This is a genomic window from Rhizobium sp. 32-5/1 (assembly GCF_029537235.1).
Classification (GTDB): domain Bacteria; phylum Pseudomonadota; class Alphaproteobacteria; order Rhizobiales; family Rhizobiaceae; genus Pararhizobium.
The window spans coordinates 2,647,844-2,763,186 of sequence record NZ_CP120638.1; the positions used below are offsets into that span (position 1 = coordinate 2,647,844).

Genomic DNA, 115,343 nt, shown 5'->3' on the forward strand with positions numbered 1-115,343 from the left:
GAGAATTGTAATTCCCGCGGCATCAAAAAGGCGGATGTTCTTGAACCTCTATGACATAGGAATTTCTGACGTTGTGGTTTATCCCGACTTAGATGGGCTCGGCAGAGAAATCAAAAACCGGAAAGGGTTTTAGAGTGAGCTTTCGTGTAATTCAAAACCCTGCCCAGACTTTAACTTCATGGTGGGATGACAAAGAGAACATCGACCTTGAACCTGTTTATCAGCGTAAGGGACACATTTGGTCCCAAGCGCAAAGACAGGGCTTGGTCGACACTATCCTGAATGGCTTCGACGTTCCAAAACTGTACTTCGCCGATTTCACGCTTTTAAACAGCAACTTGAACGACAAGCGAAAAAAATACGCAGTTATCGATGGAAAGCAGCGCCTTCTCTCAATTTTCGGGTTCTTCGAGGGCGAATTCACTCTGAACAAGGATTTTTTGTATTTTGATGACCCGTCTTTACAGCTCGGGGGCCTTTCATATTCTGACCTTATGGCAAACTATCCGAGGGTTGGCCGTCGCTTCGACAACTATAATCTGAGTGTAATGAGTGTTGTCACCGACGACGAGGCAAAAATAAGCGAGCTTTTTGTTAGATTGAACACCAGTAAACCACTTGTGGGTGCTGAGATTCGTAACGCTATGGTGGGTGAGGTGCCCAATCTCATTCGAGACTTAGTCCTTCATCCCTTTTGGATTAAGACTCGATTTAACAAATTGCGGGGCCAAGACAAGAACACAGCAGCGAAACTGCTTCTCATTGAACATACTGGAACGTTTGTCGACACGAAGAAGCGGCAGTTGGATAACCTCGTGGCGGAGGCAAACCGCAGGTTACCGGCCATACAGGCTGTTGGTGTCGATGATGAACCTGAAGATTTAGATGATGATACGCCTGTTACGGTCGATGACGTCGCTGAAGCTGCTATCGAAGCCGAAGATTCAGACGTAAAGCGCGCGGCGGGCCGTGTTGAGAGCGTTCTTGACCGAATGGAGAAACTCTTCATCGACCAGGATCCATTGTTAAACCAACAAGCGCAAATTCCAGTAATTTACTGGCTGATACGTAACATTGAAGCGGACCAGTTGCGGCTAGTCAGACCCTTTCTAAACGAGTTTGAGAAAGAGCGCGCGGCAAACCGTGCTATTTCAGCCGGCGAGCCAAACCGCGATGCTTTTCTGCTAGATTTTGAGCTTATGTCACGAACCAGCAACGACCAGGCCAGCATCGGCGGACGTTACCGGATCATGAGACAGCGTTTCGAACAATTTGCATCCGCAGCCCCGGCAAAGAATCCTTAGCGATACGGTGACTATCGCTACTCGTTCCGAATTGACTTAAACTTGTCCTCTGTCAAGTTTACGACGACAGCGAACGGTGGCGCCCTGGGGGTAATTTGTGATGAGAATGATTGTTGCGATTGCGCTTGGTGCGCTTGCGGCTGTCAGCAAGTAAGGTGCTGTCATTTCCCCAACCGCCGGGGTCAGTTTTACAACCAAATTGAAGTCTCCCTCAGCGGAAGCGAAAGCCGAGGTCAGTGCCGTTGTGCCGCCATAGCTCTGTAGGCGACACTAGCTTGCATCGATTGCTTATCGATGTTGATGTAGCGGCAATCAGCCGAATGCCGCTACAGGAGCTCGAACCGTGATATTGCCTTGACGAGGTTGTGCCTCGCTTAAACGCATATCAACATCGATACCAACCATGATCAAATAGTTCAACAATCTGTCCACGGTAAAATCTTTGAGTTTACCGCGCACAATATTGGAGATTTTGGCTTGATCGGTATCTAAAATCTCGGCAGCTTGCTTTTGTGTCAGATTTCTATGCACAATAGCATTTGAAATGTGTCGGGCGATATCAATCTTAAGCCGATCCTTGGCATCCAATTGGATGCCAAGGTCTGCAAAAATGTCGCCCGAACCTTTGACGATTTTCACGTCATCAAGTTTGTTGTCGACCATTTTTCTTAACCAACTTTCTCTTTGTCTGTTCGATGAAGTGATCTTCCGCCGCCTTCAATCGACGCTCAACCAAGTCCATCTCGTGCTTAGGCGTTGCCTTGCCGCTTTTTGATTTCTTTTTAAACGCATGGAGAACGTAAATCGTTTCTCCAAAACGGACCGTGTATACTGCGCGATATGTGTCGCGGTCATGGCCCGAGATTACTTCCAAGACGCCCGCTCCTTTGAACATAATCAAGGGCGTGACATTGATCGCTCGCTCACCGCATTGCGCTTTAAAAAGCGCGAAACCAACTTCTTCTTTTACATCATCAGGGAATTCGCGTAGATCATCCAGCGAAGAGCCCATAAATTGTATGTCTTTCACGACTTGTATTTCCTTCCATTACCATTTTTTCTGTTTTCATCACGTCACTCCTTCTGAGGTGGCCACCCCTTATAAAAACAGGGGCGGTGCCGTATTTTTACGGCTGAATGCAATATGCTATATTTGGCATAACAATTCAAGTGCTATTTTGCCAAATTTGGCATGCAAATTGATCGCAGATGTGAGGCTCCGAACGAGCTCAGGTGCGATCGATATCCGTTGCAAAAACCAAAAATTCCTAGGCTGTAACGTCAACACTGCTAAGATTTCTGCTGAAGCGAACGTTTTTGCTGTCTTGAATTCCGTTATCGGTACTGATCCTAGGGGCTGGAGTAGCTAGCTAAGGCCCCGTCAGAACCGCTTGGTCGATCTTGCGGTCCATCAAGTTGAGCAGCGATCGACGAAATGTCTCAACGTCAGCGTAGTTGGTCAGAAATGATGTTTTCAGACGGTCGCCGTGTCGGCGGTCGTCGGCGATATCCACGCTAACAAGTAAGCCGCCGGTTGAATTGGCAGGGGCAATACGCACCCCCAATATCAGGTCGTCTCCCTCCAAATACCGAAAGCCCCACTGCGCGCTTATTGGTGATTCTAGTGCAATCGGAAAGGTTGTCAGGCGGTCCGCAAATTCAACGATATCCTGCCACTGCACCCAAAAGCCACCATTGCCAGCGAAGTGTTCGGTGGTCACTGAAAGAGTCAACCGACCGAAGTCGTCTCGGATCGCATCCTTGTCCGGATCAGCGGGACTGTATTCGAATTTGAAAACCAATTCGCTCATGGCGGCAGTATCTAGCGCTGGCGCGACCGGCGCAAGAAGCCGGCGCTGAGCCCGGCCTTTTCAGTGCACTACAGAATGTCGAAAAGTTCGAAAATAGCGGAAAATTTGTAGGGGCGTCCGGTGAGCGCCGGCCCCCGCGGTTTGGTGTGCCCAGGGGGTGATCCGGGGTAGGGCAGGGTCTTGCCTTTCATGTTCGGCGGGTTCTATGCGCTTATGTGGGTTCATTAGGGTGTACCTTGAGAGAACCAATGATCTGCTGGTTCGATAAATATGTATTGACACCCTAATAGAACCGATCATAATGGAACCACCCTAAGCGAACCAATGGTGTTTCCGATGTATGTACGCGCCTACCTCCGAGCCAGCACGAAAGACCAAGATGCCAACCGTGCGCGGGAGGATCTGCTTCGCTTCGCCGACGAACGCGGCCTGAAGATCGCGGCCACCTACACGGAAAATGAGAGCGGCGCCTCGCTGCAGCGGCCCGAGCTGTTCCGCCTGCTGGCTGATTGTCATCCAGGCGATATTCTGCTGGTCGAACAGGTCGATCGCCTGAGCCGCCTCAATGCGGCGGATTGGGATCGTCTCAAGCGCGAGATCAAGGACCGGCAGGTTAAGGTGGTGGCCTTGGATCTTCCCACGTCCTGGATGATGGCTTCCGCGGACCGCGACGACATCCACGGTCGTATGCTCGACGCGATCAACGGAATGATGCTGGATATGCTCGCGGCCATAGCCCGCAAGGACTATGAAGACCGTCGGCGTCGACAGGCGCAGGGCATCGAAAAGGCAAAATCAACCGGCGTTTACCAAGGGCGGCCGGAGGATGCGCAGCGAAATGCAGCCATCGTTCAAATGCTGGCGAACAAGCAGAGCTGGAGCAGCATCATCAATGCGACGGGATGTTCGCGATCTACTCTAAGCCGTCTGGCTAAGCGTGTCGCTGCATAGATCGATGCCGGGCACCCTATTATATGCCCGGCATCGATAATCCGTATCAGGCGGCAGCGGCAAAGGCCTTGGATGCCTGCCATTCTTCCATGAACGTTACCAAGCCTTCCAGCGGCATAGCCGACGAAAAGACGTAGTCGTCGGCCGTCGCGACACTCGCACCAGGCAACCTAGCGTGAAGCGGAAACGTGCTGCTGAACGGCTCGACTAGGAAGTCTTCGCGACCGTCCGTCGATCGCGCGCCAATTCTCAGTGCTATACATGCCAGCCGATAAGATTGCTCGGCGTCCACGATCTGCCAGACGTGCGCCAGCGGCCCGCCATCGATTTCGTAAAAGGGATGATTTTCGCTGTTTGCGGTGGTCATTTTCGGTTCTCCTTGTGCCGTTCTCAACGGCGATAGTGGTCTGGAACTGAGAACCGGGAGACCTCGGCCCTGCGCTTTTAGGCTTACGCCTTGGACATGGCGCAGGGGTTCCAGACCTGCCGGAGATCAACCCGGCAAGATGGAACTAAAGCAAATCGGTTAACAATTCTATGTACAGAATAAGCTGATCGGCTCAATGCAGTCAAATGTTATTCAATTTTGCTTCCAAATAAGCGCTTGTATATTTTGTATTCCGATGGATGCCTACATTATATGCATAAATATACATAAAAATGTTTGACCGAGTATATTGGCGGGCTCTAGAGTCCGGTTCTGAGTAGCGGAGCCCGATATGCCAGAAGAATTCCTGACCGAGCCAGAAGTGGCGAAACTACTCAGATGCTCGACTTCAAAGGTGAAGCGTCTGCGGCTTGCCGGGAAATTGGATCATGTGCCCGGCCGCCCGGTGCTGATTTCATCAGCAGACCTGAAAGCGTATCTCGACAGCATAAAGGTCCACGCCCTGCCGGGAGACGGCGCCGAACCGCCAAGAAGTGCGGCCGCAGCCGGAGAAGCTGCGGAAAGCGCGCGAGTGGCATTCGCGAAGTACAAAGCGCGGGAGGCGCTCAAAGCGGGATGCAAGCGGTGATCCGGCTCCTAACGCAGGCTGAAGCCGCGAAACGCATGGGCGTGTCCGTGGAGAAACTGAAGCGTCTCCGAGGACAGGGAATGATTTCGTACATTCCAGGCAGGCCGGTTCTTTTCGACGAGAAAGATGTCGATGAGTTCGCGGCAGCTTATGCCGAACGGAAAAGGGTAAAGGCTGCGTTGAAGGTGCCCGGCAGTCCTGAATATCTGGAAAAGAAACGGCAGGACGCGGAGGGCAGGCACTGCATGCGGATTAGAGTGATGATGATCCATCGCGAAATGGCCCGAAAACGCGGCGGGAAATGATGACGGTGATGAAGATCACTCGCCGAGATCATCTAGGTAATTCTGCGCTAGTTCGCTGATTGCGGTCTCGGCTTCTTCCAAACCCCAACCGACGCGCGCCGCATCCTTTGCAAGATTGATCAGGGCCGGCGACAGCTTGCCCCCGGCTGCCTCGACGAGGTTTTGCGCAGGAAGGCGCGTCACGGCCCGAAACGCGCTTTGTAGGGCTTCCTGGCAATCGATATCACGATCGCGATACGGGCCGTTTTCTTTGGGTCCAGGCAGCATTCTGGCTCTCCTTCTTCGAACTGAAAACGCGTATAGCTGACACTCAATCAAAAGCACCATTGTTTTTAACGTTCGTCCTGCTGCGAGGCGCTTTGCTAGCCGCCAGTTGGGCTCTCGCACGAACGATTTCCGCGGAAATTTCGTCTGCGCTCATAGCTGCTGGATCTTTAGTTGGAGCAGCCTCGCGACCCTTCGCGTTCAACAGATCGCCAACTTCCAACAGACTGCGAATTGCACTGGCGCGGGCCTGTGCAGGCGCTGAGGGGTCACGGCAGATTGCCAATGCGGTGTCGTATGCGACCCTCACCCCTTCCGTTCGTGCCTGGCGGATAAGGACAGCGCGGAGCCGACTGTCTTCTTCTTCTTCGATCAGCGAGAAATCAAGATCGGGTTCGTCAGTCATCACGAAAACACTCCTTTGTCGGTTTGGATTTCGGCAAGACGCTGCCGCAAGTTCATAAGCTCGTCGGTGATCGCCTGTAGCTCTGGTGACGGCGCGTGAGGCTGGGCGGCCATGCGTTCGCGGAATTCTGCATTCTGGCGACGCTCGTCGCGCGCCCTTTGTCGAGCCGCAGCGGCACCCGGCCGGCGGGCTTTGTGCCAGTTCTCATGACGCTCGCGTTCGTCGGGCGTCATCGCGGCCAGCCGCTTGGCTCGTTTGCGAGCGGCGCGGTCCTGATCCTTCAGTTTCCGATCGAGCTTTTCCATACCATCAGCAGCGCCGCGGTTCGGCCATCGCGGTTTATGCCAACCCTCTCCGGAAGGTGTCCGGCCGCCGTGCAGATGGCACCTGCCGTTGGTCATCGCCGGTTTCTGGCAAGGCTGTCCGTCGGACCTCTTGGCCGCCTCGCATCTTGGGCCTTCCCAATGCCGCTTGTTCATTTCCTGGCACTGCCGCCGGGCGATCTCGCGGAACTCGGGCGACCGTCGCCAGCGGTCGAGCTGCGGCGCGCCCTTTGGTCCGCTCATGGGCAACCTCCAGAACAAGGTTCTGTGAGGTAAAGGCGCTGTGGCTCCCGCGACGGCGCCGCGATTATGAGCGGACTACAATTTGTATATTTCCCATTTATCTGGCTGTCGGCCCCTAACCCAACCGGGAGCATGGCGCGCTCTGCGCGAGCGCGCAGCGCTGCCCCGTAGGGGTGCCACTTTGCGCACTTGCTTCCCGCACCCGCAAACCCCTGTAAAATAAGGACTTCGCCGCGCTTTGCCGCACTCTGCGCGGCACATTTGCGCATTGTGCCTTGCCGCAATGAAATCAATGACTTAGCTAGGGGCTCGGCGCGCTTTGCGCAAAATGGCAGATCACTTTGCGCACTTTCCTTCATCGGAATTAGGTGAAAACGGAAGGGCATGTTTCATCCTCTAACGACAAGTTGTCTATCGCCGCGCTGCCTATCGGGTCGATTTCGTATCCCATTATCGGCTTGCGATCTGACGTCCTACCGACTTCAACGACGCGGATAACCGACTTGGACGTCAGTCGCTCGAACGCGGCGGCCGTCTCATCGAAGGTCAATGATTTAAGAATTCCGGCTGCCTGGACCTTCAGAACCTTGGGCGCATAGTAGGGACTGTTCGGGAATTGGGCGAGCCTGATCCCCCGCGGGCGATGATCGCTTCCGCAACAGCGCGCTCTGCCACGTCGTCGAGATCCGGAACGTCGGTGTCCGCCGCCGATACGCTGGAAACGGGACTGGAGGCACCCAACGGCACGAAGGCGCCGCGTCTCCATTCCAGTTTCAGCTTTGAGCCCTTCGGACCATAGTTGAGTTTCATGTTCTCCAACTCGCGAACGTTACCGCTGCTTTCCGGCGTTGCGTCGGCATTCCGGCCCTTCCTCTGCGGACCGTCTGGACGTTTCAGATAAATTCGCGAGCGCGCGGCGTTGCTCCAGGCCGTTGAACCTGAAGTGCCAGTGCCTGTGTTCTTGCCGCTCTGCGATGGATGCCCGAGCGCAATAACTGAGCCGCCGATCGCCTGCGCAAGGCCGCCCAGGCAAAGCTTCACAAAGGCACTGACCTGCGCGCGGTCGATCTCGTTGCCCGCATAGACATCCGCAAGGGTGTCGATGATGATCACGTCCGCGCCGAACGCCCGCGCTCCGTCGCGGAGCTGGTACCAGAGAGGGGTCAATTTTAGTTCGCCGGCTTTTGCATCCCAACGTGCCAGAATGTTCAGGTCATGCTTTCGTGAGACCAGTCGCAAATTTGTTAAATCGTCCATTGCCAAGCCGAGCGATTGATTGATCGCACTTTGCCTTCGATGCAGCTCATTGGCGTCATCCTCGCAAAAGAAGCATATGACGCGGGCTGCACGTGTCGGCTGCCCCAGCCACTTACGGCCGGTCGCCGCGGCGGTGGCGTATTGGTGCGCTAACAGCGTCTTCCCGACACCTCCATCACCGTAGAGTAGTGTTACTTCGTGCCGTGGTATCCAGTTCTCGACTTCCCACTCCTGCGGCGCCGGCGTAGAACCGTGCCAAGCTGTCGGCGAGATCCATTCAATACCACCAGCGACGGGCGGGTTTGGGTCAAAGAACTTGGCAACGATCACGCTGATCTCGGCAGCGCGGGGTGCGCCTGCCTTGCCCCATGCCCGCGCCAATGCGCGCCCGGTGCCGCCGGCGTCCTCGGCTTTCTCCAGCGTCGAAAACACGATCGGCCAGGTGCATGCGACGTCCGCGAAATCCGAAGCCGAAAATTGGGCATCCCCTAGATAGCGCGCCAATGAAAACAGGAACTGCGAACCGGTCGTGTCGTCTGCCCGCGATCCGCGTAAAGCCTTTGGATCCCCCTCCAGCAGACTGTCGAGCATTGGATTGCGCTGGCGCGCAATGGCGAGCCGCTCGGCAACGGACGGATCCAAGTCTGTAAACGATCCTGTGAATACCGGCGCCGGCCCGATCTCGCGCAAGGCCTGCGCAATTGCGGCCGTTTCGTCCGACGTGTGGGTTTCGTCGAAATCGTCGCGCTCATCGCGCGGCGCCAGCGGCGCGAGGCTTCCGATCTCATCTTGCGTATATCGGCGCGGTGCGGCAGGGACCTCGGTCGAGGCGGTTCGATTGCCAGGCGGATACTTCATAAGCTTTTTGGGCGTCAGCAAATTGACGGTGCCGGGCAGCCGGAGAACGCGGTCGATATTCTGGACAGCGTCGCCGCGCAGCGCCTTCGCCAAGGCTTTCCCGCATCCTTCTGCCCATTGCCCCTCGGCGCCCGCGTCAATGCTCTCTGCAGCCAGCCAGATATGTTGCAAACCGTTGCCGGTATCGATCGTCAGCGATGGCGGGAATTGTGCGGCGTCGGGCAGCTGGCGTGACCGAAGTTCGGCGCGTGCCTCGGCGAACTCGGAAGGGGTCAGCGGCCGGTCGTCATGCTTGATCGGGTCGAGATCAACACCCACTCCACGGATGCGGGCGATATCAGCTTTTTCGAGCTTTTTGTTCGGCGCATCCGGCCGCGGCTCGTTCAACGAAAAATAGCAGTTCGCTTTCGCGTTGTTGCGATCGACCCAATCGGCGATTTCGTGCCAGCTGTTTGGCGGAAATGTCCGCCCGGTCGGCGCTTGGTTCGGCCCTATCGCAACGACATTGTGCCATCCATGCAGGTCCAGAGCCTGAAGGAAAGCCACGGCATCCCGAGCGGCTGGCGACCGCTCCGGAACATTGGCAACCACGTCGCCAAAGCAAGCATTGCCTTGCGCGGAAGGGCCGTCATGCTGTATATAAGCGCTGTGCATACTGATCTCCAAGGCGGACCGTTCCAGCGGGCCGCCTTATTCATTTGAGGGGATTGGAAGCCACCAGCGCCAGGCGCGTTGGCGGGGCCTTGACGTCAGCCGGCGCGACAGGCTCCACGGCAGCGACATAGGCGATCAGGCTCGGAACCGAGACGACAAGCGGGGCACCTTGCTTGATGCGGTGCCCGATCAGCATTCCGCTTCCGATGCGCCGGCGCACCCATCCAGGCGAGCGAGCGGTAATTTCGGCGGCTTCCTCAAGCGATAGAAAAGCCCGATCCCGCCAAGGGATGTAGGGCGCTTTTCGTTGCGACTTCATGGGATGGTCTCCTGGTTGAGCTCATCACCCTGCCGCGAAGCGTTCCGCCGAAATAGGGCTGGCATGCCGAGATGCGAAGCGCTCGCGCTTTTCATCGTCCGCTGCGACACGCTGCCGGATCTCGATTTCGTCGATCACCAACATGGTTTTCGCAAGGGCGCCAAGCAGGGATCGCGCCCGGCTGGCCGCCTTCAAAATGCGAGTATGCCCCTTTTCTACTAAGTCCAATTGATCAGGAATACCCAAACGCGCGGCGGCTTTCACAATTGCGGCGCCTTTTGTCGGTTCCGTCACCATGGCCTCAAACACGGCCGCGGCACACACCCAAGCCCCCATATCCTTCCGGGGGCGCCCAACCCGGGAATAGTTCTTCCCGTGTTCCTCGGGTAAGAGCTCCGCAACCGACGCAGCGATATCGGAGTAGACGGTCATGGATTTTGCAACGGCCAGCTGTTCGGCCCGCGTCCTCTTTTCGCTGGCCGCCGTCATCCAGTAGAGATGAAAGGCGACGTCCTTGGGATCGCCTACGGCCACGGCCCACCTATCGAATTCGCTCTCGCTCTCCGCAAGTTGAGCGGCATAGGCATTCAACTCGGCTACGGCTAGGTTCAGCAACGACGTCATCATTGAGCCCCTGTTGCAGACCCGGCGACCCAAGCGCGGACGTCCGCAGCGCGGTAGCGGGGGCGCCCCTCGACATGAGTGATCGTAGGACCGCGGCCGACCTTCGCCCATTTTTTGAATGTCTGGACAGCAAATCCGGACATGAAGGCGACTTGCTTACGAGTGAGAAATGCACTGTCGGGCAACGCGTCGATGTCGAGTTTTGCGCCCAGTGCCAAAAAATCAGGTGTGTCCTTCTGCATTCGTGTTCTCCAGTTGATAACCCTCTATGCCCCCAAGGGTAGGCAATGGGTGTCAAGCGGTCACGGAAACCAACAGACAAAACATACAAGTTTGAATTAACTAGCTTATTTCAGATATTTGGCTTTGATTTTTGTAGGTTTCCTGGCCCTCGGTTTTCGCAAACGCCTCTTCTCAGGGGAGGAAACTCGGAACGGGGCGGATCTTCCAACCACTTCAATACCGCTTCAATGTTCTCTGCCGTCTGCTCGGGTCGCGGAAACAGTCCGCATACGATCGCGCTGGCGACCGCAAAACCGCCTTTGAAGGCATCCTTCATTGAGCCGTTCTCATCGGCGCAACCGTATTTGCCGTACGCGAAGAGCGCGAATTTGTGGATGTAATCCGATCTAAGCATGAGACGCTCAACGATCTTCACCGTCTCTGGCAATTTTTTGTCTTCGACAGGGAGTTCTACGGCCCAGTCGTCGTGCTTTCTCGGCCGTCCGCGCGCATCCGGCACTCGGTATCTAAAGCCTGCCGTCTTGCCTGTCGTCATGCGAATGCCCCGAGCTGTGCTGCATCTTTGGCGATAATCGCAGCGACATGCTTCGCCCAATTGCTGAAGGCGCCGCGAAGCTGATCTTCCGCGTCGTCACGATTGTAGACGGCCTCCAGGTCTTCCCGCGCGTGCCCGAGCGCCAGCTCGGCAGTGTCCTTGTCCACGCCCAGCCGGGACAGGCCAGTGCGGAACGTGCGGCGCAAATCGTGCAGCGTGAAGCTGACGCCGGAAGCTTTCACCAGTTTGGCCAACATTTTATTCCAGCCGCTCATTTTGCCGCCGGTGCGCGAAGATGGGAAGACCAGATCAGAGCGCGCATCGACCTTGCAGGCCGCCAGGAGGTCGGAAAGCATGTCGTGGACATAGACTGTGTGTCCTCGCGCCTGTTTGGTGAACGTGGGGGCAGATCGATCGCCGAGGCCGCCTTGTTCAACATTTCTCGGAGAAGGCCGGCTCCTCGCTGCGGCGGCAGCCAGTAAGGATCAAGAAGCGGATGTAGCGACCAAACACTTGATCGGGATCGGCGGCCTTCCAAACCTTCAGCAGTTCAGCGTCACTCAACGCCCGTCCGTGCTGTTCCTTTTCAAGCTTCTCCTGGCGCGTGCCTCGCCCCTTCTGGTAGCCGGCAAGGGGATTGCTGTCCAAGACCTTCTGCTCAAACACACACCAGCCCAGAAACGTCCTGCAGCGGGATCTGAACGCATCGGCGGCGCCGTTCTGACCTTCCCGCTCCAGCTTCTTGATAATCGCTGCGAAGTCGGACCCCTTCATCTCGCGGACGTCTTTGCTGAGATGAGCCGCCAGACGCCGGCGGAGAAGGCTCATAACCATGCTTGTCGCGACATACTTTCGCCGCTTCAAGTCGAGCTCATACGTGTCGAGAAGGTCGGATATCCTGGCTTTTTCGCTGCGCCGACTTTCCGCTCTATCGCGGGCCGGGTCGCCGCCGGCCGCGACCTTGCCCAACATCGCAAAGGCGATCTTGCGAGCCTCGGCGGCTGTCTTAATCGTGTCGGGACCGCCGATCTTGACCTTCTTCATGTTGGCGGCCCGGCCGGCACCCGACGGCCTATAGCTGACGATGTAGCTTTTGGAGGTGCCGCGGATACGAAGACCGAAGCCGGTCACTTCAGTATCCCAGATAATCACTTCGGATTTTGCCTGCGGGAGCGATGCGCCCTTGACGACGACGTCCGTAATTTTCACTTTGTTCGGGGATGACATTCACGCTCCGGGTAGCACAGGGGTAGCACCATTATTGCACCCGCTCTTATACCCATATACCCAAAAAATGGCAAATATTAAATGAAGTCAGCCGGTTAATCGGAGCCGCATACCCCTTAGGATACCTACAGATACCCTAGACCATGACCTTGCCAAGGTTGGGGTCGAGCGTTCGAATCGCTTCACCCGCTCCATTTTCTCTTCCGGACTTTATCGCCGATGCAATTGCGGTTTTTGAGCCGTATGAGGCTTCGTCTTTAGCCGTTGCGGCGCTTCCATTTGATGATAGCTCTCCTTCTTCGACCAATGCGACGGTACGGCTTATTGGTAGGATGAGCCGGCAGGTTGCCCTGCCAGCATTTTATCCCTCGATTTCTTCGCGCAACATTTCCAGTTCCAGCCATTCTTCTTCCATCTTCGCAATCGAGGCGCGCAGTTTTTCCATCTCGGTGGCGAGCGCGGAGAAGCGGGTGGGGTTCTTGGCAAAGAGGTTTGGGTCGGCCATTTCCTTTTCGCGTTTGGCGATTTCGGCTTCGGCCTTCTGCATGTCCTTCGGCAGGTTTTCGAGCGCGAATTTCTGCTTGAAGGACAGTTTGCCCTTGGCGGTCTTGGGTGTGGCGGTTGAGCCGCCGGCGTCGGAGGATCTGGCTTTCTCCGCCTTGTCGGCTCGCTTCTTTTCGTCGGCCATGCCTTTGCGCTGCGCCATCATGTCGGAATAGCCGCCGGCATATTCGATCCAGCGGCCATCCGGCGCATCCGGGTTGGCCGGTGCGATGGTCGAGGTGACGGTGCGGTCTAGGAAGTCGCGGTCGTGGCTGACGAGGATGACGGTGCCGGAAAAGCCGGCGACGATTTCCTGAAGCAGATCCAGCGTTTCGATGTCGAGGTCGTTGGTCGGCTCGTCGAGGATCAAAAGGTTGGTCGGGCGCGCGAGAATGCGGGCCAGCATCAGCCGGGCGCGCTCGCCGCCGGACAGGTTCTTGATCGGAGTTCTGGCCTGCTCGGGCTGGAACAGGAACTCCTTCATGTAGCCGGTGACATGGCGCTGTTCGCCGTTGACCAAAAGGTTTTCGCCGCGGCCGTCGGTGAGATAGTGGGCCAGCGTATCCTCGAGGTTCAGGTCCTCGCGGCGCTGGTCGAGCGTGGCGATCTCGAGATTGGTTCCGAGCTTGACTAAGCCTTCGTCCGGCTCGATCTGCCCGGTCAGCATTTTCAGGAGTGTCGTCTTGCCGGCGCCGTTCGGGCCGACGAGGCCGATGCAGTCGCCGCGGTGCACACGGATCGAAAACGGGGCAACGATGGTGCGGTCGCCATAGGCCTTGGTGATCTTTTCGGCCTCGATGACAAGCTTGCCGGAATCACGCGCGTCGGAGACGGTCGCCTGCACCGAGCCCTGCGGGCCGTTGTGGCCGCGGTGTTTGGCGCGCAGGTCCTGAAGCGCGCCCAGCCGGCGCATGTTGCGCTTGCGCCTCGCGGTGACGCCGTAGCGCAGCCAGTGTTCCTCGCGCTCGATTTCCTTGCCGAGCTTGTGCTGCTCGATTTCTTCCTCTTCCAGCATCTTGTCGCGCCAGGCTTCGAAGAAGGCGAAACCCTGGTTGAGCCGGCGCGACTGGCCGCGATCGAGCCAGACGGTGGCATTGGAAACCTTTTCGAGGAAGCGACGGTCATGGGAGATGACCACAAGCGCCGAGCGGCTCTTGATCAGTTCCCCTTCCAGCCATTCGATGGTCGGCAGGTCGAGATGGTTGGTCGGTTCGTCGAGCAGCAGGACATCAGGCTCCGGCGCCATGACGCGGGCAAGGGCCGCACGCCGGGCTTCGCCGCCGGAAAGCTGCGCCGGATCTTCCTCGCCGGTCAGGCCCAGATGTTCGAGCAGATAGGCGACGCGGTAGGGATCGTCGCTCGGGCCAAGGCCGGCTTCCGCATAGGCAAGCACGGTGTCATAGCCCTCGAAATCCGGTGCCTGGTGGAGATAGCGGATCGTTGTCGAGGGATGGCGGAAGATTTCGCCCGTCTGCGGCTCGGCAAGGCCGGCTGCCATCTTCATCAGGGTCGATTTGCCCGAGCCATTGCGGCCGACCAGGCAGATGCGGTCGCCGGGCTCGACCTGCAGGTTTGCGCCGGCCAGCAGCGGCGTGCCGCCGAAGGACAGGAAGATGTCATCGAGTTTCAGAATGGGTGGCGCCAAGATCAGGCTCCCGAAAGGTCATAAGGCCGGGCGAGAATGATTGCGCGGCCTGAGGAAAGGAAAAGCGGACGGCGCCTTCGGCGACATTGGATATCGTGCGCGAGGAACCGAACGGCAGATGGAAATCGGTGAGCGGGTAACGGGCATTGGCGATGGTCAGCCCTGTCAGCGTATCGAGCCCGAGGATCGAGAAAAGGCTGCCTTTCGGCAGGTCAATGGTGCGGCTGCCGGGCAGCAGCGGATAGGCCTCTTCCTCGCCGGAAGTCAGAAGCACGTCGATACCGTCTTCGGCGAGCTTTGCCGCATGCAGCAGGTGCATGAAGGCGTGGTCGCTGCGTTCGCCACCAAGCGCACCGGCCAGAAGCAGCTTTTTGCGCCAAGCTCCAGCGCAGCACTGACGGCGATCGCGCCATCGGTCTCGTTCTTGGCTGGCGGGTAGGGCTCCCGCTCGATGCCGGGCCATTGCTCAATCAGCGCCCGAGGGGTGGAATCGAAATCGCCCAACCAGCGCTCTGGGGTCACGCCGAGGGTTTTTGCATGCCGCATGCCGCCGTCGGCCGCAATCACACGCATTCCGTCGATATGCCGCCGCAGCCGTTTGGTCGGCGTCAGTTCGCCGCCCATCAGGATTGCAAAGGCCGGCTCTGTCATGGCGTCCCGTTCGTTCATGGCGCAAGGCCATAGCTTAAACAGGGGGATGAGGGGAAGAGGTTCCGGCCGATTTGCCGCTTTTGCATAAACTGTGCGGGATCAGGCTTCAGGCTTTCCGGGCGGCGTTTGCGGAGCCTCTTTCTCGCGTGCCAGATAGACCTTCTCGAAACCGGTGACGAAACGGTCGAAGAGACCGGAAAAGACGGCGACGTCTTCCTCCGGCCAGTCGGAGAGGATGCTCTCGATGACACCGCGTTTGACCGCCTTCACCTCGAACATCAGCTGTCGTCCGAGATCGGTCATGACGACGATGATGCGCCGTGCGTCTGTCTGCGAGGCTTCGCGCCGGAGTGCGCCGCGCGCCACCATATCGGCGACAATGCGGCTGGCGCGGGAGGGATCGATCATCATCAGTTCGGCGATCGTGCCGACGGTCACTTCGCCCTCCGGCTCGCCGCGCGATACGGCATCTAGCACGTCGAGATGGGTAATTTCGAGATCCGGTGCGACATTCTTGATGGCAAGGCGGGCCAATACGCGCCGTCCGATCAGCAGACGCCAACGGCCCATCGAACGGCCGATCGCGGCACGGTTCGCCTCGGCTTCATCAGTGTCTGCAGGGGGCTCGGTTTTCAAAGCTGCGTGTTCCATCGCATCACAATAGCAAGACGGTGGCCATTCAGGAAGATGGAATATGCGTTACACATAAATGTGCCGTTGACATTGATATGCTAATAGCACATAATTTGATAAACGCAATCGGATCTTCCCTATGGACATGCAAACCACCCCGGCGCCGCTCGTTTCGAGCAAGGCGCTCCGACTGACACTTTTCGGCTTCCTGATGGCTGCGCTGTTCATGGCCACGCTCGACAACCAGATTGTCTCCACCGCCCTGCCGACGATCGTCGGCGAGTTCGGCCAGATGGAGCGTTTCGGCTGGATCGGATCTTCCTATCTGCTCGCCACCTGCGCGGTGATGCCGCTCTACGGCAAGCTTGGTGATCTCTTCGGCCGAAGATATGTGATGATCGCAGCCGTGACGATCTTCACGCTAGGGTCGATCGCCTGCGGCCTGGCCGTCTCGATGAATACGCTGATCGCTGCCCGTGTGTTTCAGGGGCTTGGCGGCGGCGGCATCATGGTCTCGATCTTTTCGATCAATGCCGATCTCTTCGAGCCGCGGGAGCGCGCCCGTTACCAGAGCTATTCCAGCCTGATGCTGATGGCGTCGGGCGCTATCGGTCCGGTGCTGGGCGGCACGATGAGCGACCTTTTCGGCTGGCGCTCGATCTTCCTGATCAATATCCCCATCGGCGCCATTGTCCTTGCCGGCCTGTTCGTCTTCCTGCCCTATCGCCGACCGACGCGGCAACCGAAGATCGATTATGCCGGTGCCTTGCTTCTGGCGGGGGCTGTCACCAGTGTCGTGCTGCTTGCCGATGGCCCGGAACTGTTCGGCTCGCTTCTGTCGCCGGGCGGCCTGTCCGTCATTGCTTTCGGCCTGGTCTGTGCAATCGCCTGGGTGCTGGTCGAGCGCCGCGCGCCGGAGCCGATCGTACCACTGTCGCTGTTTGCCAATCCGTCCTTCAGCCTGTTTCTCGTCATTTCGCTGGCAAGCGGCGCGATCGGCATCGGCATGGTCAACTATTTCGCATTGTTCCTGCAAACCACCACCGGTCTTTCACCGTCGTCGGCCGGGCTACTGTTCATCATGCTGACGGGCGGTATCGTCTGCGGTTCGCTGTCCGCCGGCCGGATGATTTCTATGACCGGTCGCTACAAGCCTTTTGCCATTGCAAGCGCCAGCATGGCCGTCATCGCCATGCTGCTGTTCACCTTGATTCATCCCGGCACGCCGATCGTCTTGATTGCCCTCGCAATGGGTTTCCACGGTATCGGCATCGGTCTTGGCCAACAGGTGCCGATCACCGGCGTGCAGAACATGGTGTCGCGCGGCGATGTCGGAGCAGCGACAGGTGCCGTCACCCTGTCGCGCATGGCCGGTGCATCGATCGCGATCTCGCTCTATGGCGCAACGATCGCGGCGGGCCTGGCGCGGCACGGCGGCGTCATTGCCGGGGTCGAGGATATCGAAAAGCTGACACCGGCCATGCTCTCCGCCTTGCCCGCGTCGGTGCAGCAGGCGGTTGCTGCAAGCTATACGGCTGCCTTCCACCCGCTTTTCCTGACGGCGGCGGGTATAGCGGCGGTTGCGCTGGTGTCGGCTGTGCTTCTCAAATCCGTTCGCCTGCCGTCTGCCAAGGGGTAGGGAGACTGCGCTTGCCCCTTGCCAAGCATTTCACTCCCATCTAAATCTCATCTCGCTCTAACGGGGTGCCTGGTTCGAATGTCGGACAATGGGCTGAGAGGCGAAAGCCGACCCGCAGAACCTGATCCGGTTTGTACCGGCGGAGGGATTAGACGGCTCAATTCAGCGCCCTCTTCCCAATTTTGGATGTTTAAAGGAGGCGCCGATGCGCAAGATACTTCTCTCGATGGCAGCGGCTCTGGCCGCGTTGGTGTCTGCCGGTCCGGTGGCCGCGCAGGAAAAAGTCCTCGTTGTTTATACCTATGAGAGTTTCGTCAGCGAATGGGGACCTGGCCCCAAGGTCGCCGAAGCCTTCGAAAAGCAATGCGCCTGCAAGGTCAACTATGTCGGTGTCGCCGATGGCGTCGAACTGCTGACCCGGTTGAAGCTCGAGGGGAGGGAACCAAGGCGGATATCGTACTTGGTCTCGATACGAACCTTATCTCTGAAGCCAAGGCGACCGGCCTTTTTGTGCCGCATGGGCTGGATGTTTCGGCCGTCAAGGTTCCGGGTGATTTCTCCGATGATGTCTTCGTGCCCTATGATTATGGCCACTTCGCCGTGATCTACGACACCGAGACAATCAAGACGCCGCCCACCAGCCTCAAGGACCTTGTCGAAGGCGATCCGTCGCAGAAGATCGTCATCGAGGATCCGCGCACGTCGACGCCCGGTCTCGGCCTGCTGCTCTGGGTGAAGTCGGTCTATGGCGATGAGGCAGGAACTGCCTGGGCCAAGCTCAAGGACCGAGTTCTGACCGTCACGCCCGGCTGGTCGGAAGCCTATGGCCTGTTCACGAAAGGCGAGGCGCCCATGGTTCTGTCCTATACGACGTCGCCGGCCTATCATATGGTTGCGGAAAATACGGATCGTTATCAGGCGGCCGCGTTTTCGGAAGGCCACTATATCCAGATCGAGGTAGCCGGCATGATCAAGACTGCCAAGGACCCAGCACTTGCCAAGCAGTTCATGGCCTTTGTCATCGGATCGCAATTCCAGACGATCATCCCGACAACCAACTGGATGATGCCCGTTGGCCCCCTGGACGCGCCGCTGCCGGAGGCATTCGGCAAGCTCGTCCAGCCGGCGAAGACCTTCCTGATGTCGTCGGAGGATGTTGCGTCCAACCGCAAGGCCTGGATCGACGAGTGGCTCGCCGCCATGAGCATGAACTGAGTCGCGATGGGGGCATTGAACGCAGATTGACGCTGGCCGCCGGGGCGCTCTGCCTCGTCGGCATTCTGCTGTTCGTTGCCCTTGCGGCCCTTGCGCTCGTGACATTTGAGCAGGCGGGAGCAGCGCGAACCGTCTCCTTCGATGCCTATATCTGGCGGGTCACGCGGTTCACCCTGTTGCAAGCCACACTTTCGACCGGCCTTTCGGTGCTTCTCGCCATTCCCGTGGCAAGGGCTTTGGCGCGGCAAAGTCGCTTTCCCGGTCGCGTCTGGGTCATCCGGCTGATGGCGCTACCGCTCGGGCTGCCGGCACTGGTTGCAGCGCTGGGTTTGATCGGCATCTGGGGACGGCAGGGTGTTCTCAATGGCGGGTTGGCATGGCTGGGGCTTGAGCAGCCGGTCAGCATCTACGGGCTTTCCGGAATTCTTCTGGCCCATGTCTTCTTCAATATGCCGCTTGCCGTCCGGCTGATGCTCACGGGCCTTGAGCGCATACCAGGCGAATACTGGCTTGTCGGCGCCAATCTCGGCATGCGGTCCTGGTCGATTTTCCGTTTTGTCGAGTGGCCTGTTATTCGCGGTCTTTTGCCGGGCATTGCCAGCCTGATCTTCATGCTGTGTGCTACGAGTTTCACGTTGGTGCTGACGCTGGGCGGCGGACCAGCGGCAAGCACGATCGAGGTGGCGATCTACCAGGCGCTGCGCTTCGATTTCGATCCGCCGCGCGCGATCGCGCTCTCGCTGCTGCAGATCGCGATCACCGGCCTGCTTCTGCTTACCCTGCGGCGACTGGCGCCGCCATCGGCTGATGGCCCGACCTCCGGCCGGAATGTGCGTCGTTTCGATGGCCGTGTCGGTGTCAGAAGAATGGGCGATTTTACGGTGATCGGTCTTGCGGCGATCTTCACGCTGCTGCCGCTTGGCTCCGTTGTCGTCTCGGGCTTGCTGGCGGATCTTTCCGGCCTTGCCCTTGATCCGATGGTGCAGCGCGGGCTTGTGACGAGCCTTGCGATCGCTCTGTGTTCAGCCGTGTTTTGTGTGGGGGAACGGCGGCGATGATCCGCGCGCGGCAAATGGCGCTTTCACCGCGCAGGCCGGGAACCGCGGCGCGCGGGCTGGCCGCATCGGTGTCCGTCTCGACGTCGCTTGTTCTTCTCGTGCCGCCGGTTGTGCTAGGGTCCGGCTGGTTCCTGCTGTTGCGGCCTTTCGGCGACGTCAGCCGTTTCGCGCCCTTCCTGGTCATCATCATCAACGTCCTGATGGCCTTGCCCTTTGTCTATCGGGTTCTCCAGCCAGCCATGGAAACCCATTGGGGGCGAACCGCGCGGCTTTCCGCAAGCCTTGGTCTTGGCGGATGGAACCGTTGGCGGGCCATCGACTGGCCGGGCCTTCGCAAGCCGATCCTGATGGCGATGTCGTTTGCCGCTGCGCTGTCTCTCGGTGATCTCGGGGCCGTTGCACTTTTTGGTTCGCAGGATATGGTCACTCTGCCCTGGCTGCTCTACAGCCGGATGGGCAGCTATCGCTCGACGGACGCGGCCGGGCTGGCGCTGTTTCTGGGGCTGGTCTGCCTTCTTCTGACAATTTTCGGAACGGCCGCGCAAACACGGGAACGTGGGGATGAGGATATCGATGGCAGACGCTGAAAATACAGGTTCGGCGATTGGCCTTAGAGATGTCCATGTCTGCTATCCGAATGCGCATTTGCAGTTTGATTGCACTATCAGGCGCGGTGAGATCGCTGCGATCGTCGGAGTTTCCGGTTCGGGAAAATCGACTTTGTTCAACGTCATTGCCGGTTTTGAAACGCCGGACGCAGGACGGGTCGAAATCTTCGACGAGAATGTGAAGGAAACTGGGCCATCCGAACGACCGGTCTCGGTGATCTTTCAGGACCACAATCTTTTTTCGCATCTGGACGTTGCTACCAATATCGGTCTCGGTATCAGTCCCGCGCTGCGCCTCGGGGTCAAGGAGCGCGGCAAGATCGCCGGCGCTCTGATGCGCGTCGGGCTGGAAGGGTTTGGCAAGCGCCTGCCGCCGACGCTTTCCGGCGGCGAGCGGCAGCGGGTTGCCTTGGCGCGCGCGCTGGTCAGGCGCAAACCTATCCTGTTGCTCGATGAACCTTTTGCGGCCCTTGATCCCGGCTTGCGCGCCGGGATGAGCCAGCTTCTGCTCGATCTGCACGACCAGGAGCAAAACACGATCCTGATCATCACCCATCATCCCGATGACCTCAGGCGGCTCGCCGACAGCGTGGTCTTCCTGGATGGCGGGCGGATCGTCGCGCATCAGCCGACGACTGAATTCCTGGCTCGGCGCGATGACCCGGCAATCAACGCGTTTTTGGGCAATTGAATGTCCCGAGCGGCAAACTTCCAGCCTTTGCCACAATTTAAACGTCGGCCCGTGCGACGGCCCGGATTGCGGCGGGCCTATGGTTCTGGTTTCCCGTGTCCGTTGCCGTGATGCCACGCGGCAACTATTTCTATAGGTGTATGCTAGGCACGAACGGCGGGAATGGGTTACAGCAGGGCCATTGCAGAAACGGTCGCTGCGACTATTTACTCGGCTGTTATGAATAGCGAATTTGCGGCAGGATGAATGCCGCGAGCCCTTTCAGGGCTGGCACGAGAGACTGGGACGAGCTGAGGGATGAACAGGAAGACAGGCATAGAACGCGCGCTCCCGGCCAGACGGACTGGCGGCGCTCTGCGTGCCACGGCCGGATTGCTGGCCTGTCTGCTGCTGCCCGCATGCCAGTCGCTTGTCGAGCAGACTTATGAACCGAGCGTATCGCCCTCGCAAAATCCGCAGATCGTCGATGAGGTCCAGAAGAACGACCCGCGGGCCCAGGTCGGAGCACGGGAGCACCCGCGCATCGTGGCGAGTTATGGTGGCGAATACAAGGATGCACGCACCGAGCGTCTTGTCGCCCGCATCGCGGGGGCGCTGACGGCCGTTTCGGAAAATCCGAACCAGTCCTACCGCATTACCATTCTCAATTCGCCTGCCATCAACGCCTTTGCGTTGCCAGGTGGCTATCTCTACGTGACGCGCGGCCTGCTGGCACTTGCCAATGATGCCTCGGAAGTTGCCGCCGTGCTGTCCCACGAAATGGCACACGTCACGGCCAATCACGGCCTCGAGCGTCAGCAGCGCGAAGAGGCGGAGGTCATTGCCAGCCGTGTGGTCTCCGAGGTTCTTTCGAGCGATCTCGCCGGCAAGCAGGCGCTTGCCCGCGGCAAACTGCGTCTCGCAGCATTCTCACGCAATCAGGAACTTCAGGCAGACGTGATCGGCGTGCGCATGCTAGGCGAGGCCGGGTACGATGCCTATGCCGCCGCCCGCTTCCTGGATTCCATGGCTACCTATGCCCGCTATTCCTCGGTCGATCCGGATTCCGACCAGAGCCTCGACTTCCTGTCCAGCCATCCGAACGCACCGCAACGCGTCGATCTGGCACGCCGTCACGCACGGGCTTTTGGCCCCGAAGGCGCGACGGGCGATCGAGGTCGCGACTATTATCTGGCCGGCATCGACGGGCTTCTTTATGGCGATAGCCCCCAGGAAGGTTATGTCCGCGGCCAAACATTCCTGCATGGCAAGCTCGGCATCCGCTTCGACGTGCCGAACGGCTTCCAGATCGACAACAAGGCGGAAGCTGTACTTGCAACTGGGCCGGGTGATATCGCCATCCGCTTTGACGGTGTCGCCGATCCGAAGCGCCGCAGCCTGACGGAGTATATTGCCAGTGGTTGGGTCACCGGCCTGCAGCCAGATACGATCCGGCCGACCACGATCAATGGCCTGGAGGCAGCAATCGCTCGGGCTTCCGCCGACCGCTGGGATTTCGACGTGACCGTGATGCGCATCGATACCCAGATCTATCGCTTCCTCACCGCCGTACCCAAGGATTCTCCCGCGTTGGAGCCGACGGCAAATGCATTGAGGGCCTCGTTCCGGCGGATGACGCCGCAGGAAACGGCTGCATTGAAGCCCTTGCGGGTGCGCATCCTAGTCGCGAAACCCGGCGATACACCGGCTACGCTGTCGGCGCGTATGATGGGAACGGATCGTAAGCTCGATCTTTTCCGGTTGATCAATGCCATGCAGGTCACCTCGACTGTCAAGCCGGGTGATAAGGTCAAGATCATTTCCGAATAGGGCGTTTCAGCAGAGGCCCAAACCTGTCGTTCCGACGTACCAAGCCCGCTAAATCCGCAGGCTTGGTACGTCTCTATCTATCGCATGCCTTCAGTGCGCCATTATCGCTAGAACTGGCGCCTGCGCAACAAGCGCGACCTTCAGCTTTTCCAGCGCACGTGTCTCGATCTGGCGGACGCGTTCCTTGGAAATACCAAGATTGACCCCGAGCTCTTCGAGCGTCGCGCCTTCATCGGAGAGGCGGCGGGCGCGGATGATCTTCATTTCACGCTCGTTGAGCTGTTCGAGAGCGTTGCCCAGCCATTGCCGGCGCCGCTCCTGATCGATCATCTCGCTGACCTGTTCGTCTGGCAGGGGGCGTTGCAGGCGAGCAGGTCGAGTTTCTCGCCGCCGTCGGTCTCTCCACCTGTTGAAATCGGCGCTTGAAGGGAAGCGTCGTTGCCGGAAAGCCGCGCATCCATGGTCTGGACGTCGGACAAACTGACGCCCAGCGCCACGGAAATTTCCTCGTGAATTGCCTGCGCGGTCAGTTGCCGATCGCCCTGTGCGAGTTTAGCGCGTAACCTGCGGAGATTGAAGAACAGAGCTTTTTGGGCAGAACTCGTGCCGCCGCGTACGATCGACCAGTTGCGCAGGACATAATCCTGCATGGAAGCCCGGATCCACCAGGTTGCATAGGTGGAGAAGCGCACTTCGCGGCTGGGTTCAAAGCGAGCCGCAGCTTCTAGAAGGCCGATATGGCCTTCCTGTATTAGATCGCTCATCGACAGGCCGAAATTCCTGAATTTCCCTGCCATAGAAATCACCAGGCGCATATGGGCCATGGCGATCTTGTTGCGCGCGTCCTGATCGTCATTGTCCTTCCAGGCGTGAGCCAAAGCCTGTTCTTCATGGCGCTCCAGGTAGGGGGCGGCCATGGCAATCTTGATCATGCGCCGGTCTGCAGAGAGATTCTTCATAGGCTACTCCTGACAGGGCACCGCGGTGCCGTTTGAGCGTTCCGTCGATCAGTGTTGGGCATTTCTCTGTCTTGCCGTTGACGCGTGAGGGAAGCGCCCTATATCGTGATTATCGGCCTGACATGAAGCCCGTTACGGACCTGATGCAAAAGTGGATCGAAGGGGTTTAAAACCGATCTGCCTGGGATAAACACACGCACACCGGACGCTGGACAACGCGCGACCTGAAAAAGGTTCCGCGTTTCGTTCACGCTTGATCGTTTTCCGTAAAGATCCAATTGTTGTGACGCGCGGATGGGCCTCGCCGGGATTTTCTGTGCGTGCCGGATTTTTCGCGCTTGCCGCAAAAGTTAAAAAGCGTTAACTTTTGATCATGCTCCCCAAAAGTCACCTGTGGGAAGTCGAACATCGGTGGCTGCATGGGATTCCTGTAGGTGCGGCACGAGTCTAGAGTTTCGCTATGAAAACACTATCAATTGATGTCCGTCCGGGGGAGCCGAGAGACGCCTTCGCAATTTCGGATGTTCACCGCGTCTCTTGGCTGCAGGCCTATGGGGGGCTGATTCCGCACAAACCCTTGAACCAGATGGTCGACCGCCGCAATGAGAGTTGGTGGCGTAAGGCAACACGGGGACCGGCGACGCTTCTGGTCGTCGATGTCGCGGGGGTGATTGCAGGCTATGCGACGCTTGGTCTGAACCGCGCCCGCGCCCTGCCGCAGGAGGGCGAGATCTACGAAATCTACTTCCGCCCGGAATATCAGGGGATCGGACTGGGTCGCATCCTGTTCGGGGAAGCCAAAAGCCTTTTGCGTTCGCTCGGCTGCAAGGGGCTGGTCGTCTGGTGCCTCGAGGACAGCCATCATGCCGACCGTTTCTTCCGTTCTGCCGGCGGACGGGACCTATGCGAGGGTATGGAAGATTTCGGCGAGAAGAACCTCAAGAAAATCGGCTATATATGGGACTGAACACGCCCAGTCGGGCGCATGATGGGACGGTTCGCCGGCCTTGGCTCGCGTGTGCCGTGATTGACAGACTCATCCGTTCCGATTGACCAATTTCGGCTCGGTAGCGAAAGTCGTGTTGCGTTGCCGCATGTTTCGCTTTATCGGATTTCCAGCTTTTACTGCTGATCTGGGAGACACCTATGCGTATTGACGCAATTTCCATCGGAAAAAATCCACCGGAAGATATCAACGTCATTGTCGAGGTGCCCGTCGGTGGCCATCCGATCAAGTATGAAATGGACAAGGAAGCCGGCACGCTGGTTGTGGATCGCTTCCTCTACACGCCGATGACCTATCCGGGCAATTACGGTTTCGTGCCGCACACTCTGTCCGATGACGGCGACCCGATCGACGTGCTGATCGCGTCGACCCGCCCGCTGGTGCCTGGTTGCGTCATCAATGTCCGCCCGATCGGCGTGATGATGATGGAAGACAATTCCGGCAAGGACGAGAAGATCATCGCCGTGCCGAGCTATCACCTGACAAAGCGCTATGACAAGGTGAAGGATTATACCGACCTGCCGGAAATCACCCTGCAGCAGATCGAGCACTTCTTCGAGCATTACAAGGATCTGGAGCCCGGCAAGTGGGTGAAGATCTTCGGCTGGAAGGATGCCGACACGGCCCGCCAGCTGATCGTCGAGGCGATCGAGCGCGCCAAGACAGTCAAGAAATAAGCGTTTCTATCTAACGACCTCACAAAAAACACCTCCGGCTCGGTCGATCCGGAGGTGTTTTTGTTTCGGGCTCTTGCCGATAGCTGCCCGCGTCATAATTCAAGCTGACAACCGTCGGCGATCAGTTCACGCCGAGCAGAGCCGGTGCGATCGTCGTGTTGAGGAAGAGCTGCAGGAAATACAGAATGACCAGAACGACCAGCGGCGAAAGGTCAACACCGCCCATGTTCGGCAAAATGCGGCGGATTGGGCGGTAGAGCGGCTCGGTCAGCTGATACAGCGAGCGCCCGATCATGTTGATCGCCTGGTTGTTCACGTTGATCACGTTGAAAGCGTAGAGCCAGGAAAAAATGGCTGATGCGATGATCAGGAACCACGCGATGTTGATAATGAAGTTCAGTGTGCCAATGACAGCAATCATGCCAGTCTCCAATTCGTTGTTGACAGACATGTAGACATTGCCGCGTAAACCGGCAAGTCCGAGCCTTTGTACCGGTCGAAACATGTTTAATGGGGCTGGCGGCCTGCCGCATCCCGAAAGAAAGAGACTGCCGCATGTCCCTCGTTCAAGGCGAAGACCGGTTCGCCGCTTTCCGCCATATCTCCTACACTCGTTTCTTTTTCGCCCGCTTCCTTGCCTCGTTTGCGATCCAGATCGTCAGTGTCTCTGTCGGCTGGCAGATGTACGAGCAGACGCAAAACACGCTCTATCTCGGCCTGATCGGGCTCTTCCAGTTTCTTCCGGCGCTGGTTCTCATCTTGGTGACCGGCTCTGTTGCCGACCGCTACAATCGCCGGGCCATCGTGTCGATCTGCATGGTCATCAGTGCGCTCTGCGCGGCCGCCCTTCTGGCGCTGACGATCGCCGATGCTTTTTCACCCTGGCCGGTCTTTGCGATCCTGATCGTCTTCGGCATCGAACGCGCCTTCATGGCGCCGGCCGTGCAATCGCTGGCGCCGAATCTCGTTCCGACGAAGGACCTGTCAAATGCCGTCGCGTGGAATTCATCGTCCTGGCAGACGGCTGCCATTCTCGGGCCGGTCGCCGGCGGGCTGCTCTATGGGGCAAGTGCTGTCGTTGCCTATTCGGTGGCGCTCGGCTTTCTGGTGCTGTCATCCATTCTCGTTCTGATGATCGAAAAGCCGGTGCAGCGGACATTGCGTGAAGCAACCAGCTGGTCGTCTATTCTTGCCGGCTTCCGCTTCATCCGCTCGGAAAAGGTCGTGCTGGGGGCAATCTCGCTTGATCTTTTCGCCGTCCTGCTCGGCGGTGCCGTGGCATTGATGCCCGTTTTTGCCAGCGAAATCCTCGTGCTCGGCCCGCTCGGACTTGGCCTCTTGCGCGCCGCGCCGGGTATCGGCGCCATCATCGTCGCCGTCCTGCTGGCGACCTATCCCATCCGCCACCACGCGGGCGTGCTGATGTTCACGGGGGTTGCCTTGTTCGGTGTCGGAACGATTGTCTTCGGGTTGTCGGAAGTTGCCTGGCTGTCGATTGCAGCCCTGATGCTGATGGGCGCTGCCGACATGATCTCCGTTTATGTCCGCGAGACATTGATCGCGCTGTGGACGCCGGACGCGGTTCGCGGCCGTGTCAATGCCGTCAACATGGTCTTCGTCGGCGCTTCGAACGAGCTTGGCGAGTTTCGCGCCGGAACCATGGCGCATGTGATCGGCGCAGTTCCAGCGGTCGTCATCGGCGGTCTCGGAACGCTGGCCGTCTCGGTTGTCTGGGCGTTGGGTTTTCCGCAGTTGCGCAAAATCGATTCGCTCGATGCGCCGGCCCATGTGATCGAACGGCCGGAAGCCGCCGATCTGACGGCGGTGCTTTAACCGCCGCCATAAGATCAGGCTGACGTTTTCTCGCCCCTGCGCTGGAAGATCAGGAGAGAAAATTATCCATCCAGGCGCGTAGCGGGCCATCGTGCTGCAAGCGCCCATCGAGATGGGCCTTGCCCATCTGGGCACCCGGCAGTTCGAACCTGTGTGCGCCATGCACGACCCAGCGGTGCATCATGGCCCGGGTCAGTTCGCCATGGAACTGGATGCCCCAGGCATTCTCGCCGTACCGGAAGGCCTGATTGGGATAATACCGCCCGGACGCGAGAAGCTCGGCACCCTTTGGCAAATCGAAGCCCTCCCGGTGGAACTGGTAGACCATATCAGGCCAGTCGAGCAGGGCGCGCCCCTTTTCCGTCGCTTGAAGCGGATACCAGCCGATTTCGGTCAGGCCTTCCTGATGCGGCGCGACGGTGCCGCCGAGATGGCGGACCAGCATCTGGGCACCAAGACAGATGCCGAGGAACGGGCGATTTTCGGACAGCGGCACGGACAGCCAATCGATTTCCCGGCGCACATAGTCATCATCGTCATTGGCGCTCATCGGCCCGCCAAAAACGACGGCTCCGGAGTGGGCTTCAAGCGTGGCGGGCAGGGGGTCTCCGAGGACCGGCCGCCTGATATCGAGGTTCAGGCCCTTTTCCAGGAGCAACTGCCCGACACGGCCCGGGCTTGAGCGCTCCTGATGCAGAATGATGAGGACGGGCCTCTTGGTATCGCGGTGGTCGAAAAGCATGTCGCCTTACGTTTCCTGTTGCCCCGCCCCTGTTTCCTCCACGACGTCGAGCTTTGCCGCCACTTCCTGGCGCTTGATGATCCGGTCCCGTCCGGATACGCCGAGAAGATCGGCGATCCGCCAAATCACATGGTCTTCCATCTCGCTGCGTTTCCCGTCCGCATAGACAATTTCCCATAGCATGCCGATCAGATCGATCCGCTGCTCCTCGGAAAAGTGACGCTTGATATCGGAGGTGAAGCGGAAGAAATCGATGGCCTGGCTTTCCGCAGTCTCGCCAGCGGCGATCAGGGCATCCAGCGTCTGATCGTCGAGCTGGTAATGATCCTTGATCATGCTTCGCACCTTCTTGCGCTCCGAATCCACTGTTTCCCCGTCTGCATCCATTACCTGGATGCAGAGCGCCATGACGGCAATGCGGGGATCGCCGGCCTCGATCACAGTTGGAGATGAAGCTTCCGTCAGGCTTTCGAGAAAAGCACGAAATCGTTCAAACATGGTGATCCAAAAATTGGGAACTCAACAAACTAGAAAAGGCGGAATGTCGTTTTTTCAAGCGGCTTGTCTTTCCGGACGCCCGGATCGTCGGGCGCATGGCCGAAGAAAGGTTCGGTTACCGATGCTTCCGGTTTTTTCCGCTCGCCGACCGCATCGGTGATGACCGTTTCCGGTGGTTTTTCGATCTCGATGCTGGTTTCCGCTTTTACGACAGGCTGTTGTACGACCGTAGTCGTCACAGGCTGCGGATCGGGCATTTCCTCCACAACTTCAACAACCTGCGGCTTGAGCGGTTCTTCTTCCACCCGGACGGGGGTAATGGAGACTACCGGGGTGGTGGAGACCGGCGGCAAGGCACGGATGGCAGCATCGATGCTGCTGAGGGTACCTTCTTCGACTGGTCCCGAGAGCTGGCTGACCGGAGCCTTCCACTCGAAAGCGTCGAGCTGGCCGCTGACCGGCGATACCGGCAGCCAATCCGGTGAAGTCACACCGTCTGCCGTCCAGGCCGGGTCACGCGGGCTCTTCAGCGCCTGGTTCATCCAGTGGCGAATGCGGCCATCGTCACCGGTATCGGCTTCTTCGATATCGGCAAGCAGCAGGAACACGCTTTCGCTTGGTGCAAGCCGTGCCGCGGCTTCTGCCTTGCTGCGGGCAAGCGACAGTTCGCGCGCTTCGAGTGCGGCTTCTGCAACGGTTGCCAGCGATATGGCGTTGTTTGGCTTCAGGGCTTCGAGCTTGTTGGCGCGCTTCAGCCGGTCGAGTGCCGAATCACCGTTGCGGGCGCGAACATAGAGACGCGCCACTTCCGGATGCGGCTCGTGCTTCCAGAGTTTTTCGAGAATCGACGCGCCCTTGCGCAGATTGTCTTCGCGAAACAGGGCTTTTGCGGCAATCAGGCCGGCAGGCATAAGTGTTTCCGCCAGTTTCAGCGCAGCGGTCGCGTCATCGCGTGCGCCCTTTGGATCGGCTTCCAGCTTGTCGGAAGCCCGAGCCGTCAAAAGCACGGCCTTCTTGCGGTCGGCTTCCTTGCGGTCCAGCACATGGGCAGCGCGGCTCTGGTCGATAAGGCGGATGGCTTCGTCCCACTGGGCCGTCTGGCCGCGATAATCGAGCGCGGCAAGCGTAGCCCAGGGAAGGTGTGGCGCCTTGTCAGCGGCGCGTTCGGCATATTGCCGGGCGGCCTCATTGGCACCCAGCCGCTTTGCTTCGAGATAGAGCCCGCGCAGGCCGAGTTCACGGGTTTCGGGATCGTCGGCCATCAGCTCGAATTTCTTGCGGGCGTCGTCATACTTGCCCTCGATCAGCGCCGTCTGTGCCTCCAAGAGGTGGATCAACGGTTCCTGATCGGCGCTGAGCAGGCCCTTTGTGCGCGCTGTCATCTTGCGGGCCAGATTGGCATCCCCGGCACCGGCGGCGATCAAGCCGGTCGACAGCGATTGATAACCACGGTCACGCTTGCGGGCGCGGAAATAACGGGAGATCGAATGCGGCGAAAGCCAGACGACGCGAATGATCCAGATGGTGATGAGGACTGCAGCGATCAGCGAGGCGAGCAGCGTTGCCGCCACCATCAGGCTCATCTCGATGCGTTGTCCCTGCCAGATCAGCGAGAGTTCGCCCGGACGATCGGCAAGCCAGGAGAAACCGGCGCCCAGCGCCAGAATGATGAGGATGAAAAACAGAATACGGATCATCAAATTCTTTCCTCAGCCCTGATTGGTCATCGCGCCGGCCACAGCACCGTCAATCAGCCCCTCGACGCGGATACGCTGGTCGAGCTTCGTCTTGAAATCGGCACCCGCCGTCTTGGCTTCTTCCGGCAGCGCCTGCCATTCGAGGCTTGCGCCCTTGAAATCGCCATTGGTCAGCTTGTTCTCGATCCGCGCCACGACGGCAGCCGGGCCTTCTCCTCTACACTGCCGACCGGGCGAACCCGGATGGCGGACGATGCGCTGTCGATCAGCCGCGAGAAGATACCCTGGTTCGGATCCTTGTATGTGGTCGCCTCCAGCATTGCGTCGGCGACTGCAGGGAAATCACGCACCATGTCGGCACGCGAGGCAACGCCAGTTGCGGCATCGTCGGCAAGCCCCGTCACGGCCGGATCGGCGGCGGCGATGCTCTTCAAGGCGTCGAGTTCGGCGAGGAATGGCCCGCCGCGATCGATCGCGGTCTTCAGAGCCGTCACGGCAACGGCGCGGGCCAGTTGCACGTCGCTTGCGGGCTCGTCAATCTTCTTTTCCGCAGCGTCGATGCGGGTCGATAGTTCGGTGGTCGCCGTCTGCGTCGAAGCCTGCGCATCCGCGAGTCCGGATTTCAGGGCGGCGAGTTCATTGGTCAGATTGCTGATGCTGGCCTCAAGCCCAGACACATCGGCTGCCGTGCCGCTGCCGGTCTCCGTGGCCGCCTTTTCGAGGGCGGCGAGGCGCGTTTCGAGGGGCGCTAGATCGATCGGGGCCGACGTTTGCGAGGTCGAGGCCAGCTGAGCCTTGAGTGCCTCGACGTCTGCGGCCAGCGCTTGGCTGACATTGCTGCCGCTCTCCGGCGTGAGCGATGGCAGAATGCCGGCATATTGCAGGCCGCCTGCGCCAAGAAGCGTAATCAAACCGCCGACGATACCGGCTGCCAGAGCGCCCGCATTCGATGCGGGTTTTGCCGGGCTGCCTGCATTCTGCACCGGTTCCTCGACACGAGCCGGCTCTTCCGCAAAGGCCGCGGATGCGGATTCAGCCCTCGCGTCGCTGTCCCTGCTCTCGATATTTTCGGCCGTGTCGTCCGCTGGAGCAGGCTCAGCTACGTTTTCCGATGCGGCGACAGGCTCTTCAGCCGGCGTTTCGGGAACGGCCGCGCTATCAACCTGATCCGGTGCCGGGCTGTTGGCTTCCAGCTCGATCGTCAATGGCTCCTGCTCAGCTTTCGAACGGCGCGGCGGGGTTTCGGGTACCATGATCATCTCTTCCCGTTGAATTGCATTGCATAAATTCGCGGTCCAGCCCTAAACCTAGACACGCAGGTGGCCTAGGGAAAGCCCCTTGGCTGCGATTAGGCGCAAAACCTTTTTAGAGAAGCCTTAACAGGCTGTCTTCGTCAGACGTGGCGGCAACCGCGACATTCCGTATCGTGGCGGGAAGAATGCTGGCAATGGCGGAGCTAAGGCAGAGATAACGCAAGTCGGTTAAGTCGTCTGCGGAGGGCAGATTGAGGAATCGGTGGGCCGTTTCGCTGGAATAAAGCAGCACGGCATCTGGCGGTGTCTTGGTCAGAATTGATTGCAGCCGATGCTCGGCGTTGTCCAAAGGCACCATGCGGTAGATTTGGGTCACTCTGAAGTCGACTGCAAGGCGATGAAGACCGGCCTCGAATTCCGGCGAGCGTGGATCCCCGGCAAGATACAGGATCCGGAGTTTCGGATCTGCGGCAAGCTCTACAGCGATCCGTTCTGCAAGGCCCTCGCCGGTACCCGGCCCTGTGATAATCTTGCGGAAGCCCAGCAGACCCGCCGCGTTGGCCGTCGCTGCACCCACACAGAAGACCGGGATATCGAGATAAGGGGCAAGGTCGCCCGCCAGCAATGCCAAAGTATGCACTGCTTGGGCGCTGGTCAGCGCCAGCGCGGTGAAGCGTTCTTGCAGTAGGGCTTCGCGAACGGCGTCAGGCTCGGAAATGCCCTTCGTCAGGGGAAGAACAAGCGGCTCATGCCCCAGCACCCGCAGCCGCGCAGCCGTCTTTTCAGCGGCCGGTTGCGGGCGGGTGACGAGGATGCGCATGGATCAGGTCCAGCTCGAAAAGAATTCTGCCCCGGCGATGACGCGGATTTCCTCACCGGCCTTTCGGCCCAGGCTTTCGGCATTACTTGCCTTGCCCTCTGCCGAAATCCGGTAGTGCATGGTGCCGTCGGGTGTCAGAATCATGCCGGAAAAACGCAGCGCATCGCCGTCCGAGACCGCGTAACCGGCGATCGGCGTGCGGCACGAGCCGTCGAGTGCTGCGAGAAAAGCGCGTTCGCAGGTGACGGTTTCGTGGGTGCGGGCATCATTGATCGCTTCGAGCAGCCGGTTCACTTTGTCGTCGCCGACACGGCTTTCGATGCAGATCGCGCCTTGGGCCGGTGCTGGCGGAAAGGCATCCAGATCCATAATCTCTGTCGGCACGCTCTCCTTGCCAAGCCGCTTCAGGCCGGCAAAGGCAAGCAGCGTCGCATCGACCTGTCCTTCGGCGAGCTTGCGCAGGCGGGTATCGACGAGGCCGCGATAGGTGATTACCTCGATATCCGGGCGCAGGCGGCGGATCAGCGCCTGACGGCGCAGCGAGGAGGAACCAACGACAGCGTTTTTCGGCAGGTCGAGCAACTTCTCGGCGGTCCGGCCGATGAAGGCGTCGCGGATGTCTTCACGGGGGAGGTAGGCGGAAAGAAACAGCCCGTTCGGCAGCTTCGTCGGCATGTCCTTGGAGGAATGCACGGCGAAATCGAGGCCTTCCGACAGCAGAAGGTCTTCCAGTTCCTGCGTGAAAAGGCCCTTGCCGCCGATCTCGGACAGCGAGCGGTCGGTAATCCTGTCGCCCATGGTCGAAAGCACGACGATCTCGAACATCTCCAACGCCATGCCGTGCGCCGCCATCAGCCGGTCGCGTGTCTCATGTGCCTGAGCCAGCGCCAAGGGCTGCCGCGCGTGCCGATCCGGAAAGGTTTTGTTTGCATCCATGGCGATCCGTTGTTACCGGGTTCCGTGTAAACGCCTTTCCCGGCGACCGCAATCTTTAGAGTGAACGGCCCCATGTCCGCGCCCCTGCTTATCCTCGGCATCGAAACCAGCTGCGACGAAACCGCCGCTTCGGTCGTTGCGCGTGATGCCGACGGCAAGGGCACAATCCTGGGCGATGTCGTGCTGAGCCAGATGGAGGAGCACAGCGCCTATGGTGGTGTCGTGCCGGAGATTGCGGCGCGCGCCCATGTCGATGCGCTCGATACGCTGATCGAGGAGGCGCTGATGCGCGCCGGCGTGACTTTGAAGGATATCGATGCGATTGCCGCAACAAGTGGTCCGGGGCTGATCGGCGGATTGCTGGTCGGGCTGATGACCGGCAAGGCGATCGCGCGGGCGTCCGGCAAGCCGCTCTATGCCGTCAATCATCTCGAGGGCCACGCGCTGACGGCGCGGCTGACGGATAATCTCGCCTTTCCCTATCTCATGCTGCTGGTATCCGGTGGTCATACGCAACTGGTGCTGATCAAGGGCATCGGCGACTATGAGCGCTGGGGCACGACGATCGACGACGCGCTCGGCGAAGCCTTCGACAAGACGGCAAAGCTGCTGGGCCTGCCTTACCCCGGGGGCCTGCCGTCGAGCGGGCGGCGAAATCAGGCAATCCCGACCGGTTCGTTTTTCCGCGGCCGCTGGTTGGCGAAGCGCGGCTCGATTTCTCCTTCTCCGGTCTGAAGACGGCGGTGCGCCAAGCGGCGCAATCGATCGAACCGGTAACGGAACAGGATATCGCAGACATCTGCGCTTCCTTCCAGAAGGCGATCTCGCGGACGCTTAAGGACCGTATCGGCCGTGGCCTTGCGCGCTTCAAGGCTGAGTTCAGCGGGCAGAGCACGCAGCCCGTACTCGTGGTCGCTGGCGGCGTCGCTGCCAATCAGGTGCTGCGATCGACCCTGCAGGAGCTCTGCGATACCAATGGTTTCCGGTTTCTCGCGCCGCCGCTTGACCTGTGCACCGACAACGCCGCGATGATCGCCTGGGCCGGAGCGGAGCGCATGGCGGCGGGCCTTCCCGCCGATGGTCTTGAGGTCGCGCCGCGCTCGCGCTGGCCGCTGGATGCCGACGCGCAGGCCTTGATCGGATCGGGAAAACGCGGAGCCAAATCATGACGGATCATGCGCCGAAGATCGTTGTCGTCGGGTCCGGTGCCTTCGGCACGGCGCTGGCCGCCGTTGCGGCCGCAAACGGCAACCCCAATGTGGTGCTTCTGGCGCGGCGCGAAAGCGTGGTTGAGGACTTCAACGAAACCGGCCGCAATGACGATGCTTTGCCCGGCATTGAACTGCCGCAAACGCTTAAGATGACGGTCGATCCGGCCGTGCTTTCCGGCGCCGGCATCGTGCTTTTCGCCATGCCCTCGCAGGCGCAGCAGGAAGCGGCGCGTTCACTTTCCGCCTTCATCGACAGGGATATCGATGTCGTGACCTGTGCCAAGGGCATGGAGCGCGCCAGCGGACGGATGCTGACCGAGGTGCTGGAAACAGAACTGCATCACCAGCGCATCGGTGTTCTCTCGGGGCCAGGTTTTGCCGCCGATATCGCCAAGGGTCTGCCGACGGCCATGGTCGTCGCCGCGTCCGATATCGAACGGGCATCGTTTCTCGCGGAGGCCCTTTCGGGCAAGACCTTCCGGCTCTACCCGTCCGCAGACCGAATAGGCGTGCAGCTTGGCGGCGCATTGAAAAACGTGTTGGCGATAGTCTGCGGTATCGTCGAAGGTGCTGGCCTGGGCGATTCCGCCCGTGCCGCGCTGATCTCGCGCGGGCTCGCGGAAATGTCGCGTTTCGTATCCGCCCATGGCGGCGATCCCGATACGGTGCGGGGCTTGTCCGGGCTCGGCGATCTCGTTTTGACGGCCACCAGCCACCAGTCGCGAAACCTGCGCTTCGGCATAACGCTCGGCCAGCGCGGCAGCGCCTCAGGCAAGGCGGAACTGGTCGAGGGCGCCTTTGCCGCGTCGGTTGCGGCGCAGGTGGCGGAGCGGCTCGGCGTCGATATGCCGATAACCCAGGCCGTTGCCGCGATCATCGACGGAAAGATTGACGTGCCGACGGCGCTGGAACAGTTGATGTCCCGGCCGATCACTCAGGAATAAAATCGAAGCCTTTGAAACAGGAGACTGTCATGCTTTTTGCCGTTTTGTGCACCGACAAGCCGAATGCACTGCAACTGCGTCTGGACACCCGCCCGCCGCATGTCGCCTTCCTCACCGACCTCAATACCAACGGCAAGCTCGCAATGGCCGGCCCGTTCCTCGACAGTGATGGCAAGCCGAACGGCAGTCTGGTCATCCTCAAGGCCGAAACGATTGAGGAAGCCCGCGCCATCGCCGCGGAAGATCCATACGCCAAGGCCGGGCTTTTCGCTTATGTCGAGATCAAGCCCTACAATTGGGTCTTCAACAATCCGGAGGCCTGAGGCGGCATGGCATACTGGCTTTACAAGTCCGAGCCCTTCAAATGGTCCTGGGCCATGCAGAAGGACGCCGGCGACAAGGGCACCGAATGGACCGGCGTGCGCAATTATCTGGCGCGCAACAACATGCGGGCCATGCAGATCGGCGACAAGGGCTTCTTCTACCATTCGAACGAGGGGCTGGAGATCGTCGGGATCACCGAGGTCTGCGCGCTGTCGCATCCGGACTCTACTGCAGAGGGGGATCCGAAATGGGATTGCGTCGATATCCGCGCCATCTGCGATCTGTCGAAACCGGTGTCCCTGAAGGATATCAAGGCCAATCCGAAATTCGAGAAAATGGCTCTGGTGACGTCGATGCGGCTCTCTGTGCAGCCGGTGACGGAAGAGGAGTATCTGGAAATCTGCCGTCTCGGCGGGTTGGATAATCCGCCGCGATGATCCAACTGTCTTGAAAACCGATCCTGAAACCTTCATCCGCGCCAATACGGACATCATGACGCCGCCGCATGTGCCGGAGATACAGCTGTATCTGGCAAGCGAAGCGCATGATCTCTGGCTGAAGACGGAAGACGAACTGCAGGAAATTGGCCTGCCGCCGCCATTCTGGGCCTTTGCCTGGGCCGGCGGGCAGGGACTTGCCCGGCATGTGCTTGATCACCCCGAACTGGTCCGTGATAAGCGTGTGGTCGATTTTGCCGCGGGGTCTGGTCTAGTGGCGATTGCTGCGATGAAGGCAGGAGCGGCAAGCGTTCTCGCGGCCGATATCGATCCCTGGGCGGAAACCGCCGTTCGACTGAATGCAGCGCTTAACGCGGTCGACCTCCGCTTTTCAGGTGAGGACCTGATCGGCAAGGACGACGGGTCGGCGGTTCTGCTGGCGGGCGATGTGTTCTACGACAAGGCTTTCACTGAGCGACTCATTCCCTGGTTTGCAGAACTTGCGGCACGTGGGGTGATCGTTATCGTCGGCGATCCCGGCCGGTCCTATTGTCCCAAGGACCGGATGCAGGCCTTGGCCAGCTACGAGGTCAAGGTGACGCGCGCGCTCGAAGACAGTGAGGTCAAGAAGACGACGGTCTGGCGGTTCAACGCCGGATGACGCAGACGCCGGCCTCGTAGGAGCAGGAACGATCCGGCCGTGACGGGTTTACATAAATGATCTTGCCCCGGCGGCGGTAATCGTCTCGACTGATGTCGCTGTCATATCCGTAGGCATCATAGCCATAATTTTCGCGGCTGAAATAGATGCCGTTGGCACCGTCGCGCCATGCGGAAAGACCACCGAAGTAAACGTCGCCCTGGATGTTCGACGGAAAGTCGTCCCTGCGATGATTGCGGTCATGCCGCCGGTGGTTCCGGACGATGCGACGATCGTCTCGCCGGTCGTGATGGCGCCAGTCGCGACGAACATACCGCCGGTCGACGCGCGTGCGTTCCTTGTTGTAAATCGGCCTCTGGAGCTCCGGCCGCCGGTCGTGATTGCGGCTGTGGTTTTGCTGCTTGCCGTGGTGTCGTCCGCGATCCGATGCTTCCGCGAAACCGACGAAAGAGAACGCAAGAAGGCAAAGGGCGATCAAGACTTTCGTTGCATGCAATGGCTGAAATGCGCGCATGGTGGCTGCCTTTCGGATGACGCTTAACAAATCCTTAACGGCAATCTGGGGCAGGCCGCGGCAAAAGTCACGGAATTTGCTGAATTTTCAGGTCGTATCGTTAACGCGGAAGTTGAAGCGAAGGCGATTTGTCGCAGCGCTTTCGCCTAATCGATTAAATTGCTTTTGCAGTGCAAACACACTTGTCGTTAATCGTTATGGTGATTAAACGTCACAAAGACATAATTGTGCACAATCGGGTGCATAACCGGATAATATTAGTCCAGTTTTTGGGCAATCTGCCGGTTGATCCGTGGGGTTCCGATGACGAATGTCACCAAAAGCCGGCCGCTTTCGCCGCACTTACAAATCTACAAGCCGATCCCGACGATGATCATGTCGATCGTGCACCGCATCACCGGCGGCGCGCTCTACTTCGGCACCATTCTCGTCGCCTGGTGGTTGATCGCCGCGGCAAGCGGCCCTGCCTACTATGAATGGGTCAGTTGGGCGTTCGGAACGATCCTTGGACGACTCGTCCTGTTCGGCTATACGTGGGCACTCATCCACCATATGCTCGGCGGTCTCAGGCATTTCCTTTGGGATCTGGGCTACGGCTATGAGAAACATTTCGCCACCAAACTCGCCATCGCCAATGCAATCGGCTCGATCGTGATCACACTTCTGATCTGGGTCGTCGGTTATGCGATCCGGTTCTGAGGGAGACAGTCTGATGGATATGCGCACCCCTCTCGGCAAGGTTCGTGGCCTCGGCTCCGCCAAGGATGGCACGGAGCATTTCTGGCGCCAGCGGCTGACCGCCGTCGCCAATGTGCCGCTGATGATCTTCTTTGTCTTCTTCGTCGTAAGATATGCCGGCGCCCCGCATGCGGAGGTGCTGTCAGCCCTGTCCAATCCCTTCGTGGCTGTGATCATGGGGCTGGTGGTGATTTCCGGCCTCGTTCACATGAAGCTCGGGATGCAGGTGATTATCGAGGACTATGTGCATTCGGAAGGCGCCAAGGTTGTCGCCGTGATGCTCAACACATTTTTGCGATCCTGGTGGGCGGGCTCTGTCTTTTCGCCATCCTGAAGATCGCGTTTGCAGGGTAAGTCAACATGGCCTTCAATTCGTCAGCGACCATCAACGGCAGAGCCTATACCTACGTCGATCATGCCTATGACGTGATCGTCGTCGGCGCCGGCGGTGCGGGTCTCCGCGCCACGCTCGGCATGGCCGAGCAGGGTTTCAAGACCGCCTGCATCACCAAGGTCTTCCCGACGCGCTCCCACACGGTCGCCGCACAGGGCGGCATCGCGGCCTCGCTGCAGAACATGACGCCGGACTCGTGGCAGTGGCATCTTTACGACACCGTCAAGGGCTCCGACTGGCTCGGCGATGTCGATGCCATGCAGTATCTCGCCATGGAAGCTCCGAAGGCGGTCTATGAGCTCGAGCATTACGGCGTTCCCTTCTCGCGCAATGCCGAAGGCAAGATCTACCAGCGGCCGTTCGGCGGCCACATGCAGAACTACGGCGAAGGCCCGCCGGTACAGCGCACCTGCGCTGCCGCCGACCGCACCGGCCACGCCATCCTGCACACGCTGTACGGCCAGTCGCTGAAGCACAATGCCGAATTCTTCATCGAGTATTTCGCGCTCGACCTGATCATGTCCGACGATGGCAGCCGCTGCACCGGCGTTGTCGCCTGGAACCTCGATGATGGCACGATCCATCGCTTCGCCGCCAAGATGGTGGTGCTGGCGACCGGGGGCTACGGCCGCGCCTATTTCTCGGCAACCTCCGCCCACACCTGCACCGGCGACGGTGGCGGCATGATTGCCCGCGCCGGACTGCCGCTCCAGGATATGGAGTTCGTTCAGTTCCATCCTACCGGCATCTATGGCGCCGGCTGTCTGATCACCGAAGGTGCGCGCGGCGAGGGCGGTTATCTCGTCAATTCCGAGGGCGAGCGCTTCATGGAGCGTTACGCGCCGTCGGCCAAGGATCTTGCGTCGCGCGACGTGGTATCGCGCTGCATGACGCTGGAAATCCGCGAGGGTCGTGGCGTCGGTAAAGCCAAGGACCATATCTATCTGCATCTCGATCATCTCGATCCTGCGGTTCTGCATGAGCGTCTGCCGGGTATCTCGGAAAGCGCCAAGATCTTTGCCGGCGTCGATGTGACGCGCGAGCCGATCCCGGTTCTGCCGACCGTGCATTACAACATGGGCGGCATTCCGACGAACTATTGGGGTGAAGTCCTCGACGCTGACGGCGCCAATCCGGAGCGGATCATTCCGGGTCTGATGGCTGTGGGCGAAGCCGGTTGCGCCTCGGTGCATGGCGCTAACCGCCTCGGCTCCAACTCGCTGATCGATCTCGTGGTCTTCGGCCGCGCCGCTGCTATCCGCGCCGGAGAGGTCATCGACCGCGCCTCCGCGATCCCGGCGATCAACGAAAAGGCGTCGGATAAGATCATGACGCGCTTCGACCGGCTGCGCCACGCCAACGGCCAGACGCCGACCGCGATCCTGCGCGAAAAGATGCAGCGCACCATGCAGGAAGATGCCGCCGTGTTCCGCACGCAGGAATCGCTGGAAAGCGGCTGCAAGCGCATGAGCGCGATCTGGAGCGAACTGCCTGATATCAAGGTCACCGACCGTTCGATGATCTGGAACTCCGATCTGGTGGAAACGCTTGAGTTGGAAAACCTGATGGCCAACGCCATCACGACCGTTTACGGCGCCGAGGCCCGCAAGGAAAGCCGCGGGTCCCATGCGCGCGAAGACTATGTCGACGGCCCGTTTGCTGGCCGCGACGATGTCAACTGGCGCAAGCATACGCTGTCCTGGGTGAACGAAGCAGGCGCAGTGAGGCTCGATTATCGCCCGGTCCATACGGAACTGTTGCAGCCCGGTATTGATCCGTACAAGATCGAGCCCAAGGCGCGTGTGTACTGATTATGGCAGGGGCGGCGTCAGGTTATTCCGGCACGCCGCTTCCAAAGAAGCTGGGTTTCAAATCCGGAATGTCGGTCGCCTTTGTGGCGCTTCCCGACACTCTTGAGGAACTTGCCTCTTCGGTCGAGTTTTCTGTCCGCGATCGGTTTTCCTCATGGGATGCGATGGCAGGGGCAGACAAGGGTTACGAGACGATCCATGCCTTTACATGTGTGAGGGCGGAGATCGAAGATTGGCTCTCCGGTCTGCAGGACAGGATCACGCCGGATGGCATGATCTGGGTGTCCTGGCCGAAGAAGGCGTCTAAGATAAAGACGGACGTGACGGAGGATGTCGTACGCGATGCCGCCCTTCGGATCGATCTGGTGGATGTGAAGGTGGCCGCGATCGACGAGATCTGGTCGGGGCTGAAGCTGGTTATACGCAAGGACCGGCGCAAGGAAAGAACGGACAGGTCGCATGGTTGAACTCGCTCTCCCCAAGAATTCGCAGATGACCGAAGGCAAGGTCTGGCCGAAGCCGGCTGGTGCCACGAATACGCGCGAATTGCGCATCTATCGCTGGAGCCCTGACGACGACAAGAACCCGTCGATCGATACATTCACCATCGATGCCGATGATTGCGGGCCGATGGTTCTCGATGCGCTGCTTTACATCAAGAACAAGATCGATCCGACGCTGGCGCTGCGCCGCTCCTGCCGCGAAGGTATCTGCGGTTCCTGCGCCATGAATATCGACGGCACCAACACGCTTGCCTGCACCAAGGGGCTGGACGAGGTTTCGGGGACCGTCAAGGTCTATCCGCTGCCGCATATGCCTGTCGTCAAGGATCTCGTGCCTGATCTGACGAATTTCTACGCCCAGCATCGCTCGATCGAACCCTGGCTGAAGACCGTTTCGCCGACGCCGGCGAAGGAATGGAAACAGAGCCATGACGATCGCCAGAAGCTTGACGGCCTCTATGAGTGCATTCTTTGCGCCTGTTGTTCCGCCTCGTGCCCGAGCTATTGGTGGAACGGCGACCGCTATCTCGGCCCGGCCGTGCTGTTGCAGGCCTATCGCTGGCTGATCGATTCCAGAGACGAAGCCAAGGGCGAGCGTCTCGACAATCTGGAAGATCCCTTCCGCCTCTATCGCTGCCACACGATCATGAACTGCGCGCAGACCTGTCCTAAGGGCCTCAATCCGGCCAAGGCCATCGGCGAGATCAAGAAGATGATGGTCGAGCGCCGCGTCTGACGATACCAGAGATTATGATAATCAAAGAGGCCGGGCACATTGTCCGGCCTCTTTCGTTCAACAGGCGATCACGCGCGCGTGCCTTTCATTTGAATTGAAACTTTTCGGCCTTCCGATAGGTATGATTGCCAAACGGGAGAGATGCCTATGCTGCGAACAGTCCTTGTGTTTCTGGTTCTTGGTCTTGGGGCTATTGTCGCGCGGGCGGCCGAGCCGGAGGTCGCGATATTCGCAGGTGGCTGCTTCTGGTGTGTCGAAAGTGATTTCGACCAGGTGCCGGGTGTAATCGAGACCACGTCTGGTTATGCCGGGGGCAGCAGCGAAAACCCGACCTACGAAAGCTATATTGCAGGCGGTCACCGCGAGGTGTTGGAGATAAAGTTCGATCCGGACAAGGTTTCCTATGGCGCGCTCGCCGATATTCTTTTCGCACCACGGACCCGACTGATGGTGGCGGCCAGTTCTGCGACCGTGGATTTGCCTATTCGACGGCAATCTATGCGCTGAGCCCGGAACAGGCGACGCAGGCCGAGGCAGCAAAGGCGAAGGCCCAAGCGGAACTCGGCAAGCCGATCGTGACGCCGATCGAGCCGGCGGCAAAATTCTGGCCAGCCGAGGACTACCATCAGAATTTCGCAAGTCGGAACGCAATTCGATATTGGTATTATCGCAACGGCTGCGGTCGCAACGATGCTGTTGAAGCGCTATGGGGTGCCAAAGCCTATGCCGGTGTCAATCATTGACGCCTGAATGCGGAGTGTGGCGGAGGCTTGCAACCTTTACCGAAGCCTTGGCTAAGCGTTTCAATCATGTCACAGGTCTTAAAGATTTCCCTCTCTTGATTTGACAGGTGGTTTTACGGTAATTCCGCCTATAATGTCCTGTAACGCAGGCGTTGAATGAGAAGAGCAGGAGTAAAGACATGCGGGTTGTACATGCGGTGGCGGGGCTCGCCGTCATGCTGGCTCTGACGGGATGTCAGAGAACGTCCATGAACGAATTCAGCACGCAGAATGTGTCTCCCGCTCCGCTTCAGGCGCAGCCGGTGGCGACGGTACAGTCGGGCCAGCTATCGGACCCGACGACCTCGACGACCGATACATCGCAATTTCCGGCCGCACCGGTGAGCGGCACGGGTATTGCAGGGGTGGACGGCACGCAGCCGGTGGGCACGAACGTCGCTGCAGCGACCACGGGGCTCGACGTCACCAAGGAGTCGATGGTTGGCAACTGGCGTGTATCGAGCGGCGCGAGTTCCTGTGACATGTTCCTGACCTTGACCAACCTTGGCAGCGGATCGCGCGGTGGCACCCGCGGCTGTGCCGGTGAACTGACAGCCATGGGTTCATGGGAGGTGGCCGGCAAGCAGGTGGTGCTCAAGGATCGCAACGGCAATCCCCTCGGTCGCCTGTTCAAGACCGCCGAAAAGCGCTTCGATGGCTCGACCAATAGCGGTCAGCCGCTCAGCCTCAGCCGCTGAGGATGTGAGGCCCGGCTTTATAGCCGGGCTTTTTTGTATTCGCCGTTTACGGCCTTGCCTTGGTGCAACGCGTGCCCAATACCGAAGACAGTATTTCCCGAAAGCTCCAGTCCCTGATCGCAACAGGCGAATTGAGGCCTGATCCCGCCCAGATGGTTATCGCCCGGCGGCTCGATCACTTGGCTGCGGAACTCGTAGCTGGCCGTGCCGCCCGCAAATCCAATGCTCTCGGCTGGCTTTTTGCTTCGAAGAAGAAGGATCATCCGCCGGTCAAAGGCCAGTATATCTATGGCGGTGTCGGACGCGGGAAGACCATGCTGATGGATCTGTTCTTCGATCAGGTGCCGATCCAGCGCAAGCGCCGGGTCCATTTCCATGCCTTCATGGCCGATGTGCATGACCGGATCTTCAAACACCGGCAGAAATTGAAGAGCGGCGAAACCCGCCAGGCGGATCCGATGCCGCCGGTTGCCTCCGAAATCTATGCCGAGGCCCGGCTGCTCTGCTTCGATGAGTTTTCGGTAACGGATATTGCCGATGCGATGATCCTGTCGCGCCTGTTCAGTGAGCTATTTGCCAAGGGCTGCGTCGTCGTCGCAACCTCAAACGTCGCGCCGGATGATCTGTACCGGGACGGCCTTAACCGTGAGTTGTTCCTGCCGTTTGTCGCCATGTTGAAGGCGCATGCGGATATCGTTCCGCTCGATACGCAGACGGACTACCGGCTGGAAAAGACGGAAGGATTGCCGGTCTGGCGTCATCCTTTGGGTCCTGAGACGGACATGGCGATCGAGCGGGTGTGGAACCGCGAGACTGCGGGCGTTGTTGCTGCACCGTCGGAAGTGGCCTTTCGCGGCCGCAAGATTGCGGTGCCCCTTGCTGCCGGTCCATGCGCGCGATTTTCCTTCACTGATCTTTGCGAAAGGCCGCTCGGGGCCGCGGATTACCTCGCCATCTTGTCGCGCTACAGGACCGTGTTCGTCGAGCATATCCCGCATCTGGGGCCGGAGCGCCGCAACGAGACAAAGCGTTTCATCATGCTGGTCGACACGCTTTATGACGCCGGTGCTCGGCTGTTTGCCTCCGCGGTGTCGGAACCTGCCGACCTGCTGACGGCCAAAAAGGAACCGAGGGCTTCGAGTTCGACCGGACAGTATCGAGGCTCATCGAGATGCAGAGTGCGGAGTACGCCCGAATCCACCAAGCACAAAATGTGGATTGATGACGTTTTGGTGACAGAAATTCTTACGTTTACGTAAGAATTTTATGATCTAACCGATTGAAATTGTTCTGCCCAAAAGTATTGGTTGATATTTTAGTTTTTCAAGCTTAATTCCTTGCCCCGAAAAGGTTTGGCGTTTTGCCGCGTTTCAGGCCTTGATCGTATTTGGATTCCAAAGGAAGCACTTTCATGGCGCGCAACAAGATCGCACTTATTGGTTCTGGAATGATTGGTGGCACGCTGGCGCATCTCGCCGGCCTGAAGGAACTCGGCGACATCGTCCTGTTCGATATTGCCGACGGCATCCCACAGGGCAAGGGCCTCGATATCGCCCAATCCTCGCCCGTCGAAGGCTTCAACGCCAATCTCACAGGCGCCAGCGACTATTCGGCCATCGAAGGCGCCGATGTCTGCATCGTTACCGCCGGCGTCGCCCGCAAGCCGGGCATGAGCCGCGACGACCTTCTCGGTATCAACCTCAAGGTCATGGAACAGGTCGGCGCAGGCATCAAGAAATATGCCCCGAACGCTTTCGTCATCTGCATCACCAACCCGCTCGACGCCATGGTCTGGGCCCTGCAGAAGTTCTCCGGCCTGCCGAAGAACATGGTCGTCGGCATGGCCGGCGTTCTGGACAGCTCGCGCTTCCGCCTGTTCCTGTCCCAGGAATTCAACGTTTCTGTCCAGGACGTGACAGCGTTTGTTCTTGGTGGCCACGGCGACACGATGGTGCCGCTCGCCCGCTATTCGACCGTCGGCGGCATTCCGCTCACCGATCTCGTCAAGATGGGCTGGGTCACCAAGGAGCGCCTCGAAGAAATCATCCAGCGCACCCGTGACGGCGGCGCCGAAATCGTCGGCCTGCTCAAGACCGGTTCGGCCTATTATGCACCGGCGGCTTCCGCGATCGAGATGGCCGATGCCTTCCTCAAGGACAAGAAGCGCGTTCTGCCGGTCGCAGCCCACCTCACCGGCCAGTACGGCGTCAAGGACATGTATGTCGGCGTTCCCACGATCATCGGTGCCGGCGGCGTCGAGCGCATCATCGAAGTTGAGTTCAACAAGGCCGAGAAGGAAGCCTTCGACAAGTCGGTTGCTGCTGTTGCCGGCCTCTGCGAAGCGTGCATCGCCATCGCTCCAAGCCTGAAGTAATTGCCGTTCGGCTCCCAGACAGGAAAATCCCATGAACATTCATGAATATCAGGCCAAGGCTCTGTTGAAGACCTTTGGCGCGCCGGTTGCCGAAGGTGTCGCCATCTTCTCGGCGGACGAAGCGGAAGCGGCTGCGAAGTCGCTCCCGGGCCCGCTCTATGTGGTCAAGAGCCAGATCCATGCCGGCGGCCGCGGCAAGGGCAAGTTCAAGGAGCTTGGCCCCGATGCCAAGGGCGGCGTTCGCCTGGCTTTCTCCATCGACGAAGCCAAGGCGCATGCCAAGGAAATGATGGGCAATACGCTGGTGACGGCGCAGACGGGCGAAGCCGGCAAGCAAGTCAACCGTCTCTACATCGAAGACGGCGCCGATATCACCCGCGAACTCTATTGCTCGCTGCTGGTCGACCGCTCGGTCGGCCGCGTTGCCTTCGTGGTTTCCACCGAAGGCGGCATGGACATCGAGGCTGTCGCCCATGACACGCCGGAGAAGATCCACACCATCGCGATCGATCCGGAAGCCGGCGTGACGGCTGCCGATATCGCAGCGATTTCCAAGGCGCTGGAGCTTACGGGTACGGCCGCCGAAGACGCAAAGTCGCTCTTCCCGCTGCTCTACAAGGCCTTCAACGAGAAGGACATGGCGCTGCTCGAGGTCAATCCGCTGATCGTCATGAAGGACGACCACCTGCGCGTTCTCGACGCCAAGATGTCGTTTGATGGCAATGCGATCTTCCGTCACGACGACGTCAAGGCGCTGCGCGACGAGACCGAAGAAGACGCCAAGGAAATCGAGGCCTCCAAGTGGGACCTCGCCTATGTGGCACTCGACGGCAATATCGGCTGCATGGTCAATGGCGCCGGTCTCGCGATGGCGACGATGGATATCATCAAGCTCTACGGCAAGGAGCCGGCGAACTTCTGTGACGTCGGCGGCGGCGCCGGCAAGGAAAAGGTTGCTGCAGCCTTCAAGATCATCACGGCCGACCCGAAGGTCGAGGGCATCCTCGTCAACATCTTCGGCGGCATTATGAAGTGCGACGTCATCGCCGAAGGCGTTGTCGCAGCCGTTCAGGAAGTCGGTCTCAAGGTTCCGCTCGTCGTGCGCCTCGAAGGCACCAATGTCGAGCTCGGCAAGAAAATCCTCAACGAATCTGGTCTCGCGATCACGGCAGCCGACGACTTGGACGACGCGGCCAAGAAGATCGTCGCGGCGATTGAGGGTGCATGATGAATTCAGAGTCTCTCGGGTCGGTTGTGGCTCTGCTGCCTTTCGTTGTGTTCCTGATTATTTATGTGATGGCGCTTCGAAGATCTAAGCAGAACATGGCCGAAGTTACCCGCATAAACGAGGCTCTCCTTTCAGCAAATTTAGAAATGGTCAAAAAGCTTCAAAATATTGAAGCTATGCTCCAAAAAGATAGGCAAGATTGATGTCGATCCTCGTCAACAAAGACACAAAGGTCCTCGTGCAGGGCCTGACCGGCAAGACCGGCACCTTCCACACCGAGCAGGCGCTTGCCTATTACGGCACGCAGATGGTCGGCGGTATCCACCCGAAGAAGGGTGGCGAAACCTGGACAGGTTCGAAGGGCGAAAGCCTGCCAATCTTCGCAACGGTTGCCGAAGCCAAGGAACGGACGGGCGCCAATGCATCCGTGATCTACGTTCCGCCGGCTGGCGCAGCCGACGCGATCATCGAGGCGATCGAAGCCGAGATCCCGTTCATCACCTGCATCACCGAAGGCATCCCGGTCATGGACATGGTTCGCGTCAAGGCTCGCCTCGACCGCTCCAAGTCGCGCCTGCTGGGTCCGAACTGCCCCGGCATCATGACCCCGGAAGAGTGCAAGATCGGCATCATGCCGGGCTCGATCTTCCGCAAGGGTTCGGTCGGCATCGTGTCGCGGTCGGGCACACTGACCTATGAAGCCGTGTTCCAGACATCGAACGAAGGCCTTGGCCAGACGACGGCTGTCGGCATCGGCGGCGACCCGGTGAAGGGCACAGAGTTCATCGATGTGCTGGAAATGTTCCTCGCCGACCCTGCCACGACTTCGATCATCATGATCGGCGAAATCGGCGGTGCGGCGGAAGAAGACGCAGCGCAGTTCCTGATCGACGAAGCCAAGAAGGGTCGCAAGAAGCCGATGGCTGGCTTCATCGCCGGTCGCACGGCGCCGAAGGGCCGGACCATGGGCCACGCAGGTGCTGTCGTCTCCGGCGGCAAGGGCGATGCAGAGTCGAAGATCGCTGCCATGGAACAGGCCGGCATCAGGGTTTCGCCGTCCCCGGCACGCCTCGGCACCACGCTGGTCGAAGTTCTCAAGGGTTGAGACATCAATGTGATGAGGCGGGCCTTGCAGCCCGCCTGCGTTGCACCATCTGAGAGGGAGCGATGACGCAAACCGGCGCCGTCCTCCAGCAAAAACCGACCGGGAAGAGCCCGGCGCATCCAACAAGTCGGGAGGCGGACGGACAGGTCCGCGGAACACCATGGCAAGGCAAGAAGCCAACGAGCAATTTCTGCTGACATCGTTCCTTGACGGCGCGAACGCCAGCTATATCGAACAGCTCCATGCGCGCTACGAAAGCGATCCATCGTCGGTTTCCGGCGAGTGGCAGTCGTTCTTCAAGGCGCTGCAAGACGCGCCCGAAGATGTGGTGAAGGCAGCCAAGGGCGCCTCCTGGAAGAAGGCCAACTGGCCGATCCCAGCCGGTGGCGACCTCGTTTCGGCGCTCGACGGCGATTGGGGTACAGTCGAAAAGGTCATCGAAAAGAAGGTGCAGGCGAAGGCCGAGGCACAGGCTGCCGTAACCGGCGTCGTGACATCACCTGCCGACGTTCACCAGCAGACCCGCGATTCGGTTCGCGCCATCATGATGATCCGCGCCTATCGCATGCGCGGCCACCTGCATGCCAAGCTCGACCCGCTCGGCATCGCCGCACCGGTCGAAGACTATAACGAGCTGTCGCCGAAGTCCTACGGCTTCGAGGAAAGCGATTATGATCGCCGCATCTTCCTCGACAACGTGCTGGGCCTTGAATACGGCACTCTGCGCGAGATGCTTGAAATCCTTGAGCGTACCTATTGCTCGACGCTCGGCGTCGAGTTCATGCACATTTCCGATCCGGAAATCAAAGGCTGGGTTCAGGAGCGCATCGAAGGCCCGGACAAGGGCGTTGAATTTACCCCTGAGGGCAAGAAGGCGATCCTGCAGAAACTGATCGAGGCGGAAGGCTTCGAGCAATTCATCGACGTCAAATACAAGGGCACGAAGCGCTTCGGTCTTGATGGCGGCGAATCGCTTATCCCGGCGCTGGAGCAGATCATCAAGCGCGGCGGCCAGGAAGGCCTGAAGGAAATCATCTTCGGCATGGCCCACCGCGGCCGTCTGAACGTGTTGACCAACGTCATGGGCAAGCCGCATCGGGCCGTGTTCCACGAATTCAAGGGCGGCTCGGCTGCGCCTGATGACGTGGAAGGCTCGGGCGACGTGAAGTACCATCTGGGTGCTTCCTCCGACCGCGAGTTCGACGGCAACAAGGTGCATCTGTCGCTGACGGCCAACCCGTCGCATCTGGAAATCGTCAATCCAGTCGTCATGGGCAAGGCCCGTGCCAAGCAGGACCAGATGGCCAAGGTCTTCGAAGGCGATATCATTCCGCTTTCTGAGCGCGCTCAGGTCATGCCGCTGCTTCTGCATGGCGATGCGGCCTTTGCCGGGCAGGGTGTCACGGCTGAAATCCTCGGGCTGTCGGGCCTGCGCGGCCATCGCGTTGCCGGCACCGTTCATTTCATCATCAACAACCAGATCGGCTTCACCACCAATCCGGCCTTCTCGCGCTCGTCGCCCTATCCGTCCGACGTCGCCAAGATGATCGAAGCGCCGATCTTCCATGTCAACGGCGACGATCCGGAAGCGGTGACTTACGCTGCCAAGATTGCCACCGAATTTCGGATGAAGTTCCACAAGCCGGTCGTCATCGACATGTTCTGCTATCGCCGCTTCGGCCATAACGAGGGCGATGAGCCGTCGTTCACGCAGCCGAAGATGTACAAGGTCATCCGCGCCCACAAGACGGTCGTTCAGATCTACGGCGAACGCCTGATTGCCGAAGGCCTGATCTCCGAAGGCGATCTCGAAAAGATGCGCGCCGACTGGCGGGCTCATCTCGAGCAGGAATTCGAAGCGGGCCAGGCCTACAAGCCGAACAAGGCCGACTGGTTGGACGGCGTGTGGTCCGGCCTTCGCGCTGCCGACAATCAGGACGAACAGCGCCGTGGCAAGACCTCGGTGCCGATGAAGATGCTGAAGGACGTCGGCCGCAAGCTTTCGGAGGTTCCGGCAGGCTTCCACGCGCACAAGACCATCCAGCGCTTCATGGACAACCGTGCCGCCATGGTGACATCCGGCGACGGTATCGACTGGGCCATGGCAGAAGCGCTTGCCTTCGGCACGCTCTGCATGGAAGGCACGAAGATCCGCCTGTCGGGCCAGGATTGCGAACGCGGCACGTTCTCGCAGCGCCATTCGGTACTCTACGACCAGGAAACCGAAGACCGCTACATTCCGCTTGCCAACCTGTCGCCGACGCAGGCCCGCTACGAAGTCATCAATTCGATGCTTTCGGAAGAGGCCGTGCTCGGTTTCGAATATGGCTATTCGCTCGCCCGTCCGAATGCGCTCACGCTTTGGGAAGCCCAGTTCGGTGACTTCGCCAATGGTGCACAGGTCGTCTTCGACCAGTTCATCTCGTCGGGCGAACGCAAGTGGCTGCGCATGTCCGGCCTCGTCTGCCTTCTGCCGCATGGTTATGAAGGCCAGGGTCCAGAGCACTCCTCGGCCCGCCTCGAGCGCTGGCTGCAGATGTGCGCCGAAGACAACATGCAGGTCGCCAACGTCACGACGCCGTCCAACTACTTCCACATTCTGCGCCGCCAGATGAAGCGCGACTTCCGCAAGCCGCTCATCATGATGACGCCGAAGTCGCTGCTGCGCCACAAGCGTGCGGTGTCCTCGCTGTCGGAAATGGCTGGCGAAAGCTCGTTCCACCGCCTGCTGTGGGACGATGCCGAAGTCATCAAGGACGGCCCGATCAAGCTTGCCAAGGACGCCAAGATCCGTCGCGTCGTACTCTGCTCCGGCAAGGTCTATTACGATCTCCTGGAAGAGCGCGAAAAGCGCGGCATCGACGATGTCTACTTGCTGCGCGTCGAGCAACTCTATCCGTTCCCGGCCAAGGCGCTGATCAACGAACTCTCGCGCTTCCGCAATGCGGAGATGGTCTGGTGCCAGGAAGAGCCGAAGAACATGGGCGCCTGGTCGTTCATTGACCCGTATCTCGAATGGGTGCTGGCGCATATCGATGCCAAGTACCAGCGGGTGCGCTATACTGGCCGTCCGGCCGCCGCCTCGCCGGCGACGGGCCTGATGTCGAAGCACCTGGCGCAGCTCGCTGCGTTCCTCGAAGACGCGCTTGGAGGCTAAAGGGAAGGCTGAACAAGCCTTTCCTCCTCTCCCGAAACAGTCATCAGAACGACACCTGATCAACGGACATTAAACATCATGGCCACAGAAATCCGCGTTCCCACCCTCGGCGAATCCGTCAGCGAAGCCACCGTCGGCACCTGGTTCAAGAAAGTCGGAGACACCATCAAGGCCGACGAGCCGCTGCTCGAGCTCGAAACCGACAAGGTGACCATCGAGGTTCCAGCGCCGGCTGCCGGCGTGCTTTCCGAAATCGTTGCCGCCGCCGGTGAAACGGTCGGCCTCGGCGCGCTGCTCGGCAATATCAGCGGTTCGGGTGCAGCCGCTGCACCGGCTGCTGCCGAGAAGAAGGTTGCTGAGCCAGCCGCTGCCGCTCCGGCCGCCGCTGCTGCAACCCCGGCCGCTCCGATCGTTGCCTCCGCCATGCCGGCGGCCCTGCGGCTGCCAAAATGCTGGCCGAGAACAACATGTCGGCCGATCAGGTCGACGGTTCCGGCAAGCGTGGCCAGGTCCTGAAGGGCGACGTGATTGCCGCCGTCACCAAGAGCATTTCCGTGCCGGCCGCTGCCGCCGAGCCGGTCAAGGCCGTATCGCGTGGTCCGTCGGCTGCCGAAGATGCACCGCGCGAAGAGCGCGTGAAGATGACGCGCCTGCGCCAGACGATCGCCAAGCGCCTCAAGGATGCCCAGAACACAGCCGCCATGCTCACCACCTATAACGAGGTGGACATGAGCGCGGTGATGAGCCTGCGGACCAAGTACAAGGACATTTTTGAGAAGAAGCACGGCGTAAAGCTCGGCTTCATGGGCTTCTTCACCAAGGCCGTGACGCATGCGCTGAAGGAAATCCCTTCCGTAAACGCCGAGATCGACGGCACCGACATCATCTACAAGAACTTCTGCCACATCGGCATGGCCGTCGGTACCGACAAGGGCCTCGTCGTTCCGGTCATCCGCGACGCGGACGAGATGTCGATCGCCGAAATCGAGAAGGATCTCGGTCGCCTTGCCAAGCTCGCCCGCGACGGCCAGCTCGGCATGGCCGACATGCAGGGCGGCACGTTCACCATCACCAATGGCGGCGTCTACGGTTCGCTGATGTCCTCGCCGATCCTCAATGCGCCGCAGTCCGGCATTCTCGGCATGCACAAGATCCAGGATCGTCCGGTCGTCGTCGGCGGCCAGATTGTCATCCGTCCGATGATGTATCTCGCGCTCTCCTATGACCACCGCATCGTTGACGGCAAGGAAGCCGTGACCTTCCTCGTTCGCGTCAAGGAAAGCCTCGAAGATCCGGAACGTCTCGTTCTCGATCTGTAAGGAGAAATTGCAATGGACGTAGCAGGACTGGCCGCATCTCCCTTCGCTGCGATGGTGGCGTGGAGCGTTGCCCTGCTCGTCTTTCATGTCAGCCTGCAGGGCATGCTGGCGACGCGGGAACTCGGATCGGCATGGAATGCCGGTCCGCGGGATGACGACAAGAAACCGTCCGGTGCGCTCGCCGGGCGTGCGACGCGCGCTTCGGCGAATTTTCAGGAAACCTACCCAGCGTTTGTGGGGCTCGCATTGGCGCTTGCCATTGTTGGCGACCCTTCCGGCTGGGGGCTCATTGGCGCCTGGATCTGGCTCGCTTGCCGGCTGGTTTACATCCCGCTCTATCTTGCTGGCATTCCCTATATCCGATCGCTCGTCTGGTGCGGCTCGCTGGGCGGCTTGCTCGTCATGGCCGGAACCGTCATCCTATAAGCGTCACAGCCTGGCCGCAGTGATATCAGGAGAAGTGTCTTGCATCCTTACCTCTTCGAACTCGCGTCGCTGATGGCCATCTTTTCCTTTGCCATCATCTCCCCTGGCGCTGATCTTGCGATGGTCATGCGCCAGTCGATCGTCAACGGCCGTCGCGCGGCGATCATCACCTCGTTCGGCGTGGGCACTGCGCTGATGGTTCATGTGACCTACACGATCCTCGGTCTCGGCCTCGTCATCTCGCAGTCCATCTACCTCTTCAACATCGTCAAATGGTGCGGCGTCGCCTACCTGATCTATATCGGTGTCAAGGCCCTGCGCGCAGGCAAGACAGATGTGTCGGCCGCGGCGCAGGAAGGGATCGAGCAAGCCCAGGTCTCGCAGTCTGCGCTGAAAGCCTTCGGTCTCGGTTTTGCCGCCAATGCGCTCAACCCCAAGGCTGTGTTCTTCTTCCTGTCGATCTTCTCGACGGTTGTGCACGCGCACACACCGATCCCCGTCAAGTTCGGCTATGGCCTGGTTATGGCGAGCTGCCTCATCCTCTGGTTTGTCGGCGTCAGCCTGTTCATGACGACGCCCAGGATGCGCGCTGCCTTCTCGCGTGCCAGCCAGTGGATCGATCGTTTGAGCGGTGTCGTGTTCATCGGCCTCGGTCTCAAGCTCGCCAACGAAAAGGCGGGGGGATGATGAGGCGCCTGTTTCCGGCAACTGTAGCAGTCCTGCTTTCGGCTTTCGGGCCGGCAGATGCCGCCGGCTGCCTGCAGGAGCAGGCGATCTACGTCGATCCGGATGGTGCCTACGAACTGCGCTTCGAGCCGGTGGGTTCCGCAAGCGCTGCAACCAGCAATCATTTCAAGCTCGCGGTGTTGAAAACGGACCTGCTGCTGGACGGCGTCGTCATGGAAGCGGGCGATCCGCCGCGTCCGGCCGGCATGATCATGAACAATTGCCCGGAGGGTGATAACACCGGCGCCGAGATTGCCGCCTGCACCATATGGGAAGGCGTTGTCTACGCCGCGGATGCCAGCGGCAAGATCGGCCTCCTGCCGCCGGAAGGTACGGAGGCTGCGACGCAGATCCTGCTGCCCGATCTTGGCCCGGCGATCCGTAGTTCTGCGATCTGGGGCAAGGCGACGGTTGCCCCTTTCGATGTCCTCTCGCTGAAGGGATGCAAGCCGTGAACGCCGAAAAACCTGTGCTTCTCGTCACCGGCGGCAGCCGCGGCATCGGCGCCGCCGTCCGCCTGGGCGCCGCCCTGCAGGGTTGGCGTGTCGCCGTCAACTATGCGTCGAATGCACAGGCAGCCGAGAAGGTGGTTGCGGAAATTTTGACGGTCGGCGGCGAGGCGATGGCCGTTCAGGGCGATGTCGGCAGCGAAGCCGGGATTGCCACCATGTTTGCCGCGGTCGATGAAACGTTCGGTCGCCTCGATGGCCTGGTCAACAATGCCGGCATTGTCGATGTGCCGGCCCGGATCGACGAGATGTCGGCCGAACGGCTGGAGCGCATGTTCAGGATCAACGTCACCGGCTCGATCCGCTGCGCTGCCGAAGCGGTGCGGCGCATGTCCAACCGGTATAGTGGCAAAGGTGGGGTGATCGTTAATGTATCTTCCATGGCCGCTGTGCTCGGATCCGGCGGTCAATATGTCGATTACGCTGCCTCGAAAGGTGCGATCGATACGTTCACCCTCGGGCTTGCCCGCGAAGTGGCAACCGAGGGCATCCGCGTCAATGCGGTGCGCCCCGGCGTCATCGATACCGATATCCACGCATCCGGCGGTCTGCCGGACCGCGCGCGCGACATGGCTTCCTCGATACCGCTGCAGCGCGCGGGTGAGGCCAGCGAAGTCGCGGATTCCATTCTCTATCTTCTCTCCCTTCGGCATCCTATGTCACGGGTGCCATTCTCAATGTCAGCGGCGGACGCTAAGTGCTCCTGAAGGAAGGACAATATCATGGCTTATGATCTCATCATTATCGGCAGCGGCCCCGGAGGTTATGTCTGTGCGGTCAAGGCGGCACAGCTCGGCCTGAAGGTCGCCGTCATCGAAAAGCGCGCGACCTATGGCGGCACCTGCCTCAACATCGGCTGCATTCCGTCCAAGGCGCTGCTGCATGCCTCGGAAGTCTTCCACCAGACCGGCCACAGCATCGCCGAACTCGGCGTTGACGTCGGCAAGCCGACGCTCAACCTCGAAAAGATGATGGCGCACAAGGATGCGACCGTTAAATCCAACGTCGAGGGCGTCTCCTTCCTGTTCAAGAAGAACAAGATCGACGGCATCCAGGGGACAGGCAAAGTGCTGGGCGAGGGCAAGGTCTCCGTCACCAATGACAAGGGCGAGGAACAGGTTCTCGAGGCCAAGAACATCGTGATTGCCACCGGCTCCGACGTTGCCGGTATTCCCGGTGTTCAGGTCGAGATCGATGAGAAGGTGATCGTATCCTCGACCGGCGGCATCGCGCTTGAAAAAGTACCGGCCACCATGGTCGTGGTCGGCGGCGGTGTCATCGGGCTCGAGCTCGGCTCGGTCTGGCAGCGTCTCGGCGCCAAGGTCACGGTCGTTGAATATCTCGACACGATCCTCGGCGGCATGGATGCCGAAGTCTCCAAGCAGTTCCAGCGCATGCTGGCCAAGCAGGGTTTCGATTTCAAGCTCGGCGCCAAGGTGACCGGCGTCGAGAAATCCGGTTCCGGTGCGAAGGTGACCTTCGAACCGGTCAAGGGCGGCGATGCTGCGACCATCGATGCGGACGTGGTTCTGATCGCGACCGGCCGCAAGCCGTTCACTGAAGGCCTCGGGCTTGCTGAGGCGGGCGTTGCTCTGGACCCGCGTGGTCGTGTCGAGATCGACGGCCATTTCCGCACCAATGTTCCCGGCATTTATGCGCTCGGCGATGTCGTGCGTGGTCCGATGCTCGCTCATAAGGCCGAAGACGAGGGTGTCGCGGTTGCGGAAATCATCGCCGGCCAGGCCGGGCATGTGAATTATGATGTCATCCCGGGTGTCGTCTACACCCAGCCGGAAGTCGCCTCCGTCGGCAAGACCGAGGAAGAGCTGAAGGCGGCGGGCGTTGCCTACAAGGTCGGCAAGTTCCCGTTCACCGCAAACGGCCGGGCACGTGCCATGCTGGCGACGGATGGTTTCGTCAAGATCCTTGCCGACAAGGAAACCGACCGGGTGCTTGGCGGCCACATCGTCGGCTTCGGTGCCGGTGAGATGATCCACGAGATTGCCGTGCTGATGGAATTCGGCGGCTCCTCGGAAGATCTCGGCCGCACCTGCCACGCCCACCCGACCATGTCGGAGGCCGTCAAGGAGGCCGCGCTCGCGACCTTCTTCAAGCCGATCCATATGTGATCCGCACGCGGCTGTGACAAACGGCCACCTGTCATCCCCCGGAATGTCGGCGCATTCTTGCGTAGCTATTTCGGGGGATTTTTTATGAAGCCGCATCGCGTTTCCGCCGTCTTGCCGGACGAACACCTTCTGCGTGCCGACTGGGCGGATCGTTACGAGATCGATCTTGCACGTGCCCAATTGACGCCGATCGAGGCTGCGGACCGTACGCTCGCCCAAGCACCGGCCTGGGTCCGCCATCTGCTGGCACTGCGCAACAGGATTGTCGTCCTGTTCGGGCTCAAAGGCGCCGAGATGCGTCTGGGTGACAGGAACACCATCGGCATTTTTCCTGTACTGAGCCATGACGAACAGGAGGCGGTTCTCGGCTTTGACGACAGCCACCTCGATTTTCGCATCGTCGTGGATGTACGACCCAATGGTTCATCCGGGCAGACGGTCGGCGTTACGACGCTGGTGTTCCGAAAGAACCTGTTCGGCCGTTTCTACATTGCCGCCATCACCCCGTTTCATCGCCTGATCGTACGTACGCTTCTGTCCGGTCTTGCCCGGCACACTGCCTGACTTGTCTTTGCGGCGCAGGCGTTGTCTATTGCAGGCAGTTTGAAATGCGCTGGAGCAAGACATGCCCTCGACCGAATTGCTGATTGCCTTTTTCATCACGACAGCGGTCTTTGCTTATATTCCCGGCCCCGCGATGCTCTATGCCGCAGCCCAGACGGTCGCCCGCGGGCGCTGGTCCGGCCTGATGGCCTCGCTCGGCATTCATATTGGTGGTTACGTGCATGTTTTTGCCGCTGCCGCCGGTCTGTCCGTGCTTTTCCATGCCGTGCCTGTTCTCTACATGGCGGTGAAATTTGCCGGCGCTGCCTATCTCGTCTGGCTTGGTATCTCGCTGTTTCGTTCGAAGATCGAAGGGCAGGGGAATCTACCTGTCGTCACGCAGAAATCCGCCCGGCGGGCTTTCTTCGAAAGCATCACCGTCGAGGTGCTCAATCCGAAAACAGCAATCTTCTTCATGGCCTTCCTGCCGCAATTCATTGATGCGTCGGCGGCTTTCCCGGTCTGGCTTCAGTTCGTCATCCTTGGAACGCTGGTCAACCTGATGTTTTCCTCGGCGGATATCGTTTGCGTCTTTCTCGCGGGCGCATTGCTCGGGCGCCTGCGGAAATCCAGTCAGGCGCGCCGGATGATGCAGCGGGCAGGGGGCAGTCTGCTTGTCGGCCTAGGCCTGCATCTGGCTTTCCAGAAAAGCTGATCAAAAGTTTTCCGGAGCTGGTCTGGGGCCTGTTCCATGCGAAACAGCGCGCATCTGAACGCCATGGCATTGTCGGGTCAATGGATGAGACGACCTCATTCGCAACCCGGATCAAAGGATAAACCCCATGCGCAAGATCGTTCTCTCCGCCGCCATCGCAACTGTTGCCGCGCTCTCCTTTGCCGCTCCCTCGCAGGCTGGTGGCTACGGCTACAACGGTTATCACCAGCAATATTGCTTCATCAAGAAGATGAAGTCCTACGACTACTACGGCAATCTCGTCATCAAGAAGATCCGCATCTGCAAGTAATGCAATCGCCGGTTCATCGAACTGATCTCCTCCCCGAAACCCGGTCGTCCCTGCGGCCGGGTTTTCTTCTTCTCCCCTGGGGAGAAGTGGGGTTCAGCCAAAAGCCGCCTCAGTTCGTAGCAGTCACCGTAAAACCGTCCTTGCGCAGCAGTTCTATGACACCCTCTTCGCCCGGCAGGTGCAGAGCCCCGACGGCCATGAAGACGTTGCCGCCGTCGAGAATGGGTTTGGCGCGGCTGGCCATCACCTTGTTGCGGTCGATGATGATGCGCTGCTCGAAATCAGCATAGCCAGCTTCGGTGCTCGCGCTCTTTTCTTCGGAGACAACCTTCATCATCGGCATGATCATGCCGATGTCGCCGGAGAGATAGAGGTCAGTCGTGGTCGACATGACGTCCTTGATGGTGTCGCCCAGCGCCAGCGTTTCGATCAGCGCATCCAAGTGAAACGCGGTCGGCAGGGCATCCATGGCTTTCAACTGCTCGACCAGCGTTTCCAGCCCTTTCAGCGATTTCCCCTTCTTCAAGGCGTCTTCGGCGAGCTTCTTGTCGAGGAAGGAGGCGCCTGCCGCCTTGCGGCTCATTTCGCAGGCCGGCAGGGCCACGAAGCTGGCGATCATCCATGGCTTCATCCTGGCGACCAGCGCCAGGGGAATGCCGCGCGCCTTGAGGTCGGCAGCGAGCTTCTGTTCCTGGTCGTCGTCAAGGAAATCCTTGATCGTCTTGCCATCAGCAAACATCGTCAGGTCCGGTCGCATCATCAGCGCTGCCGCCGCCTTGCGATCATCGACGATCTCGTCGGATTCGACGATCACGGTTGCGGCTTTTTCATAGGCGGCGTCCGCACCCTTTGGCATGGCCAGCACGCGGGGATCGGTCACATGCATGGTGCCGAGCAGATAGGAAGGCTCAACACCCGCCTTTTCAATCTTCCAGAATGTTCCCTTGCCGTTCGGAACGGCGGCGGCTTCCTTTTCGAGCGCTGCGAATTTGGCCGGGTCGGACAGCTTGTAATCGGCCATAAGGTTTCTGCCGCCGCAGGCTGCGTCTTCGGCGCGGGCTTGAGAAACGGAGAACAGAACGGCGATCAGGCTGGCGGCGAGCGCCATGGGCAGGGCGGCCATCAGCCAAAGCAGACTGTCGCCGGCTCTCGCGGTCCAGGCGCGCATTGGCGCAGCCATCTGTTGTATCGTCATTGCAGTCTCCCGGGCGAATGCTTTTGCGCAGACCCTAAGGCCTGAAGCCTGAGGGCCTATTTAAGGAATATGGTTAACCTCTGTGATCGGCGACAATCAGGCGCGCGGATGAGCCCGGTCGTAGATTTCCAGAAGCCGCGCCGAATCGACGCCGGTATAGACCTGCGTCGTTGAAAGGCTGGCATGGCCGAGCAATTCCTGGATGGTGCGCAGATCGCCGCCGCCGGCCAGAAGATGGGTGGCAAAGGAATGGCGTAGCGCATGCGGTGTCGCGGTGTCGGGCAGGCCAAGGGCGCCGCGCAGCTTTTGCATGTCGCGCTGGATGATCGCCGCTTGCAGCTTGCCGCCGCGGGCGCCGCGAAACAGCGGGCCGTCTGCGGCAAGATGGTAGGGGCAGAGTGACCGGTAGGCATTCACGGCCTCGATCGCCGGGCCGATCAGTGGCACGATCCGGGTCTTGCCGCCCTTGCCGTTGATTCTGAGCGCTGTCGGTGTGCCCTCGAAATCGGCGGGCGTCAGGTCGAGTGCTTCGGAGATGCGCAGGCCGCAGCCGTAGAGCAAGGTCAGCACCGCCGCATTGCGCGTTGCGATCCAGGGCTCGTCGTTCAGCTGGGCCTCTGATGTCACGACGTTCAACGCGTCTCGGTCGGTCAGCGGTTTCGGCAGGGATTTCGGCTGTTTCGGCGAGCGTACCGCACTGGCGCCGGCGGCATTGGCAAGCCCCTTCTTCTCAAGATGCCGCAGGAAGGAGCGCAGGCCGGCCAAACCTCGCCCGAGCGTGCGGGCGCCGGCACCATCACGGCGGCGGGCCGCAAGAAAGCCACGCAGGTCGCCGGGGCGCAACGCATGGATGTCGGATAGCTTGGCCGGGCCGGCAAGATGGCCGGTCAGGAAGGTCAGGAACTGCCGGCTGTCGCGCTCATAGGCTTCGACCGTCTTTCCCGACAGCCGCCGCTCCTGCGCAAGGCTGTCCAGCCATCGCTGCCGCTCGCTCATGAGCTCTGAATTGCCGATCACCAGTAATTCGTTCACGTCCTGCTCCGCAGCCTTTAATCTCTGTCCACTCTGCGGTTTGCGCGTTATGTTTTTGATAACGCCATCTTGGAATCTGTCATTCCGGGATCATATTCAGCTGTCATAGCAGGGCCAGACAAGGCGGAAGTAACGATGGACAGACGGGTTTCGGCAACCGGTTTCGCGCAGTTCGCAGAAGCGCTCGCCCTGGTCTCCCAGGGGCAGCCCGGCCATATCGTCGATACGCTGATTGCTGAGCGCGGGCGCAAGATCGCCACCCATCCGCTCTGGCCGGTAATGCGGCCATTTATCTACACGCTGCTCAATTATCGCAAGGCGATCGATCTCGCCGATTCGGTCTCCAACATGCCGGGCTTCCAGGCATTCGAGCATCTGAGCAGCCTCCTTTCGCTGGATATCCAGGTGCGCCATGCCGATCGGATTCCAGAGAAGGGCGGCTTTCTGCTGGTCAGCAATCACCCGACCGGTATCGCCGATGGCATCGCGGTCTTCGATCTCCTGAAGACCCGTCGTCCCGACATGATGTTCTTTGCCAATCGCGATGCTATCAGGGTCAATCCGCGTTTCATCGAGATGGTCATTCCAGTTGAATGGCGCGAGGAACACAAGAGCAAGCTGAAGGCGCGCGAGACGTTGCAGGTGACAAACCGGGCGATCGCCCAAGAGAAAGCCACGGTGCTGTTTCCCTCCGGCCGCATCGCCTACTGGGCGAATGGCAGGCTGAACGAGCGCCCGTGGAAAACCTCGGCCGTCGGCTTTGCCCGCAAATACAATCTGCCGATCCTCCCGGTCCACATGACGGCGCGCAATTCCGGACTGTTCTACTGGTTTGCCAAATGGTCGACGGAGCTGCGGGATATGACCGTGTTCCACGAGCTTTTGAACAAGAAGGGCGACCTCTTCGATTTCACCATCGGCAATCTGATCCAGCCGGACGTGCTGGACGGCGATCCCGCCGAGGTGACCCGGGCGCTGGAGCGACACACCGTGCATGATCTGGCGCAGGATGGAGATGCGACGTTTCGCAACGCGGTTCCGTTACCGGAGGCGTTCGGGTAAATCTGCCTCATGCAGATCTCGCTCCATGTTCGCCGCCAATTATCGCTCGCTGAAGTCCATCCGCATGGATATGGCCGGCGTCAACCTGTTCATCGGTGAAAACGGCGTCGGAAAATCCAACCTCTATCGTGCGCTGCAATTGGTCCAGGCCGCTGTTCGTGGCCGGCTCGCCCATGAGATCGCCCGCGAAGGCGGCATGGCCTCGGCGCTGTGGAGCGGCAAGCGCCGAAGCGGCGAGCCGGTGCGTATCAAGCTTCAGGTGGAGCTTCTCGACGAGGAGCGGGCGTTGAACTTCCACTACCGGGTAGAGGCCGGATTGAGGCCGCCGATCGACGCCGCCGGGTTCGTCTTCGAACCGCAGGTCAAGGAAGAGGAACTGAAGGTCGATGCCGGACGGCCGGTCACGATGATGAAGCGGGCAGGGCCGGGGATCTTCGTCAGAAACGGTGCCGGTCGGATGGAGGACTATCCGGAGCAGGCGCTGACGTCGGAAACGGCTATCGCGCTTCTCGGCGATGCCGGGCATTATCCGGAAATCGGGACGTTCCGCCGCGCGGTCGATGGCTGGCGCTTTTTCCACGGATTTCGGACCGATCGCGATTCGCCGCTGCGCTCGCCCTGCCTTGCCGTTACCGCGCCGATGCTGGACGAGGATGGCTCCAATCTTGCGGCCGTTTTTGCAACGCTCGCTCACACGCGACAGGATACGGTCGATCTGGCTCGGGCCATTGCCGATGCCTTCGGCGGTGCCCGGCTGGTGGTTCCCGAGCCGGAGGAGTTCGCCGAGTTCTCGCTGGTCTTTCCGGATTTCCCGCAACGGCGGTTTTCGCCGCGCGAACTTTCCGATGGCCAGATGCGGTTCCTTGCTCTCGCCGGCGCGCTGCTTTCCTATCGCACGCCGCGCTTCATTGCCCTCAACGAGCCGGAAACCAGCCTGCATCCGGATATGCTGCCGGCCCTTGCCGCGATGATCGCAACCGCATCCGCCGACAGCCAGATCTGGATCGTCACCCATTCGGAAATCCTGGCGGCGGAAATTCACAAGCGCTGCGACATCCGCCCGAAGCGCGTCATCCGCAAGGATGGCGCCACATGGATCGAGGGCATGCGGCTTACCGGAATGGTGGATGAGGACGACGACTGAAAAGCAAAAGCCCCGCGATCATCTCGCGGGGCTCTTCGTTTATTCCATTCCCGAAAAAATCAGGCGATCTTCTGGCCGGTCTTGGCCCAGTCGGCGAGGAAGGTTGCGAGGCCGGCGTCGGTCAGCGGGTGCTTGACGAGGGCCTTGAGCGTTGCCGGCGGTGCGGTGATGACGTCGGCGCCGATCAGGGCTGCTTCCTTGACGTGGTTGACCGTGCGGATCGAGGCGGCGAGGATTTCGGTCTCGTAGCCGTAATTGTCGAAGATCTGGCGGATTTCGCGGATCAGTTCCATGCCGTCGAAGGCGATGTCGTCGAGGCGGCCGACGAAGGGCGAAACGAAGGTCGCGCCGGCCTTGGCGGCGAGCAGGGCCTGGTTGGCCGAGAAGCACAGGGTCACGTTGGTCTGGTGGCCGTCCGAGGTCAGGTTCTTGCAGGCCTTGAGGCCGTCGAGCGTCAGCGGCAGCTTGATGCAGATGTTATCGGCGATTTTCGCGATCACCGCCGCTTCCTTCATGATCGTCTCATAGTCGGTGGCGGCGACTTCGGCCGAGACCGGGCCTTCGACGATGCCGCAGATTTCCTTGGTGACTTCGACGATGTTGCGCCCGGACTTCAGGATCAGCGAAGGATTGGTTGTCACGCCGTCGACGAGACCAAGGTCGTTCAGTTCCTTGATTTCCTTGACGTCGGCTGTATCAACAAAAAATTTCATGGCTCTCTCCCTTGGGACGCGCGGGCTGCTTTGATGTTTCGGGGTTTTCTTTAACGCAATCCGAAGGCAAGGTCACGGGCGATGACAGAAGATTCGACCGATTTGTTTGGGGAGCTGTTCGCTCGCCGCGTTGTGCCCGTCCTCGTGCCCATGCCGGCCCCAAAACCCTATTCCTATGCCGTTCCCGAGGGCATGGCGGTCGAGCCGGGATCGATCGTCCAGGTGCCGCTCGGCCCACGTCTCGTGGTCGGTGTCGTGTGGGACGGTGCCGATGATGGCGCGGTTGATCCGAAGAAGCTGAAGGCGATCGAGCTGGTGTTCGATTGCCCGCCCCTGACCCCCGATATGCGGGCCTTTATCGACTGGGTGGCGTCCTATACCGTTTCCCCGCCCGGCCTTGTCGCCCGCATGGCGCTGCGGGCGCCGGCGGCCTTCGATCCGGAGCCGATGATTGAGGGCCTGCGGCTGACGGAAACCCGGCCGGAGCGCATGACGCCGGCGCGCGCGCGAGTGATCGAGACGGCCGACAATGGTTTTGCCTGGACGCGCTCGGGCCTTGCCCATGCAGCCGGCACATCCTCCAGCGTCATCGACGGGCTGACGGCGCAGGGCGTGTTCGAAACGATCTTCATGTCGCCGCCGCCGGTCGTGGCGGCGCCCGATCCGGATTATGTCGCGCATCGGCTGGAGGGACCACAAAAGCAGGCAGCGCAGGACCTTCTCGAAAGTGTGGCGGCCGGCGGCTTCTCCGTCTCGCTGATCGACGGCATTACGGGGTCGGGCAAGACCGAGGTCTATTTCGAGGCGATCGCAGCCACGCTGAAAGCCGGCAAGCAGGTGCTGATCCTCCTGCCCGAGATCGCGCTGACGGCGAGTTTCCTCGAGCGCTTCCAGGATCGCTTTGGCGCAAAGCCGGCAGAGTGGCATTCCGACCTTGCGCCCCGCACCCGCGAAAAGGTTTGGCGGCAAGTGACGGAGGGTGGAGTCAAGGTCGTTGCCGGTGCGCGCTCGGCGCTATTCTTGCCATTCGAAAATCTCGGCCTGATCGTCGTCGATGAGGAGCATGATCCGGCCTACAAGCAAGAAGACCGGGTTTTTACAACGCCCGCGACATGGCCGTGGTGCGCGCCCGCATCGCCGATTTCCCGGTCGTGCTGGTATCAGCGACCCCGTCCGTCGAAAGCCGGGTCAATGGCGAGATGGGCCGCTACAAGCCGATCCACCTACCGACCCGCTACGGCGATGCCGCTTTGCCCGATCTCGGCCTCATCGACATGCGGCGCCACCCCCGGAGCGCGGCGGCTTCCTGTCGCCGGTTCTGCTCAATCAGGTCGGCAAGGCTGTGGCGCGGGGCGAGCAGGCTCTGCTCTTTCTCAATCGCCGGGGCTATGCGCCGCTGACGCTCTGCCGGGTCTGCGGCCATCGCTTCCAGTGCCCGGATTGCTCCAGCTGGCTGGTCGAACACCGGTTTCGTGGCCAGATTCAGTGCCATCATTGCGGCTACGCGGAAAAGACGCCGGAAGCCTGCCCGGAATGCGGAACCTTCGATCATCTTGTTGCCTGCGGTCCCGGCGTCGAGCGCATCGCGGAAGAAGTCGATCGGCATTTTCCGGATGCGCGCACCATCGTGCTGTCGTCTGACCTGATGGGCGTCAAACGTCTGCGGCTGGAGCTGGAGGCGATTGCCCGCGGCGAAGCGGATATCGTCGTCGGCACGCAGCTGGTCGCCAAGGGCCACAACTTTCCGATGATGACCTTTGTCGGTATTGTCGATGCCGATATCGGCCTTGCCAACGGTGATCCGCGCGCGGCCGAGCGAACCTTCCAGCTGCTCAGCCAGGTGACCGGACGCGCCGGGCGCACCGGGTTGAAGTCACTTGGGCTGCTGCAGACCTATCAGCCGCAGCATCCGGTGATGCAGGCGATCGTCTCCGGCGATTCCGATGCCTTCTATGATCGCGAAATCCATGAACGGGAAAAAGCGCTTTTGCCACCCTTCGGTCGGCTTGCCTCCGTCATCGTCTCCGCAGAAACGCGCGCCGACGCCGAGGGGCATGCACGGGGACTGAGACTTACCGCACCCCGCGTGAGCGGCATCAGCCTGCTCGGTCCGGCCGAGGCGCCACTCGCTCTCATTCGCGGCCGCCACCGGTTCCGGCTGCTGGTCCATGGCCGGCGCAACAGCGACATGCAGGCTTTCGTCAAGGCGATGCTCGCCGCCGGCCCCAAGGTCCGCGGCTCCGTCCAGGTTCAGCTCGACATGGATCCGCAGAGCTTTCTGTGAGCCCAGAGATAATATGCGCTGCCGATTCCCTTTCATCAGGACTTGCGCTAGATCAGTTCAAGTGCGCGAACGGGAGACAGGCCATGGAGTTCTACATTCCGACGGAGACGGGAGAGTTCCTGGCGTTCTGTGCGGCGGCGGTCACAGCCCTGCTTGGGCTTGTGTTCCTGTTTGCCCCCGGTCTTGCCTTTCGCGCGCTCGGTATCGATCTGCGCGAAGGCCGGCGTGGCGGGTATGCCGAGGCCCGGTCCACCATGGGCGGCTTCCATCTGGGCGTGGGTCTGGCGGCCCTGCTGCTCGCCCAGCCGATGGTCTATCTGGCGCTCGGTGCCGCCTTTGCGCTTGCCGCTTTCGGGCGCATTCTGTCGATGCTTTCAGATGGCGGCAACACGCTGCTCAACTGGTTTTTCATCGGCGTTCAGATCACGCTTTCCGCCCTGCCGCTGGCCTATGTTTTCGGCTTCATCTAAAGGCCCGAAAACTGTGGGCAGAGACCGCAGGTGACACCAAAAACCTCATTTTCGGCAAAATTTAGCCGAAGGATGCGTTCTTATGGCGCATTCGTGCTGTTCGCGTGTTGCGAGTCCAGATATCCTATGCTAGACGAACCGCGACTTGTGGGGGAAACAGGCCGCCCGGCTTGTATTACCTTTAAAATATAGCAACAAATTCAAGATGTTGGGTTTACGGTTCTCCGCAGACATCGCCCTTGGATTAAAATGAGAGAAGCTTGTGCCCGTGGCAGACACATCCCAGCTTATTTCCGGTGTTGCAGAAAGGTACGCGTCTTCGCTTTTCGATCTCGCACTTGAAGCGGGCTCGGTGGAGAGCGTAGGGTCTGATCTGGATACGTTCCAGCGCATGATCGATGACAGTGCCGATCTGAAGCGTCTCATCGTTAGCCCGGTCTTTTCCGCCGACGACCAGTTCAAGGCCATTTCCGCGATCATCGCGAAGGCCGGAATGTCGGGTCTGGTCGGAAACTTCCTGAAGGTTGTTGCGCGCAATCGCCGCCTGTTTGCGGTTCCCGGCATCGTCAAGTCCTACCGCGCAACTGCGGCCCGTCATCGGGGTGAAATTTCTGCCGAGGTTACCTCGGCCCATGCGCTGTCAGCAGCGCAGGAAACTGAATTGAAGGCGGCGCTCAAGAGCGTCACCGGCAAAGACGTGACGGTTGCCGTCACTGTCGATCCGTCTATTCTCGGTGGTTTGATCGTCAAGGTCGGGTCCCGCCAGATTGACACTTCCCTTCGCACAAAGCTCTCGAGCCTTAAGCTTGCACTGAAAGAGGTCGGCTGATGGATATCCGCGCCGCGGAAATTTCCGCAATTCTTAAAGATCAAATCAAAAATTTCGGCCAGGAGGCAGAAATCTCCGAAGTCGGCCAGGTGCTTTCCGTCGGTGACGGTATTGCCCGCGTCTACGGTCTGGACAACGTCCAGGCCGGCGAGATGGTTGAATTCCCGGGTGGAATTCGTGGCATGGCGCTGAACCTTGAAGCCGACAACGTCGGTGTGGTTATCTTCGGTGCCGACCGTGGCATCAAGGAAGGCGACACCGTCAAGCGGACCGGTGCCATCGTGGATGTTCCGGTTGGTCCGGAACTGCTCGGCCGCGTCGTTGACGCGCTTGGCAACCCGATTGACGGCAAGGGCCCGATCAATGCTACGCGCCGTTCGCGCGTTGACGTCAAGGCTCCGGGCATCATCCCGCGCAAGTCGGTTCATGAGCCGATGTCGACCGGCCTCAAGGCCATCGATGCTCTGATCCCTGTTGGCCGCGGCCAGCGCGAGCTGGTCATCGGCGACCGCCAGACCGGCAAGACCGCGATCATTCTCGACACGATCCTCAACCAGAAGGCCATTCACGACAATGGCCCGGATGCTGAAAAGCTGTATTGCGTCTATGTCGCCATCGGCCAGAAGCGTTCGACGGTTGCCCAGTTCGTCAAGGTGCTCGAAGAGCGCGGCGCACTGAAGTATTCCATCATCGTTGCTGCGACGGCGTCCGACCCGGCTCCGATGCAGTATCTCGCGCCGTTCGCCGGTTGCGCGATGGGTGAATATTTCCGCGATAACGGCATGCACGCCCTTATCGGCTATGACGATCTGTCGAAGCAGGCTGTTTCCTATCGCCAGATGTCGCTTCTGCTGCGCCGCCCGCCGGGCCGCGAAGCCTATCCGGGCGACGTTTTCTATCTGCATTCGCGTCTCCTCGAGCGCGCTGCAAAGCTCTCCGACGCCAATGGCGCTGGCTCGCTGACGGCTCTGCCGGTCATCGAAACGCAGGGCAACGACGTTTCGGCGTTCATCCCGACCAACGTGATCTCGATCACCGACGGCCAGATCTTCCTTGAAACCGACCTGTTCTACCAGGGCATCCGCCCGGCGGTGAACGTCGGTCTGTCGGTTTCCCGCGTGGGTTCCGCCGCTCAGGTCAAGGCGATGAAGCAGGTTGCAGGTTCGATCAAGGGCGAGCTTGCCCAGTATCGCGAAATGGCCGCCTTTGCCCAGTTCGGTTCGGACCTTGACGCTGCAACGCAGCGCCTGCTGAACCGCGGAGCACGCCTGACCGAACTTCTGAAGCAGCCGCAGTTCTCGCCGCTGAAGACGGAAGAGCAGGTCGCCGTGATCTTCGCCGGCGTCAATGGCTATCTCGACAAGGTTGCGGTCAACAAGATCGGTGCCTTCGAACAGGGTCTGCTTTCGTACATGCGTTCGGAAGGTAAGGACATTCTCGAAGCTATCCGCAAGGACAAGGCCATCAGCGACGACGTCAAGGGCAAGCTCAAGGCTGCCATCGACACGTTTGCGAAATCCTTCGCCTGATCGGGTTCCATTTAGGACTAGGACGGATAACGGATGCCTTCACTAAAGGATCTGAAAAACAGGATCGCCTCCGTCAAGGCGACGCAGAAGATCACCAAGGCGATGAAAATGGTCGCCGCGGCGAAGCTTCGGCGTGCGCAGGAGGCGGCCGAGGCGGCTCGGCCATATTCCCAGCGGATGAGTGCTGTTCTGTCGAACATCGCTCAGGCTGTGGGTGCGGACGACAGCGCGCCTCGCCTGATGACGGGCACTGGCCGCGATCAGACGCATCTTCTGGTCGTTTGCACGGCGGAGCGTGGCCTTTGCGGCGGTTTCAACAGCCAGATCGCCCGTTTTGCCCGTGACCACGTGCGCAAGCTCTTGGTCGAAGGCAAGACGGTCAAGATCGTCTGCGTCGGCAAGAAGGGTTTCGATATCCTGCGTCGCGAATTCGCTTCGCTGATCATCGATCGTGTCGACCTGCGGGAAGTGAAGAAGATCGGCTTTGAAAATGCCGACCAGATCGGCAAGAAGATCATCGGCCTGTTCGAAAAGGGCGAGTTCGATGTCTGCACGCTGTTCTACTCCGAATTCAAGTCGGTGATTAGTCAGGTGCCAACAGCGCTTCAACTGGTTCCGGCAGCCGTTTCGACGGATGCAGCGGATGCTGGTGCAGCGGCGATTTATGAATATGAGCCAGATGCGGGCGAGATCCTCAGCGATCTCATCCCGCGCAACATTTCGGTGCAGGTTTTCCGGGCTCTGCTCGAAAATGTTGCCGGTGAAATGGGTGCCAAGATGAGCGCGATGGACAACGCCACGCGCAATGCCGGTGAGATGATCAACAAGCTGACGCTGTCCTACAACCGCCAGCGTCAGGCTCAGATCACCAAGGAACTCATTGAAATCATTTCGGGCGCGGAAGCGCTCTAAGGTTACGGAAAGAGGGTAAGAATCATGGCTAAGGCAGCTACCCCCACAGATACCGCAGCGGTCAAGAAGCCGGCTGCAACGAAGAAGGCAGCTACCGTCAAGGCTCCGGCTGCCGTTATGACAGCAACCGGTGCAGTCGGCCGCGTCACACAGGTCATCGGCGCCGTCGTTGACGTCTCCTTCGACGAAGGTCAGCTGCCGCTGATCCTCAACGCGCTGGAAACCGACAACAACGGCAACCGCCTGGTTCTCGAAGTGGCCCAGCATCTCGGCGAGAACGCGGTTCGCACGATCGCCATGGACTCGACAGAAGGTCTTGTTCGCGGTCAGCCGGTCACGGATACAGGCGCTCCGATCACCGTTCCGGTTGGTCTGGAAACGCTCGGCCGCATCATGAACGTCATCGGCGAGCCGGTTGACGAAGCGGGTCCGTTGATCACCTCGGGCAAGCGCTCGATCCACCAGGAAGCACCGTCCTACGTCGAGCAGTCGACGGAAGCACAGATCCTCGTCACCGGCATTAAGGTCGTTGACCTTCTGGCTCCTTACGCCAAGGGCGGCAAGATCGGCCTGTTCGGCGGCGCCGGCGTCGGCAAGACCGTTCTCATCATGGAACTGATCAACAACGTCGCGAAGGCCCATGGTGGTTATTCGGTGTTCGCAGGCGTGGGTGAGCGTACCCGCGAAGGCAACGACCTTTACCACGAAATGATCGAATCCGGCGTGAACAAGCACGGCGGCGGCGAAGGCTCCAAGGCTGCTCTCGTTTACGGCCAGATGAACGAGCCTCCGGGCGCCCGCGCGCGCGTCGCCCTCACGGGTCTGACGATCGCCGAACAGTTCCGCGACGAAGGCCAGGACGTGCTGTTCTTCGTGGACAACATCTTCCGGTTCACCCAGGCAGGTTCCGAAGTGTCTGCTCTTCTCGGCCGTATTCCTTCGGCCGTTGGTTATCAGCCGACGCTGGCCACCGACATGGGCCAGATGCAGGAACGCATCACCACGACGACCAAGGGTTCGATCACGTCCGTTCAGGCCATTTACGTTCCCGCCGACGACTTGACCGACCCGGCGCCGGCAACCTCGTTCGCCCACCTGGACGCAACGACGGTTCTGTCGCGCTCGATCGCCGAAAAGGGTATCTACCCGGCCGTTGACCCGCTCGACTCGACCTCGCGCATGCTCGACCCGATGGTTGTCGGCGAAGAACACTATGAAGTGTCGCGCCGCGTCCAGACGACCCTGCAACGCTACAAGTCGCTCCAGGACATCATCGCCATCCTGGGCATGGACGAACTGTCGGAAGAAGACAAGGTTGCAGTGGCCCGCGCCCGCAAGATCGAACGCTTCCTGTCGCAGCCGTTCTTCGTTGCCGAAGTCTTCACCGGTTCGCCGGGCAAGCTCGTTGCGCTCGAAGACACGATCAAGGGCTTCAAGGGCTTGGTCAACGGCGAATACGACCATCTTCCGGAAGCCGCCTTCTACATGGTCGGCTCCATCGAGGAAGCCGTCGAGAAGGCAAAGCGCCTGGCTGCCGAAGCTGCGTAATTTGACTTTGATCACGGGCGCACGGCGCCCGTGATCGTCAAGCGTTGCAATGAAACTGCTGTTTGTGTTGCATCGAATGGACTTATCTGCCGGCGTCTTCAGGCCGGCGGCGCCAAAAGAAGCGAATGATCATGGCTGATTTCAATTTTGAACTCGTTTCTCCGGAACGTCTCCTGCTCTCCGAGCGGGTCACCGAAGTCGTTATTCCGGCCGCCGAAGGCGAGATGACCGTCATGGCCAATCACGCGCCGACGATGACCACGATCAAGCCGGGTGTAGTTACCGTCAAGGCGACCGATGGCAAGGTGACACGCTACGTCGTGTTTGGCGGCTTTGCCGATATCCTGCCGACAGGTTGCACCCTGCTGGCCGAATCGGCCGTGCCGGTTGGTGAACTCAGCCGTGCCGCGATCGAAAAGCGTATTGAGATCGCCCGTGCCGAACTTGAAAATGCGAGCGCGGATGAACACAAGACCGGTATCGAGCAGTTCATTGCCTCGATGACTGCGCTGAACGGCATTGTCGTCGCCGCGTAAGCGGCCTGACGTTTCGGACAAAACCCGCTTCGGCGGGTTTTTTTGTGCCTGGTTTTGGGAGAGGCTCCAGTCGGACAGGGGTGGCCTTTCTCCGGCGGGCTGGCATGAATACAATGTTGATGAGACGAAACCGCCCGGAACGTGAAGGTCCCGGGCGCCGCGGTGGATGGTCTTGATCTTGTTGCCGGCGTTTCCCCGCAGGTCAGCTTGCCATTTTTTCCGCGTTTGACTTTTGTTCGTAGTGATGGCCGAAGCGGCTGGCGAGGAAGGCATCGAGGCGAATTTCCTCCTGACGGACGAAGCCCCTGGCCGGCAGTTCGCTATGGGCCAGCATATCGAGCACGGCGCAGATGCTGGCGGCGGTGGTGATCTGGATGGCGCTCAGCATGCGACCGGCGATTACGCTGCTGTAGACCTTGTTTGCATAGGTTTCTTGCACCAGGCGGCCTTCTCTACGGCCGGAAACGGTAACGAAGATGATGACCACGTCCTGTGTTGTCGAGGGCAGGGCGTTCTCGAGAATATCCTTGAGAACGTCGCGGCGATGGCGCAAGCCAAGGTCGTTGAGCAGCGCCTTCATGATCGCGGCATGGCCGGGATAGCGGATCGTGCGATAGTTCAGCGTGCGAACCTTGCCCTTCAGCGTCTCGCAGAGCGTGCCAAGGCCGCCGGACGTGTTGAAGGCTTCGTAGGTAACACCGTCGAGCGAGAACTCCTCGCGCTCCTCCAGCGCCGGGACCTCGATCAGATGGCCTTCGACGATGGCCTCGCAGGGCTCGATATATTCGTTGATGACGCCGTCCGTGCTCCAAGTCAGATTGTAGTTCAGCGCATTCGACGGATATTGCGGCAGGGCGCCGACGCGCATGCGCACGCTGTCGAGCGTATCGAAGCGGCTGGCGAGGTCATTGGCAACGATCGAGATGAAGCCCGGGGCAAGGCCGCATTGGGGAATGAAGGCCGTTTCTGCCTGCTCCGCGATCGCCTTGACGCGGCGCGTCGATTCGACGTCTTCCGTCAGATCGAGATAGTGAACTCTGGCCGCGGCGGCAGCTTCGGCAATGGCGATCGTCAGGTGGAACGGGGCAGCGCTCAGCACGGCAAACTTGCCCGTCAGCAGGGTAACCAGAGCGTTATGGTCGCCGATGTCGATCTCGGCGACGGAGATGGCGTCATGCTTCTCGATCTGGTCGAGTTGCTCCTTGCTGCGGTCTGCGACAGTGACGCTGTAGTCCCCGGAATGCGCGAGCAAGCGGGCAATGGTCGATCCGATCTTGCCGGCGCCGATGACGACGATGTTCTTCATTTTTGTTCCCCTCAGGTCATGTCACTATGATTACCGTGAGTGTCTCGCCATTTTCGGTTGATTTGAAGCGTTGATGTGACGAATATGACGTCAGACTTTTAGCGGTTTGACGGAAAGATTTTGCGAAATGACGTTGGTAGACAAGGATAGGCAGCTTATTTCGCTTTTGAGCGAAAATGCCCGCATGCCGACAGCCATGATTGCACGCCGTCTCGGCCTTTCCCGCACGACAGTGCAGACCAAGATAGAGCGTCTGGAGCGTGACGGTGTCATCACCGGCTACGGCGTGCGGCTGTCGGATGATTTCGAAAGAGGCATTGTCAGGGCGCATCTGCTGATCACGCTGGCGCCAAAGGCGCTTGGCCGGGTGACCCCTGCGCTGGATGCGATCCGCGAGGTGCAGACGGTGCATTCCGTCAGCGGCAGCTTCGACCTGATCACCATCGTGGCGGCAGCGTCGATCAGCGAGCTGGACCTGATCATTGACCGGATCGGCGAAATTGACGGCGTCGAGCGAACGTTGTCATCAATTATCCTATCGACCCGCATCGATCGCTGAACGGCGCGGCTACAAGCGCGAAAAATCAGATCCGACAGACCCTGCCGGTCGGTTCGTGCTGTCAGTCCGTTTTTTCGGAGCTGTCTTCTGTGGGCAGGGCGATCTCGCCCGGCACGGCGCCTTCTCCCGGAATGATGCCGCCGGACAGGGGATCGGCGGCGCCGTCCGGCAAGGGGAACCATTTCGAGCGATCGAAATAGCGTGCCTCCAGTATCTGCTTGCGGCGGTCAACAATTTGGCTGGCGAGGAAGTTATAGCGGGGTGTCTCGCTAAACTCCTTCTTGAGCTGAATGCGGCTGCCGAAATTGCGGATGTCGAAATCCTCAAGCGCGCGAATTTTCGTCAGGATCTCGTCGCTATTGTCCCAGCGCACCTGGCGCAGGAAGATCGTCGCCGCTTCGCCGCCAAGACGGGCGACTGCATCGCGGTCAGCCGGATGCTCGATGTTCATCTTGACGCGGAACGAGGTGACCCTGTTTTCGCTGTCGCCCTTGATCGCGATGAACACGGAAGAGGCCACAGTCTCGTCATTGGCGATCTTCGGCAGGCTGTTCAATGACGAGCATTCCCAGCTATCCTTGTTGGCAATGCTCACTGTCCAGTTCAGATCTGTGAAGCCGCCACTGCGCAGGCGCTCGCAGAGGGTTTGCGGATCGCTCTGGATCAGGCGGACGAAACGCTGTTCTTCAGCATTGAAATCGGAAAATGCGTGTGCCGGCAGGGCCATCAAGGGAGCCGGTAAGGGATCGCGGCGCGATCCAAACGGCGATTTCCGCTCGATCGATCGCGGCACGGACGGCGAAATTTGCGGATAGCCGGCATAGTCCAGCAAGAGTTTCAGGTTGCGGCGATCATTGGCCAGGAGCACCGTTGCAAAAATCGCAGCAAAGACCGTCAGCACCGCTAGCAGAAAGAAGATCGTTCCCGACCGGTTTTCCCGCTTCTGCTCCATTCCGAAATCCGAACTCCACAGCGTGTCGCCGCATCAGCCGGCCTGACGATGCTTGTACGCCGATATCAACACCCAAACCAGAGCCATCGACTAAACCAGACTCGGGAAAAGCCCAAAACAGGAGGAACCAATCCCCGTAGTCGGGGGCGTCCTTCGCGCTAGGCCCTGCCCGATAAGTAGGCCGTTCAGGGTGGCTGGTCTACTTAAGATCCTTCGTCGGGAATGTTCAGGATATGGCCGCAGGCCTTACAGTGCACGGCGTCCGTATCGTGCCGTTGCAGGGCGCATTGCGGGCAGGGATGCACGACCTTGTAGGGCCGCACCACCGCCTGGGCGAGACGGACGAATAGTGAAATGCCAAAAATCATGGTGACGATCGAGGTAATCTTCCCGAGCGTGCCGGGCAGCGTCACATCGCCGAAACCGGTAGTCGTCACCGTTGCCACGGTGAAATACAGCGCGTCGATGAAATTGCCGATCTTCGGCTCGCGGCCGTAAAAGGTCGTATAGACGAAACCAGTGACAAGGAAGAGGAACGTCAAGAGATTGACGCAGGCCTGAACGACGTCCTCCACGCGGCCATAGCCGGCTCTCAGCAAAAGCAGCTTCAACAGCTTGCTCTGGCCCAGCGCCCAGACGCGCAGGAAACGGAGGAAGGCAAAACTCGACAGCAAAGTGGGAAACAGCAGCGTTGCAAGAATGACGACATCGACCCAGGTCATGCCTCGCCCCAACCAATAGCGCAGGTTCGGGGCTATCAATGCACGGGCGGCAAGTTCGAAGGCGATCAAGAGGGCGATGCTGTAATCGATGAAGAGAAAGACATTGCCTCTGCCAATATGCGGTGAAGCGATGAAGAAGCCGATGATGGCGATATCGAGCAGCGCCATCCCGATCTGGAAGCGGATGGCGCCGGGATTGCTGCCGAAGTAAAGGGAACGCAGGTGGCGGCGAAGGCGCTCTATCCTCGTATTCGTGTCCGCTGTGTCATCATGGCTGGTCATTCAAACCGGATAGGGCCACAGAACCATTGGGTCAAGCATCCCGATGAAAGGGGTTGGGCGGCTTCCTCCTCTCGGCAATATGTGACCCGCCCGAGAAGGCCGGAGGTTGTTGCCTCCCGGGAGACGTCTATCGTCGTATCCGTTCTGAACGCAGGTGATCGGGTCACTGTGGAATTACGTCGTGTTGTGCAAGAATCTGGCGTTGGCCCGGCTCGTCCCAAAAGACCAGCATGTATTTGCCGACATGGACCATTTTCCATTCTTCGTTGTGGATATAGGTGGCACTGACAACCGTGCGGTAACGTCTGCCGTCGACTCCAAGAAGGCGGTAGATGCAATCGTACTTTGGAAATGCGCTTCTGCGGTGAAAGAATTTGGATCTGGATTTCCGGTGACACTCGATCTCATCGATTGTCGTCGCCTTGCCTGTTTTAAGGCGTTCGATCGTTCCATCATCACCAATAGCGCTTATGGCTTGGCCGTGATCAAAGCCCCATCGAAGAAACCGCTCGGCGTCATCGCGGGACGGGGTGCGATCCCCGATGCCGAAATACCAGACCGCGGCGACAAAGGCGCAGGCGACAACGGTCCACACGTTGAAAAACGAACGTTTGCTCCTGGCGCTCGGTAAGGACATTGATCTTCGCGCTTCCGGCTACTGCATGCTTCCTGAACAGGAACCGGTTCAAGGGAGGATTTTGCGGCGGATTGAAAGCGTTACAGCGCCGCGCATCATATTTGACGCGCGGCGCTGTAACCTCACTTTCCGAAAGCATAGCAGACGTGGCGGCGGGCCGCCACGTCCGTCCATTTCGGTCTTTATTTCTGCCAGCTCTTGACCAGTTCGTCGTAGTTGACGGTCAGGGCCTTTTCTTTTTCGTTCTCGATCTTCAACTGCGGAGCGAGGTTGCCGGCCTTGACGGCTTCCGCGTTCCAGTAGGCCAGATCATGCTCTTCGGCGAGTGCCGGGCCAATCTCGCCCTGGATGCCGGAGCGCTCGATGCGCGACATGACCTTTTCCTGCTCGGCGCACAGCGAGTCCATGGCTTCCTGCGCGGTTTTCGCACCCGAGGATGCGTCGCCGATCGCCTGCCACCAGAGCTGAGCCAGCTTCGGATAATCAGGAACGTTGGTACCGGTCGGCGACCACTGGATACGGGCCGGCGAACGATAGAACTCTACCAGACCGCCAAGATCCTTGGCACGATCGGTGAAGCTCTTGTCCTGGATCGACGATTCGCGGGCGAAGGTCAGGCCAACCTGGCTCTTCTTCACGTCCACGGTCTTCGAAGTCACGAACTGAGCATAGAGCCATGCGGCCTTTGCGCGATCTTCCGGGGTCGACTTCATCAAGGTCCAGGCACCCACGTCCTGATAACCGAGCTTCATGCCGTCCTTCCAGTAGACGCCGTGCGGCGAGGGAGCCATGCGCCACTTCGGCGTGCCATCCTCGTTGACAACAGGCAGGCCCGGCTTGACCGAGTCAGCCGTGAACGCCGTGTACCAGAAGATCTGCTGGGCAACGTTGCCCTGGGCCGGAACCGGACCGGCTTCGCCGAAGGTCATGCCCTGTGCTTCCGGCGGTGCATAGGCCTTCAACCAGTCGAGATACTTCTGGATCGAATAGACCGATGCCGGGCCGTTGGTGTCACCACCGCGGGCGACGCAAGAGCCAACCGGCTGGGACTTTTCGTTGACCTTGATGCCCCATTCGTCGACGGGCAGGCCGTTCGGGATGCCCTTGTCGCCGTTGCCGGCCATCGACAGCCAGGCGTCGGTGAAGCGCCAGCCGAGCGAGGGGTCCTTCTTGCCGTAGTCCATGTGACCATAGACCTTCTTGCCGTCGATTTCGCGACCGGTGAAGAATTCGGCGATGTCTTCATATGCCGACCAGTTGACGGGAACGCCGAGGTCATAGCCATACTTCGCCTTGAAGTCAGCCTTGTTCTTTTCGTCGTTGAACCAGTCATAGCGGAACCAGTAGAGGTTCGCGAACTGCTGGTCGGGAAGCTGGTAGAGCTTCTTGTCCGGTGCAGTCGTGAACGACGTGCCGATGAAGTCGGCAATGTCGAGGCCCGGATTGGTGACGTCCTTGCCTTCATTGGCCATCCAGTCGGTCAGGTTGCGAACCTGCTGGTAGCGCCAATGGGTGCCGATCAGATCGCTATCGTTGACATAGGCGTCGTAGATGTTCTCGCCGGTCTGCATCTGGGTCTGCAGCTTTTCAACCACGTCACCTTCGCCGATCAGGTCGTGCGTGACCTTGATGCCCGTGATCGCGGCAAAAGCTGCGGCGAGCGTCTTGGATTCATATTCATGCGTGGTCAGGGTTTCGGAAGCGACCTTGATCTCCATGCCGGCAAAAGGCTTTGCCGCATCGATGAACCACTGCATTTCGGCTTCTTGAGCAGCGCGATCAAGCGTCGAAACGGTGATTTCCGTATCGAGGAAGGTTTTGGCCTCGTCCATGCCCGCGAATGCGGCCCCGGTAAAGCCCAGCAGCATCGCTGCCGTTGTTGTTAGTAAGTGCGTTCGCATTGTAGTCCTCCCTTAAAGGTTTGCGATTGCAGTTTCGGATGCCCTGGAAACCTCCCCGGCCACCCGTTTCAGTAATCTTGTCTCAGACCAGCTTGAACACGCCGACGGCGTAGACGAAGGAAAGAGCAAGAGCCCACCACACGTTGGGACCGACAAGTCCCAGCCATGCGAGATGAATGAAAGCGCTGCCAAGCAGCGAAACGAAGAGCCGGTCGCCGCGCGTCGTCTCGAAGCGCAGGATGCCGACGCGCGGATTTCCGCCGGGGCTGGCATATTCCCAGACGGCCATCAGCGACAGGAGCGCGAAGATCGTCAGGAAGAACATGGCGCCCGGAAAGGACCAGGCCATCCAGCCGCCGGCGATGAGCGGCGCGAACCAGTCGCGCACCCCATCCTTGACCGGCAGGGTCATGACCAAGAGGCCGGTGGCGATGGCGTAGATGGCAATCACAACAGCTAGCGCCAAAGGCCAGCGGTTTTTGCGTTGCGACAAAGCGGCCATTACACCCTCCCCAGGGCAAAGCCCTTGGCGATATAGTTGCGGACGAAATAGATGACGATTGCGCCCGGAATGATGGTGAGCACGCCGGCCGCTGCCAGTACGCCCCAGTCCATGCCCGATGCCGAGACCGTGCGCGTCATGATGGCGGCGATCGGCTTGGCGTCGGTGGTCGTCAGCGTGCGGGCAATCAAAAGCTCGACCCATGAGAACATGAAGCAGAAGAAGGCGGCGACACCGATGCCGGATGCGATCAGCGGGATATAGATGCGCACGAAGAAGCGCGGGAACGAATAACCGTCGATATAGGCGGTCTCGTCGATCTCCTTTGGCACGCCCGACATGAAGCCTTCAAGGATCCAGACCGCCAGAGGCACGTTGAACAGGCAGTGCGCCAGGGCAACCGCGATATGCGTGTCGATCAGGCCGAAGGCCGAGTAGAGCTGGAAGAACGGCAGCGCGAAAACGGCCGGCGGCGCCATGCGGTTGGTGAGCAGCCAGAAGAACAGGTGCTTGTCGCCAAGAAACCGGTAGCGCGAGAAGGCGTAAGCAGCAGGCAGTGCCACCGAGACCGAGATGATCGTGTTGAGAACGACGTAGATGATCGAGTTGATATAGCCCTTGTACCAGGACGGATCGGTGAAGATCACGGCATAGTTCCGGAGCGTCGGCGAGTGCGGATAAAGCGAGAAGGCGCCGGTGATTTCGGTGTTCGTCTTGAAGCTCATGTTCACCAGCCAGTAGATCGGCAGGAGCAGGAAGAGGATATAAATCGTCGGCACGAGCCAGGAGAGCCTGAGGCCGGGGGATGCCGGTGATGAAGATTGGGTCGCTGTGGTCATTGTCTTGTCCTCCCTCCGCCGTCAGTTCTGCGCATCGCTGTTGGTCATCACGGTGTAGAAGATCCATGACAGCAACAGGATGATCAGGAAGTAGATGAGCGAGAGTGCCGCTGCCGGACCAAGGTCGAACTGGCCGATGGCCGTCTTGACGAGATCGATCGACAGGAATGTCGTTGCATTGCCCGGCCCGCCGCCGGTGATGACGAAGGGCTCGGTGTAGATCATGAATGAGTCCATGAAGCGCAGCAGGAAAGCGATGAGCAGCACGCGCTTCATCTTCGGCAGCTGGATATAGCGGAACACGGCCCAGCGGGACGCGCCGTCGATCTTGGCCGCCTGGTAATAGGCATCCGGAATAGAGGCGAGGCCGGCATAGCAGAGCAGGACGACGAGGCTTGTCCAGTGCCAGATGTCCATGACGATCAGCGTCACCCAGGCATCGAAGACATTGTTGACGTAGTTATATTCGATCCCGAGGGCCGCCATGGTGTAGCCGAGCAGGCCGATATCGACGCGGCCGAAGACTTGCCAGATGGTGCCGACGACGTTCCACGGAATCAGCAGCGGCAGGGCCATGAGCACGAGGCAGACCGGCACGCCGAGCCCCTTCTTCGGCATGTTGAGCGCGATCAGGATTCCGAGCGGAATCTCGATGGCGAGGATAATGCCCGAAAACAGCAGGTTGCGCTGGAGCGCATCCCAGAAACGGTCGGATTGCAGCACATCGGTAAACCAGCTCGTGCCGGCCCAGAAGAATTCATTGTTGCCGAACGTATCCTGCACCGAATAGTTGACGACGGTCATCAGTGGGATCACGGCCGAGAAGGCGACAAGCACCAGCACCGGCAGAACCATGAACCAGGCTTTGTTGTTCCAGGTCTTTTGCATGTCTTCAGCCCTCCGCGCCGACGCGCCAGCTATCGGCGTAGATGTTGATGGCGGCCGGATCGAAGGTCACCCGCGGCTCGGACGGGATTTCCCCGTCCTCGTGCACGACGATGGCCATAGGCCGGTTGGCGAATTGTGCGCGGACGATCTTCTGGCGACCGATATCCTCGACCTTGGAGATCGTCACCGGCATGCCCTCGCGGCCAAGCTTGATGAATTCCGGGCGAATACCGAGCTCGGTCTTTGCGCCTGCTGGAATTTTCGGCGCGAACGACAAGGCGATTTTCTGGCCGTCGAGATCGACCGATGATCCATCGATCCTGGCCGGCAGCACGTTCATGCCCGGCGAGCCGATGAAATAGCCGACGAAGGTATGGCTCGGGCGTTCGAACAGCTCCGCCGGCGTACCGATCTGCACGATTTCACCGTCATACATGACGACGACCTTGTCGGCGAAGGTCAGAGCTTCGGTCTGGTCATGGGTGACATAGACCATGGTGAAGCCGAACTGCTTGTGCAGGCGCTTCAGCTGCGAGCGCAGCACCCATTTCATATGCGGATCGATCACGGTCAGCGGTTCGTCGAACAGGATGGCGCTGACGTCGGAGCGGACGAGGCCGCGGCCGAGCGAAATCTTCTGCTTCTGGTCGGCGGTCAGGCCTTGCGCCTTCTTTTTCGCCCAGTCGGACAGGCCGATCATTTCGATGATCTCGCGCACGCGGCGATCAACCTCGGGCTCGGCAACCTTGCGATTGCGCAGCGGGAAGGCGAGGTTGTCGTAAACCGTCATGGTGTCGTAGATGACCGGGAACTGGAACACCTGCGCGATGTTGCGGTCCTGCGTCGATAGGTTGGTCACATCCTTGCCGTCGAACAGGATCTTGCCTTCCGACGGCTGTAGCAGGCCGGAAATGATGTTGAGCAGCGTGGTCTTGCCGCAGCCGGAAGGGCCGAGCAGCGCATAGGCGCCGCCGTCGTTCCATTCGTGATGGACTTCCTTCAGCGAATAGTCGGCGGGCGATTTAGGGTTGGGGCCGTAGGCGTGGCGGATGTGGTCGAGATTGATGCGTGCCATGGTCTATCTCCTCACGCCGTCTGGCCGGCGGTGCCGGCAATCGCCCGCCCGTCGGTTCCGAATGCCATCAGATGGCGCGTGTCGATGAAAAGCTCGACTGCCGTGTCCGCTTCGATGTCGTGGATGCCATGTTCGAGCATGACCCAGCGCGAGCCGGAGCAATCAACGTGGATGAAGCTTTCCGAGCCGGCGATTTCCGAGATGATGATCTTGGCCGGCAAGGTCGCCGCCGTCTCATGCGATCGCTTCAGCGACAGGTGATGTGGCTGGAAGGCGACCGTGCAGGGGCCATCGGCAATGCTTGCGAGATGTGCCGGGACCGGAAGCACGGTTGCGCCATCGCGTTGGAAGGCGGCACCGGCCTTCACCAGTTCAATCGTGTTCAGCGGCGGATCGGCGAAAGTCTTTGCGGTGACCAGATCGCTCGGGCGACGGTAAACGTCGATGGTCGTGCCGAACTGGCTGATGCGGCCCTGATTCAAGGTTGCGGTGTGGCCGCCAAGAAGCAGTGCTTCTCCCGGCTCGGTGGTCGCATAGACGAAGATCGAGCCCGATGCCGCAAACAGCTTCGGCAGTTCCTCGCGCAACTCCTCGCGCAGTTTGTAGTCGAGATTGGCGAGCGGCTCGTCGAGCAGGACCAGGCTGGCATTCTTGACGATGGCGCGGGCAAGCGCGGTCCGCTGCTGCTGGCCGCCGGACAGGTTGAGCGGCGTGCGATCCAGAAAGGGCGTGAGCCGCATCAGGTCTGCTGCCTTACGAACCTCGCGGTCAATCGTCGCCTTGTCCTTGCCGGCGATACGCATCGGCGAGGCTATGTTCTCATAGACCGTCATGGCGGGATAGTTGATGAATTGCTGGTAGACCATCGCGACGCTGCGATCCTGAACGCGCACCCCGGTCACGTCCTTGCCGTCGAAATGCACGGAGCCCGTCGTCGGCTTGTCGAGACCGGCCATCAGCCGCATCAGCGACGTCTTGCCTGACAGCGTCGGGCCCAGCAGCACATTGAGCGAGCCCCGCTCCAGCACAAGATTGGTCGGGTGAATATGCGTATCCGCACCCACAACCTTGGTTATGTTTTTCAGTTCAAGCATTCCGAAAGCTTCCTCCGAGCCATGGGCAGAACATTTCGCACATCGCTCAAGCGACGTTGCGTATCGTCTCCCGCATGTAGTCCTCCAGACCGTCGGCTTCTGCCGCGGTTAATTTCAATCCGAGCTTGGTCCGGCGCCACAGCACGTCCTCTGCATGCCGCGCCCATTCCCTTTCCACCAGCCACTGAACCTCGACCTCATAAAGATCGGCGCCGAAATGCCGGCCGAGATCCGTTGCCGCTGTGGCGTTTCCAAGGAGCGATGTCGCGGCTGTGCCGTAGAGTCGAACGAGCCGGCGGGCGTGGCGATCGATGAGAAAGGCGTAGCGGCTCTTGAGTTTCGCCACTTCTGCCTCGTAGCCGGTCGCCGGAAAGTCCCCGCCCGGTAGCTTGCTTTTTGCCGTCCATGGCGCACCCTTTGCGCCGATCGCTTCGGCGATCTTTTCCAGCGCATGTTCGCCAAGCCGGCGATAGGTGGTCAGTTTGCCGCCGAAGACATTGAGCAGCGGTGCCTCACCCTCACCACCCTCGACCTTCAGCACATAATCGCGCGTGGCTTCCTGTGCCTTCGATGCGCCATCGTCAAACAGCGGGCGCGCGCCGGAATAGGTCCAGACGATATCGTCGCGCGTTACCGGTTCGGCGAAATATTCGCTGGCCGCATCGCAGAGATAGGTGATTTCACCCTCGGTGATGCGGATATTCTTCGGGTCGTCGGTATAGTCGCGGTCCGTGGTGCCGATCAGCGTGTAATCGGTCTCGTAGGGAATGGCGAAAATGATGCGGCCATCCGGGTTCTGGAAGAAATAGGCGCGCGGATCGTCAAACTTTTTCTTCACGACGATGTGGCTGCCCTGAACCAGCCGTACGTTATGAACCTGGTTCTTTCCGAATGTATTGGAGAGCACCATATCGACCCAGGGGCCGGCGGCATTGATCAGCATGCGCGCCCGGAAGGTCTGCATTGCGCCTGTCGTCTTGTCCTGAACCTCGATCTTCCAAAGCCCGTTTTCGCGGCGCGCCGAGGTGACGCGGCTGCGGCTCATGATCGTCGCACCCCGGTCGGCGGCGTCGCGGGCATTGAGCACGACCATGCGCGCATCATCCACCCAGCCGTCGGAATATTCGAAAGCCTTGGTGAACAGCGACTTCAGTGGCTTTGCGGCCGGATCGCGGCGCATGTCAAGTGTGCGGGTCGCCGGCAGAAGCTTGCGTCCGCCGATATGATCGTAAAGGAAAAGGCCAAGGCGGATAAGCCAGGCCGGCCGAATGCCACCCTTGTGGAACGGCAGCACGAAGCGCATCGGCCAGATGATGTGGGGCGCCATCGCCCAGAGCACTTCACGCTCCATCAGCGATTCGCGGACCAGCCGGAATTCGTAATGCTCGAGATAACGCAGGCCGCCATGAATGAGCTTTGTTGCGCCTGAAGACGTGCCGGAGGCAAAATCATTCATCTCCGCAAGCGCCACAGAATAACCACGTCCGACAGCGTCGCGCGCAATGCCGCATCCATTGATGCCGCCACCGATCACGAAAATGTCGTGTGGATTATGTTCAGGCACTGCATCCCCTCCAGGAACTTTTCGCATCGCACCATTTTGCGCATATGCGAAAGCAAAATTAGTTAAAGCGAAAATCTTTCGAATGTCAAACGAATGTTTAGAGAAATTCCGCCCTGCAGGATGGTTCAGGATGTGACGGCGGTCTCGATCAGGCGAACATCCTGCTCCAGACAGATATTCCGCACGTTTTCGATGGGGCAACGATCGGTAATGAAGGTATGCACCTGCGAGATATGACCGATTCGAACCGGTGCTGTGCGTTCGAATTTCGTGGAATCCGAAACCAGAATGACATGGCGCGCATTGGCGATGATGGCCTGCGCGACCTTCACTTCGCGATAGTCGAAATCCAGCAGTGCGCCGTCCTCGTCAATCGCCGAGGCGCCGATGACGGCGTAATCGACCTTGAACTGGCGAATGAAATCCACCGCCGCCTCACCGACGATACCGCCATCGGCGCCGCGCACCACACCGCCGGCAATGACGACCTCAATCGAGGGAAAGATCCGCAAACGATTGGCGACATTGATGTTATTGGTGATGACCATCAATTCCTTGTGGTCGAGCAGCGCCTCGCCAACGGCTTCCGTCGTGGTGCCGATATTGATGAACAGGGAGGAATTGTCGGGGATGAGCGCGGCGGCAGCCTGGCCGATCGTCTGTTTCTCGATCGCGGCAATCGAGCGGCGGGCTTCGTATTTGACATTCTCGTTGCCGCTCGGAAACAGCGCCCCGCCATGGATTCGGGTCAGCACGCGCCCGTCACACAGGTCGTTGAGATCCTTGCGGATGGTCTGCGGCGTTACTGAAAAGCGAGCCGCCAACTCATCCACGAGCACGCGGCCCTCCGATTTGGCAAGTTCCAGGATTTCCGCCTGCCGTCCCGTCAGATACATGGATGCCTCCCAGCATTTTCGTTTTTTCACAATATGCAAAAACGAAAGCAGCGCAAATTCATAAACGCATTCGAATCGCGAAGAAGCGAATGCAAATCAGGCGACGTCCTTGCCGTTGCAATTGCCGGCGGTATGCGAGAGCCTGTCTTTTCACCTGGGGAGGTTTCAGATGTTTCACCCGTCTCTGTTCAAGGGAAGCAATGTTGTCGTCACCGGTGCCGGTCGCGGCATCGGGCTAGAGGTGGCCCGGCAGTTCCTGGACTGCGGCGCCAGGGTGTTTCTGCATGGCGGTCGTGCACCGGTGGATGAGATGCCGGAATTCCTGGATGCGGCCATGACCGAAGGCCGGGCCTTTGTTGCCTATGCGGATTTTCTGGTGCCCGGTGGCGTCGATGCACTCGTCGGTGAAATCCGGTCGCGGTTCGATGGTGTCGATGTGCTGGTCAACAATGCCGGCACCATGGTCGGCCGTTTTCCCGCGGGAGAGCTCACCGACGCGCAATATGAAACAGTGGTACAATTGAACCAGACCGCTGTCGTCCAGGCGACGCGCGCACTGCTGCCCTTGCTGCGCAAGGGAACGCATGCCGCGATCGTCAATACTGTGTCGATCTCGGCGCTGACCGGCGGCAGCCCCGGCTCGGCGATCTATTCGGCATCGAAGGCCTTCGTCTCGACCTATTCCAAGGCACTGGCCCGCGAGCTGGCGCCGGAGAGCATCCGCGTCAATTGTGTTTCGCCGGGCACCATCACCACCGAATTCCACGAGCGCTATTCTTCGCCGGAAAAACTCGAGGGAACACGCAAGACCATCCCGTTGCAGCGTCTCGGTACGGCGGAAGACTGCGCGCCGGCCTACCTCTTCCTCGCGTCGAATGCGCTGTCCGGCTATATCACGGGGCAGGTGCTGGAAGTGAATGGCGGGCAGCTGATCGTATGATCGACAAGCTGGAGTTCTTCATTGCGCTGGCGCGGGAGCGGCATTTCGGCCGGGCGGCGGAAGAATGCGGTATCACCCAACCGACGCTTTCGGCCGCCATTCGCCAGCTTGAAGACCAGCTCGGCGTCATGCTCGTCAGCCGTGGCTCCCGATTTCAGGGCCTGACGCCGGAGGGGCAGCGCGTGCTCGAATGGGCGCGCCGTATCGTCGGTGATGCCCGCACCATGCGCGAGGAAATGCGGGCCGCCCGCACCGGTCTATCCGGCCATATCCGGCTGGCGGCGATCCCCACGACATTGGCTATGGTGCCGATGATCACCGCACCCTTTCAGGAGAAACATCCTGACGTCACCTTTTCGGTTCTGTCCACGACCTCTCTGAAAATCCTCAGCCTTCTCGAAAATCTCGAGATCGATGCGGGGCTCACCTACCTCGAGAACGAGCCGCTCGGCCGCGTCACCAGCGTGCCGCTGCAGGTCGAGCGTTATCACCTGGTCACGGCGGCCGGTAACGAGCTGGCCGATCGCAAAAGCGTGACTTGGAAAGAGGTCGGCAACGTTCGGCTTTGTCTATTGACGGCAGATATGCAGAACCGGCGCATCATCAACCAGCATTTTGCGGAGGCCGGCGTCACCGTTTCGCCAACACTGGAATCGAACTCGATGATCGTGCTGTTTTCCCATGTGCGCACCGGGCGCTGGGCCAGCATCATGCCGCATAATGTCGCGAAATCCTTTGGATTTCATGAGGATATCCGCGCCATTCCGATCATCGAACCGGATGCGAAGCACACGGTCGGGCTTGTCGCAACACATCGCGAACCGTTTACTCCACTCGTCTCCGCACTTCTTCACGAAGCCCGGATTCTTGCAGAAGCCAATGCCGTGAAGGTGCCTTGATAGATTTTTTCTATCAAGCGACGAATGTGCTGTATTGACCCTGCCTGCCATGACTGCAAAGCTGGTTGAAGTGTAGAAGATCGGGACTTGCCGGTCTGCTGGTTTCGACTGGCGGCAGAGGTTCTGGAGGAGCACTGCTTTCGGTCAGGGAGTGTTTTCGGCGCAGAATGTCCATCGCCTATGGGGTGGCTTTGTGTCGAATCGGGAGATCTGAACATGAATTTGCATTTTGCGAGCCCGGATGTCGGCGCGCGTACCCTCGAAATCGTCAACGAGATGAAGGCGCTCGAAGGTCCGCTGCTGCCGATCCTGCACGAGGTTCAGGCCGAGTTTGGTTATATCCCGCAGGAAGCGCTGCCGGTCATCGCCCGGGCGCTCAATCTTTCGCGGGCCGAGGTCCATGGTGTCGTCACATTTTATCATGACTATCGCGACCACCCGACCGGACGCCATGTGCTGAAGCTCTGTCGCGCCGAGGCCTGCCAGTCGATGGGCGGTATGGCTCTTGAGGACAAAGTCAAGAAACTCCTTGGTATCGACTTTCACCAGACGACGCTTGACGGTGCGGTAACGCTGGAGCCGGTCTATTGTCTCGGGCTCTGTTCCACCGCACCCGCCGCCATGCTGGATGGCGAGGTGCACGGAAGACTGGACGATACCGCAATTGCCGAACTGGTAGCGGGAGTGCGCCTATGACCGTGAAGATCTATATTCCCCGCGACGCGGCTTCGCTTGCTGTCGGCGCCGAAAAAGTCGCCAAGGCATTCCATGCCGAAATCGCTTCCCGTGGACTGGATGTGCAGGTGATCCGCAACGGTTCGCGCGGTCTGCTGTGGTTGGAGCCAATGGTCGAGGTCGAAACGGCCGAGGGTCGCGTGGCATACGGCTTGGTGAAGCCATCCGATGTCGCGTCCCTGCTTGATGCGGGCCTGACGTCCGGCGGTGCCCATCCGCTCTGTCTCGGCAAGACCGAAGAATTGCCCTTCCTGAAAAGCCAGACGCGACTGACCTTTGCCCGTTGCGGCATCATCGACCCGCTGTCGCTTGAGGATTACAAGGCGCATGGCGGTCTGAAAGGCTTGAAAAAGCTGCCGCCATGGCGCCGGCCGAGATTGTTGCGCAGGTAACCGATAGCGGGCTTCGCGGCCGTGGCGGCGCCGGCTTCCCGACAGGCATCAAGTGGAAGACCGTTCTCGATACGGCTGGCGATCGGAAATATATCGTCTGCAATGCTGACGAGGGAGACTCAGGCACTTTTGCCGACCGGATGATCATGGAGGGCGATCCCTTCGTTCTGATCGAGGGCATGGTGATTGCAGGCATCGCCACCGGTGCGCGCAAGGGCTTTGTCTATCTGCGCTCGGAATATCCGCATGCGATTGCCACGATGACCGAGGCTGTCGAGATTGCCCGCAAGGCCGGAATTCTCGGTGTCTCGGTTCTCGGCTCGGCCCATGCCTTCGACATGGAAATCCGCACCGGTGCCGGCGCCTATGTCTGCGGCGAGGAAACGGCACTTCTGAACAGCCTGGAAGGCAAGCGCGGCATCGTGCGCGCCAAGCCGCCTTTGCCGGCGCACAAGGGTCTGTTCAACTGTCCGACAGTGATCAACAACGTCATCTCGCTCGCTTCCGTGCCTGTTATCATGGATCGCGGTGCGGCCTTCTACAAGGATTTCGGCATGGGCCGCTCGCGCGGCACGATCCCGATCCAGATCGCCGGCAACGTCAAACACGGCGGTCTCTACGAGACGGCCTTCGGCCTTACGCTTGGCGAGATCATCGATACGATCGGCGGCGGCACGGCGACGGGTCGTCCGGTGAAAGCCGTGCAGGTCGGTGGACCCTTGGGCGCTTACTTCCCGCGCGCACTGTTCGATACGCCGTTTGATTACGAAGCCTTTGCGGCAAAAGACGGACTGATCGGCCATGCCGGCATCGTGGTCTTTGACGACACGGCGGACATGCTGAAGCAAGCCCGTTTCGCCATGGAATTCTGCGCGATCGAATCTTGCGGTAAGTGCACGCCTTGCCGCATCGGCTCGACGCGTGGTGTCGAAACGGCTGACAAGATCGCCATGGGCATCGAGCCCGAGAAGAACAAGGCGCTCCTGACTGACCTCTGCAACACCATGAAGTTCGGTTCTCTCTGCGCGCTCGGTGGCTTCACGCCCTATCCTGTCATGAGCGCCATGAACCATTTCCCGGACGATTTCCGTCCGACCCCTCTTGTCGAAGCTGCGGAGTGATCACCATGTCCCTCATCCATGAAATCGACTTCGGTACCCCCGCCTCCCGCGCTGAAAAGATGGTGACGCTGACCATCGACGGCAATGAAATCACCGTGCCCGAGGGCACCTCGATCATGCGGGCCTCGATGGAGGCTGGCATCAAGGTGCCGAAGCTCTGCGCCACGGATATGGTCGATGCCTTCGGTTCCTGCCGTCTCTGTCTCGTGGAAATTGAAGGCCGCAACGGCACGCCGGCCTCCTGCACCACGCCTGTCGCTCCCGGCATCACGGTCCATACCCAGACGAACCGGCTGAAGGACATCCGCAAGGGCGTGATGGAGCTTTATATTTCGGACCACCCTCTGGACTGTCTGACCTGCGCTGCAAACGGCGACTGCGAGCTTCAGGACATGGCCGGTGCTGTCGGCCTGCGCGATGTGCGCTACGGTTATGAAGGCGACAACCACGTCAAGGCCCGCAACAATGGCGATATCAACGCCCAGTGGATGCCGAAGGACGAGAGCAATCCTTACTTCACCTATGATCCTTCCAAGTGCATCGTCTGCTCGCGCTGCGTCCGCGCCTGCGAAGAGGTTCAGGGCACGTTTGCGCTGACGATCGAGGGCCGCGGCTTCGGCTCCCGCGTTTCGCCCGGCATGCATGAGAATTTCCTGGAATCGGAATGTGTCTCCTGCGGCGCCTGCGTGCAGGCCTGCCCGACCGCGACGCTGACGGAAAAATCGGTGATCGAAATCGGCCAGCCGGAGCATTCGGTGGTGACCACTTGCGCCTATTGCGGCGTCGGCTGTTCGTTCAAGGCGGAAATGCGCGGCGAGGAGCTGGTGCGCATGGTGCCGTGGAAAGACGGGCAGGCCAATCGCGGTCATTCCTGCGTCAAGGGCCGATTTGCCTATGGCTATTCCACACACAAGGAGCGCATCCTCAACCCAATGATCCGTGAAAAGATCACCGACCCCTGGCGCGAAGTCTCCTGGGAAGAGGCGTTCGCGCATACGGCATCGGAATTCCGACGCATCCAATACCAGTACGGACGCGAATCGATCGGCGGCATCACCTCGTCGCGCTGCACCAATGAGGAAACCTATCTCGTCCAGAAGCTGATCCGCGCCGGCTTCGGCAACAATAATGTCGATACCTGTGCCCGCGTCTGCCATTCGCCGACCGGCTATGGCCTGGGCGCCACGTTCGGCACGTCGGCCGGCACGCAGAATTTCGATTCGGTCGAGCACACCGATGTCGTGATCATTATCGGCGCCAACCCGACCGATGGCCACCCGGTCTTTGCCTCGCGCCTGAAAAAGCGGCTGCGCCAGGGCGCCAAGCTGATCGTCGTCGATCCGCGCCGCACCGACATGGTCTCCTCGCCGCACATCAAGGCATCGCATCACCTGCCGCTGAAGCCCGGCACAAACGTGGCGGTCATGACGGCGCTGGCGCATGTCATCGTCACTGAAGGCCTTGCCGACGAACAGTTCATCCGTGAGCGCTGCGACTGGTCGGAGTTCGAGGATTGGGCAGCCTTCGTCTCGCAGCCGGAGCATAGCCCCGAGGCGATCGAGGCATTCTCGGGCGTCCCGGCTGAGGAAATCCGTGGTGCCGCCCGCCTGTTTGCCACCGGTGGCAATGGCGCCATCTATTACGGTCTGGGCGTCACCGAGCACAGCCAGGGCTCGACCACGGTCATCGCCATTGCCAACCTGGCTATGGTCACCGGCAATATCGGTCGTCCCGGCGTCGGCGTGAACCCGTTGCGCGGGCAGAACAACGTCCAGGGGGCCTGCGATATGGGCTCCTTCCCGCACGAGCTTCCGGGCTATCGTCACGTCTCGGATGACGCGACACGCGAGACTTTCGAAAAGCTCTGGGGCGTGACGATCTCCAACGAGCCGGGCCTGCGCATTCCCAACATGCTGGACGCTGCCGTCGATGGTTCGTTCAAGGGTATCTATATCCAGGGCGAGGACATCCTTCAGTCGGATCCCGACACGAAGCACGTGCAGGCGGGCCTCGCTGCGATGGAATGCGTCGTGGTGCAGGACCTGTTTCTCAACGAAACCGCCAATTACGCCCATGTCTTCCTGCCGGGTTCGACCTTCCTCGAAAAGGACGGGACGTTCACCAATGCCGAGCGCCGTATCAATCGCGTCCGTCGGGTGATGACCCCGCGCAATGGCCTTGCCGATTGGGAAGTGACGCAGAAGCTCGCCCAAACCATGGGGCTCAACTGGAACTACACCCATCCCTCGCAGATCATGGACGAGATCGCGGCCACGACGCCGAGCTTTGCCATGGTCTCCTATGACTATCTCGAAAAGATGGGTTCGGTGCAGTGGCCCTGCAACGAGAAGGCGCCGCTTGGTTCGCCGATCATGCACATCGACGGCTTCGTCCGCGGCAAGGGCAAGTTCATCCGCACGGAATATGTTGCGACCGACGAAAAGACCGGCCCGCGCTTCCCGCTGCTTTTGACCACTGGCCGCGTCTTGAGCCAGTACAATGTCGGCGCGCAGACGCGGCGCACGGACAATGTCGTCTGGCATGAGGAGGACCGGCTGGAAATCCACCCGCACGATGCCGAAGTCCGCGGTGTGCGCGATGGTGATTGGGTGCGTCTGTCGAGCCGTTCGGGCGATACCACGCTCCGTGCGCTGATCACCGACCGGGTAGCCACCGGCGTGGTCTACACCACCTTCCACCACCCGACGACCCAGGCCAACGTCATCACCACCGACTTCTCCGACTGGGCGACGAACTGTCCGGAATACAAGGTGACCGCGGTGCAGATTTCGCCCTCTAACGGACCGTCGCAGTGGCAGGTTGAGTATGAGGAACAGGCCCGCCACTCCCGCCGCATCGCCGGCAAGATGGAGGCTGCGGAGTAGGAATTGGAATGATGCGTGTGAGGAGCCAACCCCCTCTGTCGGCCGGGCCGACATCTCCCCCACAAGGGGGAGATCAAATCTTTGTTGGCTTGCGGGCGAAAAATCGCCACAGCGATCTCCCCTTGTGGGGGAGATGTCCGACAGGACAGAGGGGGTGCCACGCACTCCAAGCTTCCATGACATTATTCAACCTCACCCAAACCGTCCCTGAAATCGCCCATCGTAAGGGAACGCTCTCCGCCGGCTCCCGCGTCGTCCCCGAAGAAACCCCCATCGCCTTTTCCTATGGCGGATCGACCCATGCGGTGATGATGGCGACGCCGGGCGATCTTGAGGATTTTGCCGTCGGGTTCAGCCTGACGGAAGGAATCATCAAAACGCCCTTGGAGATCGAATCGATCGAAGCTGTCATCGATGACAAGGGCATCGATGTGCAGATCATGCTCAAGGACGAACAGAATAAGGCGCTGACCGCCCGCCGCCGCCATATGGCAGGTCCTGTCGGCTGCGGTCTCTGCGGCATCGAATCGATCGAGCAGGCGGTGCGCAAGACACCGTCCGTTTCCGGTTCGAAACTGCGCCTGTCAGTGAACCAGATCGTTGAAGCCGTGGCGCTCCTGAACGGCCAGCAGCCTTTGCATTTCGAAACGCGCGCCGTCCATGGCGCCGGTTTCTATGTTCTCGGCAAGGGGCTGATCGCCGTTCGCGAGGATGTCGGGCGGCACAATGCGCTGGACAAGCTGGTGGGCGCCGCCGCGCGTGCCGGATATTCCGGGGCGGATGGTGCGGTGGTCGTCACAAGCCGTGTTTCCGTTGAGATGGTGCAGAAGACCGCGATCATCGGCAGCCCCTTCATCATAGCCATATCGGCGCCGACCGCGCTCGCCATCCGCACCGCGGACGAGGCCGGCATGACTTTGGTCGCGCTGGTGCGGGGCCAGGACTTCGAAGTTTTCACGCATATGGATCGTATTCAGCCGGGAGCCGTCGCCGATGTCGCTTGATAATACCAATGGCAAACTCGTCCGCATGGCGAACCAGATCGCCACCTTCTTCAAGTCGCAACCGGAGAGCGAGCGTTTCGAAGGGGTTGCCACCCATATCAACAAGTTCTGGGAGCCGCGCATGCGCAAGGCCTTCTTCGAGCTTGTCGAACAGGGCGATGCCGGTTTCGACCCGATCGTGCTATCGGCTGTCGCCCTCATCAAGCGTCCCTATTCCGGTTCCGAAGGCGTCGGCACCGGCAGCGATGCCGCCGCCGGCGCGCCGGGTGGCAAAGGAACGGCGGCGGGCGAATCGCTGTCGGAACCCAGCATTCCAGAAAAGGCGTAGGCTGGAACATCATCGGCATTTTCGTCTTTTGCGGCCTGAATTCAAAAGCGAAAGGTTACGGGAAGTTCACTTTTTCGCCGCCGGGCAGGGTGTATATCGCAGCTGAAGTTGCCGCGTAATATGCTTTGCCAGGTGTCGCATGCCCGATCCGATCGAAAAAACGACGAGCCCCACGGTGCTCAAACTCTGGTTCGGCATATATGGTTTCGCGGCAGGCTGCTGACGGCGGCCGCTACCATCCTCATTCTGGGCCTCGTCGGTTTTGCGATCTTCCACCTGACCAGCGAAGTCCGCTACGACGACGTTTTATCCGCGCTGACCCGGACGAGTTGGGCGTCGATAGCGCTGACTGTCGGCTTCACTGCCTTGAGTTTCCTCGCTTTGACGTTCTACGATGTCGGCGCGCTGATCTATCTCAAGCGCAAGCTACCCTATGCCGATGTGGCACTGACGGCGACGGCTGCCTATGCCGTCGGCAATACGGCGGGGTTCGGCCCCTTAAGCGGTGGTGCGATCCGCTACCGCGCCTATTCCCGCCTGGGCTTGAAACCGGAGGAAATTGGCGGCGTGATCGCCTTCGTGACGCTCGCCTTCGGGCTTGGCCTTGCGAGCGTCGCCTCTCTCAGCCTTCTGATGATTGCCCCGGAGGTTGCGCCGCTTGTCGGCGTCAGCTCGTCCGCCCTGCGCGCCATCTCCGTGCTGATACTCACTGCTCTTGTCGCTCTGATGGTGGCAGGGCGCGACAACAGAGCCTTGCAACTGGGTCGTTTTTCGCTGCGTTTTCCCGATTCCCGCACGGCGTCGCGCCAGTTTCTCATCACCGTTCTCGATATTGCCGCCTCGGCCTCCGTCCTCTACGTACTTTTGCCCGACGGGGTCATCGGCTGGCCGGCCTTCCTCGCAATCTACGCGGTGGCCGTCGGGCTGGGTGTGCTCAGCCATGTGCCGGCCGGGCTCGGTGTCTTTGAAACCGTAATCATCGCTGCCCTCGGAAAAACCGCCGATGTCGACACGATCCTGGGCGCGCTGGTTCTGTACCGGCTGATCTATCATGTGCTGCCCCTGCTTCTGGCAGTCATTTTCGTCATCGGCGCCGAGTTGCGCAGCCTCTACCACAAGCCGGTCGCCTCGAGCCTGCGCCGTGTCGGGGGCCGCTTGACGCCGCTTCTCTTGGCGACGCTCGCTCTAATCCTGGCTGCCATGCTGGTGTTTTCGAGCGTCACGCCGACACCGGACGAAAATCTGGCCTTCCTTGCCGATTATGTGCCACTGCCTATCATTGAAGGCACGCATTTTCTGGCAAGCCTGCTGGGCCTCGTGCTCGTTATTATCGCCCGTGGTCTGGCCCGGCGGCTGGACAGCGCTTGGTGGACGGCGTTGGTCGTTGCTGTCGTGGCGCTGCTGTTCTCTCTTCTCAAGGCCGTCGCTCTTGTCGAGGCAAGCTTCTTGGCATTTTTCATTGTCAGTCTGCTTGTCACCCATCGCCTGTTCGACAGGCCCGCCAACCTGACGAGTGAGCGGCTGACCATACCCTGGCTGACGGCGATGCTGGCGCTCTGTGCTTTTGCGGTGATCGCCCTGTTGTTTGTCTATCGCGACGTGGAATACAGCAATGCGCTCTGGTGGCAGTTCGAACTGTCGGATGAAGCACCCCGCGGCCTTCGGGCCGTGCTGGGATTGACGATCTTCTCCGGTGCGGTGGCGCTCTGGAGTCTCCTGCGACCGGCAAGGGGCACCTTATCGGTTTCATCGTCGGAGGATATGGAGAAGGCCATCGCCATTGTCCGCGCCCAGGCAGTGTCGGATGCCAATCTGGTGCGCATGGGCGACAAGAGCCTGATGTTTTCGGCCGATGGCCGCGCCTTCATCATGTATGGCCGCCAGGCCCGTTCCTGGATTGCCCTGTTTGATCCCGTCGGACCGCGCGATGCCTGGCCCGATCTCATCTGGCAGTTCATCGAGGAAGCGCGGTCCTGCGGCTGCCGGCCAGTTTTCTACCAGGTGTCGCCGGCCGGGCTCTCCTACTACGCGGATGCCGGCCTGCGTGCTTTCCGTCTCGGCGAACTGGCAACGGCGGACCTGACGAATTTTGAGTTGAAGGGCGGAAAGTGGGCGACCCTGCGGCAAACGGTGAGCCGAGGGCAGCGCGACGGTCTGCAGTTTTCGGTGATCGAGCCCGAAGGCATTCCGGCGATCATGAAGGAGCTTGTCTCGGTCTCCGACGCCTGGCTCGCGCATCACCGCGCCAAGGAAAAGGGCTTTTCGCTCGGAGCCTTCAATCCGGATTATATTGTCGCCCAGCCCGTCGCAGTTCTCCGGCTTGAGGGCCGGATCGTGGCGTTTGCCAATATCCTGATCACCGGTGCCTGCGAGGAAGGAACCATCGATCTCATGCGTTTTAGGCCCGAGGCGCCGAAAGGATCGATGGATTTTCTCTTCGTGTCGCTGATGGAATATCTGCGCGACAAGGGCTTCAAGCGGTTCAATCTCGGCATGGCTCCGCTGGCCGGGCTCTCGGAGCGTCGCTCGTCTCCGGTCTGGGACAAGGTCGGCCGTACGGTCTTCGAACACGGCGAACGGTTCTACAATTTCAAGGGATTGAAAGCGTTCAAGTCGAAGTTCCATCCGCAATGGGAGCCGCGCTACATGGCCGCGGGTGGCGGCATCAATCCGGTGCTCGCCCTCATGGACGCAACATTTCTCATCGGCGGCGGCGTAAAAGGGATTGTGAAGAAATGATCTGGAAAACCTGCCTTCATGCCGCTTTGGCTGCCAGCCTGCTTCTCCCAGCCGCCGGTGCGTGCGCCGAGGACGCAACTGCGTTCGATACGGGCATGATTCCTTCACCGCATATCGTGACGCCGGCCGGTGATGTCGCCGCCGCGGTGGTGCTGATTTCGGACAAGACCGGCTGGTCGGACAACGAGGATGCGCTTGCCAAAAACCTGACCAGCGACGGCGCGCTGGTCATTGGCATCGATCTGCCGCGTTATCTCGCTTCGCTTGCAAAAGACGATGGTACTTGCATCTACATGGTCTCGGATATCGAGGCGCTGAGCCAGCAGGTTCAGCGTGCAGCCAAGAATGCGGATTACCACCTGCCGATCGTCGCGGGTGTCGGTGCCGGTGGTGCCCTTGCGCTGGCCATCGCCGCGCAGACGCCGGCCGCGACGTTTGGACAAACGCTCGCCGTGGATCCGGAGGCCGGCATCGCCTTGACCAAGCAACTCTGCACGCCGGCCGAGAAGAAAATAGTGGGCGATCATATGATCTACGGCCTCACCGACGGACCGCTGCCCGATCCGGTCACCGTGCTGTTCACCGGTGCAGCACCCGCCGATGGCCGCGCGCATGTAGCTTCCTTGACCGCGAAACACAGCGATATCGAAATCACGGAAACGGATGATGATATGTGGAAGGCTTTCTCAGATGCACTGTCCGCCCTCGTCTCCGCATCTGCCGGCGACGACAATCCGCTTGGCCTGCCGCTGACGGTACTGGATGCTACGCCAACGCGCGACACGATGGCCATCGTCTATTCCGGCGATGGTGGGTGGCGCGATATCGACAAGCAGGTCGGCGATATCCTGCAGCAGCAGGGCATGCCGGTGGTGGGTGTTGATTCGCTGCGCTATTTCTGGTCCGAGCGCCAGCCCCAGGAAACCGCCGACGACCTGCATCGCATCATCGCGCTCTACAGCAAACGCTGGAATGTGAAGCATATCTTGCTGGTAGGTTACTCCTTCGGTGCGGACATCTTGCCTCGAACCTACAATCTCCTGCCGCAGGCCGATCGCGACAGGATTGCGCAGGTGTCCCTGATGGCAGTGTCCCATCAGGTGGATTACAAGATTTCCGTCCTCGGCTGGCTGGGCGCTGCCGGCTCCAATGGTGCCGGCGATCCGGCGGATGATATCGCGAAGATCAATCCCGCCCTCGTGCAATGTATCTACGGCACCGAGGACGAGGACGACGTCTGCCCAACCTTGAATGGCACAGGCGTCGAGGTTCTCCCTATTGAGGGCGGCCATCATTTTGATGAAGACTATCCGGCGCTGGTCAGGCGTATTCTGGATGGCTACGACCGAAGGCTGGCTGCGAAGATCAAACCCTGACGCAGCGCTTCTTTGCTTTGCCGGAAATGACAGGAGTGGTGAAACTGCCTTTGTGCCTGATGGCCCAGCTTGCTATGGTCGGTCGTGGAGGACAAAGGAGGATAGTCTTTGCAAGACGAGACAGCGCGGAAACCGCCCGTTCCGGAGCGTGATCCGGAGTTCGGTCCGTGGCTGGCGCAGGCCTCGGTCCTGATCGTCGATGACGAGCCGGGGATGCGGCATTTCCTGGTGCGCACGCTGGGGCCGCGCTGCAAGCGCATCGAAGAAGCTGCGGATACCGAAGAGGCCTCGCGCAAGCTCGACGCCCATCACTTCGACGTCGTCATTCTCGACAATATCATGCCGGGCAAGAATGGTGTCGATTGGCTGGCCGAGCAGCGCGCCATCGGTTTTTATGCTGATGCCATCCTGATGACCGCTTTTGCCGATCTCGACACTGCGATCCAGGCCTTGCGTGCCGGTGCCGTCGATTTTGTCCTGAAACCTTTCCGGTCCAACCAGATCCTCAACGCGGTTGCCCGCTGCCTCGACCGCATCCGGCTGCAACGCGAAAATTTCGTGCTGCGCTATGAGCTCAAGGCAACGTCCGACCATATTCTTCTTCGGGACAGGCTGATCGGGGCCTCGTCTGTGATCGGCGATCTACGCGACACCATCGCCCGGGTGGCGCCGCTGCCGACATCCGTGCTTCTGACCGGCGAATCCGGAACGGGCAAGGAGGTCGCGGCCCGTTCACTGCACACGCTCTCGGATCGATCCGCCAAGCCCTTCGTGCCGGTCAATTGCGCGGCGATCCCGCCCGATATGATCGAGACCGAGCTCTTCGGCCATGTGAAGGGCGCCTTCACCGGGGCGGAAAGCAGCCGGGAAGGCTTGTTCACCCATGCGCAGGGCGGCACGCTGTTTCTCGACGAGATTGGTGAAATGCCGCTCGCCACCCAGAGCAAGCTGCTCAGGGTGATCGAAGACCGGCGCGTGCGGCCAGTCGGTGCCGAGCGCGAGGTGCCGGTTGATCTGCGCTTCGTCTTCGCCACCAATGCCGATTTGCAGAGGGAAGTGGAGCGCGGCCGTTTCCGCGCCGATCTGTTCTACCGCATCAATGTCATGCAGCTCTATCTGCCGCCGCTGCGCGAACGTGGTGATGATGTGCAGGAACTGGCCGTGCTCTTCATGCACAAGCTTTCTCAGCAGCTCGGCATGCCGCCGGTGCTGATCGATGCGCCGGTTCGCGCTGCCCTTGCGCGCTACCCTTGGCCCGGCAATGTGCGGGAACTGCGAAACCTGATCGAACGCTCGCTGATTCTTGGCCGGTTTCCCGATGATTTCCGGGGCGGTCCGGTGCGTCCTGTGGAGATTGCCGGCGGCACGCTGGAAGAGATCGAGCGCCGGCATATCCTGGCCGTTCTGGAAGAGACCGGCGGCAACCGGGACGAGGCCGCCCGGCGGCTCGGTATTTCGCGCAAGACGATCGACCGCAAGTTTGCCGTCTGGAATGGCTGATCCCCAACCCCATGCTTCGATAGCAAGACCCGCCCGGTCGATCCGTTTCCGGCTGCTGGCGATCGCGCTTTTGCCGACGCTGGTCATCCTGCCGCTTCTGCTCGGCATCGCCATCACCCGCTGGAATGCAAAATTCGATGCGGTGCTGATTACGAAGGTCAATGGCGACCTGACGATCGCGCATCAGTATCTGTCGCGCATCCTCGAAAACACCGGCGAGCACATCCAGGCGCTTGCCGCCTCCGCCGCTTTTCGCGATGTAGCCGGTGAAGCGCCGGGTGCCGGCGTTTCAGGCTTTCTCGATCAAAGCCGCGACCGGCTGGGCCTGGATTTTCTGCTGCTTGTCGATGAAGGCGGTCGCAGTATCCAAGGAGAGGGTCTGCCTGTCATCGACCCCGGCTGGCCGGTCGTCGTTTCCGCGCTCAGGGGCAAGTCCCAGACTGCGATCGACATCTTCACGAACGACCAGCTGGCGCGAATCGGGCAGCCGCTTGCAGAGCGCGCCCGTATCGATCTTGTGCCAACCGCCAATGCCGTACCGACGGATCGCAGCACCGAGGCGCGGGGCATGGTCGTTCATTCGGCAAGCCCGGTGGTGTTGCAGGGCGGGAGCAAGGCTGTGCTGGTGGGCGGCATCCTGCTCAACCAGAATCTTGTTTTCATCGATACGATCAACGATCTGGTCTATCGCGAAAAGAGCCTGCCGGAGGGCAGCCAGGGCACGGCGACGCTGTTTCTCGAGGATGTGCGGATCAGCACCAATGTGCGCCTGTTCGAGGATCGCCGGGCGCTCGGCACGCGGGTTTCCGGCGCGGTGCGAGAGGCGGTGCTGGGCGAGGGGCGCACTTGGCTCGACAGCGCTTTTGTTGTCAACGACTGGTACATCTCTGCCTATGAGCCGATTTCCGACAGTTTCGGCAAGCGCGTTGGCATGCTCTATGTCGGCTTTCTCGAAACACCGTTCCGGCAGGCGAAATACAGTACGCTGCTGACGATCGTGCTCGCCTTTCTCGTCGTCACCGCGGTCAGCGTGCCGATTTTCCTGCGTTGGGCACGGGCAATCTTCAAGCCGCTGGAGCGCGTGAACGGCACGATCGCCGATGTCGAGGCCGGCGACATGGGGGCGCGCACGGGATTAAGGGACGTCAGCGACGAGATCGGTCGGGTGGCGCTGCATCTGGATGGGTTGCTCGATCAGTTGCAGCAGCGCGACAGGGAGCTGCGCCAATGGAACGACGAACTTAACGACCGTGTAGCCGAGCGAACGCGTGAGCTGGAACTTGCCAACCGGCAGATCGAGGCGACGACAAAACAGCTGATCATGTCGGAGAAGCTGGCGGCGATCGGCGAGATCACGGCGGGTGTCGCCCATGAAATCAACAATCCGATCGCCGTCATGCAGGGCAATCTCGATGTCGTGCGCAGCGTGCTCGGCCCGCAGGCCGACGCGGCGCGCACGGAATTTCGCCTCATCGACGAACAGATCCACCGCATCAGCCAGATTGTCACCAAGCTGTTGCAGTTCGCCAAGCCGGAGGAGTATGCCGGCTATGTCGAGCGCCATGCGCCGGCCGGTCTCATCTCCGATTGCCTGCCGCTGGTGCAGCACCTCGTCAACAAGGCGGAGATCGAACTGGTGCGGGATGATCAGGCGACGCGGCTGGTGCTGATGAACCGCACGGAACTGCAGCAGGTCGTGATCAACCTGATCGTCAACGCTATTCACGCCATGCCGGATGGCGGGCGACTTTCGATCCTAACGCGCAACGAGGGTCAGGAGGGTAAGCCTGGGCTTGTAATCGAGGTTGCCGATACCGGCATCGGCATTGCGCCGGATGTGATGGAACGGATTTTTGATCCGTTCTTCACGACCAAGCGCCAGAAGGGCACGGGGCTCGGTCTCTCGATCAGCCAAAGACTGGTCTCCCGCCAGGGCGGGCGCATCACCGCCGAAAGCGAGCCGGGCAGGGGCACTACTTTTTCCGTCTGGCTTCCGGAAGCCGACTAGTCGCTGGAGCCAATGGACATTTTGTCCTGCCCACGATGGACATTCTGTCCAAGTTGCTGTCGAGGTGTCCCTTAACCTATTGATTTTTCTGATCTGTCCAGCTGGCATGCCCGTTGCAGGGTAGGGCCGAGCCGGAGATGCGGCTAGTCATGCGTTGAGGAGCGCAAGCCAGAGATACTGCAATTCTCCGGACTAAAGCAGCAACAGGGATCCGCTCAAGAGATACCGGGCGGAACGGAGGGAGACATTCATGTCCACAGCAACGGAGACTTTCACAGGCGGAGGCGGCGTGGGGCTGCTCGACCGCGAGCGCATCATTGCCAAGCCGGGCTTCAATCGCTGGCTTGTTCCACCCGCCGCGCTGGCCATCCATCTCTGTATCGGCATGGCCTACGGCTTCAGCGTATTCTGGCTGCCGCTGACCAAATCCATCGGCATCACTGCGTCAACGACCTGCGCAGACATGACGCTGATCTCCGCGCTTTTCACCACAAGCTGTGACTGGCGCGTCAGCGATCTTGGCTGGATCTACACGCTGTTCTTCGTTCTTCTCGGTTCCTCTGCTGCCATCTGGGGTGGGTGGCTGGAAAAGGCCGGGCCGCGCAAGGCCGGCTTCGTCTCGGCCATCTGCTGGTGTGGCGGTATTGCGATTGCCGCGATCGGCGTGATGACCCATCAACTCTGGCTGATGTGGCTTGGTGCTGGCGTGATCGGCGGCATCGGTCTTGGCCTCGGCTATATCTCACCCGTTTCGACGCTGATCAAATGGTTTCCCGACCGTCGCGGCATGGCGACCGGCATGGCGATCATGGGTTTTGGCGGCGGCGCGATGATCGGTGCACCGCTTGCCGACATGCTGATGAACACCTTCAAGTCGGCGACCTCTGTTGGCGTCTGGCAGACCTTCTTCGTCATGGCGGCGATCTATTTCGTCTTCATGATGGGCGGCGCCTTCGGGTACAGAATCCCGCCGGCCGGATGGAAGCCGGAAGGCTGGACACCGCCGGCCGACAAGAGCGCGATGATCACCACGCGCCACGTGCACCTGCGCGATGCCCACAAGACCAGGCAGTTCTGGCTGATCTGGGCCGTACTCTGCCTCAACGTGTCGGCTGGCATCGGCGTCATCGGCATGGCGTCGCCGATGCTGCAGGAAATCTTCGCCGGCTCGCTGCTTGGCCAGCCGGATCTGAAGTTCTCCGATCTGAGCCCCGAGCAACTGACGGCTATTGCCGCGATCGCTGCCGGCTTCACGGGCCTTCTGTCGCTGTTCAACATCGGCGGCCGCTTCTTCTGGGCCTCGCTGTCGGATAAGATCGGCCGCAAGAATACCTACTTTACCTTCTTCGCGCTTGGCATTGTGCTTTATGCGCTTGCTCCCTGGGCTGCGGGTCTCGGCTCGAAGATCCTGTTCGTCGGCATGTTCTGCATTATCCTGTCGATGTATGGCGGCGGTTTCGCCACCATCCCGGCCTATCTCGCCGACATTTTCGGAACGCAGTTTGTCGGCGCGATCCATGGGCGGCTGCTGACGGCCTGGGCAACGGCAGGCATCATCGGCCCTGTTGTCGTCAACTACATCAGAGAAGCCCAGATCGCCGCCGGTATTCCGCGGGCGCAGGTCTACGACTTCACGATGTACATTCTGGCCGGCATGCTGGCGCTTGGCTTCATCGCCAATCTCTTCGTCCGGCCGCTTGCCGACAAATGGTTCATGTCGGATGCTGAAGTGGCGTCCCTGCAGGCCAAGACCAAGGCTGCGTCCGTCGGACCGACAGGCTCGTTTGGCATCGGCACAGGCGGTTTTGACGGCAAGGCTGCGATTGCCTGGGCGATCGTTGGCCTGCCGATTCTCTGGGGTGTGTGGATTACCCTGCAGAAGACCTTCGTTCTGTTCGGATAACTCCTCAGATCTCACGAAATGCAAAAAGCCGCCCTGAAAGGCGGCTTTTTCAATGGAATAGAGGCTTCAGATCAGGCTGCGAGGTCTTCGACTTCGCGTTCCTTGAACATCCGCGCCAGGTTGAGGAAGCAGATCATGCCGGTCTCGTTGGCGATAATGCCTTCGGCAAAGCTCTTGTCGAACGAGGTCGTGATTTCCGGAACCGGCTGAACCTGGTCGCCGCGAACCGTCAGAATGTCGGAGACGCGGTCAACGACGAGGCCGATGACCATGCTGTGGACTTCGGCAACGACGATGGCGCTGCGCTCATTGGCAACGGTCGATTTCATGCCGAGCTTGTGGGCGAGGTCGATGATAGGGATCACTGTGCCGCGCAGGTTCATCACGCCGAGAACTTCAGGCGGGGAGTGAGGGATCGGTGTCGAGGGCGCCCAACCGCGGATTTCGCGGATCGTCGTCGTCTTCACGCAGAATTCCTGATCGTGCAGACGGAAGGCGATGATTTCGAGATTTTCCGTACCGAAACCGGCCACCGGTGTATTGGACATCAAAATTCTCCCAGATTTCCTGAGTTGCGGCCGCGGCCGTATTTGCATCTATGGGAGGATTGTAGTCACAGCTTTCTTAATTTCCCTTAAACTCATGAACTGAATTTCTGCGTGGAGAGCCAAGGTGGTTCATATGAAAATGCCCCGGCATGTTGGCAACCGGGGCATGATTGATGTGGGGCAGTGTCGGGAGATCAGGCGGCGGCCAAAACCTCGGCAAACTGCCCGACGGCCCAGTCCACCTGATCTGCCGTGATCACCAACGGGGGAGCGATGCGGATCGTGTCGCCATGGGTATCCTTCGCAAGGATGGCGCGTTCCTTCAGTGCTTCGCAATATTTGCGCGCACCACCGGCTTCCGGAACGAGTTCGACGGCCAGCATCAGCCCGCGGCCGCGAACTTCCTTGATGATGTTGGATCGGATGTCCTTGAGGCCTGTCTGGAAGCGATCGCCCATTTTTGCGGAGTTCTCGATCATGCCTTCCTCTGTCAGCGCCTTCAGCGCCGCGCGGGCAATGGCGCAGGCGAGCGGATTGCCGCCAAAGGTCGAGCCGTGCTGCCCAGGCTTCAGCACCCCAAGGACTTCCGAGTTCGAAAGCACGGCTGAAACGGGGTAAAAGCCGCCCGAAAGTGCCTTGCCGATCAGCGTCATATCGGCCTCGATGCCTTCGTGCTCTTCCGCCAGCAGCTTGCCAGTGCGGCCAAGGCCCGTCTGGATTTCGTCTAGGATCAGCGTGATGCCATGTTTGGTGCAGAGTTCGCGCACGGCAGGGAAATAGCCTGCCGGCGGGATCATCACACCCGCTTCCCCTGGATCGGCTCGATCAGGAAGGCGACCGTGTTTTCGGTTATGGCCTCCCGGAAGGACTCGAGATCGCCGAAGGTGACGGTTTTGAACCCCGGTGCGAAGGGGCCGAAATTGGCGCGGGCATCCGGATCGGTGGAAAAACCAACGATGCCCATGGTGCGGCCGTGGAAATTATTGGAGCAGACGATGATCTCGGCGCAGTTCTCCGGAACGCCCTTGACCTCATAACCCCATTTGCGCACGGCCTTGACGGCTGTTTCGACCGCCTCGGCGCCGGAGTTCATTGGCAGGATCTTGTGGCTGCCGGTGAGCGCTGCGAGTTCCTCGTAGAGATGCGCCAACTGATCGTTGCGGAAGGCGCGGGAAGTGAGCGTCAGCTTGCCGGCCTGTTCGATCATCGCGGCCAGAATCTTCGGATGGCAATGGCCCTGGTTGACGGCCGAGTATGCTGAGAGACAATCGAGATAGCGCTTGCCCTCGGTATCCCAGACATAGACGCCTTCGCCACGCGACAGGACGACGTCCAGCGGTTTGTAGTTGTGCGCGCCAAGACGGTATTCGGTTTCAATCAGTGCGGATGTCGTGTTCATGCGGGTTCCCTCTTTGTATTTTGTATCAGGCGCTTCTGGTCGGGCGATCGAGTATCCGGCGGCCGAAGAGGCTGGCCGTCAGTTCGACGAGAATGCGGGCGCTCTTGCCGCGATCGTCGAGAAACGGATTGAGTTCGACAAGGTCGAGCGACGAAACAAGGCCGGTATCGCAGAGCATTTCCATGATCAGGTGCGCCTCGCGGAAGGTCGCGCCGCCGGGCACCGTCGTGCCGACACCGGGTGCGAATTCCGGATCGAGGAAATCGACGTCGAGGCTGACATGCAGCAGACCGTCTGCGGCTTTCACCGTGGCGATGATCTCGTGCATGATGTGGGCCATGCCGGTTTCGTCTATGGCGCGCATGTCGAAGACATTGACACCATGCTCGGCGATTTCCTCGCGCTCGCGCTCATCGACCGAACGGATACCGACCTGAAAGACCTTTTTCGGATCGACGAAGGGGCGGTCTTTGTCGAGGATCGGCGCAAATTCCGCTTCGCCGCAGAAGAAGGCGACGGGCATGCCGTGCATATTGCCGGATGGAGTCGTCGCAGGCGAATTGAAGTCGGCATGGGCGTCGAGCCAGAGGACGAAGAGCGGCCGGCCGACATCGGCAGCGTGGCGGGCCATGCCGGAAACGGAGCCCATGGCCAGCGCATGATCACCGCCGAGGATGATGGGCACACCGCCTGATCGCGCCACATCATGGACCGCGGTATCGAGCGCGCGGGTATAGGCCGCAACGATCTGCAGGTTGTTGGCGCCCTTGTGGTTTGGCAGGTCGCGGGCGGGCAGGGGTTTCAGGTCACCCTCGTCGGTCACCACATGGCCAAGCTCGGCCAGCGTCGTATCAAGACCAGCGATACGCAGGGCGGCAGGTCCCATGGCGCAGCCGCGGCGGCCGGATCCTTCTTCGATCGGTGCTCCGATCAGTGTGATCTTCTTCTTGATATCGGCCATTGTGATCCCCGCAGGTTTGCGTGTTGCCGGTTTATCCGGATTTTCTGCTCGGGATTATACGGGTTTAAGCGTTGGCAAATAGATGGAAAACTGGCAGTTAGATGGCCTAAATCGACATAATGATAAGCTTGGATGCTCATAATGATAAGCCTCGACGATCTCGACCATTCGCTGATCAGCGCCTTGCGTCACAACGCACGCACGCCCGTCTCTTCGCTCGCGGCAACGACCGGGGCATCCCGGGCGACAGTGGCGGCCCGGATCGAGCGGCTTGTGGCCTCCGGCACGATCGCCGCCTTCACGATCCGGACCGGTGCGGAGCTTTCCGGCAGCGGCGTGCGTGCCATCGTCCTGATCGAGGTTCATGGCAAGATGGCCGATCGCGTTGCAACCCAGTTGCGCGGCCTGCCTCAGGTACGCGCACTGCATTCGACAAACGGCCGCTGGGATTTCATCGCCGAACTTGAGGACAAGGACCTGGCAACCTTCGACGAGACTTTGCGGCTTATCAGGCTGATTGACGGGATCAACCTGACGGAGACGAATATTCTGCTGAAGACCAGTAAGATTTCGGCGGCTTTTTAGGCCAAATGCGTCAGATAATAGAATATACGACTTGGGCTTCTAATCGCGACATCAATGGTGTTGGAGTTTTTGATGAAAGGCACTGTATCTTACGTTGACTTGCCGAGCCGAGTTGAAGTGATCGAGAGATTGACGGCCCTTGCAGAAGGACGATCCTCGCCCGAGGACACTGCCAAGTGGGCGTGGCATTGGCTAGTCATCGACGAGACCCCTGGCTTTGACGTCCGGATTCATGACTGGGCTGTGTGGGATGCGCTTAAGCTGTTGTCCGGTGCTGATGCGCACGGTTGGGACAGACCCTATCTCTACGGGGAAAAGGATTTTGTCGATTGGCTGAAAGAATTGACTGACGCGCCGGTTCGATCCATTCCCAGTTAATATTCCTTTTCGTAGAAGATGCCGGCGCCGCTGCCGCCTGTGCCGGTTTCACCGCGCAGCTTTACGCCACGCCCGACATCCAGGTTGATGATTGCCTTGCCGGAGCCTGCCTCGGAGCCCTGCTGCAACTCGATATAGGTGCGGTCGTTGAGATATTTTCCGGCCCGCACCTGCGCGCCGCCATTCTCGTCGGTGGTGATGTCGAGGTCGTCAACGCCGAGCTTGCTGCGCAGACCGTCGAGCAGCGAGGTCGACTGTCCCCCGGCGAGTTGGCTGACCGCACTGGCGAGCTGGGCGATTTGCAGCGCCGAAAGGTTGGAGAGCGACCGGTTGAAAATCAGCTGCGCCAGGATTTCATCCTGCGGCAGTGCCGGCGAAGAGGCGAAGGTCACGGTCGGATTGTTGGCAAGGCCCGCCACATTGACGGTGATTGTCGTCGAGCCGGCGGTCGATTTCGCATCAAGGTCAATCGTCGGTACGAGGTCGCCGCCAAAGCCGATGCGGCCGTCGGAGAAATCGAGGCGCTTGCCGAGAATTTCGAGCCTGCCGCGCCGCATGTCGAAACCGCCGGAGACCTGCGGTGCCGCAGCCGTGCCGCGGATCGTCAGGCTGCCGCCGAGTTCGGCGTTGATGCCGCGGCCGCGAACGAAGATCTGCGATGGGGCATTGACGGTGAGGTCAAAACCTATGCCGCCCCCGCTTCCGTTGCCGCCGCCCGTGTCCTTCTGGATGTCGCTTTCCATCTGCCGCACCGCCTTTGGCGCGTTCTTGTGCTGGATGTTGATTTCCGACAGCGAGGCAGGCAGCTTTTCCGGAATGGTAATCGCCGCCTTTTGAATGTTCACCGTGCCGCCAAGTATCGGGGTCGCCGTCAAGGAACCCGTGAGCGTCATGTTGCCGTCGAGGTTGGCATTGAACAGGGTGCCGTCGACATAGGTCGCATTGTTCAGGCGGATCGTCAGGTTGGCTGGGAAGCCGGAGCCAGAGGCAATGCCGATCGTGCCGCTGGCCTCCACCGTGCCGCCGGATGCGAGATTGCCGGAGAGGCTGGAGATCGTTGCCTGCTTGCCGTCAAGCGCGACGCTGGCCGCAAGATCGGTCACCGCGAGGTTGCGGCGCACATCGACGAGGCGTGCGCCCGAGGTTGTGATGCTGCCGGTGATCTGCGGCGCGGTGGCTGCACCGTTGATGGAAACATCAACCGCAGCCTCGCCGGTCAACGTAAAGCCCTGCTGCGCCATCAGCCCGGCAATCAGCGAGAAGGGCACATTGCCGGAGAATTTCATGGCGATCGGCCGGTTGCCGGTAATGCCCACCTGGCCGCCACCGCGGAAGGATAGACCGCCGGCCCCGGCGATCGTGCTGTCGAGCGTGACGGCATTGTCCGCAAAGCGCCCTTTGGCGGCAATATCGAGTGTGCCGACGCCGGCGGACCGCGCTTGCGCGACAGCTGCATTGCTCCATTTCAGGTCGTAGGTGACGACGGGATTGGCCGTCGTGCCGTTGATGTCGACTGTGCCGCTGATCGATCCCTCCGCGCCGAGCGAGGGCGCGAAAGTGTTGATCAGGCTTGCGGGTAGAGCGTTCAGTTTCGCATTGAGATCCAGAGTATCCCCGGCACTACCGGCAATAACGATCGAGCCGCCGGATGCCTGGATGGTCAGCTGCTGCAGGCCGACCTTGCCGTTCTCGATCGCAATGACCGTTGGTTTGGTCATCTTCAGCGGTATCTTCCGGGGCGCGGCGGCGAAGGAGGCGAGGTTGATCGTGGTCTTTCCTCCGCGCTTTGCAGGTCGCCCCGCGCGCTCAAGGGCGATCCGTCATAGGAGCCATCAAGCGCAAATCCGGTTTTCTTGCCCTCTTGGTCGAACGCAAGCTTGATGTCGCTTGCGCGGTTTGCGCCTTGCGCAATCGTCTCCGCGGTGATGCTGCCGCGGATGGACAGGGTTGCAAGATCGGCAATGGCGATATCCGCGGTCGGTTTGACGATCGTGAGATCGCCGCGTTTGATGCCGGAGCCGTTGGCGGCGACGTTCACGGAAGTCACGCCATTGACAGTCGCGATCCTGGCGGAGCCGGCAAGGTCGCCCGACGCCTCCTGTCCTGCCATGGCGGCGAGCAGGCCGATATCAGGGAATGTGAAATCGATGGCGCCATCCGGTTTGAAATCGGCGGTCAGGTCGATCGCGCCTTTCAGCGTATTCTCGCCGATCCGTGCCTCGATCACAGGGATAGAGGTTCGACCACCTTCCGAAACAAGGTCCGCATTGACGTCGATCGCCTGGCCGTCCAGCGCGCCGGTGGCAGATATCTTCGCGGAAGGATTGTTTTCGTTGAGCGTGGCGTCCGCCGTCACAATCAGGTCGCTGAGCGTGCGTCCCGCAAGGGTCGCGCCGCTGGAGGTCACCTCCGCCTTGATGGCGAGCGTGTCAAGCGGCCCGGAAACATCCGCCTTAAACTCGGCCTTGCCCTGGCCGTCGGCGACCAGCTTGCCGATATCGGGCACAACCCCCGTGAGCGCTGCGGTCAGTACGTTGTCGGCAAGCGATACCGTGCCGCCGGCCTCTACGGTACCGGATTTCAGCTCCAGGTCGGAAAGTTTGAGATTGCCGTTGGCGCCGGTTTGAAGGTTTCCGGCAATGGCGATGGTCGTGTCGAATTTCGAGGCCAGACTGTCCGGCAGAACGGCCGGTAGGGCAAAGAGCCGGAAGGCCGTGGCAATTTCGTTCGTCTCGCGGTTCAGGGTGCCACCGAGCGTGCCGCCAATGCTGGCGCTTTCCAACATCACCGGATCAAAACGGATGGTTTCGGGCGAGAGCGTCACAGTGCCGTCAAGCTTGACCGGCCCTTTCACCAGGCGATCGACATCGGCACTTTCAAAGGCCGTTGCACCGGTCGAGATCGTTGTCTTAAAGGCGCCGGACATCGTTGCGAGGTTGAAGTCGTCGCTCGCTGCGGCAAGCTTGATGGCGTCAATCCGCCCTTGCGGCACGGTCGCCCGTTCGATGTCGGCGGCGACATCGAGGATCGCCGTCTGCGCGTCGCCGATGACGGAGATATTGGCCGAATTGATCAGCACCTGCGCTTCACCGGCCGCCAGCGGCCAGCGGAAATCGACCGGTGCGTTCTTGCCGGTAAGGCTCGCCTGCAGATTGTTTTCGCCTTGTTGGCTCACGGTTCCCGATGCGGACAAGGCCAGCGATCCCGTGGACAGATTGCCGCGCTCGATCCGAACAGTCGAGCCGCCCTCGATGGCTGCAGCCAGGTCGATATCGGTTGTACCCGCAAACAGCGGCCGGAAGGCTGGCGACATCAGCGCCCCGAAGGAGCCTCCGCCCTGGAGCGACAGGCTGCGCAGGCCATCGCTCGCCAGTTGATGGCGACCATCGAGCTTCAGGATTTCCGTTCCGTCGAGCGCTGCCGTTCCGGATCCCGTCCAGTCGGAGAGCGGCCCGGTGCCGTTCAGGGCGATCGAGACGGCCGGCTCGTTCGGCAGGCGCAGCAGCTTGGAAAGCACGCCGCCCTTGGGCTCATCAATTGCCGCTTCCAACTTCAGTTCGTTGCCGGCCGGGTTGAAAACGAGGTCGAAGGTGGCCTTCGCCTCCGGGTGGTCGCGCTGCGCAATGGTGAATGCCGACGCGATGCTTTCATTGGTGGCATCGACCGTGCCCGCCAGCGACAGAAACTGGTCGAGACCAGCGATGTCCTTACCAATGACGATTTCGGGCAGGTCGAGCGCATCGATCTTCACCTCGAGCGGCAGAGCAAATGTAGAGCGGACCTCTTTTGTCTCGGCGGAAGGAGCGGGCAGGCGCTCGATGCGAAGGGAGCCGGCGGTGATCCGCGCGGCGTCGAACCTGGTCGAGAAAAGAGCTGTCGGCGACCATTCTACCTCAAGCTCCCGCAGTTCGGCGTAAATGCCCTTGCTGTCGAACAGTGTCACCGCGGCGGCCGAAAAATTGCCGGTCAGCAGCGCGCTCGGATCGTTGATGCGCACGATCTGGTCGGGCGTGGAGGCATATTTCTCGATCAGGCTCGCAGTCAGCCGGGCGCCAGGCGCGGTAAAACCCATGAACAGAAACAGCAACACCCCGCCAACGAGAAGGAAACCGAGGCAATAGAGGACGCCACGCAGCGCAATTTTCAGGAAACGGATCAGGTGATTCATGTCTTACCCATAGCGCATTTGCGGCGAAATTGCTTCCTGCTCAAAGCCCGGCTTCCCTAGTGGTTCCAGGATCGGCGGAAAAAACATCTGACGTCAGAAGGACTGGCCGATGCCCGCATAGATCCCGTAGCTCGTGCCACCGGGATAGGGGTTGAGCGGCACGGCAAAGTCGAGCCGGATCGGGCCGAACGGTGTTGCGTAGCGCAGGCCGATGCCGGCACCAGCGCGGATATCGGAGAAATCAGGCGTGCTGCTGCTGGAGACGGTGCCAGCATCAATGAAGGGTACGATGCCGATCGTATCCGTTATGCCGATCCGGGCCTCCACCGTCGCGTTGGCATAGGAACGGCCGCCGAGCAGTTCGTTGTTGCCGTTGCGCGGGCTGATTTCCTGATAGGAATAGCCGCGCACCGTGCCGCCGCCGCCGAGAAAAAGCGGCGTGTCGCGGGAATGTCGGACAGACTGTCGCCGCCGATGATCGAGCCGACGCCGAGTTTTCCAGCCAGAACGAAACGATTGGCCGCATCGAGCGATTGATAGGCTGCGGCCGATCCTTCAAAGGAACTGAAGAATGTCTGTCCGTTGATCTCATAGCTCGGCTTGACGCTCAGCGAAGCGCGATAGCCCTCCGTCGCATTCAGCTTGTTGTCGCGGGTGTCGCGGACATATTCGAGCGGAATGCTGGCGGTCAGATATTCATTTTCGCCGAAAGCGTCCTCGACATCGGCAAAGCTCAGTTCGACACCGCCCGACACGGTATCCACAGGCGAAAGCTCGAAGGTTGCACCGACGGCACCCGTAAAGATCGTCGCCTTGTAGGCGTCCGGATCGACGATAGAGGCCTTGAGGCTGGCATTGAAGGTCGAAGCCGGGCCAAAGGCGCCGGGCTTTGCAAAGAGAACAGCGGCAGAATAGTCGAGATCGGCCACGTCGGTCGTCTCGCCGATGCGGTTGACCGCACCCTCGACGCGCAGCGATTCCGCCTTGCCGAACAGGTTGCGATGGCCCCAGTAGCCCTGGAGGCCGAAACCATCGGTGGTCGAGAATTGGGCGCCGGCGCCGAAATAGCGGTGCTTGCCCTCGGATACCTCGATCGTCATCGGGATCGTGCCATCCGGCGCCAGTTGTTTGGCCTCGCGGATGGTAATGCTCGAAAACACGCCAAGCTGCCGCAGTCGCTCCGAGGCCTTCCTCAGGTCTTCGGGCGAATAGGGCTTGCCCGCATTGAGGCGCGAATAGTCCGCGACGAAGCCGGGATCGACTGTTTTCGTACCTGTGACCTCGACATCGCCGACATTGGCGATCGGGCCGCTCTTCGCTGCGATCACCACATCCACGGTCGAGGTCTTGTGGTCGGCAACGACGCTGCGTTCGGTCAGTTCGGCGAGCGGTCGACCTTCTTCCTTGAGATCGGCGACGATCTTTTCGCCGGCCTTGATGATCAGGGTTGAATCGGCGCGCGCCCCCGGCGGCAGGTCGTAGTCAGCCGGGTTGCGGCCGGCCGCATCGCCCTCGAACTGCACGGAGCCAAGCGTGAAAGCTGGCCCCGGCGTCACCGTGATTTCCACGGGAATGGACGCTCCATCGGGAAACACGGGGTCAGGCGGCAGGTCATCAATGTTCTGGCCGTTGACCCGTACATCGACCGTGCCGCCATAACGGGCTTTTTCGTAGAGGGCCGCGAGCAGGCGGTCGCGGTCGTCGCGCGCCTTGATGGCAAGGCCGAGATCACCGGAGACCGGCTTGTCCTTATCCTGGAAAAGGCGCGAACTGTTTTCCAGCGTCTCGCGTAGTTCTTCATCTTCGCCGCCGCCGTTCAGCGTCAGCGTGTAGTTCACCGGGTCGATGACCTCGGCCGCTTCCTCGTCCTCGAAAAAGCTCATGCCGAAAATCTTCAACGCATGGGCCTGAGTCGCCGAAAACGGGCCGCACAAAGCCATTGCCGCAACCGCCAGGGCAGTGCCAGCCTTCCGATACGCAAGACTTGATTTCGGCAGACGCAGACGCATTCGTTTCCGTATTCCGCTCTTCAGGCTACTCGTGACACCGGCCTGTTGACGGCAGGGGCACAATGGCATGTCAAGATTTTCGGTTCGTTAACGATGACACTACACAGCAATCAAGCCCCGATGAAGCATGAAAGGACGATTTTGCGGGAAAGGTCCGGAATCCAAACGCAGGTGATACAGAAAAACCCCGGATTTCTCCGGGGTTCCCTGGAAAGTGCATCATGTCGCCGCTCGCTCCTTGCCGCATAAACGGATTGTCGGAGCTTACGGGCACATCGGCAGATCAGCCGCGCGGGCAATCGTCGACGTAGCGGCGGCCGTAGCGGTCGCGGTAGTAGCACTGGCCGGGCTGTTCCGAGACATTGCCGATCACGGCACCCGAAACGCCGCCGATCGCTGCACCCACGGCTGCACCACGGACGTCGCCGGTGATTGCCCCGCCGATGATAGCGCCCGATACGGCGCCGATGCCGGCACCCTTTTCCGTCTGGGTGCAGCTTGCGGCGGCAAGAGCCACCAGAATGAGCGCGATAGTTTTCTTCATTTCTCTCTCCAGATGTAGACGCTGGGCCTCAAAGGACGCGTCGCCGGTTTTTCTTCCAGGATTGAAGACGGACGATGCAGTCCTCCCCCGTTGAACTTGCAACTTCGAAGGATAATGGGCTGCCCGTGAAAGTCCACAGAAATGCAGCGTAATCCGTCGGGTCGCAAGATAGCGGCATCCATGCTGAATGGAAGCTGAAGGCGCTGTTTCCCAAGGCACAGGCTTCGCTGAAAATTTTGATCGAAATTTGAAAGTAAGAGTTGCGGCTCTTCCAAAAAAACAAATGATACCGTCAGCTGCACCGCTCGGGAGGAGTGAGCTTGCAGCTCTGGCTTGACGTGCTGACGCGGTTTCTCTTGTGGGAACGAGTTGCCTGCCTGGATTCCGCTCTCATGTTGGGACGACCAACCTCGGAGGAGCGAGATGGCTAAAGTAAAGATGACGGTCAACGGCCGGCAGGTCGGCAGCGAGTGCGACGATCGCACCTTGCTCGTGCATTTCATTCGCGAAAATCTCGGGCTGACGGGAACCCATGTCGGGTGCGACACGACGCAGTGCGGTGCCTGCGTCGTCCATATGGACGGCCGCTCGGTAAAAAGCTGTTCCATCCTCGCGGTGCAGGCAGCCGGTTCGGAGATCGTCACGATCGAAGGACTGTCCAGCGGTGGCGAATTGCATCCGGTACAGGCGGCGTTCAAGGCCAATCACGGCCTGCAATGCGGTTTCTGCACGCCGGGCATGGTCATGACCAGTGTCGATATCATTCGCCGTCATGGTGCTCAGCTCGACGAAGCCACGGTGCGGGCAGAACTGGAAGGCAATATCTGTCGGTGCACCGGCTATCACAACATCGTCAAATCCGTGCTTGCCGCCGCCGCAGAAATGGGCAGCGCGAAGGAAGCGGCAGAGTAGGGCGAGGAAATAGGACTTAGCCGATAGGCAATGGAATCGACAATTTCCGACTGCCTATTCGCTGGATATTGGATCTCGGGAGGAGATTATCATGGGTCTTGAGGGCATTGGTGCGCGCGTGGTGCGCAAGGAAGACAAGCGGTTTCTGACCGGCAAGGGCCGTTATACCGACGATATGACGGTTCCGGGCATGAAATATGCCTTCTTCGTCCGCAGTGCCCATGCGCATGCCAGGATAGTGTCAATCGATACATCAGCGGCGAAGGACATGCCCGGTATCATCGATATTCTCGGCGGCAAGGAACTGCAGGCTGATGGCATCGGCAATCTCATCTGCGGCTGGATGATCCATTCCAAGGACGGCTCGCCGATGAAGATGGGCGCGTGGCGACCGCTCGCCCATGAGACCGTCCGCTACGTCGGCGATGCCATCGCCATCGTCGTTGCCGACAGTCTTGCCGAGGCCCGCGACGCGGCCGAAGCCGTAGTGGTCGAATATGATGTCCTGCCCGCCGTGACGCAGGCCTCTCGGGCCCTTGAGGCCGGCCAGCCGCAAATTCATCCGGAAGCTTCGAACAATCTCATCTTCGACTGGCAGCTTGGTGACGCCGATTCAACCGATGCGGCGGTCGCGCGGGCGGCGCATGTCACCGAAATGAAGATCGTCAACAATCGGCTCTCGCCCAATCCGATGGAGCCGCGCGCAACACTTGGCATCTATGACGAGGCCGAAGACCATTACACCTGCTACACGACGAGCCAGAACCCGCATGTGGCGCGCCTCGTGATGAGCGCCTTTTACAATGTGGCGCCGGAAAACAAGCTGCGCGTCATTGCGCCTGATGTCGGCGGCGGCTTCGGCTCGAAGATCTACATCTATCCGGAAGAGATCGTCTGTCTCTGGGCGTCGAAGAAAACAGGCGTTCCCGTCAAATGGACCTCCGACCGTACAGAGGCTTTCCTGACCGACGCGCATGGTCGGGATCACGAGACGACGGTGAAGATGGCTTTCGATGCCGATCACAGGATCATCGGTCTCAAGGTCGATACGATCGCCAATATCGGTGCTTATATGTCACTGTTCTCGTCGGCGACGCCGACCTATCTCTACGCCACCCTGCTGTCGGGCCAATACGATATCCCGGCGATCCACGCCAATGTGCGCGCGGTCTATACCAATACCGCGCCCGTCGATGCTTATCGCGGGGCAGGGCGTCCGGAAGCGACTTATGTGATGGAACGCACGATGGAGACGGCCGCGCGCGAGCTCGGCATCGCACCGGCGGAACTTCGACGCAAGAACTTCATTCGCTCTTTCCCGCACCAGACACCGGTCATCATGAATTATGACGCCGGTGATTTCGAGGCGTCGTTGAATGCAGCCCTTGCCGCGTCCGACTATGCCGGTTTCCCGGCCCGCAAGGCGGAAGCCGCTACCCGCGGCATGAAGCGCGGCATCGGCATGAGCTGTTACATCGAGGCCTGCGGCATCGCGCCGTCGGCGGCGGTCGGTTCTCTCGGGGCCGGCGTCGGCCTGTGGGAATCGGCTGAGGTGCGGGTCAATGCCGTCGGCACGATCGAGGTGCTGACCGGTTCGCACAGCCACGGCCAGGGGCATGAGACGACGTTTGCGCAGCTGATCGCCGATCGCTTCGGCGTGTCGATGGACAGTGTGAACATCGTCCATGGCGATACCGACAAGGTGCAGATGGGCATGGGCACCTATGGCTCGCGCTCCGGCGCGGTCGGCATGTCGGCCATCGTCAAGGCGCTCGACAAGGTTGAGGCCAAGGCAAAGAAGATCGCGGCCCATCTGATGGAGGCCGACGAGAGCGACATCGTTATCGAAAACGGCGAACTCAAGGTCGCCGGCACGGACAAGACGCTGCCCTGGTTCCAGGTGGCGCTTGCCGCCTACACCGCCCATAACCTGCCGTCCGGCATGGAGCCGGGTCTGAAGGAAACCGCCTTCTACGATCCGTCCAACTTCA

General features: G+C 60.1%; 98 protein-coding genes, 16 pseudogenes and 1 riboswitch (2 of these 115 running past the window's edge). Of the genes and pseudogenes, 66 read left to right on the plus strand and 48 right to left on the minus strand.

Annotation, left to right across the window (positions count from 1 at the left end):
* Positions 1–133, plus strand: the final stretch of a protein-coding gene (locus tag P6U16_RS13470) for a hypothetical protein (protein ID WP_277700990.1). It extends 140 nt beyond the left edge of the window; the window shows 133 of its 273 coding nt (coding positions 141–273); the start codon falls outside the window, past its left edge; its stop codon occupies positions 131–133.
* A 1-nt stretch (position 134) separates the two neighbouring features.
* Positions 135–1,304 carry a DUF262 domain-containing protein gene (locus P6U16_RS13475; protein WP_277700991.1) on the plus strand — a complete coding sequence of 390 codons (1,170 nt, stop codon included), beginning with the start codon at positions 135–137 and terminating at the stop codon, positions 1,302–1,304.
* Between the two features lie 312 nt (positions 1,305–1,616).
* Here the strand turns inward: P6U16_RS13475 and P6U16_RS13480 are convergent, their stop codons facing one another.
* The 3 genes from P6U16_RS13480 to P6U16_RS13490 form a co-directional block, all read right to left on the minus strand.
* Complete coding sequence (locus P6U16_RS13480; protein ID WP_277700992.1) at positions 1,617–1,967, minus strand: XRE family transcriptional regulator; 351 nt, start codon at positions 1,965–1,967, stop codon at positions 1,617–1,619.
* Positions 1,948–2,334 (minus strand): type II toxin-antitoxin system RelE/ParE family toxin, encoded by a 387-nt coding sequence (locus P6U16_RS13485; RefSeq protein ID WP_349017651.1) that lies wholly within the window; start codon positions 2,332–2,334, stop codon positions 1,948–1,950. Before P6U16_RS13485 ends, P6U16_RS13480 begins: the two co-directional genes overlap by 20 nt.
* A gap of 340 nt (positions 2,335–2,674) precedes the next feature.
* The gene (locus P6U16_RS13490; RefSeq protein WP_277700993.1) at positions 2,675–3,115 is read right to left on the minus strand and encodes a hypothetical protein; all 441 of its coding nucleotides are present in this window, start codon (positions 3,113–3,115) and stop codon (positions 2,675–2,677) included.
* A 336-nt stretch (positions 3,116–3,451) separates the two neighbouring features.
* Between P6U16_RS13490 and P6U16_RS13495 the strand changes: the two genes are divergently transcribed.
* A complete protein-coding gene (locus P6U16_RS13495) occupies positions 3,452–4,066 on the plus strand; it encodes a recombinase family protein (RefSeq protein ID WP_277700994.1) in 615 nt (204 codons plus the stop codon).
* A gap of 46 nt (positions 4,067–4,112) precedes the next feature.
* On the opposite strand, the gene P6U16_RS13500 is transcribed toward P6U16_RS13495, so the two are convergent.
* Entirely contained in the window at positions 4,113–4,433 is a 321-nt protein-coding gene (locus P6U16_RS13500) for a hypothetical protein (protein WP_277700995.1), read from the minus strand.
* A gap of 352 nt (positions 4,434–4,785) precedes the next feature.
* Here P6U16_RS13500 and P6U16_RS13505 point away from each other — a divergent pair, with 352 nt between their 5' ends.
* Both P6U16_RS13505 and P6U16_RS13510 read left to right on the plus strand, forming a co-directional pair.
* On the plus strand, positions 4,786–5,082 hold the full coding sequence (locus P6U16_RS13505) for a helix-turn-helix domain-containing protein (RefSeq protein ID WP_277700996.1): 297 nt from the start codon (positions 4,786–4,788) through the stop codon (positions 5,080–5,082).
* Positions 5,079–5,387 (plus strand): helix-turn-helix domain-containing protein, encoded by a 309-nt coding sequence (locus P6U16_RS13510; RefSeq protein ID WP_277700997.1) that lies wholly within the window; start codon positions 5,079–5,081, stop codon positions 5,385–5,387. Before P6U16_RS13505 ends, P6U16_RS13510 begins: the two co-directional genes overlap by 4 nt.
* Positions 5,388–5,402: 15 nt before the next feature.
* Here P6U16_RS13510 and P6U16_RS13515 read toward each other — a convergent pair whose 3' ends face one another.
* The 13 genes and pseudogenes from P6U16_RS13515 to P6U16_RS13575 form a co-directional block, all read right to left on the minus strand.
* Positions 5,403–5,654, minus strand: coding sequence for a hypothetical protein (locus P6U16_RS13515; protein ID WP_277700998.1), 252 nt, complete (start codon positions 5,652–5,654; stop codon positions 5,403–5,405).
* A gap of 43 nt (positions 5,655–5,697) precedes the next feature.
* Positions 5,698–6,060: a hypothetical protein gene (locus P6U16_RS13520; RefSeq protein ID WP_277700999.1), complete on the minus strand. Its 363-nt coding sequence runs from the start codon at positions 6,058–6,060 to the stop codon at positions 5,698–5,700.
* The gene (locus P6U16_RS13525) at positions 6,057–6,623 is read right to left on the minus strand and encodes an HGGxSTG domain-containing protein (RefSeq protein ID WP_277701000.1); all 567 of its coding nucleotides are present in this window, start codon (positions 6,621–6,623) and stop codon (positions 6,057–6,059) included. Before P6U16_RS13525 ends, P6U16_RS13520 begins: the two co-directional genes overlap by 4 nt.
* Positions 6,624–7,202: 579 nt before the next feature.
* Positions 7,203–9,392, minus strand: coding sequence for an AAA family ATPase (locus tag P6U16_RS13530; protein ID WP_277701001.1), 2,190 nt, complete (start codon positions 9,390–9,392; stop codon positions 7,203–7,205).
* A gap of 40 nt (positions 9,393–9,432) precedes the next feature.
* Complete coding sequence (locus tag P6U16_RS13535; RefSeq protein WP_277701002.1) at positions 9,433–9,711, minus strand: hypothetical protein; 279 nt, start codon at positions 9,709–9,711, stop codon at positions 9,433–9,435.
* A gap of 24 nt (positions 9,712–9,735) precedes the next feature.
* Positions 9,736–10,338 (minus strand): hypothetical protein, encoded by a 603-nt coding sequence (locus tag P6U16_RS13540; RefSeq protein ID WP_277701003.1) that lies wholly within the window; start codon positions 10,336–10,338, stop codon positions 9,736–9,738.
* The gene (locus P6U16_RS13545; RefSeq protein ID WP_277701004.1) at positions 10,335–10,577 is read right to left on the minus strand and encodes a hypothetical protein; all 243 of its coding nucleotides are present in this window, start codon (positions 10,575–10,577) and stop codon (positions 10,335–10,337) included. Before P6U16_RS13545 ends, P6U16_RS13540 begins: the two co-directional genes overlap by 4 nt.
* 110 nt (positions 10,578–10,687) lie before the next feature.
* The gene (locus tag P6U16_RS13550) at positions 10,688–11,113 is read right to left on the minus strand and encodes a hypothetical protein (protein WP_277701005.1); all 426 of its coding nucleotides are present in this window, start codon (positions 11,111–11,113) and stop codon (positions 10,688–10,690) included.
* Positions 11,110–11,469: a tyrosine-type recombinase/integrase gene (locus P6U16_RS13555; RefSeq protein WP_277701006.1), complete on the minus strand. Its 360-nt coding sequence runs from the start codon at positions 11,467–11,469 to the stop codon at positions 11,110–11,112. Before P6U16_RS13555 ends, P6U16_RS13550 begins: the two co-directional genes overlap by 4 nt.
* A gap of 76 nt (positions 11,470–11,545) precedes the next feature.
* Positions 11,546–12,340 carry an integrase arm-type DNA-binding domain-containing protein gene (locus P6U16_RS13560; protein WP_277701007.1) on the minus strand — a complete coding sequence of 265 codons (795 nt, stop codon included), beginning with the start codon at positions 12,338–12,340 and terminating at the stop codon, positions 11,546–11,548.
* A 361-nt stretch (positions 12,341–12,701) separates the two neighbouring features.
* The gene (locus P6U16_RS13565; RefSeq protein ID WP_277701008.1) at positions 12,702–14,528 is read right to left on the minus strand and encodes an ABC-F family ATP-binding cassette domain-containing protein; all 1,827 of its coding nucleotides are present in this window, start codon (positions 14,526–14,528) and stop codon (positions 12,702–12,704) included.
* A 2-nt stretch (positions 14,529–14,530) separates the two neighbouring features.
* Positions 14,531–15,179, minus strand: a pseudogene (locus tag P6U16_RS13570) (thiamine diphosphokinase).
* 99 nt (positions 15,180–15,278) lie between these two features.
* Entirely contained in the window at positions 15,279–15,815 is a 537-nt protein-coding gene (locus tag P6U16_RS13575; protein WP_277701009.1) for a MarR family winged helix-turn-helix transcriptional regulator, read from the minus strand.
* Between the two features lie 136 nt (positions 15,816–15,951).
* Between P6U16_RS13575 and P6U16_RS13580 the strand changes: the two genes are divergently transcribed.
* The 5 genes and pseudogenes from P6U16_RS13580 (at position 15,952) to P6U16_RS13600 (ending at position 22,832) form a co-directional block, all read left to right on the plus strand.
* Positions 15,952–17,451, plus strand: coding sequence for an MDR family MFS transporter (locus tag P6U16_RS13580; RefSeq protein ID WP_277701010.1), 1,500 nt, complete (start codon positions 15,952–15,954; stop codon positions 17,449–17,451).
* A gap of 51 nt (positions 17,452–17,502) precedes the next feature.
* A riboswitch (TPP riboswitch) is annotated at positions 17,503–17,616 on the plus strand.
* 61 nt (positions 17,617–17,677) lie between these two features.
* Positions 17,678–18,666: pseudogene (gene thiB / locus P6U16_RS13585) on the plus strand (thiamine ABC transporter substrate binding subunit).
* A 26-nt stretch (positions 18,667–18,692) separates the two neighbouring features.
* A pseudogene (gene thiP / locus P6U16_RS13590) lies at positions 18,693–20,311 on the plus strand (thiamine/thiamine pyrophosphate ABC transporter permease ThiP).
* On the plus strand, positions 20,298–21,023 hold the full coding sequence (locus tag P6U16_RS13595) for an ATP-binding cassette domain-containing protein (protein ID WP_277701012.1): 726 nt from the start codon (positions 20,298–20,300) through the stop codon (positions 21,021–21,023). Before thiP ends, P6U16_RS13595 begins: the two are co-directional and overlap by 14 nt.
* Before the next feature lie 297 nt (positions 21,024–21,320).
* Positions 21,321–22,832, plus strand: a complete 1,512-nt coding sequence (locus P6U16_RS13600; protein WP_277701013.1) for a M48 family metalloprotease — start codon at positions 21,321–21,323, stop codon at positions 22,830–22,832.
* A gap of 90 nt (positions 22,833–22,922) precedes the next feature.
* Here P6U16_RS13600 and P6U16_RS13605 read toward each other — a convergent pair.
* A pseudogene (locus P6U16_RS13605) lies at positions 22,923–23,791 on the minus strand (RNA polymerase factor sigma-32).
* Positions 23,792–24,251: 460 nt separating this feature from the next.
* Between P6U16_RS13605 and P6U16_RS13610 the strand changes: the two are divergent.
* Positions 24,252–24,758, plus strand: a complete 507-nt coding sequence (locus tag P6U16_RS13610; RefSeq protein WP_277701014.1) for a GNAT family N-acetyltransferase — start codon at positions 24,252–24,254, stop codon at positions 24,756–24,758.
* A 179-nt stretch (positions 24,759–24,937) separates the two neighbouring features.
* Entirely contained in the window at positions 24,938–25,474 is a 537-nt protein-coding gene (gene ppa, locus P6U16_RS13615; protein WP_277701015.1) for an inorganic diphosphatase, read from the plus strand.
* A gap of 121 nt (positions 25,475–25,595) precedes the next feature.
* On the opposite strand, the gene P6U16_RS13620 is transcribed toward ppa, so the two are convergent.
* Positions 25,596–25,895: a YggT family protein gene (locus tag P6U16_RS13620; RefSeq protein WP_277701016.1), complete on the minus strand. Its 300-nt coding sequence runs from the start codon at positions 25,893–25,895 to the stop codon at positions 25,596–25,598.
* A 134-nt stretch (positions 25,896–26,029) separates the two neighbouring features.
* On the opposite strand from P6U16_RS13620, the gene P6U16_RS13625 reads away from it, so the two are divergent.
* Complete coding sequence (locus tag P6U16_RS13625; protein ID WP_277701017.1) at positions 26,030–27,307, plus strand: MFS transporter; 1,278 nt, start codon at positions 26,030–26,032, stop codon at positions 27,305–27,307.
* A 49-nt stretch (positions 27,308–27,356) separates the two neighbouring features.
* Here P6U16_RS13625 and P6U16_RS13630 read toward each other — a convergent pair whose 3' ends face one another.
* From P6U16_RS13630 to hemC, 7 genes and pseudogenes are all read right to left on the minus strand, one after another.
* On the minus strand, positions 27,357–28,049 hold the full coding sequence (locus P6U16_RS13630) for a glutamine amidotransferase (protein ID WP_277701018.1): 693 nt from the start codon (positions 28,047–28,049) through the stop codon (positions 27,357–27,359).
* Positions 28,050–28,055: 6 nt separating this feature from the next.
* Complete coding sequence (locus tag P6U16_RS13635) at positions 28,056–28,547, minus strand: TerB family tellurite resistance protein (RefSeq protein ID WP_277701020.1); 492 nt, start codon at positions 28,545–28,547, stop codon at positions 28,056–28,058.
* A 29-nt stretch (positions 28,548–28,576) separates the two neighbouring features.
* Positions 28,577–30,244 (minus strand): heme biosynthesis protein HemY, encoded by a 1,668-nt coding sequence (locus tag P6U16_RS13640; RefSeq protein WP_277701021.1) that lies wholly within the window; start codon positions 30,242–30,244, stop codon positions 28,577–28,579.
* Positions 30,245–30,256: 12 nt separating this feature from the next.
* Positions 30,257–30,439 carry a hypothetical protein gene (locus P6U16_RS13645; protein WP_277701022.1) on the minus strand — a complete coding sequence of 61 codons (183 nt, stop codon included), beginning with the start codon at positions 30,437–30,439 and terminating at the stop codon, positions 30,257–30,259.
* Positions 30,415–31,497, minus strand: coding sequence for a hypothetical protein (locus tag P6U16_RS13650; protein ID WP_277701023.1), 1,083 nt, complete (start codon positions 31,495–31,497; stop codon positions 30,415–30,417). The genes P6U16_RS13645 and P6U16_RS13650 overlap by 25 nt, the downstream gene beginning before the upstream one ends.
* Before the next feature lie 112 nt (positions 31,498–31,609).
* A complete protein-coding gene (locus tag P6U16_RS13655) occupies positions 31,610–32,317 on the minus strand; it encodes a uroporphyrinogen-III synthase (RefSeq protein ID WP_277701024.1) in 708 nt (235 codons plus the stop codon).
* 3 nt (positions 32,318–32,320) lie between these two features.
* Positions 32,321–33,249: pseudogene (gene hemC / locus P6U16_RS13660) on the minus strand (hydroxymethylbilane synthase).
* A 196-nt stretch (positions 33,250–33,445) separates the two neighbouring features.
* Between hemC and tsaD the strand changes: the two are divergent.
* The 5 genes and pseudogenes from tsaD (at position 33,446) to P6U16_RS13685 (ending at position 36,830) form a co-directional block, all read left to right on the plus strand.
* A pseudogene (gene tsaD / locus P6U16_RS13665) lies at positions 33,446–34,422 on the plus strand (tRNA (adenosine(37)-N6)-threonylcarbamoyltransferase complex transferase subunit TsaD).
* Positions 34,419–35,408 (plus strand): NAD(P)H-dependent glycerol-3-phosphate dehydrogenase, encoded by a 990-nt coding sequence (locus P6U16_RS13670; RefSeq protein WP_277701025.1) that lies wholly within the window; start codon positions 34,419–34,421, stop codon positions 35,406–35,408. Before tsaD ends, P6U16_RS13670 begins: the two are co-directional and overlap by 4 nt.
* Positions 35,409–35,437: 29 nt before the next feature.
* Entirely contained in the window at positions 35,438–35,731 is a 294-nt protein-coding gene (locus P6U16_RS13675; RefSeq protein ID WP_277701026.1) for a YciI-like protein, read from the plus strand.
* 6 nt (positions 35,732–35,737) lie between these two features.
* Positions 35,738–36,169 carry an EVE domain-containing protein gene (locus tag P6U16_RS13680; protein ID WP_277701027.1) on the plus strand — a complete coding sequence of 144 codons (432 nt, stop codon included), beginning with the start codon at positions 35,738–35,740 and terminating at the stop codon, positions 36,167–36,169.
* Positions 36,170–36,179: 10 nt separating this feature from the next.
* Entirely contained in the window at positions 36,180–36,830 is a 651-nt protein-coding gene (locus P6U16_RS13685; protein WP_277701028.1) for a methyltransferase, read from the plus strand.
* Here the strand turns inward: P6U16_RS13685 and P6U16_RS13690 are convergent.
* Positions 36,817–37,344 carry a hypothetical protein gene (locus P6U16_RS13690; protein WP_277701029.1) on the minus strand — a complete coding sequence of 176 codons (528 nt, stop codon included), beginning with the start codon at positions 37,342–37,344 and terminating at the stop codon, positions 36,817–36,819. The two genes, P6U16_RS13685 and P6U16_RS13690, sit on opposite strands and share 14 nt — an antisense overlap.
* 303 nt (positions 37,345–37,647) lie before the next feature.
* Here P6U16_RS13690 and sdhC point away from each other — a divergent pair, with 303 nt between their 5' ends.
* From sdhC to P6U16_RS13800, 22 genes and pseudogenes are all read left to right on the plus strand, one after another.
* Complete coding sequence (sdhC, locus tag P6U16_RS13695; RefSeq protein ID WP_277701030.1) at positions 37,648–38,043, plus strand: succinate dehydrogenase, cytochrome b556 subunit; 396 nt, start codon at positions 37,648–37,650, stop codon at positions 38,041–38,043.
* A gap of 13 nt (positions 38,044–38,056) precedes the next feature.
* A pseudogene (sdhD, locus tag P6U16_RS13700) lies at positions 38,057–38,436 on the plus strand (succinate dehydrogenase, hydrophobic membrane anchor protein).
* Between the two features lie 6 nt (positions 38,437–38,442).
* Positions 38,443–40,287 (plus strand): succinate dehydrogenase flavoprotein subunit, encoded by a 1,845-nt coding sequence (gene sdhA, locus P6U16_RS13705; protein WP_277701031.1) that lies wholly within the window; start codon positions 38,443–38,445, stop codon positions 40,285–40,287.
* Positions 40,288–40,289: 2 nt separating this feature from the next.
* Positions 40,290–40,754, plus strand: coding sequence for a DUF3052 domain-containing protein (locus tag P6U16_RS13710; RefSeq protein ID WP_277701032.1), 465 nt, complete (start codon positions 40,290–40,292; stop codon positions 40,752–40,754).
* A complete protein-coding gene (locus P6U16_RS13715; RefSeq protein WP_277701033.1) occupies positions 40,747–41,526 on the plus strand; it encodes a succinate dehydrogenase iron-sulfur subunit in 780 nt (259 codons plus the stop codon). The genes P6U16_RS13710 and P6U16_RS13715 overlap by 8 nt, the downstream gene beginning before the upstream one ends.
* 147 nt (positions 41,527–41,673) lie before the next feature.
* A pseudogene (gene msrA / locus P6U16_RS13720) lies at positions 41,674–42,269 on the plus strand (peptide-methionine (S)-S-oxide reductase MsrA).
* A gap of 179 nt (positions 42,270–42,448) precedes the next feature.
* Entirely contained in the window at positions 42,449–43,006 is a 558-nt protein-coding gene (locus P6U16_RS13725) for a protease inhibitor Inh/omp19 family protein (RefSeq protein WP_277701034.1), read from the plus strand.
* Between the two features lie 71 nt (positions 43,007–43,077).
* Positions 43,078–44,228 (plus strand): annotated as a pseudogene (zapE, locus tag P6U16_RS13730) (cell division protein ZapE).
* Positions 44,229–44,417: 189 nt separating this feature from the next.
* The gene (mdh, locus tag P6U16_RS13735) at positions 44,418–45,380 is read left to right on the plus strand and encodes a malate dehydrogenase (RefSeq protein WP_277701035.1); all 963 of its coding nucleotides are present in this window, start codon (positions 44,418–44,420) and stop codon (positions 45,378–45,380) included.
* 31 nt (positions 45,381–45,411) lie between these two features.
* Positions 45,412–46,608: an ADP-forming succinate--CoA ligase subunit beta gene (gene sucC, locus P6U16_RS13740; RefSeq protein ID WP_277701036.1), complete on the plus strand. Its 1,197-nt coding sequence runs from the start codon at positions 45,412–45,414 to the stop codon at positions 46,606–46,608.
* Positions 46,605–46,811 (plus strand): hypothetical protein, encoded by a 207-nt coding sequence (locus tag P6U16_RS13745; protein WP_277701037.1) that lies wholly within the window; start codon positions 46,605–46,607, stop codon positions 46,809–46,811. The genes sucC and P6U16_RS13745 overlap by 4 nt, the downstream gene beginning before the upstream one ends.
* On the plus strand, positions 46,811–47,713 hold the full coding sequence (sucD, locus tag P6U16_RS13750) for a succinate--CoA ligase subunit alpha (RefSeq protein ID WP_277701038.1): 903 nt from the start codon (positions 46,811–46,813) through the stop codon (positions 47,711–47,713). Before P6U16_RS13745 ends, sucD begins: the two co-directional genes overlap by 1 nt.
* A 160-nt stretch (positions 47,714–47,873) precedes the next feature.
* Positions 47,874–50,870: a 2-oxoglutarate dehydrogenase E1 component gene (locus tag P6U16_RS13755; RefSeq protein WP_277701039.1), complete on the plus strand. Its 2,997-nt coding sequence runs from the start codon at positions 47,874–47,876 to the stop codon at positions 50,868–50,870.
* Positions 50,871–50,948: 78 nt separating this feature from the next.
* Positions 50,949–52,189 (plus strand): annotated as a pseudogene (gene odhB / locus P6U16_RS13760) (2-oxoglutarate dehydrogenase complex dihydrolipoyllysine-residue succinyltransferase).
* 12 nt (positions 52,190–52,201) lie between these two features.
* The gene (locus tag P6U16_RS13765) at positions 52,202–52,615 is read left to right on the plus strand and encodes an MAPEG family protein (RefSeq protein WP_277701040.1); all 414 of its coding nucleotides are present in this window, start codon (positions 52,202–52,204) and stop codon (positions 52,613–52,615) included.
* Between the two features lie 39 nt (positions 52,616–52,654).
* Positions 52,655–53,302, plus strand: a complete 648-nt coding sequence (locus P6U16_RS13770) for a LysE family translocator (RefSeq protein WP_277701041.1) — start codon at positions 52,655–52,657, stop codon at positions 53,300–53,302.
* Positions 53,302–53,796 (plus strand): hypothetical protein, encoded by a 495-nt coding sequence (locus P6U16_RS13775; protein WP_277703847.1) that lies wholly within the window; start codon positions 53,302–53,304, stop codon positions 53,794–53,796. The genes P6U16_RS13770 and P6U16_RS13775 overlap by 1 nt, the downstream gene beginning before the upstream one ends.
* A pseudogene (locus P6U16_RS13780) lies at positions 53,784–54,547 on the plus strand (SDR family oxidoreductase). Before P6U16_RS13775 ends, P6U16_RS13780 begins: the two are co-directional and overlap by 13 nt.
* A gap of 25 nt (positions 54,548–54,572) precedes the next feature.
* A complete protein-coding gene (gene lpdA, locus P6U16_RS13785; protein ID WP_277701042.1) occupies positions 54,573–55,979 on the plus strand; it encodes a dihydrolipoyl dehydrogenase in 1,407 nt (468 codons plus the stop codon).
* Between the two features lie 84 nt (positions 55,980–56,063).
* Entirely contained in the window at positions 56,064–56,543 is a 480-nt protein-coding gene (locus P6U16_RS13790) for a DUF2867 domain-containing protein (protein ID WP_277701043.1), read from the plus strand.
* Between the two features lie 61 nt (positions 56,544–56,604).
* Complete coding sequence (locus P6U16_RS13795; RefSeq protein ID WP_277701044.1) at positions 56,605–57,237, plus strand: LysE family translocator; 633 nt, start codon at positions 56,605–56,607, stop codon at positions 57,235–57,237.
* Positions 57,238–57,364: 127 nt separating this feature from the next.
* Positions 57,365–57,547, plus strand: coding sequence for a hypothetical protein (locus P6U16_RS13800; protein ID WP_277701045.1), 183 nt, complete (start codon positions 57,365–57,367; stop codon positions 57,545–57,547).
* A 109-nt stretch (positions 57,548–57,656) separates the two neighbouring features.
* Here the strand turns inward: P6U16_RS13800 and P6U16_RS13805 are convergent, their stop codons facing one another.
* Both P6U16_RS13805 and P6U16_RS13810 read right to left on the minus strand, forming a co-directional pair.
* Positions 57,657–58,742, minus strand: coding sequence for a TraB/GumN family protein (locus P6U16_RS13805; protein ID WP_277701046.1), 1,086 nt, complete (start codon positions 58,740–58,742; stop codon positions 57,657–57,659).
* A gap of 96 nt (positions 58,743–58,838) precedes the next feature.
* Positions 58,839–59,738: a tyrosine recombinase XerC gene (locus P6U16_RS13810; protein WP_277703848.1), complete on the minus strand. Its 900-nt coding sequence runs from the start codon at positions 59,736–59,738 to the stop codon at positions 58,839–58,841.
* A gap of 171 nt (positions 59,739–59,909) precedes the next feature.
* Here P6U16_RS13810 and P6U16_RS13815 point away from each other — a divergent pair, with 171 nt between their 5' ends.
* Both P6U16_RS13815 and P6U16_RS13820 read left to right on the plus strand, forming a co-directional pair.
* Complete coding sequence (locus P6U16_RS13815) at positions 59,910–60,836, plus strand: GNAT family N-acetyltransferase (RefSeq protein WP_277701047.1); 927 nt, start codon at positions 59,910–59,912, stop codon at positions 60,834–60,836.
* Between the two features lie 25 nt (positions 60,837–60,861).
* Positions 60,862–61,980, plus strand: a complete 1,119-nt coding sequence (locus P6U16_RS13820; RefSeq protein ID WP_277701048.1) for an AAA family ATPase — start codon at positions 60,862–60,864, stop codon at positions 61,978–61,980.
* 59 nt (positions 61,981–62,039) lie between these two features.
* Here P6U16_RS13820 and fsa read toward each other — a convergent pair whose 3' ends face one another.
* Complete coding sequence (gene fsa / locus P6U16_RS13825; protein WP_277701049.1) at positions 62,040–62,693, minus strand: fructose-6-phosphate aldolase; 654 nt, start codon at positions 62,691–62,693, stop codon at positions 62,040–62,042.
* Between the two features lie 81 nt (positions 62,694–62,774).
* Here fsa and P6U16_RS13830 point away from each other — a divergent pair.
* From P6U16_RS13830 to P6U16_RS13860, 7 genes and pseudogenes are all read left to right on the plus strand, one after another.
* Positions 62,775–64,977: pseudogene (locus P6U16_RS13830) on the plus strand (primosomal protein N').
* Between the two features lie 83 nt (positions 64,978–65,060).
* Positions 65,061–65,447, plus strand: a complete 387-nt coding sequence (locus P6U16_RS13835) for a DUF4345 domain-containing protein (RefSeq protein WP_277701050.1) — start codon at positions 65,061–65,063, stop codon at positions 65,445–65,447.
* A 262-nt stretch (positions 65,448–65,709) separates the two neighbouring features.
* Positions 65,710–66,276: a F0F1 ATP synthase subunit delta gene (locus tag P6U16_RS13840; RefSeq protein WP_277701051.1), complete on the plus strand. Its 567-nt coding sequence runs from the start codon at positions 65,710–65,712 to the stop codon at positions 66,274–66,276.
* Positions 66,276–67,805, plus strand: a complete 1,530-nt coding sequence (gene atpA / locus P6U16_RS13845; protein WP_277701052.1) for a F0F1 ATP synthase subunit alpha — start codon at positions 66,276–66,278, stop codon at positions 67,803–67,805. The genes P6U16_RS13840 and atpA overlap by 1 nt, the downstream gene beginning before the upstream one ends.
* A 33-nt stretch (positions 67,806–67,838) precedes the next feature.
* Positions 67,839–68,717 carry a F0F1 ATP synthase subunit gamma gene (locus tag P6U16_RS13850; protein WP_277701053.1) on the plus strand — a complete coding sequence of 293 codons (879 nt, stop codon included), beginning with the start codon at positions 67,839–67,841 and terminating at the stop codon, positions 68,715–68,717.
* A 24-nt stretch (positions 68,718–68,741) separates the two neighbouring features.
* The gene (gene atpD, locus P6U16_RS13855; RefSeq protein ID WP_277701054.1) at positions 68,742–70,265 is read left to right on the plus strand and encodes a F0F1 ATP synthase subunit beta; all 1,524 of its coding nucleotides are present in this window, start codon (positions 68,742–68,744) and stop codon (positions 70,263–70,265) included.
* 131 nt (positions 70,266–70,396) lie between these two features.
* Positions 70,397–70,801, plus strand: coding sequence for a F0F1 ATP synthase subunit epsilon (locus P6U16_RS13860; protein WP_277701055.1), 405 nt, complete (start codon positions 70,397–70,399; stop codon positions 70,799–70,801).
* 202 nt (positions 70,802–71,003) lie between these two features.
* Here P6U16_RS13860 and P6U16_RS13865 read toward each other — a convergent pair whose 3' ends face one another.
* Positions 71,004–72,107, minus strand: a complete 1,104-nt coding sequence (locus P6U16_RS13865) for a saccharopine dehydrogenase family protein (protein ID WP_277701056.1) — start codon at positions 72,105–72,107, stop codon at positions 71,004–71,006.
* 127 nt (positions 72,108–72,234) lie between these two features.
* On the opposite strand from P6U16_RS13865, the gene P6U16_RS13870 reads away from it, so the two are divergent.
* Positions 72,235–72,666 carry an Lrp/AsnC family transcriptional regulator gene (locus P6U16_RS13870; protein ID WP_277701057.1) on the plus strand — a complete coding sequence of 144 codons (432 nt, stop codon included), beginning with the start codon at positions 72,235–72,237 and terminating at the stop codon, positions 72,664–72,666.
* Positions 72,667–72,727: 61 nt separating this feature from the next.
* Here the strand turns inward: P6U16_RS13870 and P6U16_RS13875 are convergent, their stop codons facing one another.
* From P6U16_RS13875 to P6U16_RS13925, 11 genes are all read right to left on the minus strand, one after another.
* Positions 72,728–73,618 carry a DUF6030 family protein gene (locus P6U16_RS13875; RefSeq protein ID WP_277701058.1) on the minus strand — a complete coding sequence of 297 codons (891 nt, stop codon included), beginning with the start codon at positions 73,616–73,618 and terminating at the stop codon, positions 72,728–72,730.
* Between the two features lie 203 nt (positions 73,619–73,821).
* Positions 73,822–74,622 carry a potassium channel family protein gene (locus P6U16_RS13880; RefSeq protein ID WP_277701059.1) on the minus strand — a complete coding sequence of 267 codons (801 nt, stop codon included), beginning with the start codon at positions 74,620–74,622 and terminating at the stop codon, positions 73,822–73,824.
* A gap of 163 nt (positions 74,623–74,785) precedes the next feature.
* Complete coding sequence (locus P6U16_RS13885) at positions 74,786–75,259, minus strand: hypothetical protein (RefSeq protein WP_277701060.1); 474 nt, start codon at positions 75,257–75,259, stop codon at positions 74,786–74,788.
* A 182-nt stretch (positions 75,260–75,441) separates the two neighbouring features.
* The gene (locus P6U16_RS13890; RefSeq protein ID WP_277701061.1) at positions 75,442–77,160 is read right to left on the minus strand and encodes an ABC transporter substrate-binding protein; all 1,719 of its coding nucleotides are present in this window, start codon (positions 77,158–77,160) and stop codon (positions 75,442–75,444) included.
* Between the two features lie 82 nt (positions 77,161–77,242).
* Positions 77,243–77,662, minus strand: coding sequence for a DUF2160 domain-containing protein (locus P6U16_RS13895; protein ID WP_277701062.1), 420 nt, complete (start codon positions 77,660–77,662; stop codon positions 77,243–77,245).
* Complete coding sequence (locus P6U16_RS13900; protein ID WP_277701063.1) at positions 77,662–78,501, minus strand: carbohydrate ABC transporter permease; 840 nt, start codon at positions 78,499–78,501, stop codon at positions 77,662–77,664. The genes P6U16_RS13895 and P6U16_RS13900 overlap by 1 nt, the downstream gene beginning before the upstream one ends.
* 21 nt (positions 78,502–78,522) lie before the next feature.
* Positions 78,523–79,389, minus strand: a complete 867-nt coding sequence (locus tag P6U16_RS13905; protein WP_277701064.1) for a sugar ABC transporter permease — start codon at positions 79,387–79,389, stop codon at positions 78,523–78,525.
* Between the two features lie 4 nt (positions 79,390–79,393).
* Positions 79,394–80,464: an ABC transporter ATP-binding protein gene (locus tag P6U16_RS13910; protein ID WP_277701065.1), complete on the minus strand. Its 1,071-nt coding sequence runs from the start codon at positions 80,462–80,464 to the stop codon at positions 79,394–79,396.
* Positions 80,465–80,475: 11 nt separating this feature from the next.
* Positions 80,476–81,558, minus strand: coding sequence for an ABC transporter ATP-binding protein (locus tag P6U16_RS13915; RefSeq protein ID WP_277701066.1), 1,083 nt, complete (start codon positions 81,556–81,558; stop codon positions 80,476–80,478).
* A 46-nt stretch (positions 81,559–81,604) separates the two neighbouring features.
* On the minus strand, positions 81,605–83,122 hold the full coding sequence (gene glpD / locus P6U16_RS13920) for a glycerol-3-phosphate dehydrogenase (RefSeq protein ID WP_277701067.1): 1,518 nt from the start codon (positions 83,120–83,122) through the stop codon (positions 81,605–81,607).
* A 125-nt stretch (positions 83,123–83,247) separates the two neighbouring features.
* A complete protein-coding gene (locus P6U16_RS13925; protein ID WP_277701068.1) occupies positions 83,248–84,018 on the minus strand; it encodes a DeoR/GlpR family DNA-binding transcription regulator in 771 nt (256 codons plus the stop codon).
* Between the two features lie 169 nt (positions 84,019–84,187).
* On the opposite strand from P6U16_RS13925, the gene P6U16_RS13930 reads away from it, so the two are divergent.
* The 12 genes and pseudogenes from P6U16_RS13930 (at position 84,188) to P6U16_RS13985 (ending at position 101,848) form a co-directional block, all read left to right on the plus strand.
* Entirely contained in the window at positions 84,188–84,958 is a 771-nt protein-coding gene (locus P6U16_RS13930) for an SDR family oxidoreductase (protein ID WP_277701069.1), read from the plus strand.
* Complete coding sequence (locus P6U16_RS13935) at positions 84,955–85,857, plus strand: LysR family transcriptional regulator (RefSeq protein WP_277701070.1); 903 nt, start codon at positions 84,955–84,957, stop codon at positions 85,855–85,857. The genes P6U16_RS13930 and P6U16_RS13935 overlap by 4 nt, the downstream gene beginning before the upstream one ends.
* A 216-nt stretch (positions 85,858–86,073) precedes the next feature.
* Entirely contained in the window at positions 86,074–86,553 is a 480-nt protein-coding gene (locus P6U16_RS13940) for a formate dehydrogenase subunit gamma (protein WP_277701071.1), read from the plus strand.
* Positions 86,550–88,105: pseudogene (locus P6U16_RS13945) on the plus strand (NADH-quinone oxidoreductase subunit NuoF). Before P6U16_RS13940 ends, P6U16_RS13945 begins: the two are co-directional and overlap by 4 nt.
* A gap of 5 nt (positions 88,106–88,110) precedes the next feature.
* Complete coding sequence (gene fdhF, locus P6U16_RS13950) at positions 88,111–90,990, plus strand: formate dehydrogenase subunit alpha (protein ID WP_277701072.1); 2,880 nt, start codon at positions 88,111–88,113, stop codon at positions 90,988–90,990.
* 176 nt (positions 90,991–91,166) lie between these two features.
* The gene (gene fdhD / locus P6U16_RS13955; RefSeq protein ID WP_277701073.1) at positions 91,167–91,994 is read left to right on the plus strand and encodes a formate dehydrogenase accessory sulfurtransferase FdhD; all 828 of its coding nucleotides are present in this window, start codon (positions 91,167–91,169) and stop codon (positions 91,992–91,994) included.
* Complete coding sequence (locus P6U16_RS13960) at positions 91,984–92,322, plus strand: formate dehydrogenase subunit delta (RefSeq protein WP_277701074.1); 339 nt, start codon at positions 91,984–91,986, stop codon at positions 92,320–92,322. Before fdhD ends, P6U16_RS13960 begins: the two co-directional genes overlap by 11 nt.
* A 186-nt stretch (positions 92,323–92,508) precedes the next feature.
* Positions 92,509–95,061, plus strand: a complete 2,553-nt coding sequence (gene mprF, locus P6U16_RS13965) for a bifunctional lysylphosphatidylglycerol flippase/synthetase MprF (RefSeq protein ID WP_277703849.1) — start codon at positions 92,509–92,511, stop codon at positions 95,059–95,061.
* Positions 95,058–96,437: an AcvB/VirJ family lysyl-phosphatidylglycerol hydrolase gene (locus P6U16_RS13970; protein WP_277701075.1), complete on the plus strand. Its 1,380-nt coding sequence runs from the start codon at positions 95,058–95,060 to the stop codon at positions 96,435–96,437. The genes mprF and P6U16_RS13970 overlap by 4 nt, the downstream gene beginning before the upstream one ends.
* A gap of 108 nt (positions 96,438–96,545) precedes the next feature.
* Complete coding sequence (locus tag P6U16_RS13975) at positions 96,546–97,937, plus strand: sigma-54 dependent transcriptional regulator (protein ID WP_277701076.1); 1,392 nt, start codon at positions 96,546–96,548, stop codon at positions 97,935–97,937.
* Positions 97,930–99,945, plus strand: a complete 2,016-nt coding sequence (locus P6U16_RS13980) for a HAMP domain-containing sensor histidine kinase (RefSeq protein WP_277701077.1) — start codon at positions 97,930–97,932, stop codon at positions 99,943–99,945. The genes P6U16_RS13975 and P6U16_RS13980 overlap by 8 nt, the downstream gene beginning before the upstream one ends.
* A gap of 250 nt (positions 99,946–100,195) precedes the next feature.
* The gene (locus P6U16_RS13985; RefSeq protein ID WP_277701078.1) at positions 100,196–101,848 is read left to right on the plus strand and encodes an OFA family MFS transporter; all 1,653 of its coding nucleotides are present in this window, start codon (positions 100,196–100,198) and stop codon (positions 101,846–101,848) included.
* A 71-nt stretch (positions 101,849–101,919) separates the two neighbouring features.
* Here the strand turns inward: P6U16_RS13985 and P6U16_RS13990 are convergent, their stop codons facing one another.
* The 3 genes and pseudogenes from P6U16_RS13990 to rocF all read right to left on the minus strand — a co-directional run bounded on the left by P6U16_RS13990 (position 101,920) and on the right by rocF (position 104,756).
* Positions 101,920–102,396: a chemotaxis protein CheW gene (locus tag P6U16_RS13990; protein WP_277701079.1), complete on the minus strand. Its 477-nt coding sequence runs from the start codon at positions 102,394–102,396 to the stop codon at positions 101,920–101,922.
* A gap of 194 nt (positions 102,397–102,590) precedes the next feature.
* Positions 102,591–103,795, minus strand: a pseudogene (rocD, locus tag P6U16_RS13995) (ornithine--oxo-acid transaminase).
* A 25-nt stretch (positions 103,796–103,820) separates the two neighbouring features.
* On the minus strand, positions 103,821–104,756 hold the full coding sequence (gene rocF / locus P6U16_RS14000; protein WP_277701080.1) for an arginase: 936 nt from the start codon (positions 104,754–104,756) through the stop codon (positions 103,821–103,823).
* A gap of 141 nt (positions 104,757–104,897) precedes the next feature.
* Between rocF and P6U16_RS14005 the strand changes: the two genes are divergently transcribed.
* Positions 104,898–105,341, plus strand: a complete 444-nt coding sequence (locus tag P6U16_RS14005; RefSeq protein WP_277703850.1) for an Lrp/AsnC family transcriptional regulator — start codon at positions 104,898–104,900, stop codon at positions 105,339–105,341.
* A 72-nt stretch (positions 105,342–105,413) separates the two neighbouring features.
* On the plus strand, positions 105,414–105,719 hold the full coding sequence (locus P6U16_RS14010) for a hypothetical protein (protein ID WP_277701081.1): 306 nt from the start codon (positions 105,414–105,416) through the stop codon (positions 105,717–105,719).
* On the opposite strand, the pseudogene P6U16_RS28385 reads toward P6U16_RS14010, so the two are convergent.
* From P6U16_RS28385 to P6U16_RS14030, 3 genes and pseudogenes are all read right to left on the minus strand, one after another.
* A pseudogene (locus tag P6U16_RS28385) lies at positions 105,716–109,887 on the minus strand (translocation/assembly module TamB domain-containing protein). The gene P6U16_RS14010 and the pseudogene P6U16_RS28385 overlap by 4 nt on opposite strands.
* Positions 109,888–109,980: 93 nt before the next feature.
* A pseudogene (locus P6U16_RS14025) lies at positions 109,981–111,890 on the minus strand (autotransporter assembly complex family protein).
* A gap of 289 nt (positions 111,891–112,179) precedes the next feature.
* Positions 112,180–112,440, minus strand: coding sequence for a glycine zipper family protein (locus tag P6U16_RS14030; protein WP_158476855.1), 261 nt, complete (start codon positions 112,438–112,440; stop codon positions 112,180–112,182).
* 423 nt (positions 112,441–112,863) lie between these two features.
* Between P6U16_RS14030 and P6U16_RS14035 the strand changes: the two genes are divergently transcribed.
* Both P6U16_RS14035 and P6U16_RS14040 read left to right on the plus strand, forming a co-directional pair.
* Positions 112,864–113,352 (plus strand): (2Fe-2S)-binding protein, encoded by a 489-nt coding sequence (locus P6U16_RS14035; protein WP_277701084.1) that lies wholly within the window; start codon positions 112,864–112,866, stop codon positions 113,350–113,352.
* A 91-nt stretch (positions 113,353–113,443) separates the two neighbouring features.
* On the plus strand, positions 113,444–115,343 hold the 5' portion of the coding sequence (locus P6U16_RS14040; protein WP_277701085.1) for a xanthine dehydrogenase family protein molybdopterin-binding subunit. Its footprint extends 449 nt past the window's final position; the window shows 1,900 of its 2,349 coding nt (coding positions 1–1,900); its start codon is at positions 113,444–113,446; its stop codon lies off the right edge, out of view.

Bases quoted from the DNA above. Each gene is read 5' to 3' on its own strand.
- P6U16_RS13480 (WP_277700992.1), bottom strand. From the start codon at position 1,967: ATGGTCGACAACAAACTTGATGACGTGAAAATCGTCAAAGGTTCGGGC.
- P6U16_RS13490 (WP_277700993.1), bottom strand. From the start codon at position 3,115: ATGAGCGAATTGGTTTTCAAATTCGAATACAGTCCCGCTGATCCGGAC.
- P6U16_RS13495 (WP_277700994.1), top strand. From the start codon at position 3,452: ATGTATGTACGCGCCTACCTCCGAGCCAGCACGAAAGACCAAGATGCC.
- P6U16_RS13500 (WP_277700995.1), bottom strand. From the start codon at position 4,433: ATGACCACCGCAAACAGCGAAAATCATCCCTTTTACGAAATCGATGGC.
- P6U16_RS13505 (WP_277700996.1), top strand. From the start codon at position 4,786: ATGCCAGAAGAATTCCTGACCGAGCCAGAAGTGGCGAAACTACTCAGA.
- P6U16_RS13515 (WP_277700998.1), bottom strand. From the start codon at position 5,654: ATGCTGCCTGGACCCAAAGAAAACGGCCCGTATCGCGATCGTGATATC.
- P6U16_RS13525 (WP_277701000.1), bottom strand. From the start codon at position 6,623: ATGAGCGGACCAAAGGGCGCGCCGCAGCTCGACCGCTGGCGACGGTCG.
- P6U16_RS13530 (WP_277701001.1), bottom strand. From the start codon at position 9,392: ATGCACAGCGCTTATATACAGCATGACGGCCCTTCCGCGCAAGGCAAT.
- P6U16_RS13535 (WP_277701002.1), bottom strand. From the start codon at position 9,711: ATGAAGTCGCAACGAAAAGCGCCCTACATCCCTTGGCGGGATCGGGCT.
- P6U16_RS13540 (WP_277701003.1), bottom strand. From the start codon at position 10,338: ATGATGACGTCGTTGCTGAACCTAGCCGTAGCCGAGTTGAATGCCTAT.
- P6U16_RS13545 (WP_277701004.1), bottom strand. From the start codon at position 10,577: ATGCAGAAGGACACACCTGATTTTTTGGCACTGGGCGCAAAACTCGAC.
- P6U16_RS13550 (WP_277701005.1), bottom strand. From the start codon at position 11,113: ATGACGACAGGCAAGACGGCAGGCTTTAGATACCGAGTGCCGGATGCG.
- P6U16_RS13555 (WP_277701006.1), bottom strand. From the start codon at position 11,469: ATGCTTTCCGACCTCCTGGCGGCCTGCAAGGTCGATGCGCGCTCTGAT.
- P6U16_RS13560 (WP_277701007.1), bottom strand. From the start codon at position 12,340: ATGTCATCCCCGAACAAAGTGAAAATTACGGACGTCGTCGTCAAGGGC.
- P6U16_RS13580 (WP_277701010.1), top strand. From the start codon at position 15,952: ATGGACATGCAAACCACCCCGGCGCCGCTCGTTTCGAGCAAGGCGCTC.
- P6U16_RS13595 (WP_277701012.1), top strand. From the start codon at position 20,298: ATGGCAGACGCTGAAAATACAGGTTCGGCGATTGGCCTTAGAGATGTC.
- P6U16_RS13600 (WP_277701013.1), top strand. From the start codon at position 21,321: ATGAACAGGAAGACAGGCATAGAACGCGCGCTCCCGGCCAGACGGACT.
- P6U16_RS13610 (WP_277701014.1), top strand. From the start codon at position 24,252: ATGAAAACACTATCAATTGATGTCCGTCCGGGGGAGCCGAGAGACGCC.
- ppa (WP_277701015.1), top strand. From the start codon at position 24,938: ATGCGTATTGACGCAATTTCCATCGGAAAAAATCCACCGGAAGATATC.
- P6U16_RS13620 (WP_277701016.1), bottom strand. From the start codon at position 25,895: ATGATTGCTGTCATTGGCACACTGAACTTCATTATCAACATCGCGTGG.
- P6U16_RS13625 (WP_277701017.1), top strand. From the start codon at position 26,030: ATGTCCCTCGTTCAAGGCGAAGACCGGTTCGCCGCTTTCCGCCATATC.
- P6U16_RS13630 (WP_277701018.1), bottom strand. From the start codon at position 28,049: ATGCTTTTCGACCACCGCGATACCAAGAGGCCCGTCCTCATCATTCTG.
- P6U16_RS13635 (WP_277701020.1), bottom strand. From the start codon at position 28,547: ATGTTTGAACGATTTCGTGCTTTTCTCGAAAGCCTGACGGAAGCTTCA.
- P6U16_RS13640 (WP_277701021.1), bottom strand. From the start codon at position 30,244: ATGATCCGTATTCTGTTTTTCATCCTCATCATTCTGGCGCTGGGCGCC.
- P6U16_RS13650 (WP_277701023.1), bottom strand. From the start codon at position 31,497: ATGGTACCCGAAACCCCGCCGCGCCGTTCGAAAGCTGAGCAGGAGCCA.
- P6U16_RS13655 (WP_277701024.1), bottom strand. From the start codon at position 32,317: ATGCGCATCCTCGTCACCCGCCCGCAACCGGCCGCTGAAAAGACGGCT.
- P6U16_RS13670 (WP_277701025.1), top strand. From the start codon at position 34,419: ATGACGGATCATGCGCCGAAGATCGTTGTCGTCGGGTCCGGTGCCTTC.
- P6U16_RS13675 (WP_277701026.1), top strand. From the start codon at position 35,438: ATGCTTTTTGCCGTTTTGTGCACCGACAAGCCGAATGCACTGCAACTG.
- P6U16_RS13680 (WP_277701027.1), top strand. From the start codon at position 35,738: ATGGCATACTGGCTTTACAAGTCCGAGCCCTTCAAATGGTCCTGGGCC.
- P6U16_RS13690 (WP_277701029.1), bottom strand. From the start codon at position 37,344: ATGCGCGCATTTCAGCCATTGCATGCAACGAAAGTCTTGATCGCCCTT.
- sdhC (WP_277701030.1), top strand. From the start codon at position 37,648: ATGACGAATGTCACCAAAAGCCGGCCGCTTTCGCCGCACTTACAAATC.
- sdhA (WP_277701031.1), top strand. From the start codon at position 38,443: ATGGCCTTCAATTCGTCAGCGACCATCAACGGCAGAGCCTATACCTAC.
- P6U16_RS13710 (WP_277701032.1), top strand. From the start codon at position 40,290: ATGGCAGGGGCGGCGTCAGGTTATTCCGGCACGCCGCTTCCAAAGAAG.
- P6U16_RS13715 (WP_277701033.1), top strand. From the start codon at position 40,747: ATGGTTGAACTCGCTCTCCCCAAGAATTCGCAGATGACCGAAGGCAAG.
- P6U16_RS13725 (WP_277701034.1), top strand. From the start codon at position 42,449: ATGCGGGTTGTACATGCGGTGGCGGGGCTCGCCGTCATGCTGGCTCTG.
- mdh (WP_277701035.1), top strand. From the start codon at position 44,418: ATGGCGCGCAACAAGATCGCACTTATTGGTTCTGGAATGATTGGTGGC.
- sucC (WP_277701036.1), top strand. From the start codon at position 45,412: ATGAACATTCATGAATATCAGGCCAAGGCTCTGTTGAAGACCTTTGGC.
- P6U16_RS13745 (WP_277701037.1), top strand. From the start codon at position 46,605: ATGATGAATTCAGAGTCTCTCGGGTCGGTTGTGGCTCTGCTGCCTTTC.
- sucD (WP_277701038.1), top strand. From the start codon at position 46,811: ATGTCGATCCTCGTCAACAAAGACACAAAGGTCCTCGTGCAGGGCCTG.
- P6U16_RS13755 (WP_277701039.1), top strand. From the start codon at position 47,874: ATGGCAAGGCAAGAAGCCAACGAGCAATTTCTGCTGACATCGTTCCTT.
- P6U16_RS13765 (WP_277701040.1), top strand. From the start codon at position 52,202: ATGGACGTAGCAGGACTGGCCGCATCTCCCTTCGCTGCGATGGTGGCG.
- P6U16_RS13775 (WP_277703847.1), top strand. From the start codon at position 53,302: ATGAGGCGCCTGTTTCCGGCAACTGTAGCAGTCCTGCTTTCGGCTTTC.
- lpdA (WP_277701042.1), top strand. From the start codon at position 54,573: ATGGCTTATGATCTCATCATTATCGGCAGCGGCCCCGGAGGTTATGTC.
- P6U16_RS13790 (WP_277701043.1), top strand. From the start codon at position 56,064: ATGAAGCCGCATCGCGTTTCCGCCGTCTTGCCGGACGAACACCTTCTG.
- P6U16_RS13795 (WP_277701044.1), top strand. From the start codon at position 56,605: ATGCCCTCGACCGAATTGCTGATTGCCTTTTTCATCACGACAGCGGTC.
- P6U16_RS13800 (WP_277701045.1), top strand. From the start codon at position 57,365: ATGCGCAAGATCGTTCTCTCCGCCGCCATCGCAACTGTTGCCGCGCTC.
- P6U16_RS13805 (WP_277701046.1), bottom strand. From the start codon at position 58,742: ATGACGATACAACAGATGGCTGCGCCAATGCGCGCCTGGACCGCGAGA.
- P6U16_RS13810 (WP_277703848.1), bottom strand. From the start codon at position 59,738: ATGAGCGAGCGGCAGCGATGGCTGGACAGCCTTGCGCAGGAGCGGCGG.
- P6U16_RS13815 (WP_277701047.1), top strand. From the start codon at position 59,910: ATGGACAGACGGGTTTCGGCAACCGGTTTCGCGCAGTTCGCAGAAGCG.
- P6U16_RS13820 (WP_277701048.1), top strand. From the start codon at position 60,862: ATGTTCGCCGCCAATTATCGCTCGCTGAAGTCCATCCGCATGGATATG.
- fsa (WP_277701049.1), bottom strand. From the start codon at position 62,693: ATGAAATTTTTTGTTGATACAGCCGACGTCAAGGAAATCAAGGAACTG.
- P6U16_RS13835 (WP_277701050.1), top strand. From the start codon at position 65,061: ATGGAGTTCTACATTCCGACGGAGACGGGAGAGTTCCTGGCGTTCTGT.
- atpA (WP_277701052.1), top strand. From the start codon at position 66,276: ATGGATATCCGCGCCGCGGAAATTTCCGCAATTCTTAAAGATCAAATC.
- P6U16_RS13850 (WP_277701053.1), top strand. From the start codon at position 67,839: ATGCCTTCACTAAAGGATCTGAAAAACAGGATCGCCTCCGTCAAGGCG.
- atpD (WP_277701054.1), top strand. From the start codon at position 68,742: ATGGCTAAGGCAGCTACCCCCACAGATACCGCAGCGGTCAAGAAGCCG.
- P6U16_RS13860 (WP_277701055.1), top strand. From the start codon at position 70,397: ATGGCTGATTTCAATTTTGAACTCGTTTCTCCGGAACGTCTCCTGCTC.
- P6U16_RS13865 (WP_277701056.1), bottom strand. From the start codon at position 72,107: ATGAAGAACATCGTCGTCATCGGCGCCGGCAAGATCGGATCGACCATT.
- P6U16_RS13870 (WP_277701057.1), top strand. From the start codon at position 72,235: ATGACGTTGGTAGACAAGGATAGGCAGCTTATTTCGCTTTTGAGCGAA.
- P6U16_RS13875 (WP_277701058.1), bottom strand. From the start codon at position 73,618: ATGGAGCAGAAGCGGGAAAACCGGTCGGGAACGATCTTCTTTCTGCTA.
- P6U16_RS13880 (WP_277701059.1), bottom strand. From the start codon at position 74,622: ATGACCAGCCATGATGACACAGCGGACACGAATACGAGGATAGAGCGC.
- P6U16_RS13885 (WP_277701060.1), bottom strand. From the start codon at position 75,259: ATGTCCTTACCGAGCGCCAGGAGCAAACGTTCGTTTTTCAACGTGTGG.
- P6U16_RS13890 (WP_277701061.1), bottom strand. From the start codon at position 77,160: ATGCGAACGCACTTACTAACAACAACGGCAGCGATGCTGCTGGGCTTT.
- P6U16_RS13895 (WP_277701062.1), bottom strand. From the start codon at position 77,662: ATGGCCGCTTTGTCGCAACGCAAAAACCGCTGGCCTTTGGCGCTAGCT.
- P6U16_RS13900 (WP_277701063.1), bottom strand. From the start codon at position 78,501: ATGACCACAGCGACCCAATCTTCATCACCGGCATCCCCCGGCCTCAGG.
- P6U16_RS13905 (WP_277701064.1), bottom strand. From the start codon at position 79,389: ATGCAAAAGACCTGGAACAACAAAGCCTGGTTCATGGTTCTGCCGGTG.
- P6U16_RS13910 (WP_277701065.1), bottom strand. From the start codon at position 80,464: ATGGCACGCATCAATCTCGACCACATCCGCCACGCCTACGGCCCCAAC.
- P6U16_RS13915 (WP_277701066.1), bottom strand. From the start codon at position 81,558: ATGCTTGAACTGAAAAACATAACCAAGGTTGTGGGTGCGGATACGCAT.
- P6U16_RS13925 (WP_277701068.1), bottom strand. From the start codon at position 84,018: ATGTATCTGACGGGACGGCAGGCGGAAATCCTGGAACTTGCCAAATCG.
- P6U16_RS13930 (WP_277701069.1), top strand. From the start codon at position 84,188: ATGTTTCACCCGTCTCTGTTCAAGGGAAGCAATGTTGTCGTCACCGGT.
- P6U16_RS13935 (WP_277701070.1), top strand. From the start codon at position 84,955: ATGATCGACAAGCTGGAGTTCTTCATTGCGCTGGCGCGGGAGCGGCAT.
- P6U16_RS13940 (WP_277701071.1), top strand. From the start codon at position 86,074: ATGAATTTGCATTTTGCGAGCCCGGATGTCGGCGCGCGTACCCTCGAA.
- fdhF (WP_277701072.1), top strand. From the start codon at position 88,111: ATGTCCCTCATCCATGAAATCGACTTCGGTACCCCCGCCTCCCGCGCT.
- fdhD (WP_277701073.1), top strand. From the start codon at position 91,167: ATGACATTATTCAACCTCACCCAAACCGTCCCTGAAATCGCCCATCGT.
- P6U16_RS13960 (WP_277701074.1), top strand. From the start codon at position 91,984: ATGTCGCTTGATAATACCAATGGCAAACTCGTCCGCATGGCGAACCAG.
- P6U16_RS13970 (WP_277701075.1), top strand. From the start codon at position 95,058: ATGATCTGGAAAACCTGCCTTCATGCCGCTTTGGCTGCCAGCCTGCTT.
- P6U16_RS13980 (WP_277701077.1), top strand. From the start codon at position 97,930: ATGGCTGATCCCCAACCCCATGCTTCGATAGCAAGACCCGCCCGGTCG.
- P6U16_RS13985 (WP_277701078.1), top strand. From the start codon at position 100,196: ATGTCCACAGCAACGGAGACTTTCACAGGCGGAGGCGGCGTGGGGCTG.
- P6U16_RS13990 (WP_277701079.1), bottom strand. From the start codon at position 102,396: ATGTCCAATACACCGGTGGCCGGTTTCGGTACGGAAAATCTCGAAATC.
- rocF (WP_277701080.1), bottom strand. From the start codon at position 104,756: ATGGCCGATATCAAGAAGAAGATCACACTGATCGGAGCACCGATCGAA.
- P6U16_RS14005 (WP_277703850.1), top strand. From the start codon at position 104,898: ATGATAAGCCTCGACGATCTCGACCATTCGCTGATCAGCGCCTTGCGT.
- P6U16_RS14010 (WP_277701081.1), top strand. From the start codon at position 105,414: ATGAAAGGCACTGTATCTTACGTTGACTTGCCGAGCCGAGTTGAAGTG.
- P6U16_RS14030 (WP_158476855.1), bottom strand. From the start codon at position 112,440: ATGAAGAAAACTATCGCGCTCATTCTGGTGGCTCTTGCCGCCGCAAGC.
- P6U16_RS14035 (WP_277701084.1), top strand. From the start codon at position 112,864: ATGGCTAAAGTAAAGATGACGGTCAACGGCCGGCAGGTCGGCAGCGAG.